The sequence below is a fragment of the Pantoea sp. RIT-PI-b genome (genome assembly GCF_001187905.1).
GTDB lineage: Bacteria > Pseudomonadota > Gammaproteobacteria > Enterobacterales > Enterobacteriaceae > Pantoea > Pantoea nemavictus.
Window position 1 is genome coordinate 172,751 of sequence record NZ_LGIS01000026.1, and the last position, 114,148, is coordinate 286,898.

Consider the following 114,148-nt stretch of genomic DNA (forward strand, 5'->3'; position numbering starts at 1 on the left):
TTTCAAAACCCCGAAACCGGCAACAACGAGTATTTCGCCAGCGAACAGCTGACACAGCTGCTGACGGCGCAGGGTTTTGACGTCACCCGTAACGTCGCCGGACATGAAACCGCCTTCTATGCGGTGAAGCGCAGCAGCAAACCTGGCCCAACCATCGCTTTTCTGGCGGAATATGATGCGCTGATCGGTATCGGACACGCCTGCGGCCACAATCTGATCGGCACGACCAGCGTGGCGGCAGCAATCACACTTTCTCAGGTACTGGAAGAAACCGGTGGCCGCGTAGTGGTGCTGGGTACGCCAGCTGAAGAGGGCGGATTAGCCGGGCCGGGCGGCCCCAAAGGCAACGTGAAGAAACGCTTTGTCGAAGCCGGATTGATTAAAGAGGTCGACGTGGCGCTGATGGTGCATCCCGCCGGTAAAACCCGCTTGACCGAGTCAACGCTGGCCAACAATCACCTCTATTTTCATTTTTACGGCAAGCCATCGCATGCCGCCAGCGCGCCGCATGAGGGCATTAACGCGCTGGATGCCTTGGTGCTGCTGTACAACGGCATCAGCGTGCTGCGCCAGCAACTGCCCGACGGCGTGCGCGTGCACGGCATTATTACCAACGGCGGTCAGGCCCCGAACGTGATCCCGGAATATGCTTCGGCGCATTACTACATTCGCGCCGACAGCCGTGACGTTGTCGAATCACTCGAACCGCGTCTGCGCGCTATCGCTGAAGGCGTGGCGCTAGCCACCGGCACGCGCGTCGAGATTGATCATCAAATTGGCCCGCGCGATTTCAAACTCAATCCAGCGCTGGATGCGCTGCTGCTGGATGAGTTTAGCGCCGCAGGCGAACAGGTTGATCTGTCGCCACAGAAGAACAAAGTGTCGACCGATGCCGGTGACATCAGCCATGCGGTGCCGACTGCGCATCCGTGGCTGAAAATCGGTCCTGACGATCTAATTTTCCACACCGTGCCGTTCCGTGAAGCAGCGAACTCAGAACGCGGCTATCAGGCGCTGCTGATTGGCGCGCGGGTACTGGCGCGTACCGGCTTACGTCTGCTGACCGATGCGGATGCATTAACCAACGTCAAAGCGGATTTCGCGCGCCAGCCATAAAGGAGAGTGTTGTGTCGCAAACCTATCGCAGAAAATTGAAAACGCTGGTCGGCGCCAGCAGTGTTATCTCCGCCGCCAATGATGCTCAGCCAGGCGTCGGCATGGCACGCGCCATCGAACTGGCGAAGATTGCAGAACGCGAAAAGATTACCGGGCTGTTCACCGCCGATTTACTGCAAGCCGATCCGGCGGGGTTAGCCGGCACCACCGGCACCCAGGATCCGCTGATTGCGCTGGCGGCGTTGAGCCAGGTGACCTCACACATCGGGTTGATTGCCACCGTCAGCACCAGCTGGCTGCATCCCTACAATCTGGCGCGTCAGGTCGGCACGCTGGATCACATCAGCGGTGGACGTGCGGGCTGGAACGCGGTGACGTCTTCGGTCGGCGAAGAGAACTTTGGTGAAAGCCAACTGCCGCCACCGCAGGAGCGCTACGCGCGCGCCACTGAGTTTATTGAGGTCATGAATGCGCTGTATGACGCCAACGAACGCGCGGCGGTGCAGCGCACTGCCAGCGGCGGCATCCGTCTCGATCACCAAAAGCTGCATCCGATCAACTATCGCGGCGACTATTTCCAGGTGGCGGGCCCGCTCAACGTGCCACCACCACCGCAGCGCCGTCCGGTGCAGTTCCAGGCGGGCCAGTCTGAAGCGGGCGTGACGCTTGGCGCACGTTACGCCGAAGTGATTTACACCTCGCAGCCAACCTTTGAGGCCGCGCAGGCGTTTGTCGCCGATGTGCAGCAGCGCGCAAGGCGTTTTGGTCGCGAACACAATTCGCCGCTGATCATGAATTCGTTCCACGCCATCATTGGTGACAGCGACGCCGATGTGGCGCGTCGTGTACGCGATAAGCATGAGCGCATCAACATTGAACAAGGCAGATTACGCGTGGCAGATATGCTGGGCGGAGAGGTCGATCTGCGCGATGCGCCGCTTGACCAACCGCTTGCGGCAGCATTGATTCCCGAGTTGTCACAGGTGCATCGCCGCCAGGGGCGCGCGGCCATCTTCCGTGGCTATGCGCTGGAAGGATTGACGTTACGCGAGCTGATCATCAAAGCCGAAGAGACCGGTCACTGGTTTGTCGCTGGCACGCCGGAAACGCTGGCGGATGCCATTGAACAGCGCTATCGGGCCGGCGTGCTGGATGTGATTTCACTGCACGGCCTCGGGCAGCCGGACCAACAGGATTTACTGCTTAACGGACTGCTGCCGGAACTGCGTCGCCGCCAACTGATTGATACGGATTATGTGGGTAATGATTTCCGCAGCAGTCTGGAGCTGGCGGATTTACCACGCGGCATCGATTAATCAGCGCTGTTTTTCGTGCGGTGCGCATTAATGCAATGCGCATCTTGCTATTGGTCGCCATAAACAGCGACCTTTCATTTTGGAATCTATCTCCACACTTCTATTCACCCCTAATGCATCTGTTGTCTAATCACGCCACACTTCGATTATCGCTTTACACCTATATAGCATTTAACCTATATTGATGAGAGGTAATTGTGTGGAAGATTGAAACAACCGACAGATTTGATCGCTGGCTGATGTCGCTTGATGATACTGACCGAGCTTGTGTGCTGGCAGGGCTTATCGTTTTGCGAGAGAAAGGTCCGGGTCTATGCAGACCTTACGCAGATACGATTAAAGGTTCTCGTTATAGCAACATGAAAGAACTGCGAGTACAGAGTAAAGGCGATCCTATTCGGGCATTCTTCGCGTTCGACCGTTGGCGGACAGGTATTGTCCTTTGTGCTGGCTGCAAAGTAGGCAATGAAAAGCGCTTTTATGCTGAGATGATTCCATTGGCCGACCGAGAGTTTACCGAGTACTTAGATAACAAGAGATGAAAAGGAGAGAGGCGATGGGCAGAACGCTAGAACAGATCCTTGCAGATGAAAAGCCTGAAGTGGTTGCCGAAGCTAAGGCTGTGGCGGAAGAGACCTTACTCAACATTCATTTGGCGGAGCTGCGGGAGAAAGTGCAGAAAACCCAGGTGGAAATGGCACAGGCGCTTAATATCAAGCAACCCACCGTTGCTGGCATGGAAAAGCCGGGCCGCGACCTTAAGCTTTCAACGCTGAAGCGCTATATCGAAGCAGCGGGAGGGAAACTGCGTCTGGATATCGAATTGCCGGACGGTTCACATTACGAATTTGTGGTGTAACGTCAAATGATCTTAGCAATCATACAGCGGTTATAAATAAGGTCGCTCAGATCTACCAGAGCGGCCTTTGCAGTAATAAGACATTGCGTATTTGGCCTGTAAATCTACGAGGCAATAACATCATTTAAGATTTATGGATTGTGACCAAATTCGTTAAGAAGGATAAGCCTGAGCAATATTGGCATCTTTCATCATCGTTAACTGAGCAGTGATATCCGTTAATACGTATAAATCTCGTCTACGTGTCCAGGGCTGGTCGGAAAGTTCGTCGTACCATACCGGTAGTTTAATTTCCTGCGGGGCAAAAGCGGATATCTGACGGGCCTTGCACGTCATTATACAACGCTTAACATGATCGCGATGACCAATGACGGCCGTTTGCTTTAGAGCCGAGGGGGCGCCATTAAAATGCTTATTAATAATGTCTGCCGCAACGCCATCGGTACTCAAATAAACGAGTTTTCCATTATCGATAATCGGTTCAACAGAGATAATATCAGTAGATGAAATATCTGCGTAAGCTGGCGTATTAAGGTGACGTGCAATTTCCCATTGTACGTACATTGGCATGGGCTTTTTACGCCAGACTTCCGCACAGCAGCGCGCTAGCTCCGCATTCATTGGTCCCGGCTCGGCAAGCTGATTAGGATCACCTGATGCATTTGGACGATTACCAAATGCGAAAGCAATAAGGGTGCTGGCTTCAGATATCGGTCGGGTCGGCGGTGTCATATTAAAGTTAGCCTCCATAATATAGGGGCTAATATTCTGACGGTAGACTCATCATTTAATTCTTCGCTGAGCTTATCACTAACGATTTTGTTCATTCGTTTACTGGAAGTTTGATTGCTGGCAACCGATTGACAACCAGTTAAAACCATTGTCGCTGGCAAAGTTAATAATCCCATAGCCATCTTACGTCTGGTTATATCCATTTCCCTTCGCTCCAGGTACATAATCAAAGAGCGAAAACTATACGATGATTTTCCTTTTTTTAGAAATAGCTGATTAAATTAATGCGATTTATGACACATTTAAGGCATTGTGATTTTTATTGTCTGAGGAATTTCATTCAGAAATAACCTGGATTAATACGGGGGACCAGACGAGATTATTGAATAACGATCAGATTAGAATTTTAGAATGACAGAAAACACAAAATCCCGCTCAGGTTTCCCTGAGCGGGATTTTTGAATTTGGCTCCTCTGACTGGACTCGAACCAGTGACATACGGATTAACAGTCCGCCGTTCTACCGACTGAACTACAGAGGAATCGTGTGAACGAGGCGCATATTATCGATGCCGATCCCCATTGTCAAAGCCCGACTGCACACTTTTGGTTTAAGTGCGCGTAAAAGCAGCGGAATGCTGCTTTTCTGGCTTGAATGATCAGATTCTAAACTGCCAGCAAGATCTCACTTTAAACGCAATTCTGGTGAGATGTTAGAGGCGTGTCAAAGTTTTGTTATTTGCCGATTTTAAAACAATCATTTCAGTGCTTTTATGATGAAAGTTTCAAATGTCAGTTAGATGAAATAAATGAACTGCTTATCATCACCTGCGAAACCACTTGCGGTAACTGAAACAGGATTTCGAAAATAAGTAGCTGATAAAGATTAAGTTGTAAGAAACGACGATAGCAAACCGATAGCGTTAGACCAGAAGCCTTACCTCTACAACCACAAAAAAAACGCCAGCGATGTTGAGTGAATGTAAAAGATATTTTTCATTCGTGGTATCAGCCAACCTGAGCTTGTTAACGAAAAAGAAGGGTTACCTATGAAATTCAAAAAAGCGTTAGTGACTTCCCTGTTAGCTTGCATGTTACCTGCCGCAGTGATGGCAAAAGACCTTCAGGTGGGCGTTTCTATGGCGCTGTTTGATGACAACTTCCTCACTATTCTGCGCACCGCAATGCAAAAAGAGATGACCAAAGATGGCATTAAAGGTCAGGTCGAAGATGCAAAGGGTGACGTTTCACAACAGCTGCAGCAGGTGCAGAACTTCATCGGTCAGGGCGTTGACGCCATCATCGTCAACCCGGTCGATACCAACGCGGTGAAACCACTGGTGGATGCGGCAGCGAAAGCCGGCGTGCCGCTGGTATTTGTGAACCGTAAACCGGCGGGTGAGCTGAAAGATAAAATGGCGTTTGTCGGTTCAGATTCTGAACTGGCAGGCCGTCTGCAGATGGAAGCGTTAGCCAAGAAGATGAACGGCAAAGGCAACGTGGCGATTCTGTTAGGCGATTTGGCCAATGAATCCACCCGCGAACGCACCAAAGGTGTTGAAGCGGTAGTGGCGAAATATCCGGACATCAAAGTGGTGCAGAAACAGACCGCGAAATTCACCCGTAACGATGCGGTTGACGTGGTGAGTAACTGGCTGACCGCCGGTGACGACATCCAGGCCATTGCCTCAAACAACGATGAAATGGCGATTGGTGCGCTGCAGGCGCTGGGTAAAAACCCAAATCACATCCTGGTTGCGGGTGTCGATGGTACGCCCGATGCGCTGCAAATGATCAAGAACGACAAAATGGTCGCTAGCGTGTTCCAGGACGCTAAGGGCCAGGGTGAAGGTGCGGTGCAAACTGCGGTCAAACTGATTAACGGCGAGAAAGTGCAAAAAGTGGTCGATATCCCGTTCCAGCTGATCACCAAAGAAAACTACGAAAAATTCGCCAGCCAGAATCAGAAATAACCCGTTCCCGACTTAGCCGTACGGAGGTGATGTATGACCGCTTTTGCGCTTGAAGCCGAAGGCATCAGCAAGTTCTTCCCCGGAGTGAAGGCACTCGACAATGTCTCACTGCGTATTAAACCGGGGTCGGTACATGCCCTGATGGGTGAAAATGGCGCGGGCAAATCCACTTTAATGAAATGCCTTATCGGGATGTATCGTCCCGATAAGGGCACCATTCGCATTAAAGGGGAGCCAGTGCAGTTTCAGGACACCATGGATGCGTTACGTTCCGGCATCTCCATGATTCATCAGGAGCTCAATCTGGTGCCTCACATGACCGTGGCTGAAAACATTTGGCTCGGTCGCGAACCGATGAAGTACGGCTTTGTTGATCACGGCAAGCTGAATAAGCAGACGCAGGAATTACTCAATAGACTGAATATCCGTCTGAAAGCCGATCGTATGGTCGGCGAGCTGAGTATCGCTTCACAGCAGATGGTGGAAATTGCGAAAGCGGTGTCGTGGAATTCGGACATCGTGATTATGGATGAACCGACGTCGGCCCTGACGGAAACCGAAGTGGCGCATCTGTTCACCATCATCCGCGACCTGCGTGAGCAGGGCAAAGCCATCATCTATATCAGCCATAAGATGGACGAGATTTTCGCTATTACCGATGAGATCAGTATCTTCCGCGACGGTGCGTGGGTCGGTAGCAATAACACCAGCGAGTATACCCGCCAATCGCTGATTACTCAGATGGTAGGACGCGAACTGACCCAGCTGTTCCCGAAATTTAACGGTGAAATTGGCGAAGATGTGCTGACGGTGCGCAACCTGACCTGCAAAGATCGCTTCACCGACATCAACTTCACGGTGCGCAAAGGCGAAATCCTCGGCGTGGCCGGACTGGTTGGCGCCGGACGCAGCGAAGTGATGGAAAGCCTGTTCGGCATGGAGAGTTTCGATAGCGGTGAAATTCTGATTGATGGTGTGCCGGTCAAGATCGATTCGCCGTCCACGGCGATTGAGAAGGGCATGGCGTTCCTGACGGAAGATCGTAAAAAGTCGGGGCTGTTCCTGGTGTTGTCGGTGATGGAGAACATGAGCATCGTCAACATGCCTGATTACACCCATAAAAGCGGTTTTGTCAGCCACATCAAAATGGCGCAGGACTGCATGGATCAGATTCGCAAGCTGAATATCAAAACCCCGACTATGGATCAGATCATCAATAACCTCAGCGGCGGTAACCAGCAGAAGGTGCTGATTGCCCGCTGGCTGCTGGCGCAACCGAAGATCCTGATTCTCGACGAGCCAACGCGCGGCATTGACGTTGGTGCAAAAGCAGAGATTTATCGCTTAATCAGTGAACTGGCAAACCGCGGCGTGGCCATCATCATGGTGTCGTCCGAACTGCCAGAAATTCTCGGCATGAGCGACCGCGTGATGGTTATGCACGGCGGACGTATAACCGGCATCCTCGATAAAGAAGAGGCCAATCAGGAATCCATTTTGTCGTTGGCATCCGAGTGAGGCGTGAGACACCTATGAGTAACGTAAAAATTACGGCCCCGCAGGCCGCAGAACAGAGTTCTTTTTTTGGTAACCTGCGTCATAAGTTGCCAAAAGATACCGGGATTTTTGTTGTCATGTTGGGCATTGCCCTGATCTTTGAAATTGCCGGTTGGTACGTGCGTGACCAATCTTTCCTGATGAACACTAACCGCCTGGTGCTGATTATTCTGCAGGTGGCGATTATCGGTATTATTGCGGTCGGCGTGACGCAAGTCATTATCACCACCGGTATCGACCTGTCGTCTGGTTCGGTTATTGCCTTAACGGCCGTGGTCGCGGCCAGTCTGGCGCAAACCTCTGACAGCTTGTCGCCGATGTATCCATCGCTGGTTAACCTGCCGGCAGTGATCCCGATTGTCGCCGGGATTGGCGTGGGGCTGTTGTGTGGCGTGATGAACGGCGTGCTGATTACCAAAACCGGTATTCCACCGTTTATCGCCACGCTCGGTATGATGGTCTCTGCGCGCGGTCTGGCGCAGTACTACACGCAGGGTAACCCAATTAGTTTCCTGTCAGATGGCTTCACCTCCATTGGCCAGGGCGGCATGCCGGTGATTATCTTCCTGGTCGTCGCGTTCCTGTTCCACATTGCGCTGAAACACACCCGCTACGGCAAATATGTCTACGCGATTGGCGGCAACATGACCTCCGCCAAAGTCTCGGGTATCAATGTTAATAAGTACCTGATCATCGTCTACACCATTGCGGGTGCACTCTCAGGCCTGGCCGGTGTCGTGCTGGCGGCACGTGTCAGTAGCGGCCAGTCAAGTATGGGAATGGCCTACGAGCTGGACGCCATCGCCGCAGCGGTTATCGGCGGCAGCAGCCTGATGGGCGGCGTCGGACGCATCACCGGTACGCTGATTGGTGCGGTGATTCTTGGCCTGATTAAGAGCGGCTTCACCTTTGTTGGGGTGGATGCTTATGTGCAGGACATTATTAAAGGCATCATCATCGTCGCTGCAGTGTCCATTGATATGCACCGCAACCGCAAAAAACGCTGATACGCTTCATACTTCGCGCTGTAGCGGCGTTGGCTGCGAAAATTCACCCCGGTCACATAGTGAACTATGCTCCCGGGGCTGAATTTTCTGGCCGCCTTGCTACAGCGCGAATTATTTTGCGTATCAAGAATGTGCACAATCGGTTCCCTCTCCCGCGAGCGGGAGAGGGTTAGGGTGAGGGACAGCGCGCACATAACGCAATATTCCCATTCGGTCGGTTCCCTCTCCCGCGTGCGGGAGAGGGTTAGGGTGAGGGACAGCACGCACCGCCCCACATAAGTTTTCCTGCTGGTTAATTACCTTCTTTCCTGCTCGATCTCTTTCGTTATCGCTATTTCTGCCCGTTTCCGGCTACTTCTGCACCACATCCTCTCATTGAGCCATCACTTTTTTGCACGCCTGCCTCGCATTTCCTGCCCCATCGCGGTGCAATGCGCTGAAATCCTAATCCGTTTGCGTCATCTCTCGCGCTTATTAACTCCTTCGAGGTAATCACAAATGCTTATTTTCCGTGCCTTTAGGAAAAATCCGCTAATACTTTTCTGCGTCCCTAACAAACCTGGCCTGCATATTGCAACTTCATGAACATAAGCCAGCAGGCTGAAACACCCAACCTGGGTATTCGGGGATTGACGGAGGCAACATGAATTTAAGACGACTCAAGTACTTTGTAAAAATCGTCGATATCGGCAGCCTGACTCAGGCAGCAGAAGTGCTGCACATCGCGCAGCCTGCGCTTAGCCAGCAGGTCGCTACGCTGGAAAATGAACTCGATCAGCAATTGCTGATCCGCACCAAGCGCGGCGTGACGCCAACCGAAGCCGGTAAAATTCTCTATGCCCACGCCCGCACTATTCTGCGTCAGTGTGAACAGGCGCAAACGGCAGTGATCAATGCCGGGCAGGCGTTGAACGGTCAGGTGTCTATCGGCTTAGCGCCGGGCACCGCTGCATCCTCGCTCACTATGCCGCTGCTGCAAACGGTACGTGAACAGTTCCCGGATGTGCTGGTGTATCTACACGAAAACAGCGGCTCGTCGCTGAATGAAAAGGTGATGAACGGCCAGCTGGATATGGCAGTGCTGTATGACCGTGCGCCAACCGCAGGCATCAACAGCATTCCATTAATGAAAGAAGAGCTGTATCTGGTGGGCGCAACGGCATGTCCGGGTGCCAGCGTTGATCTGGCTGAAGTGGCGCAGATGAGCCTGTTCCTGCCACGCGACTACAGCGCGGTGCGTAAACGCGTTGATGAAGCCTTCTCGCTGCGTCGCCTCAGTGCGCGCATCATCGGCGAAATTGAATCAATCTCCACCCTTACCGCTGCCGTAGCCAGCGGCATGGGCGTCACGGTGCTGCCAGAGTCTGCCGCACGTGCGTTAGTGAGTTCCACGCATGCGTGGATGGCGCGGATTAACAGCCCGTCGCTGAATCTGCCGCTGTCGTTAAATATTTCTGCCCGTTTGCCGCTGTCGCCATCGGCGCAGGCAGTGAAGAATATCCTGCTGTCGCTGTTGAATAAGCCGATGGTGGAAGATCGTGAATTGATGTTGGTGGGTTGAGTTAGTCGCACTTTTCCCCTCACCCTAACCCTCTCCCGCAGACGGGAGAGGGAACCGATCCAGCCCTTCCACAGCAAAATTGATCACCTCACAAACCCGTTCCCCATCTTGCAGATGGGAGAGGGAACTGATCCAGCCTTTTTAACTCGCATTAATCACCTTACCCATTAGCCGCACCGTCGGCTCCCTCGCCCGCTTGCGGGAGAGGGCTGGGGTGAGGGCGTCTCTCAAACCCTCCCTTATTACTATTCCGCATAACACACCGTTTTTTATTATTTGTTGCGATGACACCAACTTCATAACATGGATGAAACAGGGGCAGGAACCAGGAGAAAAGGGTGTGAATTTCCAGCAACTTAAAATTATACGTGAAGCGGCCCGTTGCGAGTTCAACCTGACCGAAGTGGCGAATACGCTGTTTACCTCCCAATCCGGGGTGAGCCGCCATATTCGCGATCTGGAAGATGAACTGGGCGTGGAAATTTTTATTCGTCGTGGCAAGCGGCTATTAGGAATGACGGAACCGGGCAAAGCACTGTTGACCATTGCTGAGCGCATCCTTGATGAAGCGGGTAAAGTTCGTCGCTTAGCGGATGTGTTTACCAATGAAACCAGCGGTGTACTGACCATCGCCACCACGCATACGCAGGCGCGTTACAGCCTGCCGCGGGTGATCAAAGCCTTCCGCCAGCTCTATCCCAACGTACGTCTTGAGCTGAATCAGGGATCGCCGCAGGAGATCGTAGCGATGCTGCTGGCCGGTGAAGCCGATATCGGTATCGCTTCCGAGCAGTTGGTGAATAACAGCAGTCTCGCGGCGTTTCCGTGGTTCAGCTGGCACCACTCGCTATTGGTGCCGCACGACCATGAGTTGCTGCAGCATCAGCCGGTGACGCTCGCCAGTCTGAGCCGCTATCCGCTGATCACCTATCGTCAGGGCATTACCGGCCGTTCGCGCGTCGATCGTGCATTCCAGGCGGCAGGACTCAGACCGGATATCGTGCTCAGCGCCCAGGACTCTGACGTGGTTAAAACCTACGTTGAATTGGGTCTCGGCGTCGGCATCCTCGCCGATCAGGCGTGCGATATTTATGAAGGTGAAGACCTGGTAAAAATTGATACGCATCATCTGTTTGATGCCAACACCGTGTGGCTCGGCCTGAAGCGGGGTCAATTACAGCGCAACTATGTGTGGCAGTTCCTTGAGCTGTGTAACGCCAATCTGTCACTGGAGGAGATCAAACGTCAGGCGCTCTCTTACGAAACCGAGAACGAACCGGCTATCGATTTCCAGATTTAAGCGGCTTTCCGGTCGCCACAAAGGCGACCGAATCCCACAGCATAAAATTTCTTTTCCCACCGCAAAACAGACGTCAATCAACATTCCCTCCAGCAGAAAAACATCCTGCGCTGTCGCGTCACGTTACAGTGAAATGACGAAGATACAGGGGATTGTCATGTCGCGAATTCAACTCAAAGATCCGGAACTACTGCGCCAGCAGGCGCTGTTTGGCGGTCGCTGGCAGGATGCGCATCAGGGCGCAACGCTACCGGTGATCGATCCTGCCACTCAACAGCCGATAGCCACCATTCCCGCATTGGGTGCGGCGGAAACCGAGCAGGCGATAGATTATGCCGAATCGGTGCGGGTGAGCTGGGGTAAAACGCCCAACGCCACGCGCGCTGCGCTACTGGAGAAGTGGCATCAGCTGATTATTGCTAATGCCGATGACCTGGCGATCATCATGACCGCCGAGCAGGGTAAACCGCTGGCGGAAGCCAAAGGCGAAGTGCTGTACGGGGCCAGCTTCGTCAAGTGGTTCGCCGAAGAGGCGCGACGCATCTATGGCGACACCATTCCGGCACCGAGCGAAGATCGCCGCATTCTGGTGCTGAAGCAGCCGGTGGGCGTGGCCGCAGCCATCACGCCGTGGAACTTCCCGATAGCGATGATCACCCGCAAAGTAGCGCCCGCGCTGGCGGCCGGTTGCCCGATTATCGTTAAACCCTCTGAACTCACGCCGCTGTCGGCGCTGGCGCTGGCGGTGTTAGCCGAACGCGCCGGATTCCCGAGCGGTGTGCTGCAGGTGCTCACCGGCCTGCCGACCGACATCGGCAGCACGCTCACCGCCAGCCGCACGGTGCGCAAAATATCCTTTACCGGTTCCACCCGCGTGGGGCAGCTGCTAATGCAGCAGAGTGCAGACAGCATTAAGCGTCTGAGCCTCGAGCTGGGCGGCAACGCGCCGCTGATTGTGTTCGATGATGCCGATCTCGATGTCACCATTGCTGGCGTGATGGCGAGTAAATTCCGCAACGCTGGACAAACCTGCGTCTGCGCCAATCGCATTCTGGTGCAGCGCGGCATCTACCAGCGCTTCAGTGAACGCTTGTTACAGGCGGTGGCGGCGCTCAAAGTCGGCGACGGCTTTGCGCCCGACAGCACTATCGGGCCGTTGATCAACGATCGCGCAGTTGAGAAAGTTAACAGCCATATCGACGATGCGCTCAGCCAGGGCGCGACCTTGCTGCACGGCGGCATCAGCGCGCCGAACGGCACCTTTGTCGAGCCAACGGTGCTAGGCAATGTCACCAGCAGCATGCGGATTGCGCATGAAGAGACCTTTGGTCCGGTCGCGCCGCTGTTTATCTTTGATAGCGAAGAGGAAGCGATCCGTATGGCGAATGACACGCCTTATGGACTTGGCGCCTATTTCTTCACCGAAAATATTCGCCGGGCATGGCGCGTGGCGGAATCACTGGAATTTGGCATGGTCGGCTTTAATACCGGTGCAATATCATTAGATGCCGCACCTTTTGGCGGAATTAAATTATCTGGATTAGGCCGTGAAGGATCGCGATACGGAATAGAAGAGTATCTGGAACAAAAAACCTTTCATATTGGCAGTCTTTAAAATCAACAACGCGCGATAAATCGCGCCGCTACAAATACCTGCACTTATCGTAGCGGCGCAATTTATTGCGCGATCCTATAAACATAAACAGCGCCGCAGCCTCAGGTTCGCGGCGCTGTTTATTTGTGCGCCGCGTCATACTTTCCCGCTTATCCCCGTTTTAGTGCAAGTTTCATGCGAGTTGCACCGCTGCGGCGCACGAAGTTTGTGAGATAAATCATCTGTTTATTCCTTCGGCAATTCCGCAAAATTTCGCTCATCAATACGGCAGAAAATTTCTTAGCACCGTTTTTTACGCATTTTTATTTTTTAGCTGGCTGGCATACTTTCTGCATTAGCTTATTAGCGTGGCAGAAAAACGCAGTGCAAATCGTTAATTAGCGCGTCTGTGATGGGTGTAACAAATAAGGAATTTTCCATGTTAAGTTTCGACCCTGAAAAAGTTTTACTTCCTGCCGGTCATTATATTGGCGGGCAACATCTTAAGACGGCGGGCGCGCTGTTTGCCGTTAAGCGTCCGTCCGATGGCAAAGTCTATGCCGAACTGAGCGAAGCGCAGAGTGAGGATGTCGATCGTGCCGTCACCACCGCGCATCAGGCGCTCAAAACCAGCGGCTGGAGCAGCTGTGCTCCTCGTGCCAGAGGTAAAATTCTGCGTCGCTGGGCCGATCTGATTGAAAACGACTCTTTACTCGCCCAGCTCGAATCGCTCGGTTCTACGCGCCCGATCAGCGATGTCATCCAGCACGAAATTCCTTTCACCGCCGAAGCCATCCGTTTCTACGCCGAGTGCGCCGACAAATACAGCGGCGACCTGTTCCCGACTCAGGAGAGCAGCCTCGGCATGTTGATTGCTGAGCCCTATGGCGTGATCGGCGCCATTACGCCGTGGAATTTCCCGCTGTCGATGGCGTCATGGAAGTGCGGCCCGGCGCTGGCCGCAGGCAATGCGGTGGTGCTGAAACCTTCTGAGTTAACGCCATTCTCCACCGTGCGCATGGCCGAGCTGGCGGTGCAGGCCGGCTTACCGGCAGGCGTACTGAATATCGTGCAGGGCAGCGGGGCGGTAACCGGCAGCGCGCTGGTGACGCATCCGCTGGTGCGCAAAGTCTCCTTTACCGGCTCAACCGCGACCGGCGCACGCATCATGGGCGATGTGGCGCAGCACGGCATGAAACCGGTGACGCTGGAGCTGGGCGGCAAAAGTCCGCAGCTGGTGTTTGATGATGCTGGCGATATCGACGTACTGGCGCAGCGAATTCTGCGCGGCTTCACCGCCAACGGCGGCCAGGCGTGCGTCGCTGGCACCCGTCTGATTGTGCAGCGCGGCATTGCGCAGCCGTTGCTGGATCGTCTGGTGGCGCTGTGTCAGCAACCGCGCCCGGGCGTCACCTGGCAGGAGAGCAGCCGCTATGCGCCGCTGATTGATGAGCGCCAGGGCAAAAAAGTGGCCTCGGTGATTGCCGATGCCAAAGCGCAGGGTGCTGAAGTGCTGGTGGGAGGCGAACGCTTCGCCGACACCGCAGAAGGCTGGTTCTGGCAGCCAACGCTGCTGTGCGCTGTCGCTAACGATAATCCGGCGGTGCAGCAGGAAATTTTTGGCCCGGTGCTCACCGTGCAGCAGTTTGACGACGAAGAGGAGGGGCTGGCACTGGCGGCGCACGAAACCTACGGCCTGTGCGCCGGCGTGCATACGCTGAGCCTGCCGCGCGCCCTGCGATCGGTGCGCGCGCTGGAGTCCGGCACCGTGTGGGTCAATCGCTATGGCCGCTCCGGCGATTTCATTATCCCGACCGGCGGTTTTCTCGGCTCGGGCATTGGCAAGGATCTGGGACGTCAGGCATTCCAGGCCTGTCAGCGCCAGAAGAGTGTGTTAATCGATTTCTAATTTATCTCCCTAACCGCGAGGTCGCTTCATGGCACTGTTTAAACCGAAATTCATCACCTTTGATTGTTATGGCACGCTGATCAATTTTGATATGGCGGGTGCAGCCGAACGCTGCTTTAAAGATCGCGTAGCGCCGCAGGAGATGCTGGCCTTCACCACCGATTTCGCCCGCTACCGTCGCGACGAAGTGCTCGGCGCGTGGAAGCCGTACTACGCGGTGGTCAGCGATGCGTTAGAGCGCACCTGTAAAAAATGGGGCGTGCAGTGGAGCAAAGCGGACAGCGATTTTATCTACACCGACTGCGCCACCTGGGGTCCACATCCTGACGTGCCCGCCGGCTTAGCCAAAGTGGCCAAAGAATTCCCGCTGGTGCTGCTCACCAACTCTATGAAAGACCTGATTCCCCACCACGTGCCACGTCTCGGCGCACCGATTCACATGACCATCACCGCCGAAGAAGTCGGCGCGTATAAGCCGCAGATGAAAGGCTTCGAGTACATGCTGGATAAGCTGAACTGCGGCCCCGAAGAGATTCTGCACGTCTCATCGAGCCTGCGTTACGACCTGATGACCTGTCACGACATGGGCATTAAAAACAAGGTGTGGGTCAATCGCGGTCACGATCCGGCTAATCCGGCGTATGAATACACCGAAATCAGCGATATCGGCGGACTGCCCGCTGTGGTTGGACTGTAAACCTGGAGGCGGCGATGAAACTCGAATCATTCTGGCAAGCCACCGCGCCAATGTTTAGTGGCGCAGCGACCGGCCCGCTCCCGAGCGTAGCCGATGTGGTGGTGATTGGCGGGGGCTTTACCGGCGTCTCGACGGCGCTCAACCTGGCGCGCAGCGGCATCAATGTGGTGCTGCTGGAGAGCGGCGAGGTGATGAGCCAGGCATCGGCACGCAACGGCGGGCACTGCAATACCGGCGTGGCGCAGAACTTTGCCTCACTGGTGGAGAGCCAGGGAATCGAGCAGGCCAGCCGCTTCTATCGTGCCTACGACGACGCGGTGAGCTATGTCGAACAGCTGGTGCACGACGAGCAGATTGATTGTGATTTCCGCCTGTGCGGCAAACTGAAATTGGCCAGTAAAGCCTCGCATTTTCCCGGTCTGCGCAGCGCGTGGCAGTTGATGCGCGACACCGTCGACCCGGAAATCGAACTGATTAGCAAAGATGAGATTCGCCGTGAAGTGGGCAGCGACGCCTTTCACGGCGGCCTGCTGCAGAAGCGCGGCGGCCAGATGCACATGGGCAAGTTTGGCATTGGCCTGGCAGAAGCCGCCGCGCGCAGCGGGGCGAAGATCTTCCCGCATCACGCGGTCACCGGTTTAGCCCGTCTTGACGGTTATCGCCACCGCGTCACCACCGCGCACGGCGAGATCGTTGCCGACAAAGTGATGATGGCTACCGGCGTCTCTAACGAAGGCCCGTTCCCGTGGTTCCAGCGCCGTATCGTGCCGGTTGGCAGTTTTATTGTGGTCACCGAACCGCTCGGCGATGCAGTGATCAATCAGGTGTTGCCACAGGATCGCACTTACGTGACCTCGCTGAATATCGGCAACTACTTCCGTACCACCGCCGATCGTCGGCTGGTGTTTGGCGGTCGTGCCCGTTTTGCCGTCAGCAATCCTACCTCCGATACGCGCAGTGGCGACGTGCTGCGGGCGGCGATGACCGCGCTCTTCCCGCAGCTGGGCAAGTCACGCATCGATTACTGCTGGGGCGGCATGGTGGATATGACCGCCGACCGTTTGCCGCACGCCGGTGAACAAGACGGCGTGTTTTATTCGATGGGCTACAGCGGCCACGGTACGCAGATGTCGGTGTGGATGGGCCGCGTGATGGCCGATCTGCTGGCGGAAAAACGTAACGAAAATCCCTGGCAGCGCGATACCTGGCCTGCGCTGCCCGGTTACCACGGTAAGCCGTGGTTTTTGCCCCTGGCGGGCTTGTATTACAAAGCCAAGGACCGGCTGTCGTAAGAACCTGTGCGGCCATACAAACGGTCGCCATGAATGGCGACCCTACGGTGATGATGCGGGTTTTGTAGGGGCGCCATTTATGGCGACCGCGTAAAAGACGAAAACGAAATCAACAACAATTCATATTGAGGGTGTGCAGATGAGTAAATTCGATAAAGAGTCTGACGCTGTAAATCCGGCCCTGAACCGCATGCTGACCGAAGGGTCAATGTCGCGCCGTGGCCTGATGAAGTTGTTGTCTGCCGGTGCCGTGATGAGCAGCGGTTTGATCGCTTTCCCGCAGATGAGCTTTGCGGCCACCGCTCCAGTGAAAGGCGGCAAGCTGCGCGCCGCCATGTCCAACGCCTCAGCTACCGATACGCTCGATCCGGCCAAAGGCAACAACAGCGGCGATTACACCCGTCAATTCATGGTCTACAGCGGCCTGACCGAGCTGGATAAAAGCCTCGCGGTGCAGCCGGCGCTGGCGGAATCGCTCGATTCCAGCGACGGCATCACCTGGCAGATCAAACTGCGCAAAGGCGTGACCTTCCATGACGGCAAACCGCTGACCGCCAAAGACGTCATCTACTCGCTGAGCCGCCATAAAGACCCAGCGGTGGCCTCCAACGCCTTTAAGCTGGCCGATCAGTTCAAAACCTTCACTGCGGTAAACGATAACGAAATCACGCTGGAACTCAGCCAGGCCAACTTCGACGTGCCGTTTATGCTGGCCAGCGCGCCGTTCCTGATCGTGCAGGACGGTACCAAAGATTTCAGCAAGGGCATCGGCACCGGGCCGTTCAAGCTGAAAGAGTTCACACCGGGCGTGCGTTCGGTCGGGGTGAAGAACCCCAATTACTACAAGCCAGGGCTGCCGCATCTCGATGAAGTGGAGCTGCTGGGCGTCACCGATCAAGCCGCGCGCGTCAACGCGCTAATGTCGGGCGATCTGCACATCGTCTCTACCCTGAGCGCCGCCGACTGCAACCGCATTAAAGCGACGGCCGATTACGGCGTGCTGGAGAGTAAATCCGGCATGTACACCAACCTGATTGTGCGCACTGACGTTAAGCCGGGCAGCAACGAAGACTTCGTGCTGGCGATGAAGTATCTGCAGCCGCGCGACATCCTGGTGAAAACCGTGCTGCAGGGTTATGGCGACGTCAGTAACGATACGCCGGTACCGCCATGGCATCCGCTGTACAACGCCGATCTCAAACCGCGCCCGCTGGATGCCGAGAAAGCCAAATTCCACATCGAGAAAGCCGGGATGAAGGGCGCGACGGTGGAGATTATCACCACGCCAAACATTGAGGGGTCGGTGGAGGGCGGCCAGCTGATTCAGCAGGTGTCGCGCAGTACCGGCCTCAACATCAAAGTGCGTCGCGTGCCGTATGACGGTTACTGGTCCACGCACTGGACCAAAGATCCGGTCGGCTATGGCTCAATTAACCCGCGCCCGACGCTGGATATGCTGTTCTCGCAGTTCTATCTCTCATCGGCGGCGAATAACGAATCGGGCTGGAAGAATGCGCAATTTGACCAACTGGTGGTGGCGGCACGCGGCGAGCGTGAGCAGACCAAACGTAAGCAGATGTACGGTGACATGCAGAAGCTGATTTACGATCACTGCGGCACCATTATCCCAACCTTTATCAGCTCCACCGATGGCTACAGCAAGAAAGTCGGCGGCGTGGAAGCCTGGCCAAGCGGCATGATGATGGGCTATCGCTTCCATGAGTTCGCCTGGCTGAATGCCTGACCTCGGGTCGCCATTGATGGCGCAATGCCGCTCACGTAAGCAATAAATTGGCTGGCTATGCAGGTGCGCATGAATGCGCACCCTACGAAAACCCAGCGCGGTAACGTAGGGTCGCCATTCATGGCGACCGTTTATCCGGTGCCTGATGATTCTGTACGAGGAGATCGCCGATGAACCGATACATGTTGTTCCTGATTGCCCGGCGCGCAGGCGCGGGCATCCTGACCTTACTTATCGTCTCGGCGGTGGTGTTCTTTATTACCAGCCTGCTGCCCGGCGACGCTGCGCAGATGATTCTGGGGCAAAATGCCACGCCGGAGACGGTGGCGGCGTTACGCCAGCAGCTGGGACTCGATCAGCCGCTGCTGGTGCGCTACTTCACCTGGCTCACCGGCATGCTGCAAGGGGATTTTGGCACCTCGTTCGCCAGCCATCTGCCGGTGCTGCAGCTGGTGGAGCAGCGCATTCCCGCCACGCTGCAGTTGGCCGGCATTACCACGGTGATTTGTGTGCCGCTGGCGCTGCTGATTGGCATCATCGCGGCGATGAATCGCGGCTCTGCGCTGGATCGCTTCCTGGTGATCAGCACCATGGCCACCGTCGCCGTACCGGAGTTTCTGGTGGCGACCGTGGCGGTACTGATCTTCGCGGTGAAGCTGCATTGGGTGTCGGCAATGTCGTTTGGCAGCCCGAATATGGATGTCATTAGCTACCTCAAAGCCTATGCGCTACCGGTGCTGACGCTATGCTGCGTGCTGGTGGCACAGATGGCGCGCATGACACGATCCGCCATCATCAACCAACTCGACAGCCCCTATCTGGAGATGGCGCTGCTGAAAGGCGTGTCGCCGCTGCGTGCAGTGCTGCGTCACGCGCTGCCGAATGCGGTCGGGCCGATTGCCAATGCCATCTCGCTCAGCCTGTCATATCTGTTCGGCGGGGTGATCATCATCGAATCGATCTTCAGCTATCCCGGCCTGGCGAGTGCGCTGGTCGATGCGGTGAGCAACCGCGATCTGCCGGTGGTGCAGCTGTGCGTGATGCTGTTCGCCGCCTGCTATCTGGTGCTGCTGCTGGCGGCCGATATCCTCACCATCGCCTTTAACCCGAAGTGGAGGAGCTGATGAATACATTGCTGCTGCCTGTACGTCTGTTTCAGTCGCTGTCGGTCTCCGGCCGCATCGGCCTGCTGATCTCCCTGTTTTGGCTCTGTATGGCGCTGTTCGGCACCCAGCTGGCCCCGCACAGCGTGGAAGATATCGGCGGCGGGCCGATGCTGGGCGGCATGACGTCTGCCAACTTGCTCGGCACTGATTATCTGGGCCGCGATATCCTCAGCCGCATTCTTTACGGCGCGAAATTCTCCATTGGCCTGGCGCTCACCGCTGCGCTCTGTGCCAGCATCATCGGTACTTTGCTGGCGCTGCTGGCGGCGGTCGCCGGGCGCTGGCTGGAAGAGGTGCTGGGGCGCGTGAACGATGCGCTGCTGGTGCTGCCGGGCAAAGTGCTGTCGCTGATGATTGTCGCGGTGTTTGGCTCTTCACTGCCAATGCTGATCCTTACCGCCATCTTCACCTACTGGCCGGGCGCATTCCGTATCGCCTTCGCCATGGCGAGCAGCTTGCGCAATATGGATTACGTGCGTGCGTCGCGTTTGCGCGGTGAAAGCCGCTGGTACGTGGCGATCCATGACATCCTGCCAAATATGGTGCACCCGATGCTTACCGACTTTGGCCTGCGCTTTGTCTATATCGTGCTGCTCCTGAGCGGTTTGAGCTTCCTCGGCCTCGGCGTGCAACCGCCTTATGCCGACTGGGGCACGCTGGTGCGTGAGAACCTGCAGGGCTTATTCAACGGTTCGCCTGCGGTACTGATGCCGGCGGTGGCGATTGCCAGCCTGACCATTGGTGCCAACCTGTTTATCGATAGCCTGCAGCAGATGCGTCCGCTGACGCTCGCGAAGGAGGGAGCATGAACGTGACGCCACATACCGCCATGCCGGTGATCTCGGTTGAGAACCTGCGCGTCACCGCGCAGACCGACAAAGGCGAAGAGATCGATCTGGTTGCTGATATTCGTTTTACCGTGCAGAGAGGAGAAGTGCTGGCGCTGATTGGCGAATCCGGCTCCGGCAAAACCACCATTGCCATGGCGTTGATGGGTTATGCGCGCCACGGCTGCCGCATCGCCGACGGCAATATTCATATGGCCGGCACCGACGTGCGCAGCCTGTCGCCGGGCCAGCTGCGCGCGTTTCGTGGCAACAAAGTGGCCTATATCGCGCAGAGTGCGGCGGCGTCGTTTAACCCCGGCATGCGCATTCTCGATCAGGTGATTGAGCCGGTGGTGATCCACGGCACTATGAAGCGCAAAGACGCCAAACAGAAGGCGATTGCGCTGTTCCGTGAGCTGGCGCTGCCCAATCCCGACACCATCGGCGATCGCTTTCCGCATCAGGTTTCCGGTGGACAGCTGCAGCGTTTGATGACGGCAATGGCGCTGATTGGCGATCCGGATGTGGTGATCCTCGACGAACCGACCACCGCGCTGGACGTGACGACCCAGGTTGAGGTGCTAAAAGCGTTTCGCCGCGTGGTAGCGCAGCGTGGCGTAACGGCGATTTACGTCAGCCACGATTTGGCGGTGGTGGCGCAGATGGCGGATCGTATTCTGGTGCTGCTGCGCGGTCAGATGGCGGAGTACGGCACCACCGAACGACTGATTGGCGCCCCGCAGGCGGACTACACCAAACTGCTGATGGAGGCGGCGCGACAGAAAGAGCGCCCAAGCAGCTGGACCTGCGCCGAGGCGGATATGCAGCCGCTGATGGAAGTGCGCGATCTCAGCGCCGGTTATGGCCCGCGCGACAGCAATGGACATTCTAAAATTCGCATTCTTGAAGACATCAATCTGAAGCTGTGGAAAGGGCAGGCGATTGGCATCATTGGCGAGTCCGGTTCGGGTAAAACCACGCTGGCGCACGCCATTGCTGGACTGAACGCGCCGAGTCACGGCCATATTCTGTTTAACGGTCATTACATCAATGGCGACATGCATAAGCGCCCGGACAATGAGCTGCGCCGCATTCAATATGTGTTCCAGATGGCCGATACCGCGCTGAATCCGGCGCACAGCGTCGGGCAGATTTTGTCGCGTCCGTTGACGCTGTTCCACGGCCTGAAAGGGGCCGATCGCGATCGCCGTCTGCATCAGTTGCTGGATCTGGTGAAGCTGCCGCGCACCGTGCTGTGGCGCCGCCCGTGGGCGCTCTCCGGCGGGCAGAAGCAGCGCGTCAACCTGGCGCGCGCGCTGGCGGCGGAGCCAGATTTGATTCTGTGCGATGAAGTGACCTCGGCGTTAGATACCGTGGTGGCTGCCGCGGTGCTGGATTTGATCAGCGAACTACGCCGCGAGCTCGGGCTGTCGGTGCTGTTTATCAGCCATGACATGCATGCGGTTCGCGCCGTTTGTGATGATATTGTGGTGATGAAGTCGGGCAGAATAGTGACCCAAATCGCCCGCGCCGACTATGACAAACCGACCAGCGAACTCTATTTCGAACGCCTGAAACGCGCGGTGCCTGAACTGCGCCAGGGCTGGCTGGATGAGCACGAAGAGGTGCTGAAGGCAGAGTAAATGCCAGGTCGCCATAAATGGCGATCCTACAAAACCGGCGCTGAACCCGTAGGGTCGCCATTTATGGCGACCTCATTTGCAAGGAACAACCATGATCACACTACGCGCAATGACGCAGGACGATATTGAACACGGCTACGCCATCACCCAACAGCTCAAGTGGCCGCACCGTCGTGAAGACTGGCAGCAGGCGCTGGCGCTGGGTGAAGGCGTAGTGGCAGAACAGCAGGGCGAATTTGTCGGCAGCGCCTTTGGCTGGCGCTGGGGCGAGCAGGCGGCAACCATCGGCTTGGTAGTGGTGAATCCTCAGTTCCAGGGCCGGGGTATCGGCAAGCAGCTGATGCTGGCACTGCTGGAGAAATTCCCGCAGTACAACATTCGTCTGCACGCTACAGAAATGGGCAAAGGGCTGTATCAGAAGCTCGGTTTTAGCGTCACCGGCCAGATTCAGCAGCATCAAACGCGCGAGCTGGCGGCGGTGCCCGCGGTCAGCATTCCTGCTGGCTTAACGCTGCGTAACGCGCAAGCCACAGACGCCGATCTGCTGATCGAACTTGATCACCAAGCGCACGGCATGTGGCGTCCCGCTCTGATCAACAGCCTGATTAACGATTTTCAAACCGTGCTGTTGCAGGATGCGCAACAGCGCGTGCACGGTTTTGCCAGCCTGCGCCGCTTCGGTCACGGCTGGGCGATTGGTCCGGTAATCGCTCTCAATAGCGATAGCGCAACAGCGCTGGTCGCGGCACTGATGCAAGGCCTGCGCGGTGAGTTCGTGCGTATCGACACGGACGGCGCGCTGCCGCTGGCGGCCTGGCTGCAGACGCTCGGTTTGGTGCAGGTGGATGCACCAACCACCATGGTACGGGGAACGCCATGGTCACCGCAGACCGGTGGCATGCAGGCGTTTGGGTTGATGACCCAGGCGATGGCCTGATGCATATCGTCTATAAATCAGAAGCCACACGCGGCGCGCACTGGCAGCGCTGGCTGGCACAGCATGCGCCAGATATTCAGCTGCATATCTGGCCAGATATCGGTGATGCACAGCAGGTTGAGCTGCTGGTGGCGTGGCAGCCACCGGAAAACCTGATGCGCACCTTTCCTAACCTCAAAGCGCTGCTCTCGGTGGGCGCGGGTGCAGATCAGTTCGATCTCAGTCAACTGCCGCCGGATTTGCCGGTGGTGCGCATGATCGAACCCGGCCTGACGCAGGGCATGGTTGAATACGTCACCTTTGCGGTGTTGGGGCTGCATCGTGATATGCCGCGCTACTTCCAGCAGCAGCGCGCAGAACAGTGGCAAACCCATCCGATTCGCACCGCCAGCCAGCGCCGCGTCGGTGTGATGGGCCTCGGCGAACTCGGTCAGGCGGCATTAAAACAGCTGGTCGCGCTGGGTTTTGACTGCGCCGGCTGGAGCCGTACACCGCGCGAGATCGCGGGCGTACGCTGCTGGCACGGCAGTGAACAGCTCGGCGATTTCCTTATCCACAGCGACATTCTGGTGTGCTTGCTGCCGCTCACCGACAGCACGCGGGGTTTGCTCAATACGCAGCTGTTTGCGCAGTTACCCGACGGCGCGGCGCTGGTGCAGGTGGGACGCGGTCCGCAGCTAAATGAAGACGATCTTTTGGCGGCGCTGGCGAGCGGCAAACTCAGCGCGGCGGTGATCGATGTGACCGATCCCGAGCCGCTGCCCGCCGGGCATCCTTTCTGGCAGCATCCGGCGATTTGGCTCACGCCGCACATCGCCAGCCAGACGCAAACGGACAGCGCCGTCGCCGCGCTGCTCGACAACCTGCGTCGCTACCAGCGTGGTGAACCGATGGTCGGACTCATCGATCGCCAGCGCGGATACTGATCCAGACGCCGAATTTCCCTGCTGAAACGCCTGGGATTTTGACAGGAAATGCCGCTGCCCGCGCGATTACGGCAGCGTGACAAACCAACCGATTGCGATACTTGAGCCAACCGAACGTTACGTGAAAGAGGGTTTTTAGAATGCAGAATGTCATGGCGGAGCAGCAAACCTATACCGATAACAGCCTGTTACTGGACGCGCGTGAGCAGCATGTGCCGCGTGGCGTGGTCACCGCGCATCCGCTGGTGATTGAGCGGGCAAAGGGCAGCGAAGTGTGGGACGTGGAGGGCAATCGCTATCTGGATTTTGTAGGCGGCATCGGCGTATTAAATGTCGGCCACAACCATCCAGCGGTGGTGAACGCGGTGACCAAACAGCTGGGTTTGGTATCGCACGCCTGTTTCCAGGTGGTGGCGTATCCCGGCTATATCGAGCTGGCCAAGCGCCTCAATGCGCTGGTGGGTGGCGGTGAAGCGTTTAAAAGCGTGTTCTTCACCAGCGGGGCGGAAGCGGTAGAAAATGCCGTCAAAATTGCCCGCGCCCACACCAAACGCAGCGGCATTATTGCTTTCGACGGCGCCTTCCACGGCCGTACGCTGCTTGGTACCACGCTGACCGGCATGTCGGCACCCTATAAGCAGAACTTCGGTCCGTTCCCGTCCGATATTTACCGTTTGCCGTTCCCGAATGCGTTTCACGGCGTGAGCGATGACGACTGTCTGCAGGCGCTGGATCAGCTGTTTGCGGTGCAGATTGCGCCAGAGCGCGTGGCAGCAATCATTATCGAACCGGTGCAGGGCGATGGCGGTTTCCTGCAGGCCGGCGCCCACTTTATGCAGGCACTGCGTCGCATTACCGAGAAGCATGGCATCGTGCTGATTCTCGACGAGGTGCAAACCGGCTTTGGTCGTACCGGCAAGATGTTTGCCTTTCAGCATCTCGGCATCACGCCGGATCTGGTGACGGTGGCGAAAAGTATTGGCGGCGGTTTGCCGATTTCGGGCGTGGTGGGCAAAGCGGCGATCATGGATGCGCCACAGCCTGGCGGATTGGGCGGCACGTACGGCGGCAACGCGCTGGCCTGTGCGGCGGCGCTGGCGGTGCTGGATCTGCTGGAGAATGACAATCTGCTGGCACGTTCGAATCAGCTCGGTGAACAGCTTAATGCACGCCTGCAGCAGCTGGCGGAAAAATATGCCTGCATCGGTGATGTGCGCGGCATTGGTTTTATGCAGGCGGTGGAGATCATCGACTTCGAAACCAAGCGTCCGGACGCTGCCATGACGCAGAAAATCCTCGACTGCGCCTGCCAGGAGGGTTTACTGCTGATTAAGTGCGGCATTCACCGCAACACCGTGCGGTTCCTTGCGCCGCTGGTGACCACCGATTCGCAGCTGGAAGAGGCGTTGCATATTTTTGATATCGCGCTGGCACGCGCCAGTGGACGACTGGGTTAATCCGGCTTCCTCATTGAAATTGCAGCAGTAATTTGAAAACCTCCCGCTGGTATAACCAGTTAACGAGATAGCACATTTACCTTAAAGCGTGTTATATCTTCGGGAGGGTAAACCTAAATGGTTGGCAATGAGGGGTGCTATGAACGGCTTAATGAAACTCGACCGCATCGACATCAATATTCTGGTACAGCTCCAGAAAGATGGCCGTATTAGCAACGTCAATCTCGCCGACGCCGTCGGGCTTTCACCCAGTCCGTGCCTGCAACGGGTCAAGCGTCTGGAGCAGGCTGGGTTTATCAACGGTTATGAAGCCCACATCAATCTGACCAAAATCACCGATTCCGTGACGGTTTTCACTGAAGTCACGCTTTCTGGCCATCGCCGCGAAGATTTTATGAAATTCGAAAACGCGGTGCGCGAGGTGGATGAGTTGATGGAGTGCCACCTGATCACCGGCGGTTACGACTATTTGCTGCGCTTTATTACCCGCAGCATTGAACACTACCAGGAAGTGATTGAGAAGATGCTTGATGCGCAGATCGGCATCGATAAGTACTTCAGTTATATCGTGATTAAGTCACCGATTATGAAAAGCAGCGTGCCGCTAAGATCGCTGATTTCGAAACAGAATTCCGTGGAGTTTGGCGTTTAATGTTTTAACCAGGTCGCCATAAATGGCGACCCTACGATCTTGTAGGGTGCGCATTTATGCGCACCGGGACGAATAACAATCCTTCTTTTCCCCCACAGCATAAAATTTCTTCCGCGCCCTAAATTCCCTTTATCTTGCTGGTTCAAACTGCCGCTTCAGCGGCGTACGCTGGCTACTCACCTTTACACTCAATCTAACCGCTTACAAGGAGTTGCCATGACCGCCTTCACTATTGCCGACCAGCTATGGCAGCGCGATGACTTCACCATATCCACCGAGCGTCAACGCCTCGATATGGCGTGGATCCACACGCAGCTCACGGAAAAATCGTACTGGGCCAAAGATCAGACGCGCGCTAAAACCGAGCGCGCCTTTGCCGGTTCGCTGCCGTTTGGTGTCTATCACCTGCAGCAGCCGATTGGCTTTGCGCGCCTGGTCACCGATTACACCCGTTTCGGCTGGCTGTGCGATGTGATGATAGATGAAAACTGGCGCGGTCACGGCCTGGGCAGCTGGCTGGCGAGCTGCGTACGGGCGCATCCGGAACTGGCCACGGTTCACCGCTGGATGCTGTCGACCAATGATGCCCATCAGCTGTATCAACGCCTCGGCTGGCGCGTGGTGCAGGATCCACAAAAACTGATGGAATTTCCTCCCTCCTGATAACGGAGCTTTGACATGGGTTACCGCGTTGGCGTCGATATTGGCGGATCGTTCACCGATTTCGCCGTGCTGGATGAACAAACCAATCAGCTCCACACCTTGAAAGTGCTGTCGCGACCGGATCAACCCGGCAGCGAAATCCTCACTGGATTAACCCAGCTGCAGCAGCGCGACGCTATCGACCCGCAACAGATTAATCACTTTACCCACGGCACCACCGTGGGCATTAATGCGGTAATCCAGCGGCGCGGCGTGCGGCTGGCGCTGTTCGCCACCGACGGTTTTTGCGATGTGCTGGAGCTGGCGCGCCTGAAGATTCCCCATATTCACGATCTGTTTTCACGTCGACCGGCCCCCTTAATTTCGCGTGACCGGGTGTTTGCCATCAAAGAGCGCACCGATCGCCTCGGCAACATAGTGCATGAGGTGGATCGGCAAAGCGTGCTGGAGGCGATTGCCGCCGCGCGCGCCGCAGGTTGTCAGGGCATTGTGGTGGCGCTGCTGCACAGCTACCGCAATCGCCACAATGAAGCGGCGGTGAAAGCCATTATTGATCAGCATGCGCCCGAGCTGCTGACCTCCTGTTCCGCCGATATCTGGCCCATCACCCGCGAATATGAACGCACCACCACCGCCACCATTAACGCCTATGTGCAGCCGATGGTGATCAACTACCTCGAGTCATTTGAGCGTGCCTTGCAAACCATGGGCGTAACACCCCCGCCGCGCATCACTAAATCCAACGGCGGGGTGATGGGCGTGGAGCAGGCGAAGCGTGAGTGCGTGCAGATGGTGCTGTCCGGCACCGCGTCTGGCGTGATCGGTGCCAGTTTCCTCGCCACGGCCTGCGGTTTTGACAAAATTCTTAGCCTGGATATTGGCGGCACCAGCGCGGATGTGGCGGTGATCGTTAATGGACAGGTCGCGCAGGGCAACGGGGAAATCATCGGCGATTTCCCGATTTATATTCCGTCCGTGGCGGTGACCTCGGTAGGTCAGGGCGGCGGTTCCCTGGCGTGGATCGATAATCAGGGCGTGCTGCAGATGGGGCCGGACAGCGCCGGTTCGCTGCCGGGGCCGGTATGCTTTCAGCGCGGCGGCACCCAGCCAACCGCCACCGATGCCTTTGCCGCCTGCGGCATGATCGGTCACGGTACGCTCGGCTATAACGCGGTGAGCGTCGATGTCGCCGCCGCGCGCGCGGCCTGGCAGCCGCTGGCCGCTGCGCTCGGCATCAGCGTGGAAGAGACCGCTGAAACCGCCATCGAGCTGGCGATCTCCAGCATGTATGGCGACACCAGCGGCTTGCTGTCGCGCTTTGGTCTCGATCCGCGAGAGTTCTGGTTCCTCGCGTTTGGCGGCGCCGGCCCGATGATGGGCTGCTTCCTCGCACGTGAATTGAACATGAAAGGCGTCATTGTGCCGCTGACGCCGGGCGTATTGTCCGCGCTTGGCGGAGTAGTCGCCGATATCCGCAACGACTTTATTCGCACGCTGTATAGCGATCTCGATGCCGCGCTGGCCGATCGTTTGGCCAGCGAAGCCGAGGCACTCAGCCAGCGCGCCCGTGCCTGGCTGAGCGAGCAGCACGGCGCCAGCATGCCGTTCACGCTGCACTACAGCGCGGATATGCGCTATCGCGGCCAGTCGTTCGAAATCGAAGTGGTGCTGGAGCCAGCATGGCTGGCGCAGACCAATGTTGCGGCACTGCACGATGCCTTTGATCGCCAGCATCAGCAGCTGTTTGGTCATTGTGATGCCCGCGCGGCGGTGCAAATCATCAATCTACGTCTGGTGATCGCGTCTCCCACAGCCAAACCGACGCTGATGACGCTGGCGGCAGCAGAGGCGCCGGTGGTTGTGGCGCAGCAGGTTAGCGCGTGGATCGACGGTGCGACGCATCAGGTTGATGTGGTGCTACGCGCCACGCTGCGCGCCGGACACCAGCTTAGCGGTCCGGTGATTATCGCGCAGGATGACTGCACCACCTGCGTGCCACCGCATATGCAGGTGGATGTGGACAGTTTCGGCAACCTGCTGATCACGCCTGTGGAGGCGCACTAACATGGCAATTGACGGACGTAACCTGCAAATTCTGGCTAACTACTGCGCGGCCGCCGCCGATGCCATGGCCTTTACCTTGATGCGCACCGCGCACTCAACCTTTGTCAAAGAGACCGAAGATTTCTCCTGCCAGATCGTCAGCCGCGATGGCCTGGCGTTTGCCTCACCGCGCAGCTTCGGCGCGCCCTGGTACAGCGGCATCGATTACGCTCCGGTATTGGCGTTGATCGACCGTTATGATGAGGGAGATATCTGCATCACCAACGACGCCTACGCCGGTAACGTGGCGACGCACTCGCCGGATATTCATATCTGGAAGCCGGTATTTCACGGCGGCGAGATTGTCTGCTTTGTGGTGGGGCACATCCACAACACCGACGTTGGCGGCGCGGTACCGGCCTCGTTATCACGCTCGCTCACCGATATTGTGCAGGAGGGCATTCGTATTCCGCCGCTGAAAATCGTGCGCAATGGCGAACTGAATGAGGAAGTGGCGCGCATTATGCGCCTCAACGTGCGCGCACCGGAGCAAAACTGGGGCGACTTCAAAGCGCAAATTGCGTCGGTTAACGTTGGCGAGCGCAAGATCCACGACATCATTGCGCGCTTTGGCGTGGTGGATTTTCTGCAGGGCATTGCCGGCATTCTCGATTACGCTGAAGCGCAGGCGCGCAGCATTATCGCCACGATTCCCGATGGTGAATACTTCTATGCCGATTTCGCCGATGAAGATGGCGAGGGCGGCTTCCCGTGCCGTGTGGCGATTACCTTGCGCGTGACGGGTGAAACGCTGGAGCTGGATTACACCGGCAGCGATCCGCAGCTCGCTTCGTCACTGAATATGCCGACCGGCGGGCGCGAGCGGCATCCGCTGGCGCTGGTTGGCGTCACTTACGTGCTTTCGACGCTGAACAGTAAGCTGTTGCTCAACGCCGGCACGCTGCGCCCAACGCGCGCCATATTACCGCCGGGCACGGTAATGAATTGCGAAGCGCCGGCGGCGGTGGGGATGCGCTCACTGACCTGTGCGCTATCGCAAATCGCTACGCTCGGGGTGTTCTCGCAGGCGATTCCCGATCGCTTACCGGCTAACTCGCCCGGCGGCAACTCGATCATGAACATTCGCACTACCGACAGCGCCAACCGCAGCGTAGTGGCCTCACTGGGCCCGGTCGGCGGCGGTGCGGGTGGCACGCCGCGTCACGATGGGCCGGATGGTTCGGGCGGTTTGTCAGCCTTCCTGAAAAATACCCCGATTGAGATCAACGAAGCCGAAGTGCCGATCCATTTCCATCGCTACGGCTTAGCCGCCGACAGCGCGGGGGCCGGACGCTATCGCGGTGGCTTAGCCACAGAAATGGCGTTTGAAATCTCTGCCCCCAACAGCACGGTGACGGCGCGTAACCGTAATCGTTCGGTGTTCGCCTCGGCGGGGGTGCTGGGTGGAGCGTCTGGTGGCCTGTCGCACTTCCGCACGCTGCGCAATGGGGTGGCCATCGAGCACGGCAACACCGATGTAATCCACTGCCAACCGGGCGATATCGTTGAGGTGCGCGGTCCAGGCGCTGGCGGTTACGGCTTGCCGGTGGAGCGCGAAGTGCAGCAGGTATTACAGGATGTGCGCTGCGGTTTTGTCTCTGAGCAGGCGGCACGTGACAGTTATGGCGTGGCGCTACGCGACGGGGAGATCGACCACCACGCCACGGCCCGGCTGCGGGCAGAGATGCGTGGCAGCGCAGCGCAACATTTCGATCACGGCGCAGCGCGCACGGCATTTGAAGCGGTGTGGACGCCGGAGCGCTATCGTTTGCTCACGGCATTTCTGGCGGCGGCACCGGTCAGCTGGCGGCACTTCCTCAAACAGCAAGTGTTTACGGCGGTGGCCGCGCAAAGCGCATCGCTGCCGCTGGATGAACAGATGCACGCTATTTTGGACCAGCTCAGGCAGCGCTATCCGGCGATGCTGAACTAGTCGCACGCAACGCTAATCGTCCTGAAACGACTTTGCCATAGTTACTCTCTTTGCCCGATGAGCTTTCATCGGGCGCCTTCGCTTACAAGGGGACATCACTATGGCTTCAGCAACGACTCCGGTGTGGTTCATTTCAGGCTGTTCAACCGGTTTTGGTCGCGAACTGGCACAGCAAGCCATCGCGCGCGGTTTTCACACCGTGGTGACCGCGCGTGATGCGGCGAAAGTGCAGGATCTGGTGACGGGCCACGATAATGCCATCGCGCTAGCGTTGGACGTCACCGATCAGGCCAGCATCGAACAAGCGGTCAGCGCGGCTATCGATAAGTTCGGCGGCGTGGATGTGCTGGTGAACAACGCCGGTTACGGTTATCAAAGTTCAGTGGAAGAGGGCGAAGAGAAAGAGATTCGCGCCCAGTTCGATGCCAACGTGTTCGGCCTGTTTGCGCTGACCCGCGCGGTGCTACCCGCCATGCGCAAGGCGCGCAGCGGTCACATTATTAACATCACCTCCGTGGCCGGATTTATCGGCTTTGCCAGCTCGGGTTATTACTCCGCGAGCAAACACGCTGTGGAAGGCTGGTCTGATTCACTGGCGTTAGAAACGGCACCGCTCGGCATCCACGTGACCTGCGTTGAACCCGGTCCGTTCCGTACCGATTGGGCCGGTCGTTCGCTGCATCAAACGCCGAGCAAGCTGCCGGAATACGCCGAAACCGCGGCGGCACGCATGAAATCCACGTCTGAATACAGCGGCACCCAGGCGGGCGATCCGGCGCGTGCAGCCACCGCGATGATCGCCATCACCGAACACGCCAATCCCCCACGCCATTTAGTGATGGGCGCATGGGGTTATGATGCGGTGACCGAAAAATTAAAAGAGCGCCTGACGCAGATCGAAGCGTGGAAACAGACCTCGATTGATACGGATTTTCCGTCGTAAGTTAAAGTTCAGGTCGCCATAAATGGCGACCCTACGATGATATTCGGCATTGGCACATTTTTCTGTAGGGTCGCCATTCATGGCGACCTGGTTGATTGCCGCACATTGTTAACCCACATATAATCTATCCAGCTCCCACTTTTTAGGATTCTCTGCTATATATTTTCGAATATTGAATAACTCTTTTTCATCCCGAATCACGCGCTCGTAAAAACTGCGTTGCCATAACTTTATTCCAGTTTCACGCGTTATCTCCGCTTTAAACCAATTAACCACATTTTGCAGGGATCTATGCGTGCTTTCATTTAGCCAAATAATGCCATGAAGGTGATTCGGCATCAGGACAAAGGCATCAAGGGTAATAGCGTTGTGGCGTTGTGGTAAGGCCTGCCAGGCTTTAATAGCATAGTCCCCAATCGGCGTGAGGCAGAATTCTGCTGCGATGAATAGGCCAAATAAAGGTGCGCGGCGATGGCAAACGATAGTGATGAAATACGCCCCGCTGGTGCTGTAATCGTAATTTTTGAGCCGTGGGTATTTGCGATTTTTCATGATGGCCTCCATGCCAGTTAAGATTGTATTAATCGCGGCGAGAGGGCGATGAAGGTTTTTTAATTCTGAGTGACGTATTCAAAATTAATTTATTGCGTGCGGAGTGGTTCTTCAGGTCGCCATGAATGGCGACCCTACGACGATATTCGGCATTGGGACAGTTTTCTGTAGGGTCGCCATTCATGGCGACCTGGTATTCTGGCGTTTACACCATCTTCTCAATCTCTTCGAATGGCACCGCGTGACTAAACAAATACCCCTGCAGCTGATTGCAGCCGGCATCGGCCAGCGCATTTTTCTGACTTTCGGTTTCCACACCCTCGGCGGTGACGGTTAATCCCATCGCATGACCCAGCCGCACCACCGATTCGACAATCGCGGTGGAGTTCTGCGCCACTCCCAGCGACTGTGTAAACGAACGGTCGATTTTGATTTTATCCACCGGGAAGCTGCTGAGGTAATTGAGGCTGGAATAGCCGGTGCCAAAATCATCCAACGCAATGCGGAAACCGGCGTCACGCAGTGCGATGATACTGTTGCGTGCCTCGTGTTCATCCTCAATCAGCACGCCCTCGGTGATTTCTAACTCCATGCGTTTCGGATCGGCGCCTTCTTCCTGCACAATGTTGATGATGCGCTCGACAAAATTAGTGGCGCGGAACTGCACCGGTGAAACATTGACCGCCACCACGATCTCGGGCAGCTTGAGCGCGGTTTTGCAGGCCTGGCGCAGCACCCATTCGCCGAGCGGAATGATCATTCCGGTCTCTTCGGCAATGGCGATGAAATCACCTGGCGAGACATCACCGCGCACCGCATGGTGCCAACGCAGCAGCGCTTCGAGACCGACCACCTGCTGGCCGCTGATATCCATCAACGGCTGATACCACACCGCCAGCCCCTCGAATTTCACCAGTGCCTGGCGCAAATCCGCCGCCATCTGCTGCCGAGTTCGCAGCGACTCATCCATCACTTTCTCAAACTGGCGATACTGGCCGCGCCCGTGATTCTTGGCATCGTACAGGGCAATATCCGCTTTGCGCATCAACTCCAGCCGATCGATGCCATCCTTCGGCGCCAGCGCTAAGCCGATGCTGACGCCTACCCACAGCTCGCTGCCCACCAGTTGATACGGCTCGCTCAGGCGGGTGATGATGCGATTCGCCAGCGATTGCACCTGGCCAATATTCTCGACATCCGGCATCACAATAATGAATTCGTCACCACCGATACGCCCGACGGTGTCGCTGGCGCGCACGATATCGTTAAGCCGGCGCGCCACTTCGATGATCAGTTCATCACCGGCATGATGGCCATAGGTATCGTTGATGTTCTTGAAGCGATCGAGATCCAGCAGCAGCAGCGCCACACGCTGATCGTGGCGTCCGGCCACTGCCAGCGCCTGGGTTAAGCGATCTTCCACCAGTGAGCGATTTGGTAAGCCGGTCAGCACATCATGAAAAGCCAGGTGCTGCGCCTGCGCTTCGCTGGCACCCAGTTTCAGCAGCGACTGTGACAGCTTGAGTGACGAGGTCCAGATGCGTCGCACCATCACCAGACACAGCAGGGTAATCAAGATAACGGATAACAAGGTGGAAGGGCCGATGGTGCGCAGCATCTGCGCGCCGGGTTTGTCCGGCTGCCAGCTGAGATAGCCGACGGGATCGCCCTGCTGTGAATTGAGCAGGTAACGCGCTTTGGTTTTTTCCGCCGGTTCGCTATCGCTAAAGTGCAACTGGCGCAGCTGGCTGCGATCGGCAAGGTTACGCAGATAGCCGTCATCGAGGAACTTAATGCTCACCAGACGATAGCGTCCCGCCTGTTTGGTGCTGCTGATATCGCCCACCGCCAGCGCGGCGGCGCGTTGACCAATGCGCACGAAATCGGCGTGATCGGTCGGGCCGGCCACCACATCACTGTTTTGCACCAGCGGGCTCGTGAGCATGTCTTGTAAATAGGGGCCGATGCGTTTATCCGGCACCGGCTGGCCGTTGCGCCACACGTTAATCAGCTGATTGTCACGGTCCAGCAGCACCACCAGCTGGTGATCAAACATGTCATACAGCCAGCCGCCGACATTTTGCGTCAGCCAGGTTTGATCGGGATGCGACGACGCCAGCTGATCGGCCAGCGGCGACCAGCGCGTCAGGCTGCGCAGCTGGCGCAGATGCTCCGTCAGGCTCTGGGTAAATGAAGCCTCAATCATGCGCTGCTGCTGATCGCGCGCCTCATTGTTGGTTAACGACGTGCCCCAGAACAGACCCACGCCCGCGCCGGCAAAGGTCAGCATTAAAATCGCCATCAGCGGCAAAATAACTTCGCGAACAAAGGTGCGGCGAAAACCATCCGATAGTTTCAACGCATTAATCATTTTAAGCTTCGCCCAGGAAGTTGAATTCATCTTTTAACTTAGCAGAACATCTGCAAGCTGTACTCGCTAAGGCCAGTGAAAGCGTGATGTAAATAAGCGTTAAATTTTTGAACACTGTCACAAACAGAACAGTTAAAAATAATTTATTAAAACCGCTGCCGTTTCGCTGCGATTCTGCTGCCGTAAAGCAAATTCATCTTTGCGTCATTGAGCCGTCACGGCGCTGTCATCTGCCGCCCGCAATGTAATCGCCATCCCGCAGCGAGCTTCGCTGCCATCCTCAACCAGATGAGGTATTGAGCGTGATGGAGATATCCAGACATCCGACCACTGTGTACCAGGCCGTTGCCGCCCAGCTCGAGCAGGCGCTGCAGGAGCGCTATCGCTGTGGCGACTATCTGCCTTCCGAACAGCAGCTGGCCGATCACTACGAAGTGAACCGTCACACCTTGCGGCGTGCGGTCGACGAACTGGTGAATAAAGGGCTGCTGCAACGGCGTCACGGCGTGGGCATTTTGGTACTGATGCGTCCCTACGATTACCCGCTGCATGCGCAGGCGCGCTTTAGCCAGAATCTGATGGAGCAGGGCAGTCATCCCACCAGTGAACGCCTGCTGGCGGTGGTGCGCCCGGCCAGCAGCGACGTGGCCAGCGCGCTGGGCATCAATGAAGGCGACAACGTTATCCATCTGCGCACGCTGCGTCGCGTCAACGGCGTCGCGGTGTGCGTGATCAACCATTTCCTCGCCGATCTTCGCTGGTGGCCCGCGCTGCAGCAGTTTTACAGCGGTTCGCTGCACGACTTTATGCAGCAGCAGCTCGGCCTGCAGCTGACGCGCAGCCAAACGCGCATCAGCACCCGCCGCGCGCAGGCCAAAGAGTGCAAGCAGCTGGAGATTGCGCTGCAGTCGCCGCTGCTGTGCGTGCGCACCCTGAACAAGCACAGCGACGGCCAGGTAGCGGAATACTCCGTCAGCCTGACGCGTGGCGACATGATTGAACTGACACTGGAGCACCAATGAAACAACAAACCGCCCGCCAGCACTGGCTTTCGGTGCTGGCACACAGTGAAGCCAGCCAGCTTGAGGCGCACTGGCAACCGCTGCGTTTGAGTCCGGATTTTGAACGCGTGCGCCCGGCAGAAACCGGTCTAACCCGCCTGCAGGCGCGCATGGGCGGCAGCGGCAAGCGCTTCGTGATGGGCGATGCCACGGTGACGCGCGCGGTGGTCAAACTGCACGACGGCACGCTCGGCTTTAGCTATGTGCTGGGGCGCGATAAACCCCACGCCGAGCGCTGCGCCGTGATTGATGCGCTGCTGCAACAGCCGGAAACCCAGGCGCTGTTACAGGAAAAACTGATTGCCCCGCTGGCGGCACTGCGTGAAGAGCAGCGTCAGCTGCGTGCGCGTGAGATCGCCAGCTCCAAAGTGGATTTCTTTACGCTGGTTCGCGGAGATAACTGATGACTTTACTGGCTAGTTTTAACCATCCGGTTGCGGATGCACAACGCGCCTTCCGCCGCATCCTCAAAGCGATGAGCGAGCCGGGCGTGATGGTATCGCTGCCGCTGCAGCAGGGCTGGGGCGATCTGTCGCCGGCGGCCACGGCGGTGCTGCTGACGCTGGTCGATCAGGAGAGCGCACTGTGGCTCGATGGTCGTATCGATAACGAGGTGGTGCGCAGCAATCTGCGTTTTCATACCGGCGTACCCATTGTTGATGAGCGCGATGCGCCGTTTGCGCTGACGCATGCCGCGGCCAATCCCGATCCGGCGCTGTTCGCCTCTGGCGACAATATGTCACCGGAAAAGAGCACCACGCTGATTGTCGAAGTGCCGTCATTAAGCGGCGGCTTAACCCTGCGCCTTTCTGGCCCAGGTTTACGCGAGTCGCGCGCTATTGCGCCGCAGCTGCCGGAAGCGATTTTGCACTACCTGCGCGAGCGTCCGCATCCCTTCCCGCAGGGCGTGGATCTGATTTTCACCTGCGGTGAAGCGATGATGGCGCTGCCACGCACCACCGACGTGGAGGTGTGCTGATGTACGTTGCGGTTAAAGGGGGCGAGAAGGCGATTGCCAGCGCCCATGAGCTGCAGGCCGATTTGCGGCGTGGCGATCGCGCGCTGGCGGAATTGCAGTGTGATCAGGTGGCACAACAGCTCGGTTTAGCAGTCGATCGCGTGATGACCGAAGGCGGCATCTACGATCCGCAGCTGGCGGCCCTGGCAATCAAACAGGCAAGCGGCGATTTAGTCGAAGCGATCTTCCTGCTGCGCGCCTACCGCACCACGCTGCCGCGCCTCGCCGACAGCCTGGCGCTGGCAACCGATGAGATGCGCCTTGAGCGCCGTATCTCCGCCGTCTACAAAGATCTGCCCGGCGGCCAGGTGCTCGGCCCAACCTATGATTACAGCCATCGTCTGCTCGATTTTACCCTGCTGGCCAATGGCGAAACGCCCGCCGCGCCGCGCGACGATCAGGCGCTGCCGCAACGTTGTCCGCACGTGTTCAGCATGATGACCCACGAAGGGTTGGCGGCACGCGAAGAGGATGACGGCAGCGAACCGTGCGACATCACCCGCGAGCCGCCCGGTTATCCGGCGACGCGCGCGGCGCGTCTGCAACAGCTGGTGCGCGGCGACGAAGGCTTCTTGCTGGCACTCGGCTACTCGACGCAGCGCGGCTACGGCCGTAACCATCCGTTCGCCGGCGAAATTCGCACCGGCTATCTCAGCGTCTCAATCTGCCCGGAAGAGCTGGGGTTTGACATCGAGATTGGCGAAATCCTGCTGACCGAATGCGAAATGGTCAATGGCTTCACCACCGAAACCCGCAGCGCGCCGCACTTCACGCGCGGTTACGGCCTGGTGTTTGGTCGCTCCGAGCGCAAAGCGATGGCGATGGCGCTGGTGGATCGTGCGCTGCAGGCACCGGAGTATAACGAACGCATTGCCGGTCCGGCGCAGGACGAAGAGTTTGTGCTGTCGCATGCCGACAACGTCGAAGCGGCGGGCTTTGTCTCGCACCTGAAACTGCCGCACTACGTCGATTTCCAGGCGGAGCTTGAGCTGCTGAAACGGCTGCGCCAACAGCATCAGGAGCAGAACCATGAGTGAGTTAACCGGCTACAACAACGGTTATCTGGATGAGCAGACCAAACGCACTATCCGCCGCGCAATATTAAAAGCGGTAGCGATTCCCGGTTATCAGGTGCCGTTTGCCGGACGCGAAATGCCGATGCCGTATGGCTGGGGCACCGGCGGCATTCAGATCACCGCCAGCATTATTGGTGACGCCGATGTGCTGAAGGTGATCGATCAGGGCGCCGATGACACCACCAATGCGGTATCGATTCGGCGCTTCTTCCAGCGCGTCAGCGGCGCGGCCACCACTGAACGCACGATTGATGCCACGCTGATCCAGACGCGTCACCGCATTCCCGAAACGCCGCTGGAGGAGGATCAGATCCTGATTTTCCAGGTGCCAATCCCGGAACCGCTGCGCTTTATCGAGCCGCGCGAGACCGAAACCCGCACCATGCATGCGCTGGAGGAGTACGGCATCATGCAGGTGAAACTGTATGAAGATATCGCCCGTTATGGCCATATCGCGACGACGTATGCCTATCCGGTGAAGGTCAACGATCGCTACGTGATGGATCCGTCGCCAATCCCTAAATTCGACAACCCGAAGATGCACATGATGCCGGCGCTACAGCTGTTTGGTGCCGGGCGTGAAAAACGCATCTATGCGCTGCCGCCGTTCACCAAAGTGGAGAGCCTCGACTTCGATGATCACCCGTTCAGCGTGCAGCAGTGGGATGAACCCTGCGCGCTATGCGGTTCGCGCCACAGCTACCTCGACGAGGTGGTGATGGATGACGCCGGTACGCGCATGTTTGTCTGCTCCGATACCGATTTTTGCCACCAGCAGCAGGAACAACAGCATGCACAGTGAACAGCCGCTGCTTGCGGTCAACAATCTGACGCACCTTTATGCGCCAGGCAAAGGCTTTGAAGAGGTGAGTTTTGAACTCTATCCCGGCGAAGTGCTAGGCATTGTCGGGGAATCCGGTTCGGGCAAAACCACGCTGCTGCGCAGCCTGTCGGCGCGGTTAGCGCCGCAGCAGGGCAACATTCTCTATCGCGCGCAGGATCTCTATCAGCTGAGCGAGAGCGATCGTCGCCGCCTGCTGCGCACCGAATGGGGCGTGGTGCATCAGCATCCGCTGGATGGTTTGCGTCCGCAGGTGACGGCGGGTGGCAACATCGGCGAGCGCTTGATGGCGGTGGGCAATCGCCATTATGGCGATATCCGTCAAGAGGCGATGCGCTGGCTGCAGGATGTCGAAATCCCCGCCAACCGTATCGACGATCTGCCCACCACCTTCTCCGGCGGCATGCAGCAGCGTTTACAGATTGCGCGCAACCTGGTGACGCAGCCGACGCTGGTGTTTATGGATGAGCCGACCGGCGGTCTGGATGTGTCGGTGCAGGCGCGACTGCTGGATCTGCTTCGTACGCTGGTGCGCGAGCTGAATCTGGCGGTGGTGATTGTGACGCACGATCTCGGCGTGGCGCGTTTGCTGGCGCATCGCCTGCTGGTGATGAAGCAGGGTCGCGTGGTGGAGAGCGGGTTGACCGATCGGGTGCTGGACGATCCGCATCATCCGTATACCCAGTTATTGGTTTCATCGGTGCTGAGTTAACCACGGCGCGGCCATCCTGACGGTGCGCATTAATGCGCACCCTACGACGAGCCCTGTGTAGGGTCGCCATTCATGGCGACCATCAGACAGCGACGTGCCATATGTAAGGGTGCCATTTATGGCGACCAACCAACATCAGGACATCAACATGCAACCTTTATTGCGCGTAGAGCAACTCAGCAAAACTTTTGTGCTGCACAACCAGAGCAGCGCCGCGCTGCCGGTGCTGCAGAATGCCAATCTTGAAGTCAGCGGCGGCGAATGCGTGGTGCTGCATGGCCGCTCGGGCAGCGGAAAGTCGACGCTGCTGCGCGCGCTGTACGGCAATTATCAGGCCAACAGCGGCCATATCTGGCTGCAACATCAGGGTGAATGGATCGACATGGCCAGTGCGCCCGCGCGGCAGATTCTGGCGATTCGCTGCCATACCGTTGGCTGGGTCAGCCAGTTTCTGCGCGTTATTCCGCGCGTGCCGACGCTGGAGATCGTCATGCAACCGTTGCTGGAGCGCGGCACCGCACGCGCCTTCTGCGAAAAGCGCGCCAAAGAGCTGCTAACGCGCCTTAACGTGCCGGAGCGTTTATGGTCGCTAGCGCCATCGACCTTTTCCGGCGGTGAACAGCAGCGCGTCAATATCGCGCGCGGATTTATCGCCGACTATCCGGTGCTGCTGCTGGATGAGCCGACCGCCTCGCTGGATAGCGCCAACAGCGCCGCGGTGGTGGAACTGATTGAGCAGGCGCGCGCCCGTGGTGCCGCCATTGTCGGGATTTTCCATGACGAAGCGGTGCGCACACGCGTAGCCGATCGCCTGCACGTCATGCAGCCAGTGAACTCAGGAGCAGAAGCATGATTATTAATAACGTCCGGCTGGTGCTGGAGCAGGAAGTGGTGGCCGGATCGCTGGAGATCCGCGATGGACGCATTGCCAGCTTTAGCGACAGCGTTAGTCAGCTGCCGGGTGCACTGGATGGCGAAAACGCCTTCCTGCTGCCGGGTTTGGTGGAGCTGCATACCGATAACCTCGATAAATTCTTTACGCCACGCCCGAAAGTCGATTGGCCGGCGCATTCGGCGATGAGCAGCCACGATGCGCTGATGGTCGCCAGCGGCATAACCACGGTGCTGGATGCGATTGGCGTCGGCGACGTGCGCGATGGCGGCCATCGTCTGGATAATCTGACGAAAATGATCGACGCGATCCAGGACAGCAATCGCAAAGGGATTAATCGCGCCGATCACCATTTGCATCTGCGCTGCGAGCTGCCGCACAACACCACGCTGCCGCTGTTTGAAGCGCTGATGAATACGCCGGAGCTGTCGCTGGTGTCGCTGATGGATCACTCGCCGGGCCAGCGCCAGTACGCCTCGCTGGAGATGTATCGCACCTATTATCAGGGCAAATATCAGCTCAGCGACGCGCAGATGGATCAGTTTGAGCGCGAACAGCTGGCGCTGGCCGCTGAGTTCTCGACGCCGAACCGCAATGCCATCTCCAGTTTGTGCCGTTCGCGCGGCATTCCGCTGGCCAGCCACGATGATGCCACGGCGGCACACGTCGCCGAATCGCATGATGTCGGCAGCGCCATCGCCGAATTCCCCACCACGCTGGAAGCGGCGCGCGCCTCACGGGAATGCGGCATGCAGGTGCTGATGGGGGCGCCTAACATCGTGCGCGGCGGGTCGCACTCCGGCAACGTGGCGGCGGCGCAACTCGCCAGCCACGGCCTGCTGGATATTCTCTCCTCCGATTATTATCCCGCCAGTCTGCTCGACGCGGTGTTCCGTTTGGTCGCCGATGAACGCAATACGCTGACGCTGCCGCAGGCGGCGGCGCTGGTGACGCGTAATCCGGCACGGGCCATTGGCCTGCACGATCGCGGTCGCATCGCCGAAGGGCTGCGTGCCGATTTGGTGCTGGCGCATACCGATCACGGACATTCGCATATTCGTCACGTCTGGTCGCAAGGCAAGTTGGTGTTCTGATGGCGCGCCTCATCTGGCTGACCGGGCCTTCGGGCGCGGGCAAAGACAGTCTGCTGAATGCGTTGCGTGAGGCGCCGCCGGATAACCTGCTGATCGCCCATCGCTACATTACGCGCGCGGCCGATGCCGGCGGCGAGAACCATGTGGCGTTGAGCGAGCTGGAGTTCCGGCGGCGTGAAGCGCTCGGTCTGTTTGCCATCAGCTGGCAGGCGCATGGCCTGCACTATGCGCTGGGTAAGGAGATCGATCTGTGGCTGGCGCAGGGACTTAACGTGCTGGTCAACGGTTCGCGTCTGCATCTGCCGCGGGTGCAGCAGCATTACGGTGCCCAGCTGTTGCCGCTGGTGTTGCAGGTGTCGCCACCGGTGCTGGAACAGCGGCTGCGCCAACGTGGGCGCGAGTCGGAAGCGGAAATCGAGAAGAGGCTAGCGCGCGCGGCCGAACCCTTGCCGGCGCACTGCTATGTGCTCAATAACGACGGCGCGCTGAGCGATACGCTTGGGCAGCTGCGACATTTGCTAGGTGCGCGATAAATCGCGCCGCTACGGATACGTGCGTTTTGTATGTCCCGTTCTCACCATTCGCACCATCCGTAGCGGCGCAATTTATTGCGCAATGCCCGGATGGGTGCGGTGCCGATCACCACGCTTTGCCGTGAAAACGCGCTGTCACCGTTTAATCATTTTACTGTCATCAAGCTTTCATGCGATTTGCCCGTAATAGCGGGCAATCAACCGCTCAGAAGAGATGGAGTGCACCATGGCACAAGCATTACTGAAAACCGTCGTCGACAATCCTTTTCCGCCCCTCACCGGGCAGGGCAACAAGGTGCTGTCGGTGCAGGGATTGTGCAAAGCGTACGGCGCCAACCAGGTGCTGGATAATGTGAGCTTCGATCTGCATGCGGGCGAGCTGGTGGCGGTGATTGGCCGCTCAGGCGCAGGCAAATCGACGCTGCTACATATGCTCAACGGCACTATCAGCGCCTCACAGGGCGCGATTCTTAGCAATCGCCAGGGCGAAGTGGATCGCGATGTGGTGACGCTGAATAGCCGCCAGATGCGAGAATGGCGCAGCGAATGCGGCATGATCTTCCAGGATTTCTGTCTGGTGCCGCGCCTCGATGTGCTGACCAACGTGCTGCTGGGGCGTTTAAGCCAAACCTCAACGCTCAAATCGTTCTTCAAAGTGTTTTCCGAAACTGACCGCGCCCGCGCCATCGAGCTGTTGCAGTGGATGAACATGCTGCCGCAGGCGCTGCAGCGCGCGGAAAACCTCTCCGGCGGCCAGATGCAGCGCGTGGCGATTTGCCGGGCGCTGATGCAGAACCCGCGCATTCTGCTGGCGGATGAGCCGGTGGCGTCACTCGATCCGAAAAATACCAAACGCATCATGGACGTGCTGCGCCAGGTGAGCGAGCAGGGCATCAGCGTGATGGTCAACCTGCACTCAATCGAACTGGTGAAAAGCTACTGCACCCGCGTTATCGGCATTCAGCGCGGCAGAGTGCTGTTTGATGGACATCCTTCCCAGTTGACCGACGGCCTGATGCATGAGCTGTACGGCGACGAAATTAACCAGCTCCACTAACTTCCACGGCAAGAGAACAACCACCAATGAAACTGACCTCTTTAGCTTTACTGACTATTGCGATGGCTTTTGGCGTTAACGCAGCGGAAGCACCAAAAGAACTGAATCTCGGCATTCTCGGCGGCCAGAACGCCACGCAGCAGATTGGCGATAACCAATGCGTGAAAGATTTCTTCGATAAAGAATTGCAGGTCGATACCAAACTGCGCAACTCGTCTGACTACTCCGGCGTGATTCAGGGCCTGCTGGGCAACAAAATCGATCTGGTGCTGAGCATGTCGCCAGCTTCCTACGCCTCGGTTTATCTGCAGAACCCAAAAGCGGTAGATGTCGTTGGCATTGTGGTGGATGACAAAGACGGTTCCCAGGGCTATCACTCGGTGGTGATCGTTAAAGCGGACAGCCCGTACAAAAAGCTGGAAGACCTGAAGGGCAAATCATTCGGCATGGCCGATCCGGATTCAACCTCCGGCTTCCTGATGCCAAACCAGGCGTTTAAGAAAGCGTTCGGCGGCTCGGTTGATGACAAGTACAACAACACCTTCTCCAGCGTGACCTTCTCGGGCGGCCACGAGCAGGACATCCTCGGCGTGCTGAACGGTCAGTTTGACGGCGCGGTGACCTGGACGTCGCTGATTGGCGACCGCGAAAGCGGTTATACCTCGGGCGCCTTTGGTCGTTTGATTCGTATGGATCATCCGGATCTGATGAAGCAAATCCGCATTATCTGGCAGTCACCGCTAATCCCGAACGGCCCGATTCTGGTGAGCAACAACTTGCCCGCTGACTTCAAAGCGAAAGTGGTGGCAACCATCAAGAAACTGGATAAAGAAGATCACGGCTGCTTTGTTAAAGCGGTGGGCGGTGCCCAGCACATCGGCCCGGCAACCGTGGCGGATTATCAGAATATTATCGATATGAAGCGTGATTTGATGAAAGGGTCGCGCGGATAGTTTTATTGGGTGCTCGCTGCTGCAGGGATAGTACTGGCTGTCCCCCATCCCGGCCTTCCCCCACTTGTGGGGGAGGACCGAGGAGGGGGACAGCCAGCACGAACCAGCCAGCACGAACCAGCCAGCACACCACCCCAACCAACAGGAATCTCCCTCTTGACCGATTTCGAACACTACTACCAACGCATCCGCCGCCAGCAAAAACGCGACTCGCTGCTGTGGTCGCTGCTGTTGCTGGCGCTTTATTTGGCCGCGGGCAAGATGGCTGAATTCAATCTGCTCACCGTCTGGCAATCGCTGCCACACTTCTTTGACTACATCGGTGAAACCCTGCCGGTGCTGCACCTGTCGTTGCTGTTCGCTGATGGCAAAACCGAAGGTTCGCTGGCCTATTGGGGCTATCGTCTGCACTTCCAGCTGCCGCTGATCTGGGAAACCTTGCAGCTGGCGCTGTCGTCGACCATCGTGGCGGTCGGCGTTGCTGGTGTGCTGGCGTTTTTCGCCGCCGATAACACCCAAACGCCGCGCAGCCTGCGCATGGCGATCCGCGCGTTCGTCGCCTTCCTGCGTACCATGCCCGAACTGGCGTGGGCGGTAATGTTTGTGATGGCGTTCGGCATTGGCGCCATTCCCGGCTTCCTCGCACTGGCGCTGCACACCGTCGGCAGCCTGACCAAACTGTTCTACGAAGCGATTGAGAGCGCCTCGGATAAACCGGTGCGCGGCCTGGCCGCCTGCGGTGCCAGCAAACTGCAGCGCATGCGCTTCGCCTTCTGGCCGCAGGTCAAACCGACGTTTCTCTCCTACAGCTTTATGCGTCTGGAAATTAACTTCCGCTCTTCGACGATTCTCGGCTTAGTCGGCGCGGGCGGCATCGGCCAGGAGCTGATGACCAATATCAAACTCGATCGCTACGATCAGGTCAGCATCACGCTGTTGCTGATTATTGTGGTGGTGTCGCTGCTGGATACGCTGTCCGGCTGGCTGCGTCGCCGCGTGGTAGAAGGAGACGTGCCATGATTGCCTTAGCGCCGGATGTCGCCAAACTCAAACAGGAGCATGCCGCGCTGTTTGCTGCCCAGCATCGCTATTTACGTCGCGTTGCGCTGGTGGCGTTGGCCATCGCGCTTTACTACCTGTTCTTCTTTGAATTTTTTGGCATCGAGTGGAGCCGCTTTCTCATCGGCTGCCAGCAGCTTAGCCGCTATTTCCTGCGCATGTTTGTCTGGCAGGATTTCCTCAACTGGCCGTTTGGCTACTACTTCACCCAGGTGGGGATTACGCTGGCGATTGTGTTTTCCGGCACGCTGACCGCTTCGCTGATCGCGCTGCCGGTTTCGTTCCTGGCGGCGCGCAACGTGATGCACGATCCGCTAACGCGACCGATTTCACTGGTGGTGCGCCGCGTGCTCGATGTGCTGCGCGGCATTGATATGGCGATTTGGGGGCTGATCTTCGTGCGCGCCGTGGGGATGGGGCCGCTGGCGGGGGTATTGGCGATTGTGATGCAGGACGTGGGCCTGCTCGGCAAACTGTATGCCGAAGGGCACGAAGCGGTGGAGCGCTCACCGAGCCGCGGCCTGAGCGCGGTGGGCGCTAACAGCCTGCAGAAACACCGTTACGGCATTTTCACGCAATCATTCCCCACCTTCCTCGCACTCAGTCTGTATCAGATTGAGTCCAACACCCGTTCGGCGGCGGTGCTCGGCTTTGTCGGCGCCGGCGGCGTTGGCCTGGTGTATGCCGAGAACATGCGCCTGTGGAACTGGGATGTGGTGATGTTTCTGACCCTTATCCTGGTGGCGGTGGTGATGATGATGGATGTCATCTCCAGCAAGCTGCGTAAACGCTACATCACGGGGAAAGGGGTGCCGCTGTGGCAGCCTGCCGCGCGCGACTAAGCCGTTCACTGCGCTGCCAGGCGCGCTCCAGCGCCTGCACCAGCTGCGCCTGCTGCCAGGGTTTCGCCAGCCGCTCACACAGCGGCAGCGTCACCGGGGTCTGGCGCAGATCCTGGCCGCTGATTAACACGGTAGCCAGCTGCGGCCACTGCGCTTGCGCCTGACGAATTACATCCGCGCCGTTAATCCCGCCCGGCAGCATCAAATCACTGATCAGCAGTTCGATATCCGGCGTCTGACGCAGCAGCGCCAGGGCGCTTTCGCCATCGCCACACTCCAGCGTCAGATAACCGAGTTGATGCAGATGCTCGCACAGCGTTTGCCGCACCGTCGGCTCGTCATCCAGCACCAGCACCAGCCGGTCGTTGCTGCGCTGCGGTACTATCGGCGGCGGCACGCTGAGCGGCTGCGCCGCTTCGGGTGCACGTGGCAGCAGCAGGCGCACGGTGGTGCCCTGGCCGGGTGCGGTTTCCAGCTCGATTTGTCCGCCGGACTGGCGCACAAAACCATAGACCATCGATAAGCCCAAACCGCTGCCGCTGCCGATGGCTTTGGTGGTGAAGAACGGCTCGAATACCTGTTCGCGCACCTCGGCCGACATGCCGCAGCCGTGGTCGATCACTTCAATGGTGACGCGATCGCGCTTGCCGTCGGCCTCCTGTTTGCGTTGATTCCAGATGCGCAGACGGATTTCCCCGCTCTGTTGCGCCATGGCATCACGCGCATTCACCACCAGATTGATCAACGCGTTCTCCAGCTGGCCGGCATCAATCCACGCTGGCCAGCCGGGGCGCTGCGCATCGATCACCAGCTGCTGACCGGGCAGCAGCGCGTGCTGCAACAGCGAATGCAGATTATCCACCAGCTCCACCACCGCAACCGCGCGCGGGTAGAGCGCCTGTTTGCGCGAGAAGGCCAGCAATCGCTGCGTGAGCTGCGCCGCGCGGTCGGCGGCCTGACGGGCGCGTTCGATGCGGCTGGCGAGCGTGCCGGGCGGCAGCTGATCGACGGTTAGCGCCAGGCTGCCAATAATCACCGCCAGCAGGTTATTGAAGTCATGCGCCAGTCCGCCGGTTAGCTGTCCAACGGCTTTCATCTTTTGGCTGTGCAGCAGCGCCTCTTCCAGCGCCTTACGCGTGGTGCGCTCCAGCACGGTATTCACCATGCCACGACGCGGCACCGGGCTGAAACGCAGCTCCAGCGTGCGCCCATCATCCAGGCGGACCTCCTGTGCATCCGCCAGCCCGTTGAGCTGGATATTGACGCGGGTTAGCAGTTGCTGATAGTGCAAGCCGCGATGCAGTTCGCGCGGCGCGATGCCCAGCAGCTCGGCATATTGCGCATTCCACACCACCAGCTGGCCGCTGTTATCAAACAGGGCAAAACCATCGCGCATGGCGAGGAACGTGGATTCCAGCTGGTTGCTTTTCTCTTTCAGCAGGCGCGAGGTGTGGGCCAGCGAGGCGGTGTTGCGGGCAAACACGTTGAAGGCGCGCGCCAGATCGCCCAGTTCATCGCGGCGCGCCAGGCCCGGCACGTTGACGCTCTTTTCGCCCTGCGCCAGCCGCGTCATGGCGTGGGCGATGGCGGTCAGGCTCGAACCGAGATTACGGTAGATGTAGTAACCGGCGTAGCCGGTGATCAGCAATGCCAGCAGCATAAACAGGCCGATAAAACCGATGATCGAATCCAGCTCTTCGTGCGTGACCGCGCTGCGTGCGTCGCTCTGCTGCGCCACCAGCTGCACATAATGCGTGATGTCGTCATTGAGCATCGCCACCAGCGCTTTAATGCGGTAGGTGGCGTAGGCGATGGCGATATCACTCTGCTCCAGCTGCTGCGCCACCGGTAGCAGGTCGCTGCTGGTGGCGATCAGCCGCTGAACCTGAATATTGAGCACGCCGCTCAGCGCTAACGCTCGCCACTGGCGCAGCACCGATTGCAACTGCTGCACCGCCGCCTGCGGTGCCGAAGATTGAATCGCTACGCTTAATAAGCTGTGCGTTTGCTGGCGCAGCGCGTCAGAAGGGGAATCGGCGTGCGTGAGCAGATCAATCCGGTTCAGCAGCAGCTGCGATTGCCACAGGCCACTCAGCATTACGTTGCGCTGCAAGTGGCGTTGATGACCTGCGCGCAGGAGCTGATTAATGCTCTGTTCCAGCATCTGGCTGCGTTCACGAATGCGCGTCAGCTGTTGCGGCTGCTGCGCGGCGAGCGGCGCGTGAGCCAGCAGCGTCAGCGACTGCTGTAACGCGAGTTGAGTTTGCTGCAGGCGCGCCGATTCGCTCTGATACTCCAGCGCACCGACCACCTGCGACAGGCGCACGGCAGCGATCGCCACGTTGGCGGTATCGCGTGCCAGCGCCAGGCTGCCGTTCATATCGGCCAGGGTTTGCGCCTGCGCCTGTTCCTGAATGTGACCTGCGTGGCGAAATCCAAAAATTGCCACCAGGCTCACCGCCAGCGTCACCGACATCACCAGCAGATTAAACAGCAGCAGGCGACTTCGCGCGCCAGCGTGCCAGTGCAGACCGTGACTCATTTTCGCCACCTTTTACCGCGTAACTCCCGGCGAGTATAGAAGCGCGAGCGGGGCGAAATATGACAAATATGAACGGTCGCTGACATTTTCCATTTATCTGGACAGGCTTTACTCGCTGCAACCTTTGCCAGCAGGAGCCTCTCAATGGACGGCACTCCGATACTCTCGATGCGTGGTATCACCCGGCGCTTTGGCAATTTCTATGCGCTAAAGGGCGTGGATCTCACGGTCTGGCCCGGTGAAGTGCATGCGCTGATGGGCGAAAACGGCGCAGGCAAAAGTACACTGATGAAAATTCTGGCCGGTGCCTATACCGCCAGCAGCGGGGAAATTCTTATCGACGGCCAGCCGTATGCCATTAAAGGCCCAAAAGAGGCGTTGGCGGCAGGTATCACACTGATTTATCAGGAGATCAATCTGGCACCCAATCTGACGGTGGCAGAGAACATCTTTCTCGGCAGTGAAATCACGCGCGGCGGGCTGGTGAAACGTCGCCAGATGGCGGAGGAGGCGCAGCGGGTGATCGATCGCCTGGGCGCACAGTTCAACGCCACCGATTTGGTCAGCCGTCTCAGTATTGCCGAGCAGCAGCAGGTGGAAATCGCCCGCGCGCTGCACCGCAACAGCCGCATTCTGGTAATGGATGAACCTACCGCAGCGCTGTCGAATCGCGAAACAGAGCAGCTGTTTGCGCTGATAAAACGTCTGCGCAGCGAAGGTATGGCGATCATCTATATCAGCCACCGCATGGCGGAAGTGTATGAACTCTCGGATCGCGTCAGCGTGCTGCGCGACGGTGAATATGTCGGCAGCCTGACGCGTGAACAGCTCAACGCCAGCAAGCTGGTGCGCATGATGGTTGGACGCCCGCTCAGCGACCTGTTTAACAAAGACCGCACTATTCCGCTCGGCGACATCCGCCTGGCGGTCAATCACCTGTGCGACAAACACAAAGTCCGCCCCAGCAGCTTAGTGGTGCGCGCCGGCGAGATCGTCGGCCTGGCGGGCCTGGTCGGTGCCGGGCGCAGCGAGCTGGCGCAGCTGATTTTCGGCGTGCATAAACCGAGCGGCGGCGAGATCTGGATCGACGGGGAAAAGGTGCAGATTCACTCCCCACGTGACGCGATTGCGCGCGGTATCGGCTTTCTCACCGAGAACCGTAAAGAGCAAGGCCTGTTCCTCGAACTGGCGGCGCAGGACAACATTGTGATGGCGACGCTGGAGCGCGATGCCAGTTACGGCCTGCTGAACCGGCGCAAAGGGCAGACCATCGCCAGCGAAGCGATTGATGCCCTGAACATTCGCGTGCCGCATGCGCAGGTGCGTGCCGGCGGTTTGTCCGGCGGAAATCAGCAGAAGCTGTTGATATCACGTTGGGTGGCGATTGCACCGCGCATCCTGATCCTTGATGAGCCGACGCGCGGCGTGGATGTTGGCGCCAAAAGCGAAATCTACCGCATGATGCAGCAGATGGCGCAGCAGGGCGTGGCGATTTTGATGATCTCCAGCGAATTGCCGGAAGTGGTGGGCATGAGCGACCGCGTGTATGTGATGCGCGAGGGATCGATTGCCGGCGAGTTGAGTGGGGCAGAGATCAGCCAGGAAAACATTATGACACTGGCCACCGGCGCGCAGCCGGTTCAGGCCTGAGGAGAGCGCAATGACCAGTGAATCCGCACGCGTAAAAAGCCCAACGCTGAAGCGCGCGTTAATGAGCGACCTGCTGCAAACCGTCGGCATCCTGCCGATTCTTATCCTGATCGTGGCGGTGTTTGGTTTTGTCACGCCGAACTTCTTCACCGAGGGCAATCTGCTGAATATTACGCGCCAGGCGTCGATCAACATTGTGCTGGCGGCGGGCATGACCTTTGTGATTCTTACCGGCGGGATTGATTTATCGGTGGGATCGATGCTCGGCACTACGGCGGTGGTGGCGATGGTGGTGTCGCTCGATCCCGCCTTCGCGTCACTCACCATTCCGGCGGCCTTGGGTGCCGGGCTGATTATGGGGTTGTTCAACGGCATTTTGGTGGCGTGGGCAGGGCTGCCGCCCTTCATTGTCACGCTGGGCACCTATACCGCACTGCGCGGTGCGGCCTATCTGCTGGCTGACGGCACCACGGTAATTAACTCCGATATTAACTTTGAGTGGATCGGCAATGGCTACCTTGGGCCGGTGCCGTGGCTGATCATTATCGCCTTTGCGGTGATTGCGCTGTGCTGGTTCATTCTGCGTCGCACCACGCTTGGCGTGCACATCTATGCGGTAGGCGGCAACGTGCAGGCCGCGCGTCTGACCGGCATCAAAGTCGGCGTGGTGCTGCTGTTTGTCTACGCCATGAGCGGGTTGCTGTCCGGACTCGGCGGACTGATGAGCGCCTCGCGCTTGTACAGCGCCAACGGCAATCTCGGCGTCGGTTATGAGCTGGATGCGATTGCAGCGGTGATTCTCGGCGGCACCAGCTTTGTTGGTGGCATCGGCACGATTACCGGCACGCTGATTGGTGCGCTGATTATCGCCACGCTGAACAATGGCATGACGCTGATGGGCGTGTCGTATTTCTGGCAGTTAGTGATTAAGGGCGCGGTGATCATTATCGCAGTGTTGATAGATAAGTACCGGACGCGGCATCACGTGAGTTGAGTTGTAACGTGCCGGCTGTCCCCCTCCTCGGTCCTCCCCCATTAATGGGGGAGGAAGATGCTGCCATATGTGAGTTTTGAAGTGGCATGTGGCAGCGTCTCCTTCCCCCGCTTGCGGGGGAAGGCTGGGATGGGGGACAGCGAGCACTCATCATAAAAACCAAAAAAAGCAGGAGAACATCGACTATGCGTTTTAATCCGATTGTAACCGGGCTGCTGGCGGCGACGCTGTTCAGTGCTGGCGTGGCTCAGGCAAAAGAACTGAAATCTATCGGCGTGACGGTGGGCGATCTCGCCAACCCGTTCTTCGTGCAGATCACCAAAGGCGCGGAGCTTAAGGCGCGGGAGCTGGCGGGTGATAAGGTCAACGTGACGCTGGTGTCGAGCGGCTACGATCTTGGCCAGCAGGTGGGGCAGATTGATAACTTTATCGCCGCCAAAGTGGACATGATTATCCTCAACGCCGCCGATTCCAAAGGCATTGCGCCTGCGGTGAAACGTGCGCGTGATGCCGGCATTGTGGTGGTGGCGGTGGACGTGGCGGCAGATGGCGCCAACGCCACCATCACATCCGATAACACCGCCGCCGGTGCGATGGCGTGTAAATACATTTCCGATCGTCTGAAAGCCAAAGGCAACGTCGTCATCATTAACGGGCCGCCGGTTTCGGCGGTGCAGAACCGTGTGGAAGGCTGCATGACCGAGCTGAAAACCCATCCGGATATCAAACTGCTCTCCTATAACCAGAACGCCAAAGGCAGCCGCGAAGGGGGGCTGGAGGTGATGACTGGCCTGCTGTCGGCCAATCCGAAGATTGATGCGGTGTTTGCCATCAACGACCCCACCGCGATTGGCGCCGATTTAGCGGCGAAACAGGCGCAGCGTAATGAGTTCTTTATTGTTGGCGTCGATGGATCGCCTGACGGTGAAGAGGCGCTGAAACGCAAAGGCTCGCTGTTCGTTGCGACGCCAGCGCAGGATCCGCAGGTGATGGCGGCGAAAGCGGTAGAGATCGGTTACGACATTCTGCAGGGCAAACCGGCGCCGGATAAGCCGGTGTTGATCCCGGTGACGATGATCGATCGCAACAGCGTGAGCGGCTACAAGGGCTGGACGGTGAAGTAATTACGGTTTTCCCTCACACCAGCCCTCTCCCGCAAGCGGGCGAGGGGGCTGCCCGAGAGAGTTGAAAGTTTTACGTTTGCTCCACCTCTTCATTCCCTCTCCCGCCAGCGGGAGAGGGTTAGGGTGAGGGCCAGCGCGCACTCACCTAAAAAAGGAGGAGCCAATGCAACGCTCTGAAGTGAATGCGATCTTACAACGTACCCGCGAATTCTTTATGCGTCAGGATGTGCATCTGCCGCCATGGGCCGATTACGGCCTCAGCCAGTGGCGCGCGCTGGATAAACACCATGCTGGCGAGCTGCTGGCACTGCACCTTGGCTGGGACGTCACTAGCTTCGGCGCCGACGATTTTAATCAAACCGGTTTAACCCTGTTCACGCTGCGCAACGGCTCGCGCGGGGGGCAGCCGTGGGGCAAGCCCTATGCGGAGAAGATTATGCATGTGCGCGAAGGGCAGCTAACGCCGATGCATTACCACCCGCAAAAGATGGAAGACATCATTAATCGCGGCGGCGGCAATCTGATCGTCACGCTACATAACCGCGCTGGTCATCAACTGGCGGATACGGCGGTGGACGTCACGCTCGATGGCATCCGCCAAACCCATGCTGCTGGCTCGCAGTTACGCTTATCGCCCGGCGAAAGCGTCACTTTGCTGCCCGGCATCTGGCACAGCTTCTGGGGCGAAGAGGGCTACGGCGATGTGCTAGTGGGTGAAGTCTCGATGCCCAACGACGACGAACATGACAACGTATTTCTCACGCCGCTGGCGCGGTTCAATCCGCTTGATGAAGATGAAGAACCGCGCTGGCTGCTGTGTAACGAATATCATCGCTGGCTGGCATAAAGGAGCGCATCATGGCACTGATCTCCCTGGCGCAGGGCTTAGCCCATGCGCAACAAAATGGTTACGCGCTCGGCGCGTTTAACGTCCTCGACACGCATTTCCTGCGCGCGCTGTATCAGGCTGCTGAACAGCAGCGCTCACCGTTTATTATCAGTATTGCCGAGGTGCATTTTAAATATGTCAGCCTCGAATCTTTGGTAGCGGCGGTACGCACCGAAGCCGCACTGCACGATATTCCGGTGGTGCTGCATCTCGATCACGGCTTGCATTTTGAAGCGGTAATGCAGGCGATTCGCCTCGGCTTTACCTCAGTGATGTTTGATGGTTCGACGCTCAGCTACGACGAAAACGTGCGTCAGACGCGCGAAGTGGTGAAGATGTGCCACGCGCTCGGCGTATCGGTGGAGGCAGAGCTCGGCGCGGTAGGCGGCGATGAAGGTGGCGCACTGTTTGGTGAGGCCGATAGTAATAAATTCACCGATCCGGCACAGGCCGCTGATTTCGTCCACTCGACCGGTATTGATTGTCTGGCAGTCGCGATTGGCAATGCGCACGGCAAATATAAAGGTGAACCGAAGCTCGACTTCGACCGATTGGCGGCGATTCGTTCTACGGCTGGCATTCCGCTGGTGCTGCATGGCGGATCCGGGATTAGCGATGCCGATTTCCGGCGTGCAATCAGCCTCGGCATCAACAAAATTAACTTCTATACCGGCATGTCGCAGGCGGCGCTCGGGGCGATTGAAACGCAAATCACTGAGCGTGATGCGCGCTACGACGCCTTCGCCGAGTTGCTGATGGCGGTGGAGCGCAATATCGCCAACGTGGTGGCGCAACAGATGCAGGTATTTGGCAGCGCCGGGAGGGCCTGAGATGGAGGGGCGTAGCGGCATCATCGGGGCGGGTAGCATGCTGGTGGATCACGTTCAGCGAATCAGCCACTGGCCGGAACAGGGCTGGCTGGCGGATATTCAGCACAGTGAAAAAAGCAGCGGCGGTGCCGCGCTCAACGTGCTGTTCACTCTGGCGCGCATGCAGGTGAATCTGCCGCTGGCGGGCGTTGGTATGATTGGTGAGGACAGCGATGGCGACTTCATCCTGCAGTTGCTGGACGAGCATCACATCGATCGCCAGTTTGTGCTGCGCACCCGAAGTATCAACACCGCGATGACGCAAGTGATGACCACGCCGGATGGCCAGCGCACCTTCTTCCACGCGCGCGGCGCCAATGGTCAGCTCGATTTACCGCATTTCGCGGCTGTCACCACCTCGCACCGCATTTTTCACCTCGGCTATTTGCTGCTGCTCGATAGCCTTGATGTGCCCGATGCCGAGTTCGGTACGCGCAGCGCACGGCTGCTGGCACAGATGCAGCAGCGTGGTTATCTCACTTCACTCGATTTGGTGTCGCGCGTCGGCGAGTATCGTCCGCTGGTGGTACCCGCGCTGCGCTGGCTCGATTATCTGGTCATTAACGAACTGGAAGCGCAAGCGCTCACGGGCGTCAGTTTGCGCACACCGCAAGGACTGGCTGCACCCGCCGCGTTTGCCGAGGCGGCGACGTGGTTGCTGCAGCAAGGCGTGCGCCAGCGGGTGGTGATTCATGCGCCGGAAGGCGCGTGGGGCCAGCAAGCGGACGGAGAAGGGCGTTGGCAACCTGCATGGTGCCTGGCGCCAGAAGAGATTGTTGGCAGCGTGGGGGCGGGCGATGCGTTTTGTGCGGGAGTGTTATACGCCAGCCATGAAGGCTGGTCGCTGACGGACACACTGCGGCTGGCGCACACCTGCGCCTGTTTTAATCTGCATGCAGCAAATGCGCTGGACGGCACGCGGCCACTGGCCGAGATGCAGCGCTGGATGGCTCAGGCAATCTGCGTTTCGCGCGCTGCGGACGAGGGGCGCATCACGTCGGCGGAGAAGACGTAGCCGAGGCCGCGAATAGTACGGATCAGGCTGGGCTGATGCGGATTGGCTTCTATTTTGCGCCGCAGACGCATAATCAGCACATCTATAGTGCGATCGAACACCTCAAGACTTTCGCTGTGCGTCAGCTCCAGCAGCTGATCGCGGGTTAACACTTTACGCGCGTGCGCCACCAGCGCGCGTAGCAGGGCATATTCTCCCTGCGTCAATGGCACACTTTCACGTTGTGGATTGAATAACTGACAGCGCGCATCATCCAGACGCCAACCGTTAAATTGCCAGCCCTCATCCGCTAAATATTCTGGCTGCGTCAGCCGACCGCAGCGGCGCAGGGCCGCACGCGCACGCGCCACCACCACGCGCGGATTAAAGGGTTTAGCGATGTAATCGTCGGCCCCCATTTCCAGTCCGACTACCATATCCGCCTCCGATCCCATGCCGGTTAGCATGATCACCAGCAGGTCGGGTCGTTGCCGCTGCATCTGCTGCAGCACCAGCAAACCGTTGGTATCAGGCAGCATCATATCCAGCATCACCAGCGAAATGTCCGGATGCTGGGCCAGCAGCGCCAGCGCATCTTTACCCTGATGGCAGCTATAAACGGTAAACACATGTTCATTTAACACATCGTGCAGCAGTTCGCACACTGCACGATCATCATCAACCACCAGAATCGCGGGCTTCATGGACGCGCCTCTTTTGTTACGAAAGGGTTAAAAGCAGTGTAACCCGCGGTTTTTTACCTGCTGATTCAGGCAACAGAAACGTGAGCGCCATCGCCTGGCAGAGTGCGAAAGCGTGCAGTGCCGCAATATTTTGCCCGGTGAATAGCCAGAGGGGAAAACGATTGCGCGGCGCCGGTGCAATGCACCATAATCGCGCCTCGTTCTGGTTCAGAATTATCCTAACCGTAACCGCAATTGAAAACGTAATCGATTGCGTCGGGGAGTGGCATAGCTATTGCTATATGGACAGGGGAAAGCGGAAGGTTTTACCACCTTTTGTCCAGTTTGCTTCGCTTTCAATACAACAATAAGCATGTAAACCACATTGGCAAGGAGCGCGCGCATTCGTGCCGACTCCGCTCATGAGAGATGATGATGTTAGAAAAACTCTTCAAATTAAAAGCGCACAACACAACGGTTCGCACCGAAATCATTGCGGGTCTCACCACCTTCCTGGCAATGGCTTATATCCTGTTTGTTAACCCGAGCATTCTCGGTGCAACCGGCATGGATAAAGGGGCTGTCTTCGTGGCGACCTGTCTGGCGGCGGCGATTGGCTGCGTGTTAATGGGTCTTATCGCTAACTATCCGATTGCGCTCGCGCCGGGTATGGGCCTCAACGCCTTCTTTACCTATACCGTGGTTCTGCATATGGGTTACACGTGGCAAGTCGCGCTCGGCGCGGTGTTCTTGTCGGCGGTGATCTTCTTTGCCATGTCGCTTTTCAAAATTCGTGAGTGGATTATTAACAGCATTCCGCTGCCGCTGCGGGCTGGTATTGGCGCCGGTATCGGTCTGTTCCTGGCGATTATCGCTTTGGAAGGCGCGGGTATCGTGGTGGATAACCCAGCCACGCTGGTTGGCCTGGGCGATCTGACCAAACCGGGTCCGCTGCTGGCGCTGCTCGGCTTCTTCATCATTGTGGTGCTGGAAGCGCGTCGCGTCACCGGTGCGGTGCTGATCGGTATTCTGGTGGTGACGTTCATTTCGATGGGCATTGGCCTGACGCCATTTGGCGGCGTGTTCTCCGCTCCGCCCTCCATCGCGCCAACCTTTATGCAGCTGGATATCGCGGGTGCCTTCAACGTGGGGCTGGTCAGCGTGATTTTCGCCTTCCTGTTCGTTGACGTTTTCGATAACACCGGGACGTTACTGGGCGTGACCAAGCGCGCGGGTTTAGCGGATGAGAAGGGTAACGTGCCGAAAATGGGCCGTGCGCTGATTGCCGATAGCGCCGCAGCGCTGTTCGGTTCGCTGCTCGGTACCTCAACCACCACCAGCTATGTGGAATCTGCTGCGGGCGTCAGCGCCGGTGGCCGCACTGGTTTGACGGCGATTGTGGTAGCGATTCTGTTCCTGCTGAGCCTGTTCTTCTCGCCGCTGGCGGGCAGCGTTCCTGTGTATGCAACTGCACCTGCGCTGCTGTTTGTAGCGGTGCTGATGGCGTCTGGTTTAGCGGATATTGACTGGAAAGACATCACCACCGCGGCACCGGTTACCGTGACGGCGTTGACCATGCCACTGACCTACTCCATCGCCAACGGTATTGCGTTTGGTTTCATTACCTGGACGGTGGTTAAGCTGCTCAGCGGTCGCACCAAAGAGGTTAATCCGGCGCTGATTATTCTGTCGATTCTGTTTGTGATCAAACTGGGTTGGCTGAGCGCGTAAGCCTTACTTAACGGAAGCCCGCCCGGGCTTCCGTGTCTGCTGTTGCAATCCTCTGCTGATTTTCTGCGTGAATCCTCACACTTCATTTTAATGCCCGCTTCTCATCCCGCTTGCGCCCGTTCACGCTGAGCTTGTTGTTTAATCTTGCACGCTAAAATAGTGCTGTGAATGGCGGGATCGTGGAATGTCAACGCCGTGCAAATCTGTTTCACTAAGGGTGTGGTGGAAAGAGTGAATCAAGGCTATAGAAGAGGATTCGGTAATGGATTACCCCATTAGCGCTACAACTCGTGTGTTCCCACCGCTAATTTTTGATGTGGGTTACAAAGGAGATCGGCAAATGGAACAGTTAACCAAACGGGTCGAACAGCTGGAAAAAACTACCCAGCAGATTCAGATGGATGTGGCGGTGCTAACCGCGCGTTCAGAACATTTTGCGACAAAAGCGGATATTGAAACGGTACGAACCGAGCAGGGCGTAATGCGTGTAGAGATGATGGGCGAGCTGGGGGCACTTGAACAACGTATCGATAAAAAGTTTGAGCGGATGGAAGAGAAATTCGAACTGAAGTTCGACAAAATTGATGCGAGATTCGAAAGAGTTGATCAAAGATTCAATCAGCTGGAGGAAAAAATATCTGCCTTAAATAACAGTCTAACCTGGAAAATCATGTTACCGACTTGCCTTCTGGTGTTGGCGTGGTTTGTTCAGAATATCGTCTTAAAGATGTCATGACGCGCTTTACTACACTGTTCCGGCCCCACAAGGGCCGGAACTCATCATGACTACCTGAACGGCGGCTCGTTGAAGGTTCTGAGCTTCCTTGAGTGCAGCTTATCGCCCTCGGCACGCAGCAGTTCCACTGCGCAGATGCCGATCTGCAGGTGCTCAGATATCGCCCCTTCATAGAAGCGGTTCGCCTGACCGGGCAGTTTGATCTCGCCGTGCAGCGGTTTATCGGACACGCACAGCAACGTACCATACGGCACGCGGAAGCGGTAACCCTGCGCAGCGATGGTGGCGCTTTCCATATCAACCGCCACGGCGCGGCTCAGGTTGAAGCGCAGCGCAGAAGCGGAGTAGCGCAGCTCCCAGTTACGATCATCGGTGGTGACGACTGTGCCGGTGCGCAGACGCTGCTTAACTTCCTCACCCGGCATACCACTCACTGCTTTGGTGGCGTCATACAGCGCACGCTGTACTTCGGCGATGCTGGGGATCGGGATATCGGGCGGCAATACGCTATCCAGCACATGGTCATCGCGCAGGTAGGCATGTGCCAGCACGTAATCGCCGATGGTCTGGCTTTCGCGCAGGCCGCCGCAGTGACCAATCATCAGCCAGGCATGTGGGCGAATCACCGCCAGATGGTCACAGATGGTTTTTGCATTGGACGGACCAACGCCAATATTGACCAGCGTAATACCGCGACGATTAGGCGAGGTCAGGTGCCAGGCGGGCATTTGATGCTTCTTCCACGCCAGATCGGACATCATTGCAGTCGGATCCTGGGTATCCGCGGTGATCACCACGTCACCGGCGCAGGCGAGGCTGTCATAAGGCGTATTGGGGTCCTGCACCTGCTCAATGGCCCAGCGCACAAACTCATCAACATAGCGTGTGTAGTTGGTGAACAGCACGAACGGCTGGAAGTGCTCAACGCCGGTGCCGGTGTAATGACGCAGGCGCGCCAGCGAGAAATCGGTACGCAGCGCATCAAAATGCGACAGCGGGAAAATCGCATTGGCATGGAACAGGCCATCGGCGGTTTCATCGCCAATCTGTGACAGTTCGGTGGTGGGAAAGTGGCGGGCGATGCTGGCGCTCATTGAGCGATCGAGCGACAGGCCGTCAATCACATAAGGATAAGGAATCTCCTGCTGTGACGGCTCCACTTCAATCAGCACCTCATACTCTTTCTCCAGCATCTGCAGCTGCTCGCTGAGATAGTGGCGCAACAGCGCCGGACGCGTGATGGTGGTGCTATAGCTGCCGGTATGGGTAAAGCGTCCCCATGCGCGGGTGCGGTTTTTCTGCGGGCCTTCGCCCAGCCAGGTAATGCGCAGCTGCGGGTAAACAAACAGCCCTTGCTGGCGAGCCGCTTCATCCGGCAGCTGCCCACTGCCAGTGAAATCGCGAATCGCGTTGCGCAAGGCATCAACGGCCGTGTCGTACAGACGCTCTAATTCGTCCAGCGCTTGCTGGCTGCTCAATCCGTTCCGTTGTGTATTCATGGGTTCTCCTTCAGGAAACGTGGACTGTTTTCACCAGAGCATAGCGGATAAACGCTTCACAACGATGAAGAATCTGTGATCGACCGCATTCTGCACCATCGCGGTGCTGGTGACTGGCGTAACCTTAGCTATGTTTATGATCAGCAGGGATGTTACATCGCGTGTCTCCAGTCCTGGAGCGATGCCAATGCAAAAAATCGCCCGCGTTTTCGTGAGTTGGCGAGGTTATTGCTTAATTTTCAACCGTGGCCTTCATAAACCTATGCTGTTGAGTTCAGGGCGCGCATTGATGCGTGACTGAAAGCAGGTCGCCATGCATGGCGATCCTTTGGGTTTTGTGGGCCGCACTCTGTTCTGCCGCAGTTTCAGAAATTGATTTCTCCCAGGCCGTGGTATGGCTCCGTTCCTGACCCGTTGAGGATTGAAAGCATGTCTTTGAAATTCATAAAACACCCAATGAAGGTGGCGATAGCAGGTTGTTTAAGCGTGGCCTTTTACGCTCAGGCAGATATTAAAATTGGTGTGGCCGGTCCGTTCTCTGGGCCCAATGCGACCTATGGCGCGCAATACTGGAAAGGCGCGAGCCAGGCCGCGGAAGACATTAATGCCGCCGGCGGTATTAACGGTGAAAAAATTGTGCTGGTGCAGGGCGATGATGCCTGTGAACCGAAGCAGGCGGTCTCGGTCGCCAACCGCTTGGTCGATCAAGACAAAGTGATGGCGGTAGTCGGCCACTTCTGCTCCTCATCCACTATGCCGGCGTCGGAAGTCTATGATGAAGCTGGCGTTCTGGCGATTACGCCCGGATCAACCAACCCGAAAATTACTGAACGCGGCATGAAAACCATGTTCCGCATGTGTGGGCGTGATGACCAGCAGGGCGCGATCGCCGCTGACTACATCATCGATAAGCTCAAGGCGAAGAAAGTAGTCATTATTCATGACAAAGACACTTACGGCCAGGGCTTAGCGGATGCCACCAAAGCCTCGCTCGAGAAGCGCGGCGTGAAAGAAGTGCTGTATGAAGGACTGTCGCGCGGAGAGAAAGATTTCAATGCGCTGGTAACCAAAATCGGTGCGCTGAAACCGGACGTGGTCTATTTCGGCGGATGCCACCCGGAAGCCGGCCCGCTGGTGCGCCAGATGCGTGAGCAAGGCGTGAATGCGGCCTTCTTCTCCGGTGATTGCATCGTCACCGAAGAGATGGTGACGGCGGCAGGCGGACCGCAATACACCAAAGGTGTGTATATGACCTTTGGCAACGATCCGCGCACCATTGCCGATGGCAAAGCCGTGATTGAGAAATTCCGCGCCGGTGGTTTCGAACCAGAAGGCTACACCTTATATGCCTACGCCTCAGTGCAGACGCTGGCGGCTGCTTACAAAGCGGCAGGAAAAGACAATGCGAAGGCCAGCGAATGGCTGAAAGCGAACAGCGTCGACACCGTGATGGGCAAAAAAGCCTGGGATGGTAAAGGCGATCTTAAAGTCTCGGATTACGTCGTTTATCAATGGGACGACAAAGGCAAATACCACCAGCTGTAATCGGCCACGCGGCCCCGCAACGTGCGGGGCCATTTGCGATTCAGCGCGAGCTGTGCGCTCCCATTGAGTACGAGACGACATTATGGACGCCTTTTTCTTACAGCAACTGATTAACGGTTTAACACTGGGGGCGGTTTATGGCTTGATCGCCATCGGCTACACCATGGTTTACGGCATCATCGGGATGATCAACTTTGCCCACGGCGAGGTGTATATGATCTCCGCCTATCTGTGCGCCATTGGCTTATCGCTGCTCAGCTTTTTCGGCATTCACTCCTTTCCGCTGCTGATTTTCGGCACCCTGATCTTCACCATCATTGTTACCTCAGCCTATGGCTGGGCGATTGAACGTATTGCCTATCGGCCGCTGCGTAACTCCACGCGCCTTGCGCCGCTGATTTCGGCGATCGGCATGTCGCTGATTCTGCAGAACTACGTGCAGCTCAGCCAGGGACCGAATCAGCAGGGGATTCCAACGCTGCTGACCGGTGTGCTGCGCATGGAGATTGATGGCGGCGTGGTGCAAATCACCTGGACCAAAATCTTTATCCTGATCGCGGCATTTTGCGGCATGGCTCTGCTGACGTGGATCATCCAGTACACCAGGTTGGGGCGTATCTGCCGCGCGGTGCAGCAAGATCGGCGCATGGCATCGATTCTCGGCATCAACACCGATCGCGTTATCTCGCTGGTGTTTGTGATTGGTGCGGCGATGGCCGGATTGGCCGGTGTACTGGTGACCATGAATTACGGCACCTTTGATTTCTATGCCGGATTTATCATTGGCATTAAAGCCTTCACGGCGGCGGTGCTCGGCGGTATCGGTTCGCTGCCCGGCGCGATGCTGGGCGGATTGCTGCTTGGCGTGGCGGAAGCGCAGTTCGCCGGCATGGTGAACTCGGATTACAAAGATGTGTTCTCGTTTTCGCTGCTGGTGGTGATTTTAATCTTCCGCCCGCAAGGATTGCTGGGACGACCGCTGGTCGCCAAAGTGTGAGGAAGCTTTGATGAATGCAATGACGCAAAATCCGTTGCGCCAGGCACTGCTCGACACGCTGTTGGCGGGGCTGATAGCGCTAGTGGTATTTGGGCCGATCGTTGGCGTAGTACTTGACGGTTACAGTTTCAAACTGTCGCCACAGCGCGTGGCGCTGCTGGTTGCCGTGGTGATGGCGGGGCGTTTGCTGTTTAGCCTGTTTGTGCACGCGCCCTTTGGTCAGCGCATGATGCGCAGGTTCGCCAGTAGCGATGATGGCGTTTACGTACGCGATCCGGGCTATCGATCGCGTTTGCGCTGGATATTGCCACTGCTGCTGATCGTGGCGCTGGCTTTTCCGTTTCTCTCCAGCAAATACCTGCTGACGGTGGCGATTCTCGGTCTGATTTACGTGCTGCTCGGGCTGGGTCTGAATATCGTGGTAGGCCTCGCCGGATTGCTCGATCTTGGTTATGTCGCCTTTTACGCTATCGGCGCATACGGCCTGGCGCTGGGCTATCAATATCTTGGCTTGGGTTTCTGGAGCATGCTGCCGCTGGCGGCGCTGCTGGCCGCCTTTGCCGGGGCGCTACTCGGTTTTCCTGTGCTACGCATGCACGGCGATTACCTGGCCATTGTTACCCTCGGCTTCGGTGAAATTATCCGTCTGGTGCTGACAAACTGGCTCTCCTTTACCGGCGGTCCGAACGGTGTTTCCGTTCCGTCGCCGACCTTTTTAGGCCTTGAGTTTGCCCGACGCGCGCGCGAAGGCGGCGTGCCGTATCACGAGTTCTTCCATGTCACCTACAACCCAAACATGAAGTTTATCTTCATTTATGTAGTACTGGTTTTGGTGGTGCTGCTGGTGTTGTGGATCAAACACCGCCTGACGCGCATGCCGATTGGCCGCGCCTGGGAAGCGCTGCGTGAAGATGAAATTGCCTGCCGCGCGATGGGGCTCAATCACGTATTGGTTAAGCTTTCCGCCTTCATGCTGGGTGCTTCCACGGCAGGCATTGCCGGGGTGTTTTTTGCCAGCTATCAGGGGTTCGTCAATCCCACTTCGTTTACCTTTTTTGAATCGGCACTGATCCTCGCCATTGTGGTGCTCGGCGGTATGGGTTCGACGTTGGGCGTGGTACTGGCAGCGTTTGTCCTGACGGTGGCACCTGAACTGCTGCGCAGCTTTGCCGAGTATCGCGTGCTGCTGTTCGGCATGTTGATGGTGCTGATGATGATTTGGCGGCCCCGCGGGTTAGTGCGCACGGCGCGCGTCGGGGTGCCGCTGCGCAAAGGAGTGCGTCATGAGTGATGCCATTCTGCAAGTGAACAACCTGATGATGCGCTTCGGCGGCATTAAAGCGTTGAATGATGTCAGCCTGGCGGTAGAACGCGGTTCGGTCACCTCGCTGATTGGCCCTAACGGCGCAGGCAAAACCACGGTGTTTAACTGCCTGACCGGCTTTTATCGCGCGAGCGGTGGCCGCATTGTGCTGAATGCTAACCAGCGCAGCACCGATGTGATTCAGGTGCTGGGGCAGAAAATCCATGCGGCAGACTTGATTAATCCGGCACGGCTGGGTTCGCGCCTCTGGTACAAAATGTTTGGCGGGGCGCATCTGGTTAACCGCGCTGGACTGGCGCGCACCTTCCAGAATATCCGCCTGTTCCGTGAGATGTCGGTGATTGAGAATCTGCTGGTGGCGCAGCATATGCAAGTTAATCGCCAGTTGCTGGCGGGTGTACTGAACACGCGCGGCTATCGCGAAGCGGAGAACCGCGCGCTGGATCGCGCCTTCTACTGGCTGGAAAATGTTGATTTGGTCTCCAGCGCTAACCGACTGGCGGGCACGCTCTCTTATGGCCAGCAGCGCAGGCTGGAGATTGCGCGCGCCATGTGTACGCGGCCAGAGTTAATTTGCCTGGACGAACCGGCGGCTGGGTTGAATCCGGTGGAAACCGAAGCGCTGAGCCAGATTTTGCATCGCCTGCGCGCCGATCATCGCATTAGCGTGTTGCTGATTGAACATGACATGCCGATGGTGATGCGCATTTCTGACCACATCGTGGTGCTGGATCACGGTGATGTGATTGCGCAGGGCACGCCGCAGCAAATTCGTCACGATCCTAAAGTGATAGCCGCCTATCTTGGTGCAGAAGAGGAGAGCGACCATGGCTGAACCGATGCTGGCGTTTGAGCAGGTAGACGTGTTTTACGGTCCGCTGCAGGCTCTGAAACAGGTTTCATTAACCGTTAATCAGGGTGAAACCGTGGCGCTGATTGGCGCCAACGGGGCCGGTAAATCGACCCTGTTGATGTCAATCTTTGGCCAGCCGCGCATTACCAGTGGTGAAATTCGTTTACACGGCGAGGCGATTAGTCAGCGCTCAACCCATTTCATCGCCGCCAGCGGTATTGCGCAGGCGCCGGAAGGGCGGCGCATTTTTCCCGATATGACGGTAGAAGAGAATCTGCTGATGGGCACCATCGCCATTGGCGAGCGCTTTGTTAAACAGGACAAAGAGCGGATGTACCAGCTTTTCCCGCGCCTGCTGGAGCGGCGCAAACAGCGCGCCATGACGCTTTCCGGTGGCGAGCAGCAGATGCTGGCGATCGCCCGCGCGCTAATGAGTCGACCCAAACTGTTGCTGCTCGATGAACCCAGCCTTGGCCTCGCACCCATTGTGGTGAAGCAGATTTTTGCCATCCTGCGTGAGTTGACGCAGCAGGGCATGACGTTGTTCCTGGTGGAGCAAAACGCGCGGCATGCGCTACAGCTGGCGGATCGGGGTTATGTGATGGTCAACGGTGAGATTCGCCTGAGCGGGAGCGGCACAGAGTTGCTCAATAATGACGAAGTGCGCAGCGCCTATTTGGGCGGCGCAGCCGATCCTGCGGTGGTGGCGACAAAAAGTTTGTAATAATGATTAAATGGTGATGGGAAACACTTTGCATAATTCTCAGTGGCCTATCATCATTATTACTCTTCTTCCTCTCCAAAGTGATTTGGTAATCCCTTGCAAAATCCTGGCGTAGCAGTGATGCGGGCGGTCAGAAACACGGCGTGGTATCCCAAACGTCGCTCTTATCGTACGTTGTTCTGGCGTGAAATTACCCCATTAGCCGTGCCCATCTTTATCGAAAACCTCTGTGTGATGCTGATGGGCGTCCTCAGTACCTTTTTGGTGAGCTGGCTGGGTAAAGAGGCGATGGCGGGCGTTGGTCTGGCCGACAGCTTCAATATGGTAATTATCTCTTTCTTTGCCGCAATCGATCTCGGCACCACGGTGGTGGTGGCGTTCAGCCTGGCAAAACGCAACGGTAAACGTGCACGAGCCGCTACGCGCCAGTCGCTGGGATTGATGACGGCGCTGGCGTTTGTGCTGGTGATCGCTATCGAGTTTTGGGGGCACCTGATCATTGACGTGATCGCCGGCAGCGCCGATCCCAAAGTGAAAGAGCTGGCGCTGAGTTATCTGCAAACCTCGGCGTGGAGCTATCCCGCAGCGGCGATTGCGTTGATTGGCAGCGGTGCATTGCGTGGCGCGGGCAATACTAAAATTCCAATGCTGATCAACGGCGGCATGAATATCCTCAACATCGTGATCAGCAGCGTGCTGATTTACGGTTGCCTTGGATGGGAAGGGATGGGGTTTGTCGGCGCCGGGTTGGGGCTAACTATTTCGCGCTATATCGGCGCGGCAGCGGCGATTTACGTGCTGTATCGCGGCATTACTCCGGCATTGAAAATCTCTATCGCCAGCTATTTCCGCCGCTGGGATCGCAACATCCTGATGGAAGTGCTGGGCATCGGTGTGCCTGCCAGTATTGAATCGGTACTATTTAACGGCGGTAAGTTGCTGACGCAGATTTTTGTCGCCGGCATGGGTACCAATGAAATCGCCGGTAACTTTATTGCCTTCTCGATTGCTTCGCTGATCAACCTGCCGGGTAACGCGCTGGGTTCGGCTTCAACCATCATTACCGGCCGCAGGTTGGGGCTCAATCAGGTGATGCAGGCTGAGCGGCAAATCAAACACGTGTTCTGGCTGGCGATGATTGGCTTGTGTTCGCTGGCGTTGATTACCGTACCGCTGGCTGGAACCTTAGCGCAGTTTTACAGCCGCGATCCGGAAGTGATTTCAGTCACTAAGCATCTGATTTGGCTGAATGCCGCCTTTATGCCGATCTGGACCGCGTCCTGGGTGCTGCCAGCCAGCCTCAAGGGGGCGCGTGATGCGCGTTACACCATGTATGTATCGATGTTCAGCATGTGGGGCGCACGCGTGGTGGCCGGCTATTTCCTCGGCATTGTGCTCGGCATGGGTGTCGTCGGCGTGTGGCTGGGAATGTTCCTCGACTGGACGGTGCGCGGCGTGTTCTTCTGGTGGCGTCTAACCAGCGGTAAATGGCTGAATAACTACCGTAAGATGATGGCAAAGAGCAGAGGATAGGCGGATTTTCTCTGGCCGCCATGAATGGCGACTTTACGGTTGTTTAAAGGGTGCGCTGTTATGCGCACTTTTTTTATATGCATAACCTGGCAAAGAAGCGCACAACTAATCGTTTTGGTTATATCTCTGGGTGAGGTTTACTGTCAGCGTCAATCATTTGTGGAGAAGCTGGCAATGAAACACCTCTTGCAGCAGTGGTTTAACCAACTGGTCAATGGCGAGAAGCCGAGAGCAGAAGAGCGCGAATTCGATCTTAGCAACCATATCGACCTGCTGATTCCCATCAGCCAACTGTATGGCGTTGAATTCCATCCATCGGTGTATCGCTACTATGAGAGATGAGCGCCTACACCATGTAATACGCTACAGCTACTGGAATGAGCTGTGCGCTGAGGAATAAAAAACCCGCTGTTAGGCCAGCGGGTTTTTTTATAGCGGAAATTAATTGAGCGCGTTTTTAACCGCGAGGTAATCCCAACCGTGGGTTGAGCGCATAGCGGTATGCGTTCCGACACCCTTTAAGACGTCAGGACATTTGGATTTATTAATTGTGGTTGCATTGTACAGAACGATGATGTTTAAGTCGTCCTTCAAGGCTTTATCGCATTCATACTCAATATAACTTCGATGATCTACTGAGTATCCCCGGTCACATTGACTACTTAGACTATTGTAGCTATCACAGTATCGACAGCCGCCACTCCGTGCTGCCTTGGTATTGTTTCCGACGATGAGGACAAATGTTTTTGAGGCATTTAAGCGTGTTGCAAGGGACGATTTTATATTGCAATTTAAACTGCTATCTCTGGCTTGTGTTATATCGTGAGCGTCGGTGAAAGAGAAGTCCCAGTATTTGCTCTCATTCCAGGTATGTAATTGTTCAATGGCATCCTGATCGCCATCCCATTCACCCGCAATGTATGTTTTGGTACGGTATAACATGGTTTGTCACTCCTTTGTTGTGAAAAATCCTACCTATACTTCAGTTGAAAGATGTCCCTTGTGTAAAGTCTTTTTCTCGACTTAAAACTATTTAATTATGAGGTTTAATAACTGTATGTGCCTCGCCTGTTAAATTTTGCAGGGAGTTTATAAGCCGCTTCTTGCCATCTGAAGCTCAAATAGGTTTACTTTACTAATCTTGTCTTCATGAATAATTATTGTTAATTTCGCAGGATGGGTAAATCGCATTTCACTGACCCTGAATGTCCATAACATGATTTTTAGCAACTCTTCATCACTGATCAGCTTATGCCCCTTAATTCGTGTTATACCCGAACCAAAAATCGGCACAGTAACACTTTGCTGAGCATAAACGCGGTTGACCTTATTCCAAAAGTTAATCAGGAACTCAAGATATTCAGGCATGGATAAATGAGCTTCGTTATACTTGTTGAATTTAGAAAAAGCCGTCAGCAAGTACTCATTCCAGACGCAAATTGTCCCTATTTTATAGCGTTGATTCTTGCCGGATAACCGCGTTGAATTAATTTCAGCAAAGTCTTCTTCTTCGTAGGAATATTCATCAATGTAGGTATCCAATTGTTGCACTGAGCAGGTGAGTTGATCCGTAACAAACTGGCCGTTGAGACTCTGATGAGCAATAACTATGTTATCCACTTTAGTATCAAAGTACTCATTAAAAGCAATCGCTTTTAATCCTTGCTCAGCGAAAATATCGCCAGTTTTAATAGTTACTGTGCTTCCTTCAACAGATAAGTTAATTGCTGTAAGTTTGTTGGCTTTATACCATAACAGGAGATAAATCATTACTAGAACAGCTATGCAAGCCAATCCGGAGTAATGCTTATACTCTTTAGGGATATCCCAAAACAGAGCAACCGCAGCAATGCTTGCCGTTGTGGCGGAAGCATATTTAAAAAAAAGGGTTCTGATTTTTTTATCGCAAAAACTAACCTTTAACATATCCTTCACTCCCTTTTTATAAAAGGCGCACAATTACCTTTGGCATGCTTAATACTATGTTTCGGTAATTGAGGGTTAATCCTATTATCAATGATGGGTAATGCACAACGGTAAGAGGTTTAATTCTCGATTAAAATTACAAAACCATTAAGCATTTCACTAAAAAAATAATCGGCTAAATAAACGAGACATTTCTGCAATACTTAACGTTATTATCATAAGTAATGAGAGGGTTTTGAGCGGAAATTATATTCACATCATGCGATTCTTGCGGAAGTGTAAAAGCAAAAAGCCCGCTTAGTTTCCTAAGCGGGCTTCTCTAAATATGGCTCCTCTGACTGGACTCGAACCAGTGACATACGGATTAACAGTCCGCCGTTCTACCGACTGAACTACAGAGGAATCGTGTGAACGAGGCGAATATTAATGGCGCCTCGTGGCGGTGTCAACAGCTTAAAACACATTTATATTCAACTGGCTAGCATTAGTACAAAGCGATCGCGATTTAAGCAGGTTCTGCTGTCAGTAACGCCAGGCGCGCCAGCGGATCCTGGCGATAGAACTGCTGCAGATGGCGATACATCACCGGGAAACGGTTAGCCAGTAAATCCGGTGCGCTGAAAAAATATTCCGACAGCACGGCAAAGCACTCTGCCGCATCGCTCGCGGCGTAGGGATCGATAGTGGCTGCCTGTTCACCCACTAACTCCACTTCAGCCTCAATCTCTGCCATCGCGTGCTGCAGGTCCTTTTCCCAGTTGGCGACATCGCGCAATGGCATTACCGGAATACCGCTGGTGTAGCCGCTGCCGCGCGCATCAAGTTTGTGTGCCACTTCATGGATCACCAGATTGAAGCCAGAGAGGTCGAAAGAGTCCTGAATATCCAGCGCATTCAGCACTACCGGGCCTTGCGTCCAGCTCTGTCCGGCGTGTACTGCCGGTGCGTGATGGACCAGGCTGTTATCATCTTCCCAGCGGTCATCAACGTTGAATGGCTCGGGATAGATCAGCACTTCATGGAAACCGTCGAGCCACTCAATGCCAAGCTTTAATACAGGCAGGCAAAACAGCAGCGCTAAACGCGCCAGCAGCAGTTCATTAAGTTGCAGGTCCTGCAGGGGAGAGATTTTTTTCTGCTGCAGGAAGCGCTGAGCCAGCGCAGTGAGAGCGGATTGTTCTTCCTGGTCGAGCAGGGAAAAGATCGGCTGCGCCAGCGCCTGTTGCCAGGGTAGCGCCAGTAATGACGTCTCTATTTGCGCGTGCCACGGCCATTTGAACATTGCGTCACTCACTCTTTGGCTGAAAACAGTATGCTGGCGCAGCGCAGTAGAAAGTGCCAGCGCGGAATCAAAGCCGGTTATTCAACCAGTTAGTAGGGGATTTGTCTGTGATTAGCGTGGCAAAGCGGAAAAGTAATGGCGAGGAAATAAAAAGGTCGTCATGAATGACGACCTTACGAGTACGGGCGTGGCAGCGATTCGCGTTAGCGTTCAACACGCTGGAACGCAATCACCCATACCCACGGGTTCACTTCCCAACTAGTGGCACCGTACTGTTTCTGCCACGCTTTGCGATAGGCTTCTTTCGGCGATTCGGAATTCATATTCATCGTAAAGAAGTTATTCAGGAAGTGCGTATCGGTCTGCACGCCTTCCGCCATAATGTCATCTTCACTGATATCCTGAATCTTCTCGGCACGTACCGAGGTTATTTGCAGATCGATGCGGCTAGCCCAACGCGGCATATGAATGGCGGTTTGCCAGCCAAACTGCTCGGCATTTTGCAAATTCTCATCCAGTTGCCCCAGCTCGTTGCTGTCGGCGCGATACTGGCAAAATGCCGGACTACGGAACGGCAGCGGATCGCGTTCATACTCAGCCAACAACGCTTCCGGAACGATCGGGCCGCGCCAGGTTTCACGCACCCATAAACCATCGCCAGCCTGACCAAACGGACAGTGCGAGCTGACATCGGTCATCGACATTAATTTATAGCCGTGCAGATGATTAGCACTGACGTCAAAGGCATGCACGCCTTCGTGATGATCCTGACCCGGGCCAAAGGCCTGAGTTTTCATAATGCGCCGGGTCTGTGTCTGCTGGCCAACCAGCAGGGCGCGCACCCGCTGTTCGGAAAAAAGAATCGGCCGTTCTTTCATTGCATACCTCTTATTGTGTCACAAACCCGAAAACTGCGAAGAATCCCCTCGCATCCGTAGATGTGAGCGTTAGCATAATGGGTTTGAATCAGTTTGCTTAATAATTTGTCGCCTTAGTATCAGGCTATTCTTGCAATTTTAGGTTTTAAAAATGGTTCATAAGCAAAATGTGTGCTGAAAAGGACTTCTAAAGGTTCAGAAGCCAGAATTTTTCCAGATACAGTACGTTATAAAGCCCATAATGGGAACCTTTTCAGATTATGTCGCGTTGATCTGCCCTCCCTGGAGCGGATAAATCAGCACATTTAACTAGAATAAATGGCCTAAGCGAAATTTGTACACAATCGAAATACATTACTCCTGTTAAACAGAGTTATTTAACTTAAACGGCAGTAAGGAAATGCCTAAATCGCTGCGCATGCTAGGCAACAGCTATTAACAGCGCTATAACAAGATCGGGATCTCATTTTTTCACTTTGCCCATCCAGGAAGGATGTAAAAAAAGTGTCATGACCAGGCCGCTATGATGTCCCGAGGAACCCAGATAACAGCAATAACAGGAGAAGCACGATGTCACTTACTCACTGGCAACAACGCTACGAGAACTGGCTGCAGCTGAACTGGCTGCATGATGATAAAGCCCATGATATCGCGCATCTGCGCCGCGTGTGGATGAGTGCCAAACGCATCATGCAGCACAGCGACGCCGATCCTATGGTGGTGATGACCGCCTGCTATTTCCACGATGTGGTTAACCTGCCGAAAAATCACCCTGAGCGTCATTTAGCTTCAACCTACGCGGCCGAAGAGACGCGCCGCATTTTGCAGCAGGATTTCCCTGACTTTCCCTTCGCATTGCTGGACGCCGTCGCGCATGCGGTTCAGGCCCACAGCTTTAGCGCGCGTATCGCGCCGCAAACCCTGGAAGCGAAAATTGTGCAGGATGCCGATCGTCTCGAGTCTTTAGGTGCTATCGGCCTGGCACGCGTTTTCTACACTGCCGGTGCGTTAGGAAGGCCGTTGTTTGATAGCGACGATCCACTGGGCAAGGATCGCGAACTGGATGATGTAAAGTGGACGCTGGATCACTTCCAGAAAAAGCTGCTGGGATTACCACAAACCATGCAAACCGAAGCCGGGCGCTTGTTAGCTGAGCACAACGCTGATTTCCTGGTGCACTATATGGGCAAACTGTGTGCGGAGTTGCAGGGGAATTTGACCTCAATCGATGAATCGGTGTTAAGGGATTTCAGTCCCATACACTCCTAATATTAAATTTTTATGACACTCTGTTAACTTTCGTCGGCTTCCGCTACGTTGTTGTAAATCAAAAGGGAGTATGAAAATGACCGAGACCGTTAACTTAACCATTAAAATTGACCCGGCGCTGAAAGAACACATCAAACAGTTAGCCGCCGATAACCAAATCTCCATGAGCCAGGAGATCGTTAATCGCCTGCAGGCCAGTTTAGATGCGGTTGCGCAACCGGCCATTGATAGTCTGGATACGCAAGAAGCGTCTTCGGATCAGCTCTCTGCCGCAGAACTGAAGCAGATACGTACGCTGCTGAAGAAAGGCAAGAAGAAGAAATAAGCCACAGACCCGTCAGATGACGGGTTTTTTGTGGCTGCGTTTTAACCATGACTGATGCGGAACTGCTGCGCGCGCTGCGCCAGCCGGTCCGATAACTCACGCAGTTGAACAGCGGATTGCACCTGATGCGCGTTCAACGCCTCGTTTTGTTGCAGTTGGCCACTCATCTCCACCACTTCTAGTGCGATCTTTTTCACCCGATGACTTTGCGCGGCGCTATTTTGCTGCAGCTCATTCAATTGCGTCACCACGCCGGAAACCGCAGCGCTGATTTGTCCGAACAGTACCTCGAGCGCTTTCACTTTATCGAAGCCATCATGCACATGCTGCTGCGTGTGCTGAATCAATCCATCGATCTGACGCGTAGATGCGCCACTTTGCTGTGACAGCAAACCCATCTCTTTGGCGACGACCGAAAAGCTGCGGCCATAAGCGCCGGCATGAGCGGATTCAATCGCGGCATTGAGTGACAGCAGCCGCGTTTGCATGGACAGATCATCCAGCATGCCCACAATCCCGGCGATGTCATCGGAAGCCGTAACAATCTGCTGCATCTGATTCTCCATGTTATCGACTTCCACCGCGCAGTTACGCATTAACGCATCGGCAGACTGTGCCTCCTGGGTTGCCTGCTGGGAGAACTGGGCGCCGATCTCCACCTCTTCTGAGACGCGATCCAACCGTTGCGACAGATGATGGAAGCTGGCGTTCTGCTTCTGATGTTGCTGCATCACCTGCTCATTATGCTGCTGCATATCTTCAGCACCGGCGGCGACACTGACCGCCACGGTATTAATATCGCGAACGATCTGTTGCAGGCCACGACGCATGGTATCAATCGACAAAAACAACTGACGCGTTTCCAGGGATTGGCGGCGCGGGGTGTTATCGCAGGCCAGCAGATCACCGGTAGCGATCTGTGCCAGCTGCGTATTGGCACGCCGCAGCGGCAAAAGCACGCCACGCATCAGTAAGCTGGAGGCCAGCACCAATAAGGCCATCAGTACCGCGCTGACCATCAGCGACATATTGCGGCTCTGTTTCAAGGTGCTGAGTGTGTTTTGGTTAACGCTGCTCAGTTGCTGGTTGGCCTGCTCGATTTCACTGAACCAGGCATCATTAAACTGCTGCTGGAATGCCTGCATCGGCACCATAAAAAAGGCGTTGATGTCGTTGGCTGCCAGTCCTTTCAACTGCTCCTGCAATCCTTGCGCCAGCATAGCGAAACCCTGCGCCAGCGGACTTTCGGCGTTAGCGTGGTAGGCGGCAAACTGTTGCTGCGCCTGTTGCAGCGAATCATCGGCCGCCGTGGCGAGGCTTTTCCAGCTGTCCACCGAGCCACTTTGCTGGTCCTGCATTAAATAGATGCCGGCGCGATGGCTGCTATCGCTGGCCGTAAGCAGTTCGATACGGGCTTTATCCAGCAGGGCCAGGCGTTCACGCAGTTGATTCGCCTGTTGCAGCGAGGTTTGCGTCTGCTTGACGTGGTTGTTGAGTAGCAACACACCCGCAAATTGCAGCAGGCAGAACAGCAGAATGAACAGCAAAAACTGGCTACGTAAACTGGTGAGCCACAGCGGTATGCGCAGGGATAACCGCGCGCGCAGTCGATGCGGCAGAGAAAGAACGGACAGGAGTGACATCACACGCCTCCAAAAAATAAAACAGGAGTATTGGCAGCATGCGTGACAGTTTGGTGACAGCGGGCGCGATTAAGCGGAAAACAGCATAAAGCGCGGCCCTAAATAAAATTGTGGTCCTGAATAGCTAGGCTTTTTGCGTGGTGTATTGCTCAATCAGCGGCAATAACAGCTGCGCCACCGCAGCAAATACCGGCACCACCACCGAATTGCCAAACTGCTTGTAAGCTTGGGTATCGGATACAGGAATGCGGAACTGGCTTTCGCCCGGCGCTTCAAACCCCATCAGACGGGCACATTCGCGCGGCGTTAACCGGCGCGGGCGGCGCGCCATATTGTCGGCCTGCTGGAAATCCGCTTCGCCTTGCGCATGATCCCAGCCGCGATCGATCAAAATTTCCGAGCCATCTTTGTAATATCGCGCCGATAAGGTGCGCACGCAGATATTCTCAATACGCGGATCGTTCAGGCCAAAACCAAAACCGTTGCCTTTGGCTTTATGCTTCTTCGCATACTGATACAGATAGTTCCACAAGATGGGCGACAGCGTATATTTCGCCTCCGGCTGCGCTTCCAGCAGAGTGTGCAGCGGCGGTACGTTTGGCGGATAGAGCGCGGGCAGGGCGCGCAGTGAAAAGCCGTTGCTGAGTCCGCTATCGCGTCGAATACCCACCAACACAATGCGTTCACGATGCTGCGGCAGGAAGTGGCGCGCATCAATAATCTTCGCATCCGGTAAGCCGCTGTCGTTGGCATCCGCTACGTCGTAGCCGAGTTCATCCAGCGTTGCCATGATGATGGCGAAAGTGCGGCCTTTATCATGGCTTTTGAGGTTTTTGACATTTTCCAGCACGAAGAACGGTGGCTTTTTGGCCGCGAGAATGCGCGCCACGTCGAAGAACAGCGTGCCTTGCGCTTCGCACTCAAATCCGTGCGCGCGGCCCAGCGCATTCTTCTTGCTGACGCCCGCCAGCGAGAAGGGCTGGCAGGGAAAGCCGGCCAGCAGCACCTGGTGATCGGGAATGGTGCGATCGATATGCTGATAAATTTCCTGCTCATCGCTGATGCCTGCCGGCTGCGTGACCAGGCGGATGTCACTATTAAACTGATGCTGCTGCGGATCGCTATACAGATTGGCTTTATAGGTGCGCACCGCTTCTTTATTCCATTCGCTGGTAAACACGCACTGGCCGCCAATCTGCTCAAACCCGCGACGAATGCCGCCAATGCCGGCAAACAGATCGACAAACTGGAAGCGGGCATCGTCATAATGCGCCGGACGTGCAGGCAGCAGCGCTTGCAGGCTGGCCACTTCAGCGCTGGAGAGCGGCGGAGCAACACTTTTACCGGCACGAATACGATTCAAACGCGGCACGTTCCAGTCGCGGCCACCGGCTTCGCTAAGGGTGATCACCACATCACGTGCGGCATAGATATCGAGCACCTGCAATAACAGCGACGTCGCGTCATCCTGAGCGGTGGTTAACGGGGAGGGCGAGACGGGCGCGGCGGGGTCGATAGCAAGCATGCGTTTTTCCTTAACAGTGAAGCGGCTATGCTATCACTCCTCAGGCGCTGATGATATTGGCGGGACGTGCCCGCCAATCGGCATTACTTCTTCTTGCGCGCTTCCAGCGCGTATTCCACGCCATTGATGCGTACTTTCACCAACTCGGGCGTTTCGTTGTACTCCGCCGCGTTGGCTTTGGCGGCGCGCAGCAGCAATTCGCCGTTGTTGTTGTAACCGAAACCGACGCTTTTATTGCCGGTCCAGTGCTGCTCAAATACCACCGGTGTTTTGACCGCTTCATCCAGCTCGGCGGCTTTTTCCTCCGCGCATTTGGTAAACACTTTACGATAGAGGAAATGCACGCCAGCGCGATGGCGATCCTCACTGTTGGTATCGAGCAGGACTTTGGTAAAGCCGCTATACACCGCCACTTTGACGTAGATACGACACTCGCCGGTTTTGATCTGCTCAATATGGACTTTGGTAATCGGGCAGGAACCTTCGCTATACCAGCTGCAGGCAATCTGGCTATTCAGCATCTGGAAATAGATGTGGCCAACACCTTCGGCGGTACGATCGCTGAAATCAACCTGAGTGCCGGACATGCTGTTGTATTGCGCATTGCCAATTACGCGCATATGCGCCTGCTGCGACTGCTTCAGCTGAATTTCGCCAACGCACCACCAGGCTTCTTTCGCACTACGGTTATCCATCGCATGCTGCGACGTGACGTAATCATAATTCAGCGAGCCGTTGATAATGGTGCCGCTACTATCAATCTCAATCGAACCGCGCTCATATTCCGACAGCCATTCGCTGTCGGTGGGAGGCGGCGTGAAATCAAAGCCGTGGCTGCCCTGAATATTCTTTTGCAAAGTGATAGTGCGGCAATAGGCCATATTCAGCGGAGAGTCGCAGGCTTCGATATTCATCGCCTCAATAATCCACTGGCCATTAGAGAGATCGCCGGGATCGCTGGAGTGTTCAATCCAGCCATTGCGAATCAGCGATTGGGTGCAGCGCGGTGCATAGATCGCCGGATGCGCGCTGTTGCGCTGAATATTAAAGTTGGAGAGTTCGATAGCGGTAGAGTGATCCCATTTGCCGTTGGGATTATCCGACCAATAGGCATGAATCAGTGAGTTCTGACAATTGCGCGCATACCATTGGTCGATTTTGCAATCGAGTGTGTCGAGCAGATCCAATCCGCGGCCGCCTAAATAACGGAACTCCATGCTGCTGACGCGCAGGAACTGACCGGCTTCAATAATATTTTTAAAGAAGCCTTTGCTATTGGCCGGCAGCGAATTTTGCAGGCTTTCGCCTTCGACGACAAAGCCGGAGATTTCAACATAGCGCGCTTTTACCGAGAACATCACTTCGTTATCTTTGCGATCCGAAAGCAGTGTTGTTGTGGGAAAATAGCCGAAGTTGACTGGCGCTCCCGAAAGTTTAAAGCGGTTAACTTCCTTCGCGGCAATATCAAATTTTGAGATAAAGAATCTGCCGGCGGTAAAACGAATGCCGGTAGCGGGATAATTCTTCTGTGACCAGTTAAACATGCGCGTTACGGCTTCAAGGCAATCGGTTTTGCCATCCGCCACCGCGCCAAAATCCAATACCGTGACGCTGTTATAGTCAAAAACCACTCGTTTCCAGCGCGCGCCTTTGGCGGTCACAATATTCAACCCATAATCTTCAGGCGTGGTTTTATCGGTAATGTCGTAAACGAATAGACCGCCGCCCATCGCCGTACCGGTGGTGTACTCCAGTACGGAAGCAAGCTCACCGACTTTTTTCGGCTCGGTGGCACGTAGCGCCGCGACGTCGCGCAGCTGAATAAGCGCTTCGCCGCCACCGGCATTCGCCAGTTCAAGCACCATTTTACTGAATGAGAGCGGGTTGCCATTGGCATCCAGCACCTGAAGCGTATTACTGCTGCCAGTAGGCGTATCAAGATTGGCACTGTCCGGGTTTTTTACCATGGTCAATCCTATAAAATTGGAAAGGAAATTGAGCGCGCCACAGCAGTATAACTATTTGATTGTTAATGTGTTGGTGAGTGCCATTGCTGAATTTAGTGAAATTACTGGCTGCTTTATAAGTCAAAAAAGAAGTGGATGATTTTGATAATAAAGCGCAGCGGCTGGGTGTGTTTTTACAGAATAATCGCAGCGTTATTTTATGCATGACTGGCACGAAACGGCGATCAAAGCGTTAATGAGCCCAATGGGTTATGCAAACGGATTAATTGAATCGCGCTCGCTTTAATGCGTTTCGCTAACGTGGCTGCTGAATGCGGCTGTGCCGATGTACGCCACACTCTTTGTCTCGCGTGCTTTCGCTTTTGCCCTAAACCGCTAAAGTTGAAGAAGCGCCAAAACAAGGAAACGCCATGGCAGACGTTCATTCGCAAGCTATTCGCAGCAAAAACATGCGCGCCATTCGCAATCAGGACACGGCAATTGAACAGCGTATTGCCTTAATTCTGAAAGATCGTGGTTTTACTTATCGTGTACAGGACAAAGCCTTGCCGGGCCGACCCGATTTTGTCTTGCCGAGCGAGAAAGCGATCATCTTTGTCCATGGCTGTTTCTGGCATCGACATCACTGCTATTTATTCAAGATGCCCGCTACGCGCACTGAATTCTGGAGTGGCAAAATTAACAGCAACGTCGAGCGCGATCGGCGTTATATAGAGCAACTGCGTGAAGGAGGATGGAAAGTTCTGATTGTTTGGGAGTGCGCGCTGCGCGGCAAACTGCAGCTGGCGGATGGCGCGCTTATCGAACGTCTGGAAGAGTGGCTGTTGGCCGCGACCGACAGCAGTGAAATCGATCATCAAGGCTTGCATCACTATCGCGTTGAATAGTGCGAGATTGTTGCTTTTAGCCACCATAACAGTTTAGATCTCCCTTTTCTCTGGGACGCGGAATTGAGCCATGAGCAGCATCAAACTTACCGTTAAGCGCCTGTATCAACTCCGCGATGAGCGGATGGTGAATACCCAAGCCACGGCGCGCATTTATCTTGGCGACCAGCTGGTAGCCACCGAGGAGATCAGCGGCATGACGGAAAGTCCGGTGAGCAAGTATTTGCACGCCGGCGATCTGACGGGGCCGTTACGCGTCGAATGGGACTGTGCGGGCATCGCCGATATGTCAGTGACGGCGGTTGAGCGTTGCCCCTGTTGTCAGGATCACCAACCGGAATAATAAGGAATACCATTTTGGCAGGAACCAGTTTACTCACGCTTCTGGATGATATTGCGACGCTGCTTGACGATATCTCGGTAATGGGCAAAGTTGCAGCAAAGAAGACCGCGGGCGTATTGGGTGACGATTTGTCACTGAATGCGCAGCAGGTTAGCGGTGTCAAAGCCAATCGTGAACTGCCCGTCGTCTGGAGCGTAGCGAAAGGCTCATTTTTAAATAAATTAATCCTGGTACCGCTGGCGTTGCTGATCTCAGCTTTCGCGCCCTGGCTGATTACGCCGCTGCTGATGATTGGTGGTGCCTACCTCTGTTACGAAGGGGTAGAAAAAGTGCTGCATAGCCTGAATCACGACAAATCAGAGCAGAGTCCGGAAGCGCGTCAGCAGCGTCTGGACAAACTGGCGCAGCAGGACGCGGGTGCGTTCGAAAAGGATAAAGTGAAAGGCGCGGTGCGCACCGACTTTATCCTCTCGGCGGAAATCGTGGCGATAACGTTGGGCATTGTCTCCGAAGCGCCGCTGTTGAATCAGGTTTTAATCCTGGCCGGCGTGGCGATTGTCGTGACCATCGGCGTTTATGGCATCGTGGCGATGATCGTGAAAATTGACGATCTCGGTTTTTGGCTGAAGGAGAAATCCTCCAGCGTGGCGCAGGCGATCGGCGGCGTGCTGCTGGCGCTGGCGCCGTGGCTGATGAAAGTGCTGACGCTGGTGGGCACCATTGCGATGTTCCTGGTCGGTGGCGGCATTGTGGTGCACGGCATCACGCCGTTACATCACGCCATCACCGAGTACAGCGCCGGTTTCAACGGCTTTATCTCGACGCTGCTGAGCAACGGCGCCAATCTGGTGATCGGCTTTATCATTGGGTCGATCGTGCTGTTGGGCGTAAATCTGATTGCTAAGCTGCGTAGCTAGCAGTTATAAAGCGCAGGAAATTTCTAATCACGGTCAGGAGAACGATGATGAACGACGATATGTTTGAATTTGATATCGATGCACAGCTGGAACAGGCTGAAGCCAAAGCGGCAGAAAAAGCCAACGAAGTCCCCGCAGAGATCAGCGACGAAGCGGACTGCGAAGGCTGCAAAATCTGATTTTCCTGCCCAGGACGCGTTATCAAAGCCGACAATAAATCTTGTCGGCTTTTTTTATTTACAGGATTTTTAACTGCTTATTCTGATTTGGTCACACTAATAGATTTATCGTATAGGAAAATATCGCGCACCGCTGCTATACCTAATATCGTTCATTCAACGGTTAAAGGAGGGTGCGGTTATGATCTTTGCAATCAGTGACGAAGTTCAGCACAAACAGGGCGGCCCCACGATGGTGGTGACCGGCTATGCCAGCGGAATGGTCGAATGTCGTTGGTATGATGGTTACAGCGTGCGACGTGAGGCGTTTCGCAGTGACGAACTCAGTCACCTATCTTCCGCGCAACAGCTGGCCAGTTAAACACATTCGGGACGGTTCTCGCCGTCCCGAATGTGGTTCCCCCGCATCAAACCTTGCCGTCATTATCCTCTTCAACTGCCTGATAAATTCGCTGCAGGATGTCAGGAAACGCCGATTGCACGCGACTCCAGCTTGGAATAAACGGTTTCTCGTTGGGACGTTCAATAAACGCCTGTCCGGCATCAAGAATCGCCTGAGTAAACATCTCCACCGCCGCTTCTTCAATGTGCTGGTCAAACTTGAGGCCGTTCATGGTGGCTTCATGGTTATAGACCTCCATCATATCCAGCGCATTGCGATAGTAGGTGGCTTTCAGCACGCGGAATGAATCGCTGGTCAGCGGAACGCCCATGGTCGCCAGCTTACGCAGCAGCGACTGCACGATGTCATTACTCATGCGCTTCAATCCGCCGGTTCCGTCATCCTCAGCCAGCGGCTGATGTTTATGATCGTAGTTGTCGGCGATCTCCACCTGACAAGTCTGGCGCGTGGTGTAATTACGATAAATCTCCGACAGCACGCCAATCTCCAGTCCCCAATCGCCAGGAATCTTGATGCCGTTGAGCACGTGGGTGCGCATGGCGAACTCGCCAGAAAGCGGATAACGAAAGCTGGTGAGGTAGTCGAGATATTCGGAGTGGCCGTAAACCTTCTGTAACGAGCGCAGTAGCGGGCCCACCAGCAAACGGCCGACGCGGCCATTCAGCTTGCCATCGGCCACGCGCGCATAAAATCCTTTGCAGAACTCATACTGAAACGATGGATTGGCCAACGGATAGAGCAGACGCGCCAGCATGCCGCGTTCATAGGTAACGATATCGCAGTCGTGCAGCGCCACGCACTGGGTACGATCGGATGCCAGCGTGTAACCGGTACAGAACCACACGTTGCGCCCTTTGCCGGGCTGGCTCGGCGACAATCCCTCTTTATCCAACTCGGCGTCCAGCGCTTTCAGGCGCGGGCCGTCATTCCATAGAATGCGGTGGCGCTGTGGCAGGCGTGAAAAGAACTCACGGGCGAAGAGAAACTGATCGCGATCGGCGCGATCGAGGCCAATCACAATCTCGTCGAGATAGGGCACTTTCGCCAGTTCATTGACGATATTATCCAGCGCCGGCCCTTCCAGTTCCGAGAACAACGAGGGCAAAATCAGCCCCATCTTGCGTTTGCGCGCGAAGCGCACCATCTCTTTTTCCAGCGATTCGACGCTGCGGTGGGTGAGATTATGAAAATTAGTAATGACACCATTCTGGTAAAAATCACTCATCGTCTCATCCTTCAGGTTTTTGGTCGTTAATCGTTAGGCGCAAGAAAATAGTCCAGCCCTTCGCGCCAGCCTTGCGGGCCGACGTGCGCGGTGTAGTAAACATGCTCGCTATCCGTGCGTTGCAGTTCTACCGGCGTTTTGCTGAAGCCCTTAATCACTACGGCGTAGTCGACACGCTCTAACATCGGCACATCATTGGGGCCATCACCTAATCCGAGAGTGATGCGCGACTGGCCTTCTTGCTCGGCCAGATGCTGCTGGATTTGCGCCAGCGCAATGCCTTTGCCGGTGCCGACGGGCATGACGTGCCAGAAACGTCCGCCCTGTGTTAAGGCGAGGTGATGCTCGGCCAGCGCCTCACGGAATGCGGCTAAACGATGCTCGTCGTCGCGCCACAGCACCACTTCGGAGGCTTCGCGTAAGCGGCTCTGACTGGCTTCAGCTAGGGTTAATCCGGTAAAGCGTGCGACGTCGGCGTCGCTAAACTGGTGAAAACCATCGAAGCGGAACTGCGCTTGCAGAGTTTTCAGCGTCTGGCACAGCGTGCGATAGGCTGCGCCAGGCTCCGTTGCGAGGATTTGATCGCCGCCGAATACCACGCGAGCGCCGTTTTCCGCAATAAAGGGGGCACCGGCAATGCCCAGCCGCTTTTGCAGAGGAACAATTTCTGCTGCGGTTTTGCTGGAACAAATCACCAGTGGGATTTGATGTTGTTTCAGACGCGCCAGCCATTCGCTGGCGGCATCCCAGTTGTAGTCATGATGATCCAGCAGTGAGCCATCAAGATCGGTCACGACCATCAGTGAAGAGTTAAGACTCAGCATCATCACACTCCTAACGCCAGTGGCATCCGTAAAGCGAAGAGTAATCAGTATAATAGCGGAATCACGATCACACTTTTCCGCGGGGACAGGCGAGCGACAACCAGGATAATTCTTAAATTCTATTCACAGTAGATTTGTCCATGCACGGTTTGTGCACAGCAAATAATCAGTAGCGACGCGGTGCGTGCGGCGATTTAGATGAATGGTTATACGAAAATGTTCAATTTACATGCAGGGATAAGACTTGTCTTAAGTGTGCTAAGGCGTAATCTGGCTTGGTGTTAAGAATTCCCTGGTGTAACGAATTTACTGATTTACTTTACCCGGCCATCCCGCCGGGTATTTTTTTGAAATCGATTTCATCGGTTCACTTCGCTGATAGCGAAGTCGCGGATGTCGAGTTCGAAGGCTTCGGCTAACTCGGCGCAGGAGTCATAGGCCTCACCGTTTACCCTAACGCGATGAGCGTGCTCGGCTTCCATAAACTCTTTCACCTCGCCCGACGTTCTCTTCTGAATCGCTTCCAGCAGCGCATCGACATCAATATTCACGTCGCGCTGCACATTCTCGCTGTACTCTTTTGCAGTCGTCATGGCGGCCTCCCAGAGGCGATCGGATGTATTACCAGTATAGACGGTGGTGGAGAGGGGGGAGGGAAGCGGAATAGCAGGCAAAAAAAAGCCCGCGCTGCGCGGGCAAAAATCCTTGTTACTTTTAGGTTGACTGCGCCTTTGGGGTTGGTGCAGTAGTGAGAAGTGTACGAGCAGCCGATGTCAAAAGTCTCTCTGCGAAACGTTAAGAAAGTGAAAAGTCGCATCCTGACAAACTTTTACCTGCCTTTAAATGCAATGCGTGTAGCAGCGTCTATGCTTAGCGATTGATTGCTAAGTGTTATCAGGGAGAGAGTATGGACTTTTTACGTATTGTGATTGCGATTTTAGTGCCCCCGCTGGGTGTATTCCTGCAGGTCGGTTTTGGTGGAGCCTTCTGGCTTAATATCTTGCTAACGCTGTGCGGTTACATTCCAGGTATCGTGCATGCCGTGTGGGTTATCGCCCGACGCTGATCGCGATCAGGCGGTCATGATTATCTTCCGTTACACTGTGTCGCAGGACAAATTGTGGAGAGTAATCAATGAAGGTGAATGACCGCGTTACGGTAAAAACCGATGGCGGCCCGCGCCGTGTGGGTACGGTGCTGGCCGTGGAAGCATTTAATGAAGGCACCATGTATCTGGTGGCGTTGGATGATTACCCGCTGGGGATTTGGTTCTTCAATGAAAGCGACCATGCGGAAGGGGTTTTTGTCGAGCCGTATGAAGGGGCTTGATTGATTTTTGCCCTTACCTACTTATTCCCTCTCCCACAAGTGGGAGAGGGAATAAGTGCGGGGCAACCCGCACCTAAATCTCAAACTGCGCCCCGATCCAAATTAAAACGTTTCCCAATTATCATTCCCCGACGTCGCCAACGCCGGACGTGGCGCCAGATTCGGCGTGCGTAAGGCGGACTGCGCGGCTTTAGCAACCTGCGCCACCGGCGTGTCATTCAAGCGGAACACCGCCACCGCCTGCGTCAATCTGCCGGCCTGATCTTCCAGCGAGGCCGCAGCCGAAGAGGCTTCTTCAACCAGCGAGGCGTTCTGCTGCGTCACGTTATCCATTTCGGTCACCGCCAGGCTAACCTGCTGAATGCCACGGCTCTGCTCATCTGAGGCGGCAGCAATTTCCGCCATGATGTCGGTAACGCGACGCACCGCTTCAACAATTTCACTCATGGTATTACCGGCTTCACCGACCTGGCGCGAACCGTTGGTAATTAATCCCACCGATTCCGCAATCAGCGTTTCAATCTCTTTGGCGGCCTGCGCACTGCGCTGGGCGAGATTACGTACTTCGCTAGCAACCACCGCAAAACCTCGACCCTGTTCACCCGCACGCGCCGCTTCTACGGCGGCGTTGAGCGCCAGAATGTTGGTCTGAAACGCGATGCTGTTGATGACGTTGGTGATCTCCGCAATCTTCTTCGAACTGCCAGAGATATTCGTCATGGTCTGTACCACGCCGCTCACCAGGTCGCCGCCGCTTCGTGCTTTACCTGAGGCATCTGCGGCCAGCTGGCTGGCATGATGGGCGTTTTCGGCATTCTGCTTCACCGTCGCGGTTAACTGCTCCATGCTGGCGGCAGTTTGCTCCAGTGCGGAGGCTTGTTCCTCAGTGCGCGAGGAGAGATCGGTGTTGCCGGCCGAGATCTCGCTAGAACCCTGGTAAATCGCCACCGCACCTTCACGCACCGTTCCCACGGTGCGCACCAGCGACGCCTGCATCAGCTGCAGGTTATGCAGTAAGCTGCCGATCTCGCTGCGACCGTAGGCCTGCTCCGGTGCCGTTAAGTCGCCTTGCGCGATGCGCTCAATACGATCAACCGATTGGCGCAGCGGTGTAATCACCACACGACGCAGGAATACAAAGGTGAGCAGTACCAGCACCAGCGCCGCAGCAAAGGCAATCGCCATGGCAATAAAGCCGACGCGCGATTGGTGGGCGGCTTCAGCGTTAATCGTTTCTGCGCGGTCGGTGCGGATCTTAATCGCTTTCAGCAACACCGCGTTGTAAGCATCATCCAGCTTGCGCGTCACATCCGTTTCCTGCGCCACGATGCCCTCGAAGCTGCCTTGTTTGGCCGATTCAATCATCGGCTTCAAGCCTTTATCGATATAAGCATTAAAGCTGGCCGTCAGCGGCTCATCGAGCGCAATGTCGGCCGGGGTTTTCGCCTTACGATCCATATACAGCTTGAAGCCTTCACGCGCCTGCTTAATACGTGTCTCGGTGCGCGCTAAATCGGCACGATAGCCATCCATCTCGCCAATACGCGCGGCGGCGCCAGATTGCAGCACATTCAGACGCGCGGTGCGCAGATGGTTTGAGCTGTTAGAGATGCCCATACGAATTTGAATTTCTTCGGTCGCATCATTGAGTGAATTGTTACTTTGAATCAAAAAGTAGCTGGCGAGTCCAATGCACAGGGCAAAAAGCAGCAGAATGCCACCAAAGATCATACTGAACAGAGGCATCAGGCGCAGGTTCTGCCAGATGCTGAGCTTATATTGCTCATCAATCGATGCTGTTTTCATATCCTTGCTCTCATGTAGGTAGGTGTTATGAGAGTAAGCATCGGCAGGTGAGGGGAAAGGATTAGGCAGGAAAGTGGGATCAAACCCGCAAAACGAAAAAAGGCCAATCCCGTGGATTGGCCCTTCACCCCTTCATACTTCAAGCTGCAGGCGCGTTGGCTGCAGGTGTACACCCAAGTCACTTATTTTAATAAGCGCCGAGCGTTCACCGCGTTGCTGCCTGTCTGTAGCTCAAATTATTCCGGTAAATTAACGTTTGGAAATTATCGCACGTTAACATAAATCCCTGAGGTGACATTATCAGTCAAACGTACCACATGATAAATTACCTGCTTATTATGGGTTTTAATTTTACGTTTAATATTACCTTTGTGTGACGAAACCGTTTTGGCTTTAATTTGCATCTGGTCTGAAATCTGAATGGTGTCATGACCTGACATCCACATTTTCAGCATATTCGATTCAGTCTGACTTAATGTCAGTGGATGCACGTCGAGCCCGGCAGAAATACGCGGCGAAGCGTTGAGTTTCTTTTGCAAGTAGGTTCCTAATAAGGAATCCAACGTCGAAGTTTTTATCGATTTTGATGTAATAATCAGGTTCTTACGAACGTAGAGGTATTCCTCAAAATGGATATTCGAGATCGCCATGAATATAAAGAATAAGGTATCTGGATGCTGCATAATAATGGCACGAATACGATCGCTAGAATCAGATTCGTGAATAAAGCACTCTTCGTTGATAAACACGACACCCGGCTTTATTTGCTCACATCTTTGTTGCAATTGTTCAATGTCAGACACAGGAGTAATATTTTTCTTTTTAACTCCTTTAGCTGCCATATAGTCAGACAATCCGAGGCGTGTGTAATTACATGAATCCATAATAATCGTTGGCATTATAGCGACCCTCACCAATTTGTTATCCGTTTAAATCAACGATGAATACGCGTTTGCGGTACGAGAGAAATTTCCAAAGACACTTTTTTATTCTGCTCAGCAGATTGGCGTTAGTTATCCATGCGCCATCATGACTCTTCCCTGAACCGTGCTGCGAAGTTATTTTTTATAGTACATCCACATCACTCTGAACCCAGCCATAGTGGGAATGGCTGAGCATTTGCATTAAGTGTTTAATTCGCTCTGTTTGAGAGCCCTGTCACTATCGCGCAGATCACAGACAAATCTGATAGGACAAATCTTAAAAACATTTGTAATGCGAAAGTGTGACGCTTTAGCGAGCGTTGACAATGCCGGAAAAAAGGGATTTAGACAAGAAAAATCGCTGTGAATTTTTTTTTGTTTAAAAACAGCCCTTTGAGCATTTAATCAACCAATTCCCAAGGTTTAGCCCCTTAGGAATCGTCTGACTAAAATACGCGAAGCGCGGTTTAATAAGAATAATTTTCACCTAAAATGCGCACTTATCAGAATTTCCTCAGTTGATTTCTGAGAAATATGGTTCGAAAAATGCACTGACTGATTTTGATTGCTTAACTATTACTTAAGGACGCCTACAGAATAGTTAATCAACCAGCGCGGGAAAGTTCTGACATAAACTGGGCGAGTAAATCAAAGACTTCGCTGAACAGATGTTCACAGAAGGGAGCAAGCAGCGGCATCATCAACCCTACACTCAGGATGCCTACCGTTAAGGTAATCGGGAAGCCAACCGCGAAAATGGAGAGCTGTGGTGAAACACGGTTTAACAAACCTAGTGCCATGTTTAGCGTGAGGAGCAGAACTATTAAGGGCAGCGCTAACATCATGCCATTAAGGAAAATTAATCCGGCGGCTTTGACTAACGCCATAAAGGCGTTGGCGTTGAGAGGCTGATCGCTGATCGGCAAAGTATGAAAACTGTCCACCAACAACGAAATCAACCAAAGATGGCCATTGAAGGTCAGGAACAGCAGCATCGCCAGCATATCGAGAAAACGCGCCAGCACCGGCATGTTTAACCGGCTACCGGGGTCAAAGAAGGTGGCGAACGACAAGCCCATCTGCAAACCAATTACTTCACCCGCCATCCGTACCGCGGCAAAGGCGAACTGCATCGTTAGGCCCAGGCTTACGCCAATCAGCAGCTGCTGTAACAGTAACCAAAAGCCTGCAGGGGTAAATAAGGTGGCTTCAACCGGCGGCAATAGCGGAATGATGATCCAGGTAGTGACAACCGCCAGACCAATTTTGACCCGCTTGGGAATCGATTTTTCACTTAGCACCGGCGCGCTGGCAAACAGCGCCAGCAAACGCACCATCGGCCAGAAAAATTGCGCGACCCAATGAATCAGCTGGCTGCTATCGAGGTTAATCATCAGCCAATGATGTAAGGCAGGTTGTTAAACAGGGTACGCATATAGTCCAGCATCAGATTCAGCATCCATGGACCGGCGATCACCGCGGTGGCCGCAACGGCCAGAATTTTCGGGATAAAGGAGAGCGTTTGTTCGTTGATCTGGGTTGCCGCTTGCAACACGCTAATGATCAAACCGCTAATTAACGCGACCAGCAACATCGGTGCCGCCATCAACAGGGCGACACGCATTGCTTCCTGGCCCATAACCATCACTGATTCAGGTGTCATGCTGCACTCCTAAGGAAAGAAAGGTGAGGGCGATTGCCACTCAAGAGTAGAAGCTTTGCGCCAGCGAACCCACCAGCAGCTGCCAGCCATCCACCAATACAAACAGCATCAGCTTGAACGGCAGGGAGATGGTCGCGGGCGGCACCATCATCATCCCCAGCGCCATTAACACGCTGGCGACCACCAGATCGATGATCAGGAAAGGGATGAACACGGTAAAACCAATCTGGAAGGCGGTTTTCAGTTCACTGGTGACATAAGCCGGCAACAGAATGCGCATCGGCACCGCTTCCGGGCCTTCAATTGGCGCGGTGTTGGCGAGACGGGCAAACAGCGCCAGGTCGGCTTCACGCGTTTGACGCAGCATAAATTCACGCAGCGGCTGCGCACCTTTATCGATGGCGTCAGCCATGCTGATTTTGTCCTGGCTGAACGGCAAATAGGCGTCGGAATAGATCTTGTCGAAGGTCGGCGCCATGATAAAAAAGGTCAGAAACAGCGCCAGGCCTAGTAGCACCTGGTTCGGTGGCGCGGAAGGCGTGCCGAGGGCGTTACGCAGCAGACCAAACACAATAATGATGCGGGTGAAGCTGGTCATCATCAGCAACACCGCCGGTATAAAGGTCAGCGAAGTGATGAACACCAGCGTCTGCACCGGCAGCGACCAGCTCTGTCCGCCATTGGCCAGCGGTTGGCTGATTAAGCCCGGCAGCTGCGCATGGGCAACCGGTGCCAGCAATAAAAGCGGCAGAAGAGCGAGTAATCGACGCATCATTAGGGTTTTCCGGGACGTTTAACCAGGTTCTGGAACAGCTGACGAAAATCTTGTGGTGCTACGCTGTTACCGGTTTGTTCTTCCGGCGGCAGCGGTGGCAAAGAGTGCAGATGGGTGATTTGCTGCGCGGTGACGCCCAACACCAGGCGTGCATCGGCGGTATCCACAATCACCACGCGCTCACGCTGGCCAACCTGCACGGTGGCGCTGACTTTTAACGCCTGGCCAGTCACCGTTTTCGGCGCAAAACCCAGGCGTTTAGCCAGCCAGCCGCAGGCCAGAATCAGCAGAACAATCACCGCCAGCACGCTGCTGACTTGTCCAATCACCGAACCGGTGGAGACCACCGGCTGGCTGTGAACCGGCTGTTCGCTTTGCGTGTTCTTCAACATGCTTAACGGCTCAGACGACGCATACGTTCAGACGGGGTGATGATGTCGGTGATGCGCACGCCATATTTGTCGTTTACCACCACTACTTCACCCTGGGCGATCAGATAACCGTTGATCAGAATATCCAGCGGCTCACCGGCGAGGCCATCCAGCGCCACCACGGAACCCTGCGTCAGACGCAGCAGCTCTTTGATGGTCATCTTGGTGCGGCCCAGCTCCACGGTCAGTTTGACCGGGATGTCCATAATCAGATCGATATCCTGCAGCGAACCGCTGATGCCAGGATTCTCTAACGATTTGAACACATTCTCGGTCGGATCAGGCGCGCTGGTCGCGGTCTGTTCGTTCATAGCTGCAGCCCACAGATCGTCCGCGGAGATGTCGTCATCGGACGGTTTCTTGCTGTCACTCATCGGGCTGTTCCTCGTTCAGCGAATTCAAAATCGGGTTAATCAAATGTTCTACACGCAGGGCATACTGGCCATTAATGGTGCCGTATTGGCTGGTCAGTACCGGTACGCCATCAACGTGAGCAATGATGCGGTCCGGCTTCTCAATGGGCAGGACGTCACCAGGTTTCAGCTGCAAAATGCGTGACAGACGCAGCGATGTTTCGGCGAAGTGGGCAATCAGCTCCAGCTCCGAGTGCTGCACCTGTTTCACCAGATTGTCGCGCCAGTGGTTATCTTCCTGACGTGAGTTTTCCAGCGGTGGATTGACCAACAGCTCGCGCAGCGGCTCAATCATCGAAAACGGAATACAGATATTGAATTCACCCACCAGGTTACCAATTTCCACCTGGAACGGCGTGTTGACCACGATATCGTTCGGGGAAGTGGTGATGTTGGTGAACTTCACCTGCATCTCTGAACGCACATACTCCACGTCCAGCGGATAAATCGCCTTCCAGGCGTCGCTGTAGCCATCCAGCGCCAGCTTCAACATGCGGCGGATGACGCGCTGTTCGGTATGGGTAAATTCACGGCCTTCTACTTTGGTCGGAAAACGACCGTCGCCGCCAAACAGGTTATCGACAGCAATAAATACCAGGCTCGGTGAAAACACCACCAGTGCCGTACCGCGCAGCGGCTTCAGGTGGATCAGGTTCAGGTTGGTTGGCACCGGCAGGTTGCGGGCAAACTCGTGGTACGGCTGAATCTTGATCGCACCCACGCTGATATCTGGGCTACGGCGCAGCAGGTTAAACAGCGCCATACGGAATTGACGGGCAAAGCGCTCGTTGATGATCTCCAGCGCCTGCAGACGCTCACGTACCACGCGACGCTGGGTATTGGGATCATAGGGGCGGATATCGCCATCGGCCCCTTTGGAACTGTTCTCTACTTCCGCACTGTCACTGTCGCCATTAAGCAGCGCGTCAATCTCAGCCTGGGAGAGAATGCTATCGCCCATTAAATCACCTCAAAATGAAGGCGGTAAACAGCACGTCACTGACGGCCTGAGCCGGTTGACCTTTTACCAGCGGCGGCGCCAGCACCTGTTTGATCTGCTCAACCAGGGCCTGTTTGCCTTGCTCTGTTGCCAGTGCCGTCGCGTTTTGACGCGACAGCAGTAACAGCAGACGGCTGCGCACTTCCGGCAGGTAATCATTCAACCGACGACGGGTATCCTCATCGGGCAGACGCAGGGTGAACCCCACGTACAGCACGCGGTCAGGATCGTTGTCAGGATTGACCAGGTTTACTGTAAACGTATCCATTGCAAAAAATACTGGAGCAGCCGGTGGCTCGACTTTCGCCGCTTCCGGTTGGCTACCCTCGTGTTTATTCATCATTCGCCAGACTGCATAGCCTGCCACGCTGCAAGCGGCCAGCGTTACAATCAGTAACACCGGTAGTAGTAGTGAACGTTTGCGGCCTTTAGCTTTCGCGTTATCAGACATGTTTGCAGTTACTTCCTGTGAATTATGGGCAAGCCTCTCGGCTTACCTGGACAGATTATCCCGCGTCTTAAGTCAAACAATGGGAAGAAAAGACGCGGGTTTTACGCTTACCTTCAGCGTTTAGCGGCTGTCAGGCAAAGATATCGACAGCGCCGTTACCGGCCACGCGCGCTTGAAGGGCTGCCGGGACGGCAATAGGCGTTATCTCGTTGTCACTGTCCTGGGAGAGGGTAAAGCTGCCGTGCTGTCCGTCACGACGTCCCTCCTGTTGGCCCTGATAACTCTGGCCCTGTGCGAAGGCGTCGCTGCTGACGTTACTCTGTCCCAGGTTAATACCGCTCTCCGCCAGCGCTGTACGCAGTTGAGGGAGAGCCGCTTCCAGCGCGGCCCTCACTTGGCTGTGGCTGGAAACCATACTTAACTGTGCCTGATCCTTATCAAGGCTCAGGCTGATCTGAATCGCGCCCAGATCCTGCGGATGTAAGCGCAACTCGGCGTTCTGCTGCCCGTTGCGGCTAAACATCACAATCTGCTGACTCAGCGCTTGCTGCCACTCGTCGCTGCCGAGCTGCGCATTCAGCATCGGCGTCGACGGCGTGGTGCTGGTCGAGGCGGTGCTGGTCACCAGCGAACTGCTGCTGCTGAGCGGGGCGCTGGTCAACGGCGCAACCGGGTCATCACTGACCGGCGCGGCGCTGCGCTCTTCCGGCTTGCTCAACGCATTCAGCACCTGCTTAAAACTTTCATCCAGCGTCAAAGCGCCGTTATTACTTGCCAATGTACTGACGCTGCTGCTGGTTTGCGTGCTGGCAGCCGTTTGCGTTAAGCGCGTTCCTGCATCACTGGCTTGACTCTTTGCGCTATCCGGCTGCGTTGCTTCTTCTTTTATTGCACTTTCCAGCGAACCACTTAACAGTGCTGAATTAAGCGAAGCGCGCGTGTCGGTTTTGCCGGCACTCACGCTTTCTGTTACCGCCGTCTGACTGCTGCGGTTCTCAACCGCCACCGGCAACATGGCAAATAGCGCCTGCACATTCTGTAAGTCGCTGGCAGTTAACGAACTTGCCTCAGGCTTATCTTTATCATCGGCTGATTTCAGCGTGGCTTTAGTGTTTTCCGGCTGTAAAAGTGCGTTTAACGCATCCGGTTTCTCCAGCGCCTGCAATAACGCGCTTAACGAGGCTTTGCTGGCGTCTTTTTCATCAACTTCTGCTGGCAGATCAGTTGATTGCGTGTTAACAGCTTGTTGCTTCGCCAGCGTCAGCAAGCGGTTACCCAGTTCGGTAATAAAACCCTGCGGCAGCGTATCCGTGGCCGCCAGCAGATCTGATGAAACTGAAGTGTCAGCGTCTCCCAAACCCGAGGTTTGCGTAGCAACTGTTGGCAGCGTAATCATTCGCCTTTCCTCAATGCGGCCCGTTGGGCAAATTCATCCATCCGTTTCTGATCGAGACGGTTTTCTTGTCGTAATGCATTTTCTTCAGCGCGGGTAATCAGCGTTTGATAGGCATTGAGTCGCTTATGCTTTTCGCGCCAGTTGCTCAGCGCGGTATCGAGACGCTGATTCCACTGTGAAAGCTGCTGGCGATGCTGATCGATGGCTTTTTCCAGCGTCTGAATAAACTGGTGATAATTGGTCCAGCGGGTGCTGGCGATGCCGCCGGACATATCCTGATTGAGCTTGTTGCGATACTCATCCTGATAATCCAGCAGCATGCTGAGTTGTTCGTCGGCCTGCTGCACGCCGCGGCGCATATCACCGAGGTGAATCACCGCACTCTCCAGTTCTTGCTCCGCCATATCGCGCAGCTTATTGATCGCACTGGTGGTTTTCATGGCTCAACCTCGCTTAGCGCTAACCGAACATCGCCTGCAGATGCAAACAGGCATCGTCGTAGTCGCTGCGTTCGAAAATTCCCTGATGCAGGAAGGCTTCCATCTCTGGATAGAGCTTGATGGCTCGGTCCAGCATCGGATCGCTGCCTGCGGCATACGCCCCCACGCTCACCAGATCGCGGTTACGCTGGAAGCTGGAGAGCAACTGTTTGAACTGGCGCACGCGCGCATAGTGCGTCTCATCAATTAATGAGGTCATGGCGCGGCTAATCGAGGCTTCAATATCAATGGCCGGATAGTGACCGGCTTCCGCCAAGCGACGTGACAACACAATGTGGCCGTCGAGAATCGCACGCGCCGAGTCAGCAATCGGGTCCTGCTGATCGTCACCTTCGGTCAACACGGTGTAAAACGCGGTGATGGATCCGCCGCCGTGGGTGCCGTTACCGGCACGTTCCACCAGCGCCGGCAGTTTGGCGAACACCGAAGGCGGATAGCCTTTGGTGGCCGGCGGCTCACCGATCGCCAGCGCGATTTCACGCTGCGCCATGGCGTAGCGGGTGAGGGAATCCATAATCAGCAGCACATGCTGACCGCGATCGCGGAAATCTTCGGCGATGCGCGTGGCATAGGCCGCACCCTGCATACGCAGCAGCGGTGACACATCTGCGGGCGCGGCGATCACCACCGAACGCGCGCGACCTTCAGCGCCAAGGATGTTTTCAATGAACTCTTTGACTTCGCGACCACGTTCACCAATCAAACCGACCACGATGACATCGGCTTTGGTGTAGCGCGCCATCATGCCGAGCAGCACGCTTTTACCGACGCCAGAACCGGCGAACAGGCCCATACGCTGGCCGCGACCCACCGTCAGCAGTGCGTTGATGGCGCGCACGCCGGTATCCAGCACATCTTCAATTGGCGTACGTTGTAGCGGGTTAAACGGGGCGGTGATCAGCGGGGCCCGATAGCCGGTTTCCGGCGATGGCAAGCCATCCAGCGGTTTGCCGCTACCATCGAGTACGCGACCGAGGAGCTCCGGGCCAAGCAGCATCTGTTTGCCGCTGTGGCCACTGTCGCCGCTGACGCGCGCATACACGCGGGCGCCGGGTAAGATGCCGTCCACTTCTTCCAGCGGCATCATTAACAGTTTCTGCCCATTGAAGCCGACCACTTCACTTTCAACTTCGGTAATCTTGCTGCCGTCGGTACGTTCAATAATGCAGGTGGCACCCAGCGGCAGCTGCAGGCCGGTGGCCTCCAGTACTAAACCGGTGGCGCGCGTCAGGCGACCGTAGCGACGCACGGTTTGCACCTGTGAAATGCGGTCTTCGAAGGCGTCGAGCGCGCCGAGCCAGCGTGAAAGGCGTGAGGAAGTCATTACAGTGTCCCCGGAGCGGCCAGACGGCACAGCTCCTGCCAGCGTGTTGCCACGCTGGCGTCGAGATCGCCATCTTCGGCGCTGAGTTTACAGCCGCCCGGATGCAGGGTGCTGTCAGCCAGCAAGCGCCAGCCGTGCAGATCCAGCGTTGGACCAAGCGTCTGCTCAATGCGCTGCAAATCATCCGGATGCACGCGCAGCTGCGGTTTGCCGCTGAACATCGGCTCCTGCTGAATCAGCTGCTGAATCTGGCGCAGCAGGGCGCTGCCATCCACCTGCGTGGCCTGACCAATCACCGTGCGCGCGGCTTCCAGCGCCAGCTGCATCAGGCGCGAGGCAATCACGCTGTCCAGCGCTTCAAGCGTGTGATGGAACTCGGTTACCAGCTGCTGCATACGTGCCTGCAGCGGGGCTTGCTGCTGCTGCGCATCGGCTAAACCTTGCTGAAAACCGGCGTCATAGCCGTTCTGCTGCGCTTCGGCAAAACCCTTTTGATAACCTTCGCTGTAGCCCTGCGTCTGCGCATCTTTGCGCATCTGCTGCTGCATACGTTCCAGCTGTTGTTGCTGTTCAGCTTCGGCGCTCAGCTCAACCTCGCTCTCCGCTTCCTCTGGCTGCGGCTCCGGTTCAGTGCGAAATGCGCTGCCTAAATCATCAGGCTGCCAGCGCTGCCACGCGCGGGCGGAAAAGGCATCAGACATAGGTTTCCTCGCCACCACCAATCACCATCTCGCCGGATTCTGCTAAGCGACGCACCACCAGCAGGATGGCTTTCTGTTCGTTCTCCACCGCCGACATACGTACCGGGCCGCGGTTGGCCAGATCGTCGCGCAGGATATCGGCCGCACGGGCTGACATGTTCTTGAGGAACTTCTCGCGCAGCGGCTGCTCGGCACCTTTCAGGGCGACCAGCAACTGCTCGGATTCCACTTCCTGCAACAGACGCTGGATGCTGCGATCGTCCACTTCCACCAGGTTTTCGAACAGGAACATCTCGTCGATGATCTTCTGTGCCAGCTCGCCATCGAAGTCGCGTACCGCTTCGATAACCGCTTCTTCCTGCTGAGTTTTCATCAGGTTGATAATTTCTGCTGCGGTTCTCACGCCGCCCATCTTCGCGCGCTTGAGGTTGGTGCCGTCGAGCAGGCCGTTGAGCACTTCGGTCAGCTCCGCCAGCGCCGCCGGCTGGACACCACCGAAGGTGGCGATACGCAGCATCACATCGTGGCGCAGACGCTCGTCGAACAGCGCCAGAATATCCGCCGCCTGGCCACGTTTGAGGTGGACCAAAATGGTGGCGATAATCTGCGGATGCTCGTCGCGGATAAGATCCGCTGCCGCCTGCGGCTCCATGAAGTTGAGCGTTTCCATGCCGCTGGTGGTCTCGTTTTTCTCGAGAATATCTTCCAGCAGGCTTGAGGCGCGCTCTTCGCCCAGCGCTTTGATCAGCACCGAACGCAGGTATTCGTTGGAGTTGAGGCTCAGCGCCGCGAACTGTTCTGCATCAACTTCAAACTCACGCAGCACTTCCGTCAGCTGCTTGTGCGACACCTGACGCATTGCCGCCATCGCCGCACTCAGGTGCTGCACTTCACGCTGGTTGAGGTGTTTGAACACCTCCGCCGCGCGCTCTTCGCCGATGGTCATCATCAGAATGGCGCTTTTTTCTGTACCGGTCAGACTCATAGTTCTTTACTCATCCATTCGCGGATAACCAGCGCCACAACGCGCGGATCGTTTTCAGACATGTCGCGGATACGCTGGCTCATCACCTCGGCGCTCATGCGGTTAGTAGATTTACGCTCCTGATCCAACTCATCTTTGCTGAGCTGAACGTTAAAGGCTTCTTCCTCTTCCATCGCTGCAGAGCGAGCTGCCAGCGCTTCAGCGGCCGCTTTCTCTTGCTCTTTCTTACGCATCAGCTGTGGACGTACCAGCTTGCGATAGAGGATGAAGCCGACCAGCGCCACCAGCAGCCAGCGACCGGCGGTCATCAGCTGATCGAAGAATGCTTGCTGCTGCCAGAATGGCAGGTCGCCACCGCTTGGCTCGGTCATGTTGAACTGCGAGTTCACCACGTTGACGCTGTCGCCACGCGTTTGCGAATAGCCCATCGCTTCGCGGGTTAAATCTTCAATCTGCTTGATCTGTTGCTCGTTCAGCGCCACCGCTTTGCCTTTACCGTCATCTCGATAGTTGACGACCACGGCAACGGAGAGACGCTGCACATCGCCCACGTTCAGCTTGGTATGACGAATGGTGCGATCCAGCTCGTAGTTAACGGTGTCGTTACGGGTGGAGCTGCTTGGGCCGCTACTTTGCGCCGTGCTAGTGGTAGTGGTGCCGTTGTTCTGCGCGTTGGCGTTTTGACCGTTGGCGTTCTGACCATTAGCAGTATTGTTCTGCGGATTGGTCACCGGCGCGGTGTTGGCTGGCGCCGGTTGATTCGACAAGGCGCCCGGCACGCCGCCTGGGTACGGGCTGCCGTTCTGTTCAGAGTTGCTGGTCTGGCGTGAACGCACTGCGGAGTTGTTCGGATTGGCGTTCGGCTGATATTTCTCGTCGGTTTGCTCGCTGCGGTCAAAGTTGATCTGCGCCGTCACCTGCGCATGCACATTGCCCTGGCCAACAATCGGGTTAAGGATGGCTTCGATGCGCTGCTGGAAGCGCGCTTCCACTTCAGAGGCATATTTCAGCTGAGCATCATTCAGGTCGCGGCCTTCGCTATCCGAGCGGGTCAGCAGACGGCCGGTCTGATCGACCACCGTAACGTTGCCCGGCGGTAAACCCGCCACGCTGCTGGAAACCATATGCTGAATGGCCTGAATTTGGCCTTCATCTAATGCACGACCCGGCTGCAGATTCAGCGTCACCGAAGCGGAAGGGGACTTTTGCTCACGCACAAACAGCGTCGGTTTTGGCATTGCCAGATGCACGCGCACGCTCTTCACCGGTCCGAGCGTTTCAATGGTGCGCGACAGTTCGCCTTCCAGCGCACGCTGGTAGTTGATCTGCTCGCTAAACTGGCTGATACCGAACTTCTCTTTATCCATCAGCTCGAAGCCCACGTTGCCACCTTTCGGCAGACCTTGCTGGGCCAGACGCAGACGCAGTTCATGCACTTTATCGGCGGGCACCATCAGTGCGCCACCGTTGTCAGCAAACTGGTAAGGGATGTTCATTTGCGTCAGCTGGGTGACGATCGCGCCGCCATCCTCATCGGAGAGGTTGTTATAAAGGACGCGATAGTCTGGCGCCTTTGCCCACAGCACCAACGCAAAAACCACTGCGATGACGGCAGCGGCGGCAATGATTAAGGGAATTCGCGGATTGGCGCGCAGGCGGGCGAGAAGGTCACTGAAGCCTTTCTTTGCTGTATCCTGTGTAGCGGCTGCACTCGCATTCATGACCGTTTCCTGCCTGACATAATTGACCGGGTGTGTGGTTGTGACAAAACTGACTCCCTGAATACGTCCAAAATGAAATTCCAAACTAATGCGGGCATTATTTGATGAATCGTGTCACTTCGATGGTTGGATAAGCCGGGTTTTTTGTGTTCATTTAGCGCCTTTGTCCTATTGACAGTGTGATAACTTTCTCATCGTGAAAATTTAATCCCTTCTTTAATGAGGAACAGGCAATGTCAATTCAGGCCATTGATGGTGTGTTGCAGCAGCTGCAGATGACGTCTTTGCAGGCCAGCGGTAAGCAGGCTGAGTCAGGCAATCAGGTGGATTTCAGCGCCACGATGAAAGCAGCGCTGGATAAGATCAGCGAAAGCCAGACGTCCGCACGCACTCAGGCGCAGGATTTCGAGATGGGTAAACCGGGCATTCAGTTAAACGATGTGATGGTCGATCTGCAAAAGTCTTCTATCTCTATGCAGATGGGCGTGCAGGTGCGTAACAAATTGGTGTCGGCTTATACCGATATCATGAGTATGCAGGTGTAGGTTCTCTGACGGATAAGTATTACTAAGTCGTGAATCAGAGCGCTTTGTTATGGGGCAGGGTTGGGCAGTCTCGTTACGTTTTGGCCCGGAATGCTCCTAAGCTATCAGGCAATTCTTTCCTTGAATGAGCCGCCAGCACCAAACATTTTGGACACATAACAAAATTTGCGTTACATCAACTAAAGATACAATTGCTAACAATAAATGACATTCCTGGTGCAAAACCAAGACAATTCTTATAACATAAGCCCATCTACTACAATGATGGATTATTACGGTGAAAATCAAAATTGCTGTTGTTGGAGCCTCTGTATTACTGACGGCTACCGTTGCTTTTGCTGGCATGGCATATAGTAACGACAAACCTGATTACGTTATCAAAGCTGAAAACTCGACCAATAACTTTTTAATGTACTCATACGGTCCGGGTAAATGCACGGCCTCGAAAGGTTCCGCGCATCAGTGGGAAATGGAGTGCTCTTATGATGGTGGCGAAGATTTAGTCAAATATTCAGTCCTGCCTTCCAACGAACAGCGCCATGGCAAAAGTGGTAAGTTCCGTCTGGTCGCGCAAAACCAATTAGCGGCTGAAAGTGCGACCAGAGGTTTAACGCGTTATCTCAATATCACTACCGATAAAATTTAGCCTTTAAGCAATAACATTAGGCTGAATCATCCTTTCGACATCAAGACGCTATTTATTATGTCGCCAACTGGCGACTTTTTCCGTTTTTCCGAATTAAACGCGGAAATGGCGTCGCTAAAGCAGGGGATAATTGCATGTCGTTTCGGGTATAGTTCACCCGGGTGATTATGTTCGAAGCGAGTGGCAAGGTGACTGCCAGAATTAAGCCCAATTTCCGGCCTTATGCGCTGCATTATTTCGAGAAGAGGATTCTCACGTGAAGAAAACCCTGCTTTTTTTTAGCGCTATCGTCCTGCTTGCAGGATGCGATAAGGATGCTGCGACGTTTTATCCGCAAATGAAAAACTACGCTTACCTCTATCAATTTGAAGCGCTGCCTGGAAACGTCAAAAGCACCCATCAAACGCTGTTTACCGCAGATGGACAGCAAATCTTCGAGGTGAATGCCGATTTTGACCGCAACGGCTGCCTCACGCATGTGAAGTCTGTCGGTAAAGCGGGCGAAGTGATTGAAGTCTCGCGCGACGGTGATGCATTAAAGGGCAGCGAAAACGGACAGGATGTGGTGGTGACGCTGGATAAAAACTGCGCCATGGTGAAGAAAGTCACGCCGACCATGACGGTTGATATTGCCTATAACAAACAGGGTTTGGTTGAGCAGATTTCCTCTCCCGCCTCCGATGCAGCGTTTCACCTCGCGTATAACAGTGATGGCGAAATGGCGGTATTAAGTATTACTCAGGCCGGAACAGAAGTGTCGCGTGCTAGCGCGGTGCGGGCAGAAGATAAGAATAAGATTTCGGATGTGGTCACCACGGTGAAGCGTAATGATCAAATCAAAACCGTGAGTAATGTCTGCAAATACAAAAACGCGGTGCCTTATTACTGCGACATTATTACCACCGATGCGGCAGGCAAGGTGGTTGATAAGCAGTATGGCAAAATCGACGTTAGCTATTATTAATAAAAAACGCCGTTCAATGACGGCGTTTTTTAATTTGGGCTGATGCTATTTAATTTCCGGCCACGCTACGGATGGGAAGCCATTTAACAGCGGATGGGCAAACAGGAAACCCTGGAACTGGCTGATACCGGCAGCTTCCAGCCACATCCACTCTTCGGCTTGCTCCACACCTTCAGCAATAACCGCAATCTCCAGCGACGCACAGCACTTAATAATGGCGTGCATAATCGCCTGCTTCGGACCGCTTTTGTGAACATCGCGAATAATATCGCGATCGATTTTGATTTTGTCCGGCTGGAATTTAGATAACAGCGACAAACCGGCAAAACCGGCACCAAAATCGTCCAGCGCCAGACTGATACCGGCGGCTTTGAGCTTTCTCACTTCGGCGGCGAACTCATCGGAGCGCGAAATGATCTCATTCTCGGTAACTTCCACGATGATCTGCTGCGGCACCAGTCCACTGGCGGTGATCTCCTGCAGCAGAAAATCGACCGCATTCGGCACCGTCACCAGCGACATCGGCAGCAGATTGATCGACAAGCGATGCTCGCCAATCCCGAGTTTGCTCGCCACGTTAAACGCCAGTTTTTTCGAGCGAATATCCGCGTGGTAAACCGCTTCGCCACCAAAAGCGGAGAAATACTCATCCGGTGAGCCGCCGGTGGGCGTGCGGATCAGTGCTTCAAACGAGGTGACGCGACGCGCGAAGGGATCGATGATCGGTTGAAAGGCAAAGCGGCAATCCTGCACGCTCTGATCAAGATCATCCAGCTCATTTAACCAGGCTTCATCGGGAATAAATTCCCAGGTATTGGCTGGCGGGATTTCAAAGTAGTTCTCTTTATCCCGTGCCACCACGAAGGTGCGTAAAAACTGCAGCGCACGATCTTTATAGGTGAGCTGGTAGCGAGAGGTACCTTTATCCAGCACCGCTTGCAGCACGCTCTCTTTGTCGTGCTCACGCAGATCGAACAACTCCATGCCGACCTTGCCAAACCGGCGTTCTGGCGCGAAGTCATGCATCAGTTCCACCAGATTATGGTGGCGCGCATCCTGGCAAATACGCTGATAAATGCCCTGCACCGCATCGCGCGGCCCTTCCAGCAGCTGGAAAAAATGCAGGCCATCAAACAGTAAGATGCCGGTGACATCCGAGTTTTTATTTTTGCTATTGGCTTTAGCAACCATATCTTCGAGCGTTTTAATCGGCACGTGGTCGTGCAGATGGCTGCGATAAAGAATTGTGGTAAGCATGGCGATTGTCCGACGAAATTATTATTTTGCGGCTACATTAACAGGCTTACCGCGGGGTCTGTCCATAGCTTCCCGCGCTAAGGCTAAACTTTTTTCAAAATAACAGCTTAAGCGAAGCGGCTAGCCGCTTCGATAACGCCGCAGCTCCATTAAAGTGCCGATAATTTGCAGGCCAGCGTCTGCCGAGTGTAGCTGTGGAAAATCATCGTTCAGCGGTCGTAAGACGAAATGTTGCCCAGCAGATTGCTGAGCTTGCTGACGATAAATGCGCACCAGCGCCACGCCATTTGCTAGCGCCAGCACCACATCGCCAGGCTGCGGCGGAACATTGGGATCAAAGATTAAGCTGTCCCCGGGGCGATAGTCGGGCTGCATCGATTGATCTTCCACCGTTATCGCTAAGGCGCCATCGCTGAGTGTGCTTTCACTGTAGAGAAAACGCGTCGCCTGTTGTTGCAGCAGTAAACGCTGTTCGCCCAACCACGCGGCCGCTTGCGTCAGACTGATCAATGGCACCGTCGCAACAGGTACCGCGCTCGGCGCTGCTGAAAACACCTCGCCATCACCATCAATAATCCATGCCGCGGTACATTGCAGCCACTGCGCCAGCCGCAGCAGGTTTTCCCCACGCGGTACGGTTTCCTCTTTTTCCCATTGCGATACAGCCACATGCGAAACGCCGATGCTTTTAGCCAGCGCCTGCTGTGTTAACTGCAGTGCTTTACGTCGTGCCCGGATGCGTTCACCGGAAGATTCTTTTTTCATCATCTTGACATCTCCTGAAGGATTGACTTAAGTATACTTAAATTGATGAAATAAAGTAAACTTAAATTCAGGCGTTGACCGCGAAGCTGGCAAGGGTGGTCAGCGTGCTCTTGAGGCGCAACCCTTGCCAGGGGTGAGAGGTGAAGCATGGAAAGTAGTTTAGTCACCAGCGTAGGTGCGTTGCTTCTCGGCGGCGGCGCAGCAGCTGTGTTCTGGAAACCGTTAATGGCGGGGATTGCCGCTATCGTCACCAGCAATCGTGCCGGCGGGGAGATCATCACCAGCTACAAAGAACAGGTGATGCTGCTCAAAGAGGGTCATGCCTTGATGCGCCAGGAAAACGATGAGTTGCGCATCCGTCATGACAAAAACCTGCGGCGTATCTCTTCGCTGGAGACCGATCTGCGGCTGATTAAAAACGCGTTAAGCATTTTGCTGGCAACCACTGAAGCCGAGCACAGCGATAAATTTCGCAGTCAGGTCAACCAACTGATTACCACTCTGGAGGAGAGTCGTGATGACGCAGATAAACAGTGAGTACGTAGTGAAAAACCATCGGCGCCAGCTGTTTTTCGGCGGCTTTCTACTGATGCTGTCGCTGATGTGCGTGGCGATGACGGTGCTGTTCCTGTTCGTCAGTAACAGCGCCAATCAGCGGGTTGAGGAGATCCGGCAACAGTACCGCACCATCTCCGAGCGGCGTGAAGCCCGCGTGGCGGAGTTGACCAGCCAGTTGGTGGCGCTGCAGAACACACTCGATGGCATAAACAAGCATCCGGCCAGCGCACCGGCTGAGAAAGTGAAACCGGCTGAAGGAGAGAAGTCGCCACCTCAACCCAAGCGTTAAGGAGGGGATCATGCGCATTACCACGTGGATTGCAGCCAGTGTTGCCCGACTGCGGTCTTTATTAAGTCAGAAGGAGAACGTTATGAGCGATCAAATTGTTATCGATCCAACCACCAATGCTGCGGTAAGCGCTAGCGCAGCCACTCCCCAGGCTTCCTCACCCGCGGAGGATTTTGCCAACGAAGTCGCTACGCCAGCAGCGCCAGCAGCTGCCGTCACCGCAGTTCCGGCGGCAGCGCCTGCGGCTGACGTCTCAACCGAGGCTGCCCCCGCTGCTGCGCCTGAAGCTGTGGCGGTTGCGCCTACTGAAGCTGTACCGGTCGCTGTACCGGAGGCGGTGACCGCTGCGCCAGCGGAAGAGGTGCCACCCACGGCACCCGAGGTGGCAACTCCCGTTGCAGCCGCAGCGGCGCCGGCCACCGCAACGCAGGAGGCCAGTCATGCCAGCGAAGGATTCTCAGAAGGGGTGAAAGATTTTGCCCAGGCGTTCAAATTTGTCGAGCAGGGGGTGATCAAATTGGGGGATGCCGCCAAGGATGAGCTGATTGAACTGGCGAGGAAGTATCTGTAATGCAGGACGACTCGCCAAAGGGGACCGGGATGTCCCCTGTTAATTAACAGGTTTTAGACACTTCCGATTATTCCTAATGCGGCTTCGATATTTTGTACTACCTTTAATCATTCAAGCGTTATTTAAATCGTCTTATTAAGCGAAAAGGAAGATAGCATGAGTGATACAGAAACTGTAAAAACCAAAACTGACTACTTGCGTGATGTCACCTCCCAGCTTAAAGAGATGCGCCACTACGCGCAGACCAATACTGAGACGCTTTCTGCCCACTGGCTGGCGTTTGATGCGGGTGAGTACAAAGACCCGGAGTATGCGGGACGTTTTGACACCTTGCTCAACAAACAGGGCAAGCTGTTAGATGATATTGATGAGGCGATTCAGGACCTGGAAATCGCCATCAACCATGCCGAGCAGGAAAGCTAAGCTTGTCATGCACTGGTGGCCTAATCGGCCACCAGCCACATTTCCGCTTCATCGAACATCTCTTCAACAATCCGCGCAATCGTCGCTTTATCGTTCTTACTCATATCGGTATCAATCGCGTTCCGTTCCATTGGTTTGACGCGCACCTCAATATCGGGAAAGACGCGCTGTACACGCTTTTCCAACTCCTGCAAAATCATCTCGCGTGCGCCCGGTAATCCGGCCACATTGCGCTTATCGTAAATCAGTTCCACAAACATCAGGGCGTTCCATTCAGCGGATTGGGTGCGCCATGGTACTGTAAATAAAAACAGGGGTAAACATGCGCCAACTGGTTATCGATATCTTGCTGAAAATGGCAAAAATGGATGTGGAGGCAAAGGAGCTGGTGGCGCAGGTTGAGGCGCAGTCATTACTGATTGCGGCACTGCTGATTCAGGCTAAAGAGAACAACTCGCTGACCATTTCCGAAACGGTACAAGAGGCCATTGTGACGGCTTCGCGTGCATCGCAGGAGTTTCTACAATCGGATGTTGATCTGCTGCTCACCCACGTTAATCGTCTACTGGCGGTAGCAAGCTATATTGAAATTAAAGGAATAGAGCGGGAAGGGTAGAAAAATATTACCTCTGGAAGTGGAAATCCAGCAACACTTCCAGAGGCGGTGCAACAGCACCATTCGTTCAAGGACAATCTACGACTTACGTCGTGATGAGTAAGTTATACAAGTTAGAACGACTTGTACAACTTTTTCCTGATCATTTTGAGTGGTTGGAGCTGTATCCTTGATGCATATTCAACAGCTTGGGCGTTAAAGCTCGTTCTTGATGCAGAACTCTTCCCACGTCATGCCCAAAGCTTCGGCATGAGATTTCAGATATTTTTCAATGGCATCGGCGGCTACGGCTTTATCCGGCTCGGCCAGCTGAATGGAAAACAGCATGCCATCCAGCTTCTTCTGACGCAGAAACGCGGCGTAAATGCGTTCAGCGTGCCACGCGCGTAATTGGGCCAGCGACAGGTTCGCCTGGCGCGCATCGCTCTCGGTGAATTCATCCAGTGCAGACTGAAAATCGGGGTGGGCGGCGAAAAACATGGTGCGCGCCTGAGCGTAATACTCTTCTGGGGTTTTCATTCGGGGATTCCTGCGTATCAACTTGCGCGCTAGTGTAACGCGCGCAAGTGGCCTTGTCAGTTGCAGAGCTTTAACAATGCACGCATCGTGACGGCCAGCGCACTGGCTCAGTTGGGGTTCCCTGGTCGCCATGAATGGCGACCCTACAGGCGTTACAGCGATGACGAGTCAGTAAGACGCATTGATGCTGCAGCGCGGGTGTTGAGGCGACATCCCAGCCCGCTGAGCGAGTAAGGGATTCCAGGGCGAGCCGCAGGGATGCGGCGAGAGGCGGCGCTGAGCAGGAGCGAATCGCCGCCGGTCCGTCAGGAATCGTGAAGGAGTGAAGGCACCGCGTAGCGGCGGGATGGGCTGGCGCAGGGCCCGGGAGTGAAGAGGGCGTGGCCAGACGCCCTCTTCTCGGTCGCCGCACGACATAGCTGAAACTGCCCCAGCAGATGGCGAACGAAAGTTGCTCAGAGCTTAACTGATCGGCATTACGCAATTTATTGCGCGATGAATCGCGCCGCTACGGAATGTGCGCTACCGATCAATGCAACTGCTGATAAATGCGCGTGACGTCCTGCTGATTCTTCGCCAGAGTTTCGTCCAGCGTCAGTTTACCGCTCAGCATATCCGCCAGATTCTGCCCGACGGCATTACCCATCTGATCAAATCCTGGAATACTCACGTACTGCACGCCCTGATAGGGCACCGGATTAAGCGTTGGTTGCTCGACGGTGGCCGATTCAATCGCCGCACGCACCTGCGCCGCATACGGTGCCAGGCGCTGATAACTGGGTTGCTGATAGGTTGAATTGCGGCTGCCCGGCGGCACCGCGCCCCAACCAACGGTATCCGCAACTTGCTGAATATACTGTTTTGACGTCGCCCAGCTGATAAAAGCGATGGCCGCATCGCGATTCGGCGTATGCGCGGGAACGGCCAGCGCCCACGACCACAGCCAGTTGGAACCGTTACGCGTGATGCCGCCCGGCGCAGGGGCAAAGGCCAGCTTATCCGCCACCAATGAAATCTGCGGATTAACCAGCAGACCGGCTGCCACCGTACTGTCGATCCACATCGCGCACTTGCCCTGTGCTGTCAGACGCAAAATCTGGCCAAAGCTGTTGTTCACCGTATCTGGCGGCCCGTCCTGTTTCACCATCTGCAAGTAATCGCCGAGCGCTTCGCGCCACTCCGCAGAGTTGAGCGTGGGTTGCCAGTTCTCATCGAACCACTGCGCGCCATAGGCGTTGGCCATGGTGGTGAGGAGCGCAACGTTATCGCCCCAGCCAGGCTGACCGCGCAAGCACAGGCCGTAAATGCCTTGCTGCTTGTCGGTCAGCTTGGCGGCAAAGTTTTTGATGTCGGTCCAGTCGGGATTATCGGGCATGGTTAGGCCTTTTGCCGCAAACAGGTCTTTGCGGTAATAGGTCATGCTGCTTTCACCGTAGAACGGCAGGGCATACAGGGTTTGCTGCCACGACAGCGCTTTGCGTACCGGAGCGATGAGATCATCGCTATCGTAATCCGCCGGCAGCGTATTCAGCGGCGCCAGCCAGCCTTTTTCGCCCCACAGCGGCGCTTCATAGGTGCCAACGGTAATCACGTCAAACTGCGGCTGGCCGCTATTCATCGCCGACAGCACCGCCTGACGCAGCGCGCCATCATCCATTACGTGCCACTGCAGTTTGACGTCGGGATGTTGCTGTTCATAACGCGTAGAGAGCTGCTGCATGATGGTCATATCGCCGTTGGCGATGGTGGCGATGTTCAGCGTGGTTGCCGCCTGACTCAGCAGCGGCGTGGCCAGTAACATCGCGAGAAGTTTACGCATGATGTCGCTCCTTAGCGCTGTTGCAGGCGGAAGAAGGCCATCTTCTCCACCAGCAATCCAGCATGCTCACTGACGGTTTGGCTGGCGGCGCTGGCTTCCTGCACCAACGAGGCGTTCTGCTGCGTAGCGCCATCCATCTGGATCACCGCAGTATTGACCTGTTCAATGCCGCTGGATTGCTGACGGCTGGCCACGGCAATTTCGCCGACGATATCCACCACGCGCGCCACGCCGTGATTGATGTCATTCAACATGGCCCCGGAACGCTGCACCAGCGCGCTGCCAGCTTCCACCTTGCCGACGCTGGCATCAATCAACGCTTTAATCTCGTGCGCGGCACCGGCAGATCGCTGCGCCAGTTGACGCACTTCGGCGGCCACCACGGCAAAGCCACGGCCTTGCTCACCCGCACGCGCCGCTTCGACGGCCGCGTTTAGCGCCAGCAGGTTGGTCTGGAAGGCAATTTCATCGATCACCCGGTTGATATCGGCGATACGCTTGCTGGAGGATTCAATCTCCTCCATCGCGCTGACCGCATCACGCAGCACGCTGCTGCCGCGTTCGGCCTGATGACGCACATCGGTGGCCAGTTCGTTGGCCTGCGCGGCGTTATCGGCGTTATGTTTTACCGTGGCGGTCATCTGCTCCATGCTGGCGGCGGTTTGCTCCAGCGAGCTGGCCTGCGAATGGGTACGCTCAGAGAGATCATCATTGCCGTCGGCCATCTGACGCGCGGCATCGCTGAGCGCGCTGGCGCTTTCGCCCACTTCGCGCACGATCTCGGCCAGACGCACGTCCATGCGCAGCAGCGATTGCATCAGTTCGCCCATCTCATCACGCGAAACGGTGCCGATATCATGATTCAGTTCACCGGCCGCAATCGACTCGGCGAGTTCGCGTGCCTGACCAATCGAGCGATTGATTGAGCGAATTAGCAGCCAGCCAAACACCAGCGCCACGCTTAAGCCCACCAGCAGAATCACAATCAGGCTATTGCGCGCCAGCTGGTAATCGCTGTTGCTTTGCTGATAGGTGAGTTCTGCATGCTGGCGCATCAGCGCATCCAGCTGGTCAATATCCTGCTGCAGCAGCTGACTGCCGCTGCGCAGGCGGGTTTCAATCACCACTAACGCCGCCGAAGGGTTGCCGCTTTTCAGCAGTTCGCCGGCCTCTTTCAACGCCGTTTGCCAGCCGTCGAGGTGGGTAATAAATTGCTGGCTCAGCGGCTTGGTTTGCGCATCAAACGACAGCTGCTGCCAGGTTTGGCGGTCTTTCGCAATCTGTTCACCGTAGTGCGCAATGCGCGCCAGACGTTTCTCCACTTCGCTGCTGTCAGTCCAGTAGCGCAGGGCATCAAACAGGGTAGAGGATTGTTCCTGCACCATGCGGTACAGGCGGGAAGAGTATTGCAGCGGTAACAGCTCATTCTGGTAGGCATTTTGCGCCCGCTGGTCGGCGGCACGCAGTCCGATGATTCCCCAGATGGCGGCAACAATCAGTAAAATGCACAGCAGGCCGACAATCGATATCAGGCGCGCGCGAAGGGTTAATCGCATAACGGTGTTCTCCGTAACGAAGATGAAGTGTGTAGTGGGTAATTATTATTTTGTGCAGATCCGTTAACTCCAGGATGAGTTATCGGCGCATTAATGAGCGGCTTGAGTTTTTTATGGCGCACACCGCAGGGAAAAACGCGCGGCATACCGCAGATACCTTGCGCAACTGACGGGAAAAATTATAACGTAGCCGCCATTGATGCGAGTGTAGGGAACGAGAATGAAAAAGTGGATGATACTGGCCGCGCTGGCGTTGAGTGGCTGTGCGCAGATCAGCAATTATGACCAGGCCGTGAAAACCCCGGCACCGCTGGAACTGCAGGGCAACTGGCAAACCGTTGGCCCGCAGAGCAAGTTGATCAGCAAGCAGGCGATGGGCAGCCTGATTATCAGTGCCGAAGGCGATACGCTGGATTGCCGCCAGTGGCAGCGAGTGATTGCTAAACCGGGCAAATTAACGCGTTTGGGCGATGATTGGGTCAACGTGACGCGTCAGGTGCGCGTGATGCCGCTGAAGCTGGAGAGCGGTGAGCTGCGTTACGACGGTTTACGCCTGCGTAAAGTGGATCGCCCAACCGTTGAGTGCCAGCAGGCGCTGGACGAAGTGGCGAAGCGCCCGAATGACGCGGTGATTCAGGATATTGAGCCGGCGATTATGCAGCCGGTTTCGGTGTCGTCTAAGCCGGCACAATAATCCTCAGGTCACCATAAATGGCGACCCTACATATTCTGCCCGTAGGGTCGCCATTTATGGTGACCTGAAAATCGTAAAAAAAGGGTGAGAAGATAACTTCTCACCCTTTTTTCATGCCGTACATCGTAACCAATCAACCCTGCGGCAAATACACGCTGCCTTGCTTACCATATGCGCTCATCACCGATTTCTGCATCGATGATTGTCCTACCAGCTGCGTCAGTTCATCCATACGCAGTTGCAGCAGACGCTTCACTTCGCTCTCATTATCGAGGATATGGCGCAACACCGGACGCAGCTGCTCTTGCAGCTGGCGCGACGGTGCGGCGGCTTCGGTTGTTTGCGCCAGTCTTTGCACCGCACTGACATAATCCACTTCCTTGGTAATCAAATCATCCCATTCGCCGTCTGCTGCCAAACGCAGCATTCCATGGCTGAGGTCGAGTAACTGTTGGTAAACGGTGATCAGTGGCGGTGCAATGTTCATTAAACGGCGTCCTGAAGGTGTTGAGGTTGTACGACTTCTTTCCAGGCATCAGCAATATTGCGCAGAAGACCTTCAACTTCTTCGAGGGCTTCGACATCATTACGCAGATTAGCCTGAACCAGACGGCGAACCATATAGGCGTAAAGGCCTAACAGGTTGTCGGTAAGGTCATCGCCTGCTTGCTCATCGAGGCCCTGTTTCAGTCCGCCTTCGATGATGTTAATGGCCTTGGAAATCGAGTTACCTTTTCCCTGGATATTGTTGTCCTGCATAAACAGGCGGGCGCGGACCAGTGCGCTGATCGCACCGTCAAACAGCAAGGTAATCAGCTGCTGTTGATTGGCGCTCATCACTGAGCTCTCCACCCCGATTTTTGCATAGGCTTGTGTGCCGTTAGCGCTGTACATGATCATTCCTTATTAAGACGAGCTGCTTGAGCTTGAGCTGCTGGATGACTCGAACTGCTGCGTCAGGTAGCTGCTGGTCTGGTTTAACGAACTCATCAGCACATCAAGTTGCGTAAACTGAGCTTTATAACGAGCCACCATGTTGTCGATACGCGTACTCATGGTGTTGTACTGATCGGTCAGGTCATTCAGCGTTTTACTCACGCCATCCGTCGCGGCCTGCACGATACCGGTGCTGGACAGCCAACCGGTCAGATTGGTGGCGATAGTGGTGGTGATGCCGGTGGTTTTACCATCACCGACAATCATCTCTTTCACGCCATCCGCGTCGCTGCTCAGCGCAGTTTCCAGTTTGTCGGAATCCAGTTCCAAAGAACCGGTGGTTGGGTCGGTGGTGATACCGATCTGCGCCAGGGTTTTATAGGTGGAAGAACTTTGCGCATTGGTCAGCATGCTTTTCAGCTGGGTCTGAATAGTGCGCAGGGTGCTATCACCTAACAGCGCGCCGTTGCTGGTGTCTTGCGCGTCTGCGCCGACATCAACAGCAGTGTATTTAGTCAGGGTGCTGAACTGATCGAGCAGGGTGTTATAAGCATCGACCCACGTCTTAATCGCGCTTTCCGCTTTTGAGGTGTCTTTGGTGATGGTCAGCGTCTGATTGCCGCTGGTGGTGTCGTTAAGATTGAGAGTGATCCCTTCCAGCGCATCACTAATGGTGTTGCTGCTGTTTTCAATCTCGACATTATTTACCGTCAACTTAGCGTTCTGCGCGGTCACGCTTTCGGTCATTGCATTGCTGCTGCCGGATGCATCGTAGCCAACAATACCTTGCAGCGTGTCATCACCGGTTACGGCAATTTTGCTAACGGCATTATCACTGCCGGTTTCGCTGGAGGTCAGCGATAAACGGTAGCTGCCATCGCCCACTTTAATGATAGTGGCGCTAACGCCGGCATCAGCACTGTTGATCGCATCACGCATACCGGTCAGTGAAGTTTGGTCACTGGTCAGGGCGATGTCTTTGCTGGTGCCATCTTTCAGGGTAATCGACAAGGTACGGCTGCTGGCAGATGAGTCGCCTAGCGCCGTGGTGTTGCTGGTCTGCACTGCTGAAGTCAGGGTCTGCGCCTGCGCCAGCTGGGAAACGCTAATGGTGTATTTACCCGCGACCACAGAACCTGAGGTGGTGGCGCTAAACGCGCTAGAGCTGCTACTTGCTGAGGTTGCGCTGAACAGATCGGCACTGTTTAGCGCGGTGTTCGCGGTCTGGAAAGTAGAAAGCGAGCTTTTCAGCGTGGCGTACGCGCTCAGTTTGGCGGTATAGGCCGTCTGCTGATTAGAGATAGGCGTTAATGACGCTTTCTCAGCAGTGGTCAGGTTATCAAGGATGGTACTTAAATCGAGGCCAGAACCGATACCCAGCGTAGAGATACTTGCCATGTTGTTTCCTTTAAGTGGTCGACACGGAGTTTGAATACCCGGGTTATCGGCTTTGAATAGTCAAAGTTTAAAATTAATTCTCAATCGGTGATGAAGTGAATAGCGTATATAGAGAAGGGTATTTCTGGCGCTAGAAAAAATGATCAAATCTCTAAAGAAGTGAGCGGAGAGGGCGATAAAGATAAGCGTGACAGGTTGAAGGGAAAAATTTTCACCTGGTCCTAAAAAAAATCTAAAGGTTGTTTAAGGGCAGACGATAACAACATTGACGGCGCTGAAGCCGGCGGGTTGAAGCCCACACCTTAACCGAAAGACTTGATTAACAGGAAAATTATCATGGCCCAAGTCATTAATACCAACAGCCTCTCGCTGATCACTCAGAACAACATCAACAAGAACCAGTCTGCTCTGTCTACCTCTATCGAGCGTCTGTCTTCTGGTCTTCGTATTAACAGCGCTAAAGATGACGCAGCGGGCCAGGCCATTGCCAACCGCTTCACCTCTAACATCAACGGCCTGACTCAGGCAGCGCGTAACGCTAACGACGGTATCTCTGCAGCGCAGACCACTGAAGGCGCACTGTCAGAAATCAACAACAACTTACAGCGTATCCGTGAACTGACTGTACAGTCTCAGAACGGTACTAACTCAGATTCTGACCTGTCTTCAATCCAGGACGAAATCAAATCACGTCTGGACGAGATTGACCGTGTATCTGGTCAGACTCAGTTCAACGGCGTGAACGTGCTGGCTAAAGACGGTAAAATGTCTATCCAGGTTGGCGCTAATGATGGTCAGACTATCGATATCAACCTGCAGAAAATCGACTCATCAACTTTGGGTCTGAGCGGTTTTGGTGTTGACAAAACTGCACTGAAAACCAGTGATGCAATTACTCAGGTTGGTGCGAGTGGTGCACTGAAATCTGTTGATTTGTCTTCAGTAGCAACAGCTCTGAAAGTTGATGCAAGCACACTGTCTCTGAAAAACGTTCAGGATTCTACTGGTGCTGCAACTGCTAACTATGTTGTGTCTTCTGGTAGCGACAACTATTCAGTTTCTGTTGACGATGCAAGCGGCACTGTAACCCTGAACACCACTGATGTGACCTACGATGACAGTGCAAATGGTGTTACTGGTGGTTCAATGACCGGTAAATACGTGAAAGTAGGTGCTGATGATACTGGTGCTGCAGTGGGTTACGTTACTGTTCAGGGTAAAGACTATAAAACTGATGCAGGCGCGCTGGTTAACACCAACGACACCACTGGTTCTCAGAACGTAGCAAGCAACATTGGTGATATTGCTGATGCTGCTAACACCAGCGCATATACTGGTGCAGCAACTTCAGATCCACTGGCTCTGCTGGACAAAGCTATCGCGTCTGTAGACAAATTCCGTTCAAGCCTGGGTGCGGTGCAGAACCGTCTGGACTCTGCAATCACCAACCTGAACAACACCACCACTAACCTGTCTGAAGCACAGTCTCGTATTCAGGATGCTGACTACGCTACTGAAGTTTCAAACATGTCTAAAGCACAGATCATCCAGCAGGCGGGTAACTCAGTGTTGGCTAAAGCTAACCAGGTTCCACAGCAGGTTCTGTCTCTGCTGCAGGGCTAATCGCTCTAAGCTCCTTGCTTATCAAACCCCGCTTCGGCGGGGTTTTTTTATATCTGCATATTATGCGCAAGCAGTTATACTCAGCATCCTCCCGCTTCACAGGACGTGTTTAATGCGTATTTTCCTCTTCGCTATGCTGTTGTTATCCGGTTGTACCACCGCAAAACATCCACGCACTAACGTGGTCGTGCCACCGCCGCCGGTTGTGACCGATCTCAACAGCTATATCGCCGGAATCAACTATGCCATCACGACGCAGTTATTTGATGTCGATATCTTTGCAGGCAAAACGTGTGATGTGCGACTTGATTTGGATGACAAAGGACAACTGACGGATATCCATGTATTAACCGGCGATCTCGGCTTATGTACTGCCGCTAAGGAGGCTGTCAAAAACGCTCAATTCCCTGAGCCACCGTCTCAGGAAATTCATCGGGTGATAACGCATCCGGTATTACATTTCGCGCCACAAAAGTGAAACGCACGGCCGGTACATCGTAGGGTCGCCATTCATGGCGACCGCAAGTCAGCACCATCTATAGCAGCGCAATCTATTGCGCCATGCCCGCCATCTCCACCCAATCCGCTTGAAGCTTTACCGGCTTATCGCTAAGGTAAGCGCGTTTTTTCGCCGCCAGGAAACCTTATGACCACCATCGCGCTCATCGACGATCACATGATTGTCCGTTCTGGATTTGCCCAATTACTCGGGCTGGAACCGGATTTTCAGGTCGTTGCTGAATGCGGTTCCGGGCGCGAAGCCCTCAATCAACTACCGGGGCGCGGCGTGCAGGTGTGCATCTGCGATATCTCGATGCCGGATATTTCCGGGCTGGAGTTGCTAAGCCAGCTGCCGAAAGGTATGGCGACCATCATGCTGTCGGTGCACGACAGTCCGGCGCTGGTGGAGCAGGCGCTCAACGCCGGCGCGCGCGGTTTTCTCTCCAAACGTTGCAGCCCCGATGAATTGATCGCGGCGGTGCATACCGTGGCCAAAGGCGGCTGCTACCTAACGCCCGATATCGCCATCAAACTCGCCTCCGCACGGCAGGATCCGCTCACCAAACGCGAACGTCAGGTGGCGGAGAAACTGGCGCAAGGTTTAGCAGTGAAAGAGATCGCTGCCGAACTCGGCCTGTCGCCGAAAACCGTTCACGTTCATCGCGCCAATTTGCTGGAAAAGCTCAATGTCAGCAACGACGTTGAACTGGCGCGCCGCATGTTTGATGGCTGGTAATGCAGCCACTCTTTTCACGGCTGATTACCGTCATCGCCAGTTTTTGTATCTTCTCCGCCGCGTGGTT

115 protein-coding genes and 2 tRNA genes (2 of these 117 cut by a window edge) are annotated in these 114,148 nt (G+C 55.6%); 75 read left to right on the plus strand and 42 right to left on the minus strand.

The features are described from left to right. The 4 genes from AC790_RS16850 to AC790_RS16865 all read left to right on the plus strand — a co-directional run. On the plus strand, positions 1–1,116 hold the 3' portion of the coding sequence (locus tag AC790_RS16850) for a M20 family metallopeptidase (RefSeq protein WP_049852514.1). The gene continues 84 nt to the left of window position 1, outside the view; 1,116 of the gene's 1,200 nt are visible here — the last part of the coding sequence; the start codon falls outside the window, past its left edge; it ends in the stop codon at positions 1,114–1,116. Between the two features lie 11 nt (positions 1,117–1,127). Further along, entirely contained in the window at positions 1,128–2,432 is a 1,305-nt protein-coding gene (locus AC790_RS16855; RefSeq protein ID WP_049852515.1) for an NtaA/DmoA family FMN-dependent monooxygenase, read from the plus strand. A 197-nt stretch (positions 2,433–2,629) separates the two neighbouring features. After that, positions 2,630–2,974: a type II toxin-antitoxin system RelE/ParE family toxin gene (locus AC790_RS16860; RefSeq protein WP_007890993.1), complete on the plus strand. Its 345-nt coding sequence runs from the start codon at positions 2,630–2,632 to the stop codon at positions 2,972–2,974. Between the two features lie 14 nt (positions 2,975–2,988). Then, positions 2,989–3,291: a helix-turn-helix domain-containing protein gene (locus tag AC790_RS16865; protein ID WP_049852516.1), complete on the plus strand. Its 303-nt coding sequence runs from the start codon at positions 2,989–2,991 to the stop codon at positions 3,289–3,291. 153 nt (positions 3,292–3,444) lie between these two features. On the opposite strand, the gene AC790_RS16870 is transcribed toward AC790_RS16865, so the two are convergent. Further along, positions 3,445–4,023, minus strand: coding sequence for a hypothetical protein (locus AC790_RS16870; RefSeq protein ID WP_200902274.1), 579 nt, complete (start codon positions 4,021–4,023; stop codon positions 3,445–3,447). A gap of 465 nt (positions 4,024–4,488) precedes the next feature. Beyond that, a tRNA-Asn gene (locus AC790_RS16875) sits at positions 4,489–4,564 on the minus strand. A 507-nt stretch (positions 4,565–5,071) separates the two neighbouring features. Here AC790_RS16875 and AC790_RS16880 point away from each other — a divergent pair. From AC790_RS16880 to AC790_RS16980, 21 genes are all read left to right on the plus strand, one after another. Next, a complete protein-coding gene (locus AC790_RS16880) occupies positions 5,072–5,995 on the plus strand; it encodes a sugar ABC transporter substrate-binding protein (RefSeq protein WP_049852517.1) in 924 nt (307 codons plus the stop codon). 33 nt (positions 5,996–6,028) lie between these two features. Further along, a complete protein-coding gene (locus AC790_RS16885; protein ID WP_007890987.1) occupies positions 6,029–7,513 on the plus strand; it encodes a sugar ABC transporter ATP-binding protein in 1,485 nt (494 codons plus the stop codon). A gap of 14 nt (positions 7,514–7,527) precedes the next feature. Then, complete coding sequence (locus AC790_RS16890; RefSeq protein ID WP_049852518.1) at positions 7,528–8,559, plus strand: ABC transporter permease; 1,032 nt, start codon at positions 7,528–7,530, stop codon at positions 8,557–8,559. A 643-nt stretch (positions 8,560–9,202) separates the two neighbouring features. Further along, entirely contained in the window at positions 9,203–10,120 is a 918-nt protein-coding gene (nac, locus tag AC790_RS16895; RefSeq protein ID WP_007890984.1) for a nitrogen assimilation transcriptional regulator NAC, read from the plus strand. Between the two features lie 340 nt (positions 10,121–10,460). Further along, on the plus strand, positions 10,461–11,420 hold the full coding sequence (gene cbl, locus AC790_RS16900; RefSeq protein WP_008109354.1) for an HTH-type transcriptional regulator Cbl: 960 nt from the start codon (positions 10,461–10,463) through the stop codon (positions 11,418–11,420). A gap of 157 nt (positions 11,421–11,577) precedes the next feature. Then, positions 11,578–13,035: an NAD-dependent succinate-semialdehyde dehydrogenase gene (locus AC790_RS16905; protein WP_049852519.1), complete on the plus strand. Its 1,458-nt coding sequence runs from the start codon at positions 11,578–11,580 to the stop codon at positions 13,033–13,035. Positions 13,036–13,453: 418 nt separating this feature from the next. Further along, positions 13,454–14,923, plus strand: a complete 1,470-nt coding sequence (locus AC790_RS16910) for an aldehyde dehydrogenase (RefSeq protein ID WP_049852520.1) — start codon at positions 13,454–13,456, stop codon at positions 14,921–14,923. Between the two features lie 28 nt (positions 14,924–14,951). After that, positions 14,952–15,620 carry a haloacid dehalogenase type II gene (locus tag AC790_RS16915; RefSeq protein ID WP_049852521.1) on the plus strand — a complete coding sequence of 223 codons (669 nt, stop codon included), beginning with the start codon at positions 14,952–14,954 and terminating at the stop codon, positions 15,618–15,620. Positions 15,621–15,634: 14 nt separating this feature from the next. Next, on the plus strand, positions 15,635–16,912 hold the full coding sequence (locus tag AC790_RS16920) for an FAD-binding oxidoreductase (RefSeq protein WP_049852522.1): 1,278 nt from the start codon (positions 15,635–15,637) through the stop codon (positions 16,910–16,912). A gap of 139 nt (positions 16,913–17,051) precedes the next feature. Next, the gene (locus AC790_RS16925) at positions 17,052–18,656 is read left to right on the plus strand and encodes an ABC transporter substrate-binding protein (RefSeq protein WP_049852523.1); all 1,605 of its coding nucleotides are present in this window, start codon (positions 17,052–17,054) and stop codon (positions 18,654–18,656) included. Between the two features lie 170 nt (positions 18,657–18,826). Continuing rightward, a complete protein-coding gene (locus AC790_RS16930) occupies positions 18,827–19,780 on the plus strand; it encodes an ABC transporter permease (RefSeq protein ID WP_007890973.1) in 954 nt (317 codons plus the stop codon). Then, entirely contained in the window at positions 19,780–20,631 is an 852-nt protein-coding gene (locus AC790_RS16935) for an ABC transporter permease (RefSeq protein ID WP_049852524.1), read from the plus strand. The genes AC790_RS16930 and AC790_RS16935 overlap by 1 nt, the downstream gene beginning before the upstream one ends. Continuing rightward, positions 20,628–22,292, plus strand: coding sequence for an ABC transporter ATP-binding protein (locus tag AC790_RS16940; protein ID WP_049852525.1), 1,665 nt, complete (start codon positions 20,628–20,630; stop codon positions 22,290–22,292). The genes AC790_RS16935 and AC790_RS16940 overlap by 4 nt, the downstream gene beginning before the upstream one ends. A gap of 91 nt (positions 22,293–22,383) precedes the next feature. Continuing rightward, positions 22,384–23,229 (plus strand): GNAT family N-acetyltransferase, encoded by an 846-nt coding sequence (locus AC790_RS16945; RefSeq protein ID WP_049852526.1) that lies wholly within the window; start codon positions 22,384–22,386, stop codon positions 23,227–23,229. Further along, positions 23,229–24,155, plus strand: coding sequence for a glyoxylate/hydroxypyruvate reductase A (locus AC790_RS16950; protein ID WP_049852527.1), 927 nt, complete (start codon positions 23,229–23,231; stop codon positions 24,153–24,155). Before AC790_RS16945 ends, AC790_RS16950 begins: the two co-directional genes overlap by 1 nt. Before the next feature lie 140 nt (positions 24,156–24,295). Next, the gene (gene gabT / locus AC790_RS16955) at positions 24,296–25,612 is read left to right on the plus strand and encodes a 4-aminobutyrate--2-oxoglutarate transaminase (RefSeq protein ID WP_007890965.1); all 1,317 of its coding nucleotides are present in this window, start codon (positions 24,296–24,298) and stop codon (positions 25,610–25,612) included. A gap of 139 nt (positions 25,613–25,751) precedes the next feature. Then, positions 25,752–26,264 carry an Lrp/AsnC family transcriptional regulator gene (locus AC790_RS16960; protein WP_007890964.1) on the plus strand — a complete coding sequence of 171 codons (513 nt, stop codon included), beginning with the start codon at positions 25,752–25,754 and terminating at the stop codon, positions 26,262–26,264. 216 nt (positions 26,265–26,480) lie between these two features. Continuing rightward, on the plus strand, positions 26,481–26,927 hold the full coding sequence (locus tag AC790_RS16965; RefSeq protein WP_049852528.1) for a GNAT family N-acetyltransferase: 447 nt from the start codon (positions 26,481–26,483) through the stop codon (positions 26,925–26,927). A gap of 15 nt (positions 26,928–26,942) precedes the next feature. After that, complete coding sequence (locus AC790_RS16970) at positions 26,943–28,991, plus strand: hydantoinase/oxoprolinase family protein (protein ID WP_049852529.1); 2,049 nt, start codon at positions 26,943–26,945, stop codon at positions 28,989–28,991. 1 nt (position 28,992) lies between these two features. Then, a complete protein-coding gene (locus AC790_RS16975; protein ID WP_049852530.1) occupies positions 28,993–30,963 on the plus strand; it encodes a hydantoinase B/oxoprolinase family protein in 1,971 nt (656 codons plus the stop codon). 100 nt (positions 30,964–31,063) lie between these two features. Further along, entirely contained in the window at positions 31,064–31,906 is an 843-nt protein-coding gene (locus AC790_RS16980) for an oxidoreductase (RefSeq protein WP_007890958.1), read from the plus strand. A gap of 108 nt (positions 31,907–32,014) precedes the next feature. Here AC790_RS16980 and AC790_RS16985 read toward each other — a convergent pair whose 3' ends face one another. Then, positions 32,015–32,458, minus strand: coding sequence for a transposase (locus AC790_RS16985; protein WP_049852531.1), 444 nt, complete (start codon positions 32,456–32,458; stop codon positions 32,015–32,017). A 205-nt stretch (positions 32,459–32,663) separates the two neighbouring features. Next, positions 32,664–34,829, minus strand: a complete 2,166-nt coding sequence (locus AC790_RS16990; RefSeq protein WP_049852532.1) for an EAL domain-containing protein — start codon at positions 34,827–34,829, stop codon at positions 32,664–32,666. Between the two features lie 305 nt (positions 34,830–35,134). On the opposite strand from AC790_RS16990, the gene phnF reads away from it, so the two are divergent. From phnF to phnE (AC790_RS17055), 13 genes are all read left to right on the plus strand, one after another. Next, a complete protein-coding gene (phnF, locus tag AC790_RS16995) occupies positions 35,135–35,851 on the plus strand; it encodes a phosphonate metabolism transcriptional regulator PhnF (RefSeq protein WP_049852533.1) in 717 nt (238 codons plus the stop codon). Continuing rightward, the gene (gene phnG / locus AC790_RS17000) at positions 35,848–36,294 is read left to right on the plus strand and encodes a phosphonate C-P lyase system protein PhnG (protein WP_007891778.1); all 447 of its coding nucleotides are present in this window, start codon (positions 35,848–35,850) and stop codon (positions 36,292–36,294) included. Before phnF ends, phnG begins: the two co-directional genes overlap by 4 nt. Continuing rightward, positions 36,294–36,869, plus strand: coding sequence for a phosphonate C-P lyase system protein PhnH (phnH, locus tag AC790_RS17005; RefSeq protein ID WP_007891775.1), 576 nt, complete (start codon positions 36,294–36,296; stop codon positions 36,867–36,869). The genes phnG and phnH overlap by 1 nt, the downstream gene beginning before the upstream one ends. Next, complete coding sequence (locus AC790_RS17010) at positions 36,869–37,945, plus strand: carbon-phosphorus lyase complex subunit PhnI (RefSeq protein ID WP_049852534.1); 1,077 nt, start codon at positions 36,869–36,871, stop codon at positions 37,943–37,945. Before phnH ends, AC790_RS17010 begins: the two co-directional genes overlap by 1 nt. Continuing rightward, entirely contained in the window at positions 37,938–38,786 is an 849-nt protein-coding gene (locus AC790_RS17015) for an alpha-D-ribose 1-methylphosphonate 5-phosphate C-P-lyase PhnJ (protein ID WP_049852535.1), read from the plus strand. Before AC790_RS17010 ends, AC790_RS17015 begins: the two co-directional genes overlap by 8 nt. Then, the gene (gene phnK, locus AC790_RS17020; protein WP_007891770.1) at positions 38,776–39,537 is read left to right on the plus strand and encodes a phosphonate C-P lyase system protein PhnK; all 762 of its coding nucleotides are present in this window, start codon (positions 38,776–38,778) and stop codon (positions 39,535–39,537) included. Before AC790_RS17015 ends, phnK begins: the two co-directional genes overlap by 11 nt. 148 nt (positions 39,538–39,685) lie before the next feature. Further along, positions 39,686–40,390, plus strand: coding sequence for a phosphonate C-P lyase system protein PhnL (gene phnL / locus AC790_RS17025; protein ID WP_152929140.1), 705 nt, complete (start codon positions 39,686–39,688; stop codon positions 40,388–40,390). Beyond that, positions 40,387–41,523: an alpha-D-ribose 1-methylphosphonate 5-triphosphate diphosphatase gene (phnM, locus tag AC790_RS17030; RefSeq protein WP_049852537.1), complete on the plus strand. Its 1,137-nt coding sequence runs from the start codon at positions 40,387–40,389 to the stop codon at positions 41,521–41,523. The genes phnL and phnM overlap by 4 nt, the downstream gene beginning before the upstream one ends. After that, positions 41,523–42,056, plus strand: coding sequence for a ribose 1,5-bisphosphokinase (gene phnN, locus AC790_RS17035; RefSeq protein WP_049852538.1), 534 nt, complete (start codon positions 41,523–41,525; stop codon positions 42,054–42,056). Before phnM ends, phnN begins: the two co-directional genes overlap by 1 nt. A 226-nt stretch (positions 42,057–42,282) precedes the next feature. Continuing rightward, positions 42,283–43,113: a phosphonate ABC transporter ATP-binding protein gene (gene phnC, locus AC790_RS17040; protein ID WP_007891765.1), complete on the plus strand. Its 831-nt coding sequence runs from the start codon at positions 42,283–42,285 to the stop codon at positions 43,111–43,113. 26 nt (positions 43,114–43,139) lie between these two features. Further along, on the plus strand, positions 43,140–44,066 hold the full coding sequence (gene phnD / locus AC790_RS17045) for a phosphonate ABC transporter substrate-binding protein (RefSeq protein ID WP_007891764.1): 927 nt from the start codon (positions 43,140–43,142) through the stop codon (positions 44,064–44,066). Positions 44,067–44,222: 156 nt separating this feature from the next. Continuing rightward, a complete protein-coding gene (gene phnE / locus AC790_RS17050; RefSeq protein WP_007891763.1) occupies positions 44,223–45,086 on the plus strand; it encodes a phosphonate ABC transporter, permease protein PhnE in 864 nt (287 codons plus the stop codon). Continuing rightward, positions 45,083–45,967, plus strand: coding sequence for a phosphonate ABC transporter, permease protein PhnE (gene phnE, locus AC790_RS17055; protein WP_007891762.1), 885 nt, complete (start codon positions 45,083–45,085; stop codon positions 45,965–45,967). Before phnE (AC790_RS17050) ends, phnE (AC790_RS17055) begins: the two co-directional genes overlap by 4 nt. On the opposite strand, the gene AC790_RS17060 is transcribed toward phnE (AC790_RS17055), so the two are convergent. After that, a complete protein-coding gene (locus AC790_RS17060) occupies positions 45,921–48,509 on the minus strand; it encodes an ATP-binding protein (protein WP_049852539.1) in 2,589 nt (862 codons plus the stop codon). The two genes, phnE (AC790_RS17055) and AC790_RS17060, sit on opposite strands and share 47 nt — an antisense overlap. Before the next feature lie 144 nt (positions 48,510–48,653). Between AC790_RS17060 and AC790_RS17065 the strand changes: the two genes are divergently transcribed. From AC790_RS17065 to AC790_RS17090, 6 genes are all read left to right on the plus strand, one after another. Beyond that, positions 48,654–50,159: a sugar ABC transporter ATP-binding protein gene (locus AC790_RS17065; protein WP_049852540.1), complete on the plus strand. Its 1,506-nt coding sequence runs from the start codon at positions 48,654–48,656 to the stop codon at positions 50,157–50,159. A gap of 10 nt (positions 50,160–50,169) precedes the next feature. After that, entirely contained in the window at positions 50,170–51,153 is a 984-nt protein-coding gene (locus AC790_RS17070) for a ribose ABC transporter permease (RefSeq protein WP_049852541.1), read from the plus strand. A 185-nt stretch (positions 51,154–51,338) separates the two neighbouring features. Then, positions 51,339–52,277, plus strand: a complete 939-nt coding sequence (locus AC790_RS17075; protein WP_007891611.1) for an ABC transporter substrate-binding protein — start codon at positions 51,339–51,341, stop codon at positions 52,275–52,277. Between the two features lie 163 nt (positions 52,278–52,440). Then, positions 52,441–53,124, plus strand: a complete 684-nt coding sequence (locus AC790_RS17080; RefSeq protein WP_049852542.1) for a D-lyxose/D-mannose family sugar isomerase — start codon at positions 52,441–52,443, stop codon at positions 53,122–53,124. A gap of 11 nt (positions 53,125–53,135) precedes the next feature. Beyond that, positions 53,136–53,996 (plus strand): ketose 1,6-bisphosphate aldolase, encoded by an 861-nt coding sequence (locus AC790_RS17085; RefSeq protein ID WP_049852543.1) that lies wholly within the window; start codon positions 53,136–53,138, stop codon positions 53,994–53,996. A 1-nt stretch (position 53,997) separates the two neighbouring features. Further along, the gene (locus AC790_RS17090; RefSeq protein ID WP_049852544.1) at positions 53,998–55,050 is read left to right on the plus strand and encodes a carbohydrate kinase family protein; all 1,053 of its coding nucleotides are present in this window, start codon (positions 53,998–54,000) and stop codon (positions 55,048–55,050) included. Here AC790_RS17090 and AC790_RS17095 read toward each other — a convergent pair. Continuing rightward, entirely contained in the window at positions 54,987–55,733 is a 747-nt protein-coding gene (locus tag AC790_RS17095; RefSeq protein WP_049852545.1) for a response regulator, read from the minus strand. The genes AC790_RS17090 and AC790_RS17095 overlap by 64 nt on opposite strands. 411 nt (positions 55,734–56,144) lie before the next feature. Here AC790_RS17095 and AC790_RS17100 point away from each other — a divergent pair, with 411 nt between their 5' ends. Together AC790_RS17100 and AC790_RS17105 are read left to right on the plus strand one after the other, a co-directional pair. Further along, entirely contained in the window at positions 56,145–57,443 is a 1,299-nt protein-coding gene (locus tag AC790_RS17100; RefSeq protein WP_007891620.1) for an NCS2 family permease, read from the plus strand. Between the two features lie 262 nt (positions 57,444–57,705). Then, positions 57,706–58,179 carry a hypothetical protein gene (locus AC790_RS17105; protein WP_049852546.1) on the plus strand — a complete coding sequence of 158 codons (474 nt, stop codon included), beginning with the start codon at positions 57,706–57,708 and terminating at the stop codon, positions 58,177–58,179. 50 nt (positions 58,180–58,229) lie between these two features. Here the strand turns inward: AC790_RS17105 and AC790_RS17110 are convergent, their stop codons facing one another. Further along, complete coding sequence (locus AC790_RS17110) at positions 58,230–59,678, minus strand: AMP nucleosidase (RefSeq protein ID WP_049852547.1); 1,449 nt, start codon at positions 59,676–59,678, stop codon at positions 58,230–58,232. A 429-nt stretch (positions 59,679–60,107) separates the two neighbouring features. On the opposite strand from AC790_RS17110, the gene AC790_RS17115 reads away from it, so the two are divergent. From AC790_RS17115 to AC790_RS25020, 7 genes are all read left to right on the plus strand, one after another. Next, positions 60,108–61,223 carry a branched-chain amino acid ABC transporter substrate-binding protein gene (locus AC790_RS17115; RefSeq protein ID WP_049852548.1) on the plus strand — a complete coding sequence of 372 codons (1,116 nt, stop codon included), beginning with the start codon at positions 60,108–60,110 and terminating at the stop codon, positions 61,221–61,223. An 82-nt stretch (positions 61,224–61,305) separates the two neighbouring features. Beyond that, the gene (locus tag AC790_RS17120) at positions 61,306–62,220 is read left to right on the plus strand and encodes a branched-chain amino acid ABC transporter permease (RefSeq protein WP_007891628.1); all 915 of its coding nucleotides are present in this window, start codon (positions 61,306–61,308) and stop codon (positions 62,218–62,220) included. 10 nt (positions 62,221–62,230) lie between these two features. Beyond that, a complete protein-coding gene (gene livM, locus AC790_RS17125; RefSeq protein ID WP_049852549.1) occupies positions 62,231–63,511 on the plus strand; it encodes a high-affinity branched-chain amino acid ABC transporter permease LivM in 1,281 nt (426 codons plus the stop codon). After that, a complete protein-coding gene (locus AC790_RS17130; RefSeq protein ID WP_007891630.1) occupies positions 63,504–64,379 on the plus strand; it encodes an ABC transporter ATP-binding protein in 876 nt (291 codons plus the stop codon). Before livM ends, AC790_RS17130 begins: the two co-directional genes overlap by 8 nt. Continuing rightward, the gene (locus AC790_RS17135) at positions 64,372–65,121 is read left to right on the plus strand and encodes an ABC transporter ATP-binding protein (RefSeq protein ID WP_049852550.1); all 750 of its coding nucleotides are present in this window, start codon (positions 64,372–64,374) and stop codon (positions 65,119–65,121) included. Before AC790_RS17130 ends, AC790_RS17135 begins: the two co-directional genes overlap by 8 nt. A gap of 120 nt (positions 65,122–65,241) precedes the next feature. Beyond that, complete coding sequence (locus AC790_RS17140; RefSeq protein ID WP_049852551.1) at positions 65,242–66,654, plus strand: EmmdR/YeeO family multidrug/toxin efflux MATE transporter; 1,413 nt, start codon at positions 65,242–65,244, stop codon at positions 66,652–66,654. A gap of 174 nt (positions 66,655–66,828) precedes the next feature. Next, entirely contained in the window at positions 66,829–66,996 is a 168-nt protein-coding gene (locus tag AC790_RS25020) for a hypothetical protein (protein WP_007891491.1), read from the plus strand. Between the two features lie 99 nt (positions 66,997–67,095). On the opposite strand, the gene AC790_RS17150 is transcribed toward AC790_RS25020, so the two are convergent. From AC790_RS17150 to AC790_RS17170, 5 genes are all read right to left on the minus strand, one after another. Next, positions 67,096–67,596: a molecular chaperone Tir gene (locus AC790_RS17150; protein ID WP_049852553.1), complete on the minus strand. Its 501-nt coding sequence runs from the start codon at positions 67,594–67,596 to the stop codon at positions 67,096–67,098. Positions 67,597–67,743: 147 nt separating this feature from the next. Then, positions 67,744–68,580: a macro domain-containing protein gene (locus AC790_RS17155; protein WP_049852554.1), complete on the minus strand. Its 837-nt coding sequence runs from the start codon at positions 68,578–68,580 to the stop codon at positions 67,744–67,746. 326 nt (positions 68,581–68,906) lie between these two features. Further along, positions 68,907–68,982: transfer RNA gene (locus tag AC790_RS17160), tRNA-Asn, on the minus strand. Positions 68,983–69,085: 103 nt separating this feature from the next. Continuing rightward, positions 69,086–69,862 (minus strand): DgsA anti-repressor MtfA, encoded by a 777-nt coding sequence (mtfA, locus tag AC790_RS17165; protein WP_049852555.1) that lies wholly within the window; start codon positions 69,860–69,862, stop codon positions 69,086–69,088. 203 nt (positions 69,863–70,065) lie between these two features. Further along, entirely contained in the window at positions 70,066–70,740 is a 675-nt protein-coding gene (locus AC790_RS17170; RefSeq protein WP_007891487.1) for a hypothetical protein, read from the minus strand. A 570-nt stretch (positions 70,741–71,310) separates the two neighbouring features. Here AC790_RS17170 and AC790_RS17175 point away from each other — a divergent pair. Further along, positions 71,311–72,009: a phosphohydrolase gene (locus AC790_RS17175; protein WP_007891486.1), complete on the plus strand. Its 699-nt coding sequence runs from the start codon at positions 71,311–71,313 to the stop codon at positions 72,007–72,009. Positions 72,010–72,085: 76 nt separating this feature from the next. Next, positions 72,086–72,334 carry a hypothetical protein gene (locus AC790_RS17180; RefSeq protein ID WP_007891485.1) on the plus strand — a complete coding sequence of 83 codons (249 nt, stop codon included), beginning with the start codon at positions 72,086–72,088 and terminating at the stop codon, positions 72,332–72,334. Between the two features lie 41 nt (positions 72,335–72,375). On the opposite strand, the gene AC790_RS17185 is transcribed toward AC790_RS17180, so the two are convergent. From AC790_RS17185 to AC790_RS17195, 3 genes are all read right to left on the minus strand, one after another. Next, positions 72,376–73,977 (minus strand): methyl-accepting chemotaxis protein, encoded by a 1,602-nt coding sequence (locus tag AC790_RS17185; protein ID WP_049852556.1) that lies wholly within the window; start codon positions 73,975–73,977, stop codon positions 72,376–72,378. Between the two features lie 124 nt (positions 73,978–74,101). Beyond that, on the minus strand, positions 74,102–75,502 hold the full coding sequence (dcm, locus tag AC790_RS17190; protein ID WP_049852557.1) for a DNA (cytosine-5-)-methyltransferase: 1,401 nt from the start codon (positions 75,500–75,502) through the stop codon (positions 74,102–74,104). Between the two features lie 83 nt (positions 75,503–75,585). Then, entirely contained in the window at positions 75,586–77,469 is a 1,884-nt protein-coding gene (locus AC790_RS17195; RefSeq protein WP_049852558.1) for a hypothetical protein, read from the minus strand. Between the two features lie 410 nt (positions 77,470–77,879). On the opposite strand from AC790_RS17195, the gene AC790_RS17200 reads away from it, so the two are divergent. The 5 genes from AC790_RS17200 (at position 77,880) to AC790_RS17215 (ending at position 80,156) form a co-directional block, all read left to right on the plus strand. Next, the gene (locus AC790_RS17200; protein WP_007891477.1) at positions 77,880–78,356 is read left to right on the plus strand and encodes a very short patch repair endonuclease; all 477 of its coding nucleotides are present in this window, start codon (positions 77,880–77,882) and stop codon (positions 78,354–78,356) included. A 70-nt stretch (positions 78,357–78,426) separates the two neighbouring features. Then, positions 78,427–78,699 (plus strand): hypothetical protein, encoded by a 273-nt coding sequence (locus tag AC790_RS17205; RefSeq protein WP_007891476.1) that lies wholly within the window; start codon positions 78,427–78,429, stop codon positions 78,697–78,699. 14 nt (positions 78,700–78,713) lie between these two features. Next, positions 78,714–79,616 (plus strand): DUF808 domain-containing protein, encoded by a 903-nt coding sequence (locus tag AC790_RS17210; protein WP_007891475.1) that lies wholly within the window; start codon positions 78,714–78,716, stop codon positions 79,614–79,616. 44 nt (positions 79,617–79,660) lie between these two features. Next, positions 79,661–79,795 carry a hypothetical protein gene (locus AC790_RS25255; RefSeq protein WP_255348773.1) on the plus strand — a complete coding sequence of 45 codons (135 nt, stop codon included), beginning with the start codon at positions 79,661–79,663 and terminating at the stop codon, positions 79,793–79,795. Positions 79,796–79,976: 181 nt separating this feature from the next. Further along, the gene (locus AC790_RS17215) at positions 79,977–80,156 is read left to right on the plus strand and encodes a YodC family protein (RefSeq protein ID WP_007891473.1); all 180 of its coding nucleotides are present in this window, start codon (positions 79,977–79,979) and stop codon (positions 80,154–80,156) included. A gap of 46 nt (positions 80,157–80,202) precedes the next feature. Here the strand turns inward: AC790_RS17215 and AC790_RS17220 are convergent, their stop codons facing one another. The 3 genes from AC790_RS17220 to AC790_RS17230 all read right to left on the minus strand — a co-directional run bounded on the left by AC790_RS17220 (position 80,203) and on the right by AC790_RS17230 (position 82,840). Continuing rightward, positions 80,203–81,423: a glycosyl transferase gene (locus tag AC790_RS17220; protein WP_049852559.1), complete on the minus strand. Its 1,221-nt coding sequence runs from the start codon at positions 81,421–81,423 to the stop codon at positions 80,203–80,205. A gap of 26 nt (positions 81,424–81,449) precedes the next feature. Next, the gene (locus tag AC790_RS17225; protein ID WP_049852588.1) at positions 81,450–82,247 is read right to left on the minus strand and encodes a mannosyl-3-phosphoglycerate phosphatase-related protein; all 798 of its coding nucleotides are present in this window, start codon (positions 82,245–82,247) and stop codon (positions 81,450–81,452) included. 359 nt (positions 82,248–82,606) lie between these two features. After that, positions 82,607–82,840: a DUF2525 domain-containing protein gene (locus tag AC790_RS17230; RefSeq protein ID WP_049852560.1), complete on the minus strand. Its 234-nt coding sequence runs from the start codon at positions 82,838–82,840 to the stop codon at positions 82,607–82,609. A 314-nt stretch (positions 82,841–83,154) separates the two neighbouring features. Here AC790_RS17230 and AC790_RS24330 point away from each other — a divergent pair, with 314 nt between their 5' ends. After that, positions 83,155–83,313 (plus strand): YqaE/Pmp3 family membrane protein, encoded by a 159-nt coding sequence (locus tag AC790_RS24330; protein ID WP_007891469.1) that lies wholly within the window; start codon positions 83,155–83,157, stop codon positions 83,311–83,313. Between the two features lie 68 nt (positions 83,314–83,381). Next, complete coding sequence (gene dsrB / locus AC790_RS17235; protein WP_007891465.1) at positions 83,382–83,576, plus strand: protein DsrB; 195 nt, start codon at positions 83,382–83,384, stop codon at positions 83,574–83,576. A gap of 102 nt (positions 83,577–83,678) precedes the next feature. Here dsrB and AC790_RS17240 read toward each other — a convergent pair whose 3' ends face one another. The 15 genes from AC790_RS17240 to fliF all read right to left on the minus strand — a co-directional run bounded on the left by AC790_RS17240 (position 83,679) and on the right by fliF (position 97,665). After that, positions 83,679–85,382, minus strand: a complete 1,704-nt coding sequence (locus AC790_RS17240) for a methyl-accepting chemotaxis protein (protein ID WP_007891463.1) — start codon at positions 85,380–85,382, stop codon at positions 83,679–83,681. Between the two features lie 263 nt (positions 85,383–85,645). Further along, positions 85,646–86,281 carry a transcriptional regulator RcsA gene (rcsA, locus tag AC790_RS17245; protein WP_007891461.1) on the minus strand — a complete coding sequence of 212 codons (636 nt, stop codon included), beginning with the start codon at positions 86,279–86,281 and terminating at the stop codon, positions 85,646–85,648. A 629-nt stretch (positions 86,282–86,910) separates the two neighbouring features. Next, a complete protein-coding gene (gene fliR, locus AC790_RS17250) occupies positions 86,911–87,699 on the minus strand; it encodes a flagellar biosynthetic protein FliR (protein ID WP_007891459.1) in 789 nt (262 codons plus the stop codon). Then, entirely contained in the window at positions 87,699–87,968 is a 270-nt protein-coding gene (gene fliQ / locus AC790_RS17255) for a flagellar biosynthesis protein FliQ (protein ID WP_007891455.1), read from the minus strand. The genes fliR and fliQ overlap by 1 nt, the downstream gene beginning before the upstream one ends. A gap of 40 nt (positions 87,969–88,008) precedes the next feature. Then, positions 88,009–88,740: a flagellar type III secretion system pore protein FliP gene (gene fliP, locus AC790_RS17260; protein ID WP_036621820.1), complete on the minus strand. Its 732-nt coding sequence runs from the start codon at positions 88,738–88,740 to the stop codon at positions 88,009–88,011. Positions 88,741–88,742: 2 nt separating this feature from the next. After that, positions 88,743–89,135 (minus strand): flagellar biosynthetic protein FliO, encoded by a 393-nt coding sequence (fliO, locus tag AC790_RS17265; protein ID WP_049852561.1) that lies wholly within the window; start codon positions 89,133–89,135, stop codon positions 88,743–88,745. A 2-nt stretch (positions 89,136–89,137) separates the two neighbouring features. After that, positions 89,138–89,548, minus strand: a complete 411-nt coding sequence (gene fliN / locus AC790_RS17270; protein ID WP_007891449.1) for a flagellar motor switch protein FliN — start codon at positions 89,546–89,548, stop codon at positions 89,138–89,140. After that, positions 89,541–90,548, minus strand: coding sequence for a flagellar motor switch protein FliM (fliM, locus tag AC790_RS17275; RefSeq protein ID WP_007891447.1), 1,008 nt, complete (start codon positions 90,546–90,548; stop codon positions 89,541–89,543). The genes fliN and fliM overlap by 8 nt, the downstream gene beginning before the upstream one ends. Before the next feature lie 4 nt (positions 90,549–90,552). Further along, the gene (fliL, locus tag AC790_RS17280) at positions 90,553–91,038 is read right to left on the minus strand and encodes a flagellar basal body-associated protein FliL (RefSeq protein ID WP_007891445.1); all 486 of its coding nucleotides are present in this window, start codon (positions 91,036–91,038) and stop codon (positions 90,553–90,555) included. Positions 91,039–91,168: 130 nt separating this feature from the next. Continuing rightward, entirely contained in the window at positions 91,169–92,434 is a 1,266-nt protein-coding gene (locus AC790_RS17285) for a flagellar hook-length control protein FliK (RefSeq protein WP_049852562.1), read from the minus strand. Further along, positions 92,431–92,874, minus strand: a complete 444-nt coding sequence (fliJ, locus tag AC790_RS17290; protein WP_007891443.1) for a flagellar export protein FliJ — start codon at positions 92,872–92,874, stop codon at positions 92,431–92,433. The genes AC790_RS17285 and fliJ overlap by 4 nt, the downstream gene beginning before the upstream one ends. A gap of 19 nt (positions 92,875–92,893) precedes the next feature. Next, positions 92,894–94,258, minus strand: a complete 1,365-nt coding sequence (gene fliI / locus AC790_RS17295; protein ID WP_007891442.1) for a flagellar protein export ATPase FliI — start codon at positions 94,256–94,258, stop codon at positions 92,894–92,896. Next, the gene (gene fliH / locus AC790_RS17300) at positions 94,258–94,959 is read right to left on the minus strand and encodes a flagellar assembly protein FliH (RefSeq protein WP_007891441.1); all 702 of its coding nucleotides are present in this window, start codon (positions 94,957–94,959) and stop codon (positions 94,258–94,260) included. The genes fliI and fliH overlap by 1 nt, the downstream gene beginning before the upstream one ends. Beyond that, the gene (gene fliG, locus AC790_RS17305; RefSeq protein ID WP_049852563.1) at positions 94,952–95,944 is read right to left on the minus strand and encodes a flagellar motor switch protein FliG; all 993 of its coding nucleotides are present in this window, start codon (positions 95,942–95,944) and stop codon (positions 94,952–94,954) included. The genes fliH and fliG overlap by 8 nt, the downstream gene beginning before the upstream one ends. After that, positions 95,941–97,665 (minus strand): flagellar basal-body MS-ring/collar protein FliF, encoded by a 1,725-nt coding sequence (gene fliF / locus AC790_RS17310; RefSeq protein ID WP_049852564.1) that lies wholly within the window; start codon positions 97,663–97,665, stop codon positions 95,941–95,943. Before fliF ends, fliG begins: the two co-directional genes overlap by 4 nt. Before the next feature lie 233 nt (positions 97,666–97,898). On the opposite strand from fliF, the gene fliE reads away from it, so the two are divergent. The 3 genes from fliE to AC790_RS17325 all read left to right on the plus strand — a co-directional run bounded on the left by fliE (position 97,899) and on the right by AC790_RS17325 (position 99,820). Further along, positions 97,899–98,210, plus strand: a complete 312-nt coding sequence (gene fliE / locus AC790_RS17315) for a flagellar hook-basal body complex protein FliE (protein ID WP_007891438.1) — start codon at positions 97,899–97,901, stop codon at positions 98,208–98,210. A 277-nt stretch (positions 98,211–98,487) separates the two neighbouring features. Then, positions 98,488–98,856 (plus strand): hypothetical protein, encoded by a 369-nt coding sequence (locus AC790_RS17320; RefSeq protein ID WP_049852565.1) that lies wholly within the window; start codon positions 98,488–98,490, stop codon positions 98,854–98,856. Positions 98,857–99,112: 256 nt separating this feature from the next. Next, positions 99,113–99,820, plus strand: coding sequence for a YnfC family lipoprotein (locus AC790_RS17325; protein ID WP_049852566.1), 708 nt, complete (start codon positions 99,113–99,115; stop codon positions 99,818–99,820). 45 nt (positions 99,821–99,865) lie between these two features. On the opposite strand, the gene AC790_RS17330 is transcribed toward AC790_RS17325, so the two are convergent. Continuing rightward, positions 99,866–101,077, minus strand: coding sequence for a diguanylate phosphodiesterase (locus AC790_RS17330; protein WP_049852567.1), 1,212 nt, complete (start codon positions 101,075–101,077; stop codon positions 99,866–99,868). A 120-nt stretch (positions 101,078–101,197) separates the two neighbouring features. Continuing rightward, complete coding sequence (locus AC790_RS17335) at positions 101,198–101,845, minus strand: S24 family peptidase (RefSeq protein ID WP_082204290.1); 648 nt, start codon at positions 101,843–101,845, stop codon at positions 101,198–101,200. Between the two features lie 144 nt (positions 101,846–101,989). On the opposite strand from AC790_RS17335, the gene AC790_RS17340 reads away from it, so the two are divergent. The 4 genes from AC790_RS17340 to AC790_RS17355 all read left to right on the plus strand — a co-directional run bounded on the left by AC790_RS17340 (position 101,990) and on the right by AC790_RS17355 (position 103,683). After that, a complete protein-coding gene (locus AC790_RS17340) occupies positions 101,990–102,379 on the plus strand; it encodes a hypothetical protein (RefSeq protein WP_007891426.1) in 390 nt (129 codons plus the stop codon). Continuing rightward, a complete protein-coding gene (locus AC790_RS17345; RefSeq protein WP_049852568.1) occupies positions 102,360–102,689 on the plus strand; it encodes a hypothetical protein in 330 nt (109 codons plus the stop codon). The genes AC790_RS17340 and AC790_RS17345 overlap by 20 nt, the downstream gene beginning before the upstream one ends. An 82-nt stretch (positions 102,690–102,771) precedes the next feature. Beyond that, positions 102,772–103,260 carry a hypothetical protein gene (locus AC790_RS17350; protein WP_049852569.1) on the plus strand — a complete coding sequence of 163 codons (489 nt, stop codon included), beginning with the start codon at positions 102,772–102,774 and terminating at the stop codon, positions 103,258–103,260. Between the two features lie 156 nt (positions 103,261–103,416). Next, positions 103,417–103,683: a hypothetical protein gene (locus AC790_RS17355; protein ID WP_007891410.1), complete on the plus strand. Its 267-nt coding sequence runs from the start codon at positions 103,417–103,419 to the stop codon at positions 103,681–103,683. A gap of 20 nt (positions 103,684–103,703) precedes the next feature. Here the strand turns inward: AC790_RS17355 and AC790_RS17360 are convergent, their stop codons facing one another. After that, a complete protein-coding gene (locus AC790_RS17360; protein ID WP_007891408.1) occupies positions 103,704–103,943 on the minus strand; it encodes a DinI-like family protein in 240 nt (79 codons plus the stop codon). Positions 103,944–104,005: 62 nt separating this feature from the next. On the opposite strand from AC790_RS17360, the gene iraP reads away from it, so the two are divergent. Further along, the gene (gene iraP / locus AC790_RS17365; protein WP_007891406.1) at positions 104,006–104,299 is read left to right on the plus strand and encodes an anti-adapter protein IraP; all 294 of its coding nucleotides are present in this window, start codon (positions 104,006–104,008) and stop codon (positions 104,297–104,299) included. 195 nt (positions 104,300–104,494) lie between these two features. Here the strand turns inward: iraP and AC790_RS17370 are convergent, their stop codons facing one another. The 3 genes from AC790_RS17370 to AC790_RS17380 form a co-directional block, all read right to left on the minus strand. Then, positions 104,495–104,818: a DUF6388 family protein gene (locus tag AC790_RS17370; protein WP_007891405.1), complete on the minus strand. Its 324-nt coding sequence runs from the start codon at positions 104,816–104,818 to the stop codon at positions 104,495–104,497. A gap of 529 nt (positions 104,819–105,347) precedes the next feature. Then, a complete protein-coding gene (locus AC790_RS17375) occupies positions 105,348–106,637 on the minus strand; it encodes a sugar ABC transporter substrate-binding protein (RefSeq protein WP_049852570.1) in 1,290 nt (429 codons plus the stop codon). A gap of 11 nt (positions 106,638–106,648) precedes the next feature. Then, complete coding sequence (locus AC790_RS17380) at positions 106,649–108,193, minus strand: methyl-accepting chemotaxis protein (protein ID WP_049852571.1); 1,545 nt, start codon at positions 108,191–108,193, stop codon at positions 106,649–106,651. 220 nt (positions 108,194–108,413) lie between these two features. Here AC790_RS17380 and yedD point away from each other — a divergent pair, with 220 nt between their 5' ends. After that, the gene (yedD, locus tag AC790_RS17385; RefSeq protein ID WP_049852572.1) at positions 108,414–108,887 is read left to right on the plus strand and encodes a lipoprotein YedD; all 474 of its coding nucleotides are present in this window, start codon (positions 108,414–108,416) and stop codon (positions 108,885–108,887) included. A 133-nt stretch (positions 108,888–109,020) separates the two neighbouring features. Here yedD and fliT read toward each other — a convergent pair whose 3' ends face one another. Genes fliT through fliD form a run of 3 tightly spaced genes read right to left on the minus strand, consistent with a single transcriptional unit; the run spans position 109,021 to position 111,221 of the window. Next, on the minus strand, positions 109,021–109,374 hold the full coding sequence (fliT, locus tag AC790_RS17390; protein WP_049852573.1) for a flagella biosynthesis regulatory protein FliT: 354 nt from the start codon (positions 109,372–109,374) through the stop codon (positions 109,021–109,023). Continuing rightward, positions 109,374–109,781, minus strand: a complete 408-nt coding sequence (gene fliS / locus AC790_RS17395; protein ID WP_049852574.1) for a flagellar export chaperone FliS — start codon at positions 109,779–109,781, stop codon at positions 109,374–109,376. Before fliS ends, fliT begins: the two co-directional genes overlap by 1 nt. 12 nt (positions 109,782–109,793) lie before the next feature. Beyond that, positions 109,794–111,221 (minus strand): flagellar filament capping protein FliD, encoded by a 1,428-nt coding sequence (gene fliD, locus AC790_RS17400; protein ID WP_049852575.1) that lies wholly within the window; start codon positions 111,219–111,221, stop codon positions 109,794–109,796. A 336-nt stretch (positions 111,222–111,557) separates the two neighbouring features. Here fliD and AC790_RS17405 point away from each other — a divergent pair, with 336 nt between their 5' ends. The 4 genes from AC790_RS17405 to uhpB form a co-directional block, all read left to right on the plus strand. Further along, positions 111,558–112,844 carry a FliC/FljB family flagellin gene (locus tag AC790_RS17405; RefSeq protein WP_049852576.1) on the plus strand — a complete coding sequence of 429 codons (1,287 nt, stop codon included), beginning with the start codon at positions 111,558–111,560 and terminating at the stop codon, positions 112,842–112,844. 112 nt (positions 112,845–112,956) lie between these two features. Continuing rightward, positions 112,957–113,322, plus strand: coding sequence for a cell envelope integrity TolA C-terminal domain-containing protein (locus AC790_RS17410; protein WP_049852577.1), 366 nt, complete (start codon positions 112,957–112,959; stop codon positions 113,320–113,322). A gap of 168 nt (positions 113,323–113,490) precedes the next feature. Then, complete coding sequence (uhpA, locus tag AC790_RS17415) at positions 113,491–114,081, plus strand: transcriptional regulator UhpA (protein WP_049852578.1); 591 nt, start codon at positions 113,491–113,493, stop codon at positions 114,079–114,081. Beyond that, positions 114,081–114,148: the 5' portion of a signal transduction histidine-protein kinase/phosphatase UhpB gene (uhpB, locus tag AC790_RS17420; RefSeq protein WP_049852579.1), read on the plus strand. It continues 1,429 nt past the right edge of the window; 68 of the gene's 1,497 nt are visible here — the first part of the coding sequence; its start codon is at positions 114,081–114,083; the stop codon falls past the right edge of the window. The genes uhpA and uhpB overlap by 1 nt, the downstream gene beginning before the upstream one ends.

Bases quoted from the DNA above. Each gene is read 5' to 3' on its own strand.
- AC790_RS17075 (WP_007891611.1), top strand. From the start codon at position 51,339: ATGCGTTTTAATCCGATTGTAACCGGGCTGCTGGCGGCGACGCTGTTC.
- AC790_RS17100 (WP_007891620.1), top strand. From the start codon at position 56,145: ATGATGTTAGAAAAACTCTTCAAATTAAAAGCGCACAACACAACGGTT.
- fliR (WP_007891459.1), bottom strand. From the start codon at position 87,699: ATGATTAACCTCGATAGCAGCCAGCTGATTCATTGGGTCGCGCAATTT.
- fliJ (WP_007891443.1), bottom strand. From the start codon at position 92,874: ATGAAAACCACCAGTGCGATCAATAAGCTGCGCGATATGGCGGAGCAA.
- AC790_RS17340 (WP_007891426.1), top strand. From the start codon at position 101,990: ATGGAAAGTAGTTTAGTCACCAGCGTAGGTGCGTTGCTTCTCGGCGGC.
- AC790_RS17080 (WP_049852542.1), top strand. From the start codon at position 52,441: ATGCAACGCTCTGAAGTGAATGCGATCTTACAACGTACCCGCGAATTC.
- fliH (WP_007891441.1), bottom strand. From the start codon at position 94,959: ATGTCTGATGCCTTTTCCGCCCGCGCGTGGCAGCGCTGGCAGCCTGAT.
- AC790_RS16980 (WP_007890958.1), top strand. From the start codon at position 31,064: ATGGCTTCAGCAACGACTCCGGTGTGGTTCATTTCAGGCTGTTCAACC.
- AC790_RS17240 (WP_007891463.1), bottom strand. From the start codon at position 85,382: ATGAAAACAGCATCGATTGATGAGCAATATAAGCTCAGCATCTGGCAG.
- fliN (WP_007891449.1), bottom strand. From the start codon at position 89,548: ATGAGTGACAGCAAGAAACCGTCCGATGACGACATCTCCGCGGACGAT.
- AC790_RS17150 (WP_049852553.1), bottom strand. From the start codon at position 67,596: ATGTTATACCGTACCAAAACATACATTGCGGGTGAATGGGATGGCGAT.
- AC790_RS16925 (WP_049852523.1), top strand. From the start codon at position 17,052: ATGAGTAAATTCGATAAAGAGTCTGACGCTGTAAATCCGGCCCTGAAC.
- AC790_RS16870 (WP_200902274.1), bottom strand. From the start codon at position 4,023: ATGACACCGCCGACCCGACCGATATCTGAAGCCAGCACCCTTATTGCT.
- AC790_RS17130 (WP_007891630.1), top strand. From the start codon at position 63,504: ATGAGTGATGCCATTCTGCAAGTGAACAACCTGATGATGCGCTTCGGC.
- AC790_RS16940 (WP_049852525.1), top strand. From the start codon at position 20,628: ATGAACGTGACGCCACATACCGCCATGCCGGTGATCTCGGTTGAGAAC.
- AC790_RS17015 (WP_049852535.1), top strand. From the start codon at position 37,938: ATGAGTGAGTTAACCGGCTACAACAACGGTTATCTGGATGAGCAGACC.
- AC790_RS17225 (WP_049852588.1), bottom strand. From the start codon at position 82,247: ATGCTGAGTCTTAACTCTTCACTGATGGTCGTGACCGATCTTGATGGC.
- AC790_RS16920 (WP_049852522.1), top strand. From the start codon at position 15,635: ATGAAACTCGAATCATTCTGGCAAGCCACCGCGCCAATGTTTAGTGGC.
- phnL (WP_152929140.1), top strand. From the start codon at position 39,686: ATGCAACCTTTATTGCGCGTAGAGCAACTCAGCAAAACTTTTGTGCTG.
- fliI (WP_007891442.1), bottom strand. From the start codon at position 94,258: ATGACTTCCTCACGCCTTTCACGCTGGCTCGGCGCGCTCGACGCCTTC.
- gabT (WP_007890965.1), top strand. From the start codon at position 24,296: ATGCAGAATGTCATGGCGGAGCAGCAAACCTATACCGATAACAGCCTG.
- AC790_RS16945 (WP_049852526.1), top strand. From the start codon at position 22,384: ATGATCACACTACGCGCAATGACGCAGGACGATATTGAACACGGCTAC.
- iraP (WP_007891406.1), top strand. From the start codon at position 104,006: ATGCGCCAACTGGTTATCGATATCTTGCTGAAAATGGCAAAAATGGAT.
- AC790_RS17180 (WP_007891485.1), top strand. From the start codon at position 72,086: ATGACCGAGACCGTTAACTTAACCATTAAAATTGACCCGGCGCTGAAA.
- rcsA (WP_007891461.1), bottom strand. From the start codon at position 86,281: ATGCCAACGATTATTATGGATTCATGTAATTACACACGCCTCGGATTG.
- AC790_RS17110 (WP_049852547.1), bottom strand. From the start codon at position 59,678: ATGAATACACAACGGAACGGATTGAGCAGCCAGCAAGCGCTGGACGAA.
- AC790_RS17120 (WP_007891628.1), top strand. From the start codon at position 61,306: ATGGACGCCTTTTTCTTACAGCAACTGATTAACGGTTTAACACTGGGG.
- AC790_RS17215 (WP_007891473.1), top strand. From the start codon at position 79,977: ATGATCTTTGCAATCAGTGACGAAGTTCAGCACAAACAGGGCGGCCCC.
- AC790_RS17285 (WP_049852562.1), bottom strand. From the start codon at position 92,434: ATGATTACGCTGCCAACAGTTGCTACGCAAACCTCGGGTTTGGGAGAC.
- AC790_RS17205 (WP_007891476.1), top strand. From the start codon at position 78,427: ATGAGCAGCATCAAACTTACCGTTAAGCGCCTGTATCAACTCCGCGAT.
- AC790_RS17350 (WP_049852569.1), top strand. From the start codon at position 102,772: ATGAGCGATCAAATTGTTATCGATCCAACCACCAATGCTGCGGTAAGC.
- AC790_RS16975 (WP_049852530.1), top strand. From the start codon at position 28,993: ATGGCAATTGACGGACGTAACCTGCAAATTCTGGCTAACTACTGCGCG.
- AC790_RS17155 (WP_049852554.1), bottom strand. From the start codon at position 68,580: ATGTTAAAGGTTAGTTTTTGCGATAAAAAAATCAGAACCCTTTTTTTT.
- AC790_RS16970 (WP_049852529.1), top strand. From the start codon at position 26,943: ATGGGTTACCGCGTTGGCGTCGATATTGGCGGATCGTTCACCGATTTC.
- AC790_RS16915 (WP_049852521.1), top strand. From the start codon at position 14,952: ATGGCACTGTTTAAACCGAAATTCATCACCTTTGATTGTTATGGCACG.
- AC790_RS25020 (WP_007891491.1), top strand. From the start codon at position 66,829: ATGAAACACCTCTTGCAGCAGTGGTTTAACCAACTGGTCAATGGCGAG.
- phnE (WP_007891762.1), top strand. From the start codon at position 45,083: ATGATTGCCTTAGCGCCGGATGTCGCCAAACTCAAACAGGAGCATGCC.
- AC790_RS17090 (WP_049852544.1), top strand. From the start codon at position 53,998: ATGGAGGGGCGTAGCGGCATCATCGGGGCGGGTAGCATGCTGGTGGAT.
- fliT (WP_049852573.1), bottom strand. From the start codon at position 109,374: ATGAACATTGCACCGCCACTGATCACCGTTTACCAACAGTTACTCGAC.
- AC790_RS17405 (WP_049852576.1), top strand. From the start codon at position 111,558: ATGGCCCAAGTCATTAATACCAACAGCCTCTCGCTGATCACTCAGAAC.
- AC790_RS17335 (WP_082204290.1), bottom strand. From the start codon at position 101,845: ATGATGAAAAAAGAATCTTCCGGTGAACGCATCCGGGCACGACGTAAA.
- dcm (WP_049852557.1), bottom strand. From the start codon at position 75,502: ATGCTTGCTATCGACCCCGCCGCGCCCGTCTCGCCCTCCCCGTTAACC.
- AC790_RS16910 (WP_049852520.1), top strand. From the start codon at position 13,454: ATGTTAAGTTTCGACCCTGAAAAAGTTTTACTTCCTGCCGGTCATTAT.
- phnH (WP_007891775.1), top strand. From the start codon at position 36,294: ATGACTTTACTGGCTAGTTTTAACCATCCGGTTGCGGATGCACAACGC.
- AC790_RS17230 (WP_049852560.1), bottom strand. From the start codon at position 82,840: ATGACGACTGCAAAAGAGTACAGCGAGAATGTGCAGCGCGACGTGAAT.
- fliO (WP_049852561.1), bottom strand. From the start codon at position 89,135: ATGTTGAAGAACACGCAAAGCGAACAGCCGGTTCACAGCCAGCCGGTG.
- AC790_RS16890 (WP_049852518.1), top strand. From the start codon at position 7,528: ATGAGTAACGTAAAAATTACGGCCCCGCAGGCCGCAGAACAGAGTTCT.
- phnF (WP_049852533.1), top strand. From the start codon at position 35,135: ATGGAGATATCCAGACATCCGACCACTGTGTACCAGGCCGTTGCCGCC.
- AC790_RS16960 (WP_007890964.1), top strand. From the start codon at position 25,752: ATGAACGGCTTAATGAAACTCGACCGCATCGACATCAATATTCTGGTA.
- AC790_RS17330 (WP_049852567.1), bottom strand. From the start codon at position 101,077: ATGCTTACCACAATTCTTTATCGCAGCCATCTGCACGACCACGTGCCG.
- AC790_RS17200 (WP_007891477.1), top strand. From the start codon at position 77,880: ATGGCAGACGTTCATTCGCAAGCTATTCGCAGCAAAAACATGCGCGCC.
- phnD (WP_007891764.1), top strand. From the start codon at position 43,140: ATGAAACTGACCTCTTTAGCTTTACTGACTATTGCGATGGCTTTTGGC.
- AC790_RS17375 (WP_049852570.1), bottom strand. From the start codon at position 106,637: ATGCGTAAACTTCTCGCGATGTTACTGGCCACGCCGCTGCTGAGTCAG.
- AC790_RS24330 (WP_007891469.1), top strand. From the start codon at position 83,155: ATGGACTTTTTACGTATTGTGATTGCGATTTTAGTGCCCCCGCTGGGT.
- dsrB (WP_007891465.1), top strand. From the start codon at position 83,382: ATGAAGGTGAATGACCGCGTTACGGTAAAAACCGATGGCGGCCCGCGC.
- AC790_RS16950 (WP_049852527.1), top strand. From the start codon at position 23,229: ATGCATATCGTCTATAAATCAGAAGCCACACGCGGCGCGCACTGGCAG.
- AC790_RS17195 (WP_049852558.1), bottom strand. From the start codon at position 77,469: ATGGTAAAAAACCCGGACAGTGCCAATCTTGATACGCCTACTGGCAGC.
- AC790_RS17070 (WP_049852541.1), top strand. From the start codon at position 50,170: ATGACCAGTGAATCCGCACGCGTAAAAAGCCCAACGCTGAAGCGCGCG.
- AC790_RS16880 (WP_049852517.1), top strand. From the start codon at position 5,072: ATGAAATTCAAAAAAGCGTTAGTGACTTCCCTGTTAGCTTGCATGTTA.
- AC790_RS17105 (WP_049852546.1), top strand. From the start codon at position 57,706: ATGGATTACCCCATTAGCGCTACAACTCGTGTGTTCCCACCGCTAATT.
- AC790_RS17370 (WP_007891405.1), bottom strand. From the start codon at position 104,818: ATGAAAACCCCAGAAGAGTATTACGCTCAGGCGCGCACCATGTTTTTC.
- fliG (WP_049852563.1), bottom strand. From the start codon at position 95,944: ATGAGTCTGACCGGTACAGAAAAAAGCGCCATTCTGATGATGACCATC.
- AC790_RS25255 (WP_255348773.1), top strand. From the start codon at position 79,661: ATGATGAACGACGATATGTTTGAATTTGATATCGATGCACAGCTGGAA.
- AC790_RS17115 (WP_049852548.1), top strand. From the start codon at position 60,108: ATGTCTTTGAAATTCATAAAACACCCAATGAAGGTGGCGATAGCAGGT.
- AC790_RS17185 (WP_049852556.1), bottom strand. From the start codon at position 73,977: ATGTCACTCCTGTCCGTTCTTTCTCTGCCGCATCGACTGCGCGCGCGG.
- AC790_RS17085 (WP_049852543.1), top strand. From the start codon at position 53,136: ATGGCACTGATCTCCCTGGCGCAGGGCTTAGCCCATGCGCAACAAAAT.
- fliL (WP_007891445.1), bottom strand. From the start codon at position 91,038: ATGTCTGATAACGCGAAAGCTAAAGGCCGCAAACGTTCACTACTACTA.
- AC790_RS17140 (WP_049852551.1), top strand. From the start codon at position 65,242: ATGCGGGCGGTCAGAAACACGGCGTGGTATCCCAAACGTCGCTCTTAT.
- fliM (WP_007891447.1), bottom strand. From the start codon at position 90,548: ATGGGCGATAGCATTCTCTCCCAGGCTGAGATTGACGCGCTGCTTAAT.
- fliQ (WP_007891455.1), bottom strand. From the start codon at position 87,968: ATGACACCTGAATCAGTGATGGTTATGGGCCAGGAAGCAATGCGTGTC.
- AC790_RS17345 (WP_049852568.1), top strand. From the start codon at position 102,360: ATGACGCAGATAAACAGTGAGTACGTAGTGAAAAACCATCGGCGCCAG.
- AC790_RS17175 (WP_007891486.1), top strand. From the start codon at position 71,311: ATGTCACTTACTCACTGGCAACAACGCTACGAGAACTGGCTGCAGCTG.
- AC790_RS17010 (WP_049852534.1), top strand. From the start codon at position 36,869: ATGTACGTTGCGGTTAAAGGGGGCGAGAAGGCGATTGCCAGCGCCCAT.
- AC790_RS16885 (WP_007890987.1), top strand. From the start codon at position 6,029: ATGACCGCTTTTGCGCTTGAAGCCGAAGGCATCAGCAAGTTCTTCCCC.
- AC790_RS17220 (WP_049852559.1), bottom strand. From the start codon at position 81,423: ATGAGTGATTTTTACCAGAATGGTGTCATTACTAATTTTCATAATCTC.
- uhpA (WP_049852578.1), top strand. From the start codon at position 113,491: ATGACCACCATCGCGCTCATCGACGATCACATGATTGTCCGTTCTGGA.
- AC790_RS16985 (WP_049852531.1), bottom strand. From the start codon at position 32,458: ATGAAAAATCGCAAATACCCACGGCTCAAAAATTACGATTACAGCACC.
- fliS (WP_049852574.1), bottom strand. From the start codon at position 109,781: ATGTACAGCGCTAACGGCACACAAGCCTATGCAAAAATCGGGGTGGAG.
- AC790_RS16935 (WP_049852524.1), top strand. From the start codon at position 19,780: ATGAATACATTGCTGCTGCCTGTACGTCTGTTTCAGTCGCTGTCGGTC.
- AC790_RS17355 (WP_007891410.1), top strand. From the start codon at position 103,417: ATGAGTGATACAGAAACTGTAAAAACCAAAACTGACTACTTGCGTGAT.
- livM (WP_049852549.1), top strand. From the start codon at position 62,231: ATGAATGCAATGACGCAAAATCCGTTGCGCCAGGCACTGCTCGACACG.
- yedD (WP_049852572.1), top strand. From the start codon at position 108,414: ATGAAAAAGTGGATGATACTGGCCGCGCTGGCGTTGAGTGGCTGTGCG.
- AC790_RS16905 (WP_049852519.1), top strand. From the start codon at position 11,578: ATGTCGCGAATTCAACTCAAAGATCCGGAACTACTGCGCCAGCAGGCG.
- phnN (WP_049852538.1), top strand. From the start codon at position 41,523: ATGGCGCGCCTCATCTGGCTGACCGGGCCTTCGGGCGCGGGCAAAGAC.
- mtfA (WP_049852555.1), bottom strand. From the start codon at position 69,862: ATGTTCAAATGGCCGTGGCACGCGCAAATAGAGACGTCATTACTGGCG.
- fliP (WP_036621820.1), bottom strand. From the start codon at position 88,740: ATGCGTCGATTACTCGCTCTTCTGCCGCTTTTATTGCTGGCACCGGTT.
- fliF (WP_049852564.1), bottom strand. From the start codon at position 97,665: ATGAATGCGAGTGCAGCCGCTACACAGGATACAGCAAAGAAAGGCTTC.
- fliD (WP_049852575.1), bottom strand. From the start codon at position 111,221: ATGGCAAGTATCTCTACGCTGGGTATCGGTTCTGGCCTCGATTTAAGT.
- phnC (WP_007891765.1), top strand. From the start codon at position 42,283: ATGGCACAAGCATTACTGAAAACCGTCGTCGACAATCCTTTTCCGCCC.
- AC790_RS17380 (WP_049852571.1), bottom strand. From the start codon at position 108,193: ATGCGATTAACCCTTCGCGCGCGCCTGATATCGATTGTCGGCCTGCTG.
- phnM (WP_049852537.1), top strand. From the start codon at position 40,387: ATGATTATTAATAACGTCCGGCTGGTGCTGGAGCAGGAAGTGGTGGCC.
- AC790_RS17360 (WP_007891408.1), bottom strand. From the start codon at position 103,943: ATGTTTGTGGAACTGATTTACGATAAGCGCAATGTGGCCGGATTACCG.
- AC790_RS17135 (WP_049852550.1), top strand. From the start codon at position 64,372: ATGGCTGAACCGATGCTGGCGTTTGAGCAGGTAGACGTGTTTTACGGT.
- AC790_RS17170 (WP_007891487.1), bottom strand. From the start codon at position 70,740: ATGAAAGAACGGCCGATTCTTTTTTCCGAACAGCGGGTGCGCGCCCTG.
- AC790_RS16990 (WP_049852532.1), bottom strand. From the start codon at position 34,829: ATGATTAATGCGTTGAAACTATCGGATGGTTTTCGCCGCACCTTTGTT.
- AC790_RS17060 (WP_049852539.1), bottom strand. From the start codon at position 48,509: ATGAGTCACGGTCTGCACTGGCACGCTGGCGCGCGAAGTCGCCTGCTG.
- AC790_RS16965 (WP_049852528.1), top strand. From the start codon at position 26,481: ATGACCGCCTTCACTATTGCCGACCAGCTATGGCAGCGCGATGACTTC.
- AC790_RS17095 (WP_049852545.1), bottom strand. From the start codon at position 55,733: ATGAAGCCCGCGATTCTGGTGGTTGATGATGATCGTGCAGTGTGCGAA.
- AC790_RS16865 (WP_049852516.1), top strand. From the start codon at position 2,989: ATGGGCAGAACGCTAGAACAGATCCTTGCAGATGAAAAGCCTGAAGTG.
- phnG (WP_007891778.1), top strand. From the start codon at position 35,848: ATGAAACAACAAACCGCCCGCCAGCACTGGCTTTCGGTGCTGGCACAC.
- AC790_RS16930 (WP_007890973.1), top strand. From the start codon at position 18,827: ATGAACCGATACATGTTGTTCCTGATTGCCCGGCGCGCAGGCGCGGGC.
- fliE (WP_007891438.1), top strand. From the start codon at position 97,899: ATGTCAATTCAGGCCATTGATGGTGTGTTGCAGCAGCTGCAGATGACG.
- AC790_RS17065 (WP_049852540.1), top strand. From the start codon at position 48,654: ATGGACGGCACTCCGATACTCTCGATGCGTGGTATCACCCGGCGCTTT.
- phnK (WP_007891770.1), top strand. From the start codon at position 38,776: ATGCACAGTGAACAGCCGCTGCTTGCGGTCAACAATCTGACGCACCTT.
- nac (WP_007890984.1), top strand. From the start codon at position 9,203: ATGAATTTAAGACGACTCAAGTACTTTGTAAAAATCGTCGATATCGGC.
- AC790_RS17410 (WP_049852577.1), top strand. From the start codon at position 112,957: ATGCGTATTTTCCTCTTCGCTATGCTGTTGTTATCCGGTTGTACCACC.